This is a genomic window from Fibrobacterota bacterium, from assembly GCA_019509785.1.
GTDB lineage: Bacteria > Fibrobacterota > Fibrobacteria > UBA11236 > UBA11236 > Chersky-265.
Window position 1 is genome coordinate 1 of the sequence record JAEKLQ010000024.1, and the last position, 115,343, is coordinate 115,343.

Sequence of the window (115,343 nt, forward strand, 5' to 3'; positions counted from 1 at the left end):
CGGGATGTCTTGGACGCGATCGGCTCGATCCGGGGCAAATAGCGTTCCACCATGCATACGAGCACGACCATATATAACATCACGTTTTCGCGGATGAGGTAACCGGAAGTGATGGAGACGAGGCAATGGTTTAGCAAGGTGATCAGTACCGCGAACCCGATGGTCGAGGGATAGCGGGCGCTCCGCAAGGCCAGGCGCAGGGCTCTTCGCAACGTGGCCGCCAGGAACCAAACCAGAAGCCCCAGCCCGATGAAGCCATACTTGTGGAGGGTCTCGAAATATTCCGAATGGATCGACCACCAGTTAATGAATTTGCTCATTCCGAGTTGGGTGAAGAACAGGTAAAGACGGGCTCCCGAACCATGGCCGAACCAGGTCCGCTTTTGCCAAACCACCAGCGATTCGTGGATACGGTAGCCCAGCGAGGACCAGGGATTTACGAGTTCGTTGGCCGAATGCGCGGTCAGGCGATTGAGAATAAACCCTCCCAGGCCTGTGCCCGAGGAGAGGCGGAGAATCGCTTCCGCGGACACCACTAGGAGGACGAGCGCAGGCAAAAGTTTGCGTAAGCCGTCGAAGCCGATAAAACCCGCTTTACGGATGCGGAGGGATGCGTAAACCAGGAAGGAGGCGGCGGCCGATATCCAAAGCCCGCGTGTTTCGCACGCCAAAAGCCCCATCAGACAGAGTACCAGGCTGGCGAAAAGGAACCCCCTGATTCGCTTGGAAAGATCAAGGCCCAGCAAAATGGGGACGAGGAGCACGCCATCGGCGAAAAACACCTCGTTCCAGGTGATCACCCGTCCGCCGGCGATTAGGAATTCGGCATAGCCGCGGCGATTGAAGAGGAAAAGTCCGATGTAAGCAAGCACCAGGGAATCGGGTGTATTGAAGAAGAGGAAGTTCGAGCCAGGCAGGTTGCCAGGGAAATAGAGGAGATATCCCGCGAAGGCCAGCAGCATGAATCTGAAATTGTCCATGCGCAGGAAAAGCATTGGCAACGGGGCGAAAAAGAATCCGAACCAGGTTTGACGGGTGAAATGGGTGATAAGGCTTAGGATACCCAGATAGGCAAAGTACCCGCCGAAGGTCAAGGCATCGAGGGACGGGACTCGCCGGTCCGCTATGCGGTTCGCCGCGTGTATCGCCATAGTCCCATCCTGATCTGCCGCAATTTGGCGTAGTCCTCCGGTCGCTCTTCCCGGAAACGCCGGAAGTATTCGATCACGGAAACGCATGCCATTCCCGCGAAGATGCTTAAGCAGAAGCAACCAGCCACTATTTTCATCCGCTTCGGGGAAACGCGCTTCTGCGGCGGGACGGCCAGGTCGAGAACCTGGACCGTGGGCGTGTTTTTGGCTTCCTCGAATTTCGCGGTTTCGTATTGGCTCATCATCATTTCGAACAAGGTTTCCTGGATCTTCAGATTGCGCTTAAGCCTAAGCAACTGAAGCCCGAGATCGGGAGCCATCTTATACGGGATCAGGAGTTCGGATTTACGTTCTCGAAGCAGGCCGTCCCTCTGCCGCCTAAGCTCCGCCAACTCCAGCTCCGCTTCCTTTATCTTCGGGTTATCCGCGGAAAACACGCGCCGGTCGATGTCCAGGTTCAGCTCCGCCGCCATGTATTTGGCCTCCATGGTCGTGCCCGCATCTATGGTCGCCTTCGATTGCTCGTCGATATCCATCATGTTATTCCGTTTCTGGAACCCGACGAACTCGTTTTCCGCCGAGTCCAGATCGGTTTTGATGAGGGCCAGCCTTTCTTCCAGGAAGACGCGCTGGTTATGTTCCGTTTCCACGGAAAGCCGCTTATAGATGGCGTCCAACCGGGCAGCCATGAAATTGGCGATGCCTGCCGCCCTTTCCGGGCTCTCATCTTCCGCACGCAGCACGAAAGTCCCCTCGTCCGCCACTTCGAATCCGATGTGCTTACGGAATTCCTTTTCCAGATCTTCCATGAAGTACGTCTTCTTGCGGTCGAACTTATAGACATGGGCCAGCTTGAAGGAGTCGATGACCTCATGGTCGAGGGTGCGGCTTCCCAGGATCGCCAAGTACAGGTTTTCCAGGTTCTCGCCGCCCCCTTGCGACGAAAGCAGGCTTCCGGCGCCGGTCGCGAGCTTGGCTAGAGGGATGCCCTTCATGATTTTCGACAGCCCTTCGCCCGAACCCTTGGGCGGCATGAGCACCGTATGGGCTTCGTATTTCTTAGGCAAGAGGTACGCGGCGATCACGGCGGCGACAGTCCAGGCGACCGTGTGCGAAATCAGGAATCGCTTCCAGCCCGTTAGGACTAAAACGAAAGCGAGTACGTCCAGCCTGGCTTCTTGGGGGGTCCTTACGATCATACGAAGTTATCCGTCCTCATCCGGCCGCTCCGGGTTATTCATCCGGGCGTTCCGCCCTCAGCGCGCCCTCGTCACGGCGATATAGGTGAGCGCCAGGCTGGCGATGGTGGCCAAGGTTTGCACCAAAGGCAGATAGACCGTGGTTACGCGCTTATTCTCCACGGAAGCGGGCACCACGATAACGTCCCCTTCTTCGATGGACTCCGGGCTACGTAGCTGGGCTATGCCATTATAATATCGCATAACCACTATATTTGGTTTATCCGCCAGGCTCGTATACCCCTTCGCCAGCGAGATATAGTGGAGAAGCGGCTCTCCGCCCTTGAATGGATAGGCGCCGGGGCTTCGTACGTTGCCGCTGACGTAAACGAATTCTTCCTTGCGCGGGACGTGGATTTCGTCCCCGCCCTCCAGCTTGACCGCGGAAGGCGGATTGCTTTCCAGGCTGATCACCGCGAAATCGCCGGTCCCGATCATGTCGTTCAGGGAAGCGTTGATCTCGGGCCTTACCGCGGCGCTGGAGGCCGAAGCCCAGCGCGGCGGCGCTAGGGCATTGGCCTTGGACGGAAGGTATGCCGTTCCCGGTGGCATAAGTTTATTCGAGCGGACGATGAAGACCCGGTTCATGCTGGCTTGGGGGGTGCCTTGCCCGGCGAAATCGAGGATATCCTGGGCGGTCGTCTTACCCCTTTCGATGGGATAGGTGCCCGGCCTTAAAGCTTCGCCGCTCACGAGAACGGTATCTTGGGATCCGAAGTTGGCCAGAGACGGTATGGTGATTACATCGTTGTCGATCAAAACCAAGGAAGAAGCTTCATGCAGCGGAATTTTACGCGGCCCGCTTCCGGCGCTACGGTACATCACATAACCCGTATCGGCAGAATTTCTACGGGCCAGCAGAGGCAGCACATCGCCAAGGGTTTCGCCCGGGATCAAGGGAATGCGGCCTTGCACCAGGCCCGTCAATTCGCCCCCGATGCAAACACTGGAGCCCGTATTCGGGACCTCGATCCGGTCTCCCGTGTAGAGGTAAGGATTTTGCGAGGCATCCCCGCCCGATAGGGCCTTGAGCAGGTCGTAGACCTTCACCGAATCGCCGTTGCCGCAACGGACCTGGCGAAGGTTGGCTTCGCCGTAGGAAGGCAATTGGCCCTGGTTGCCTTGCATTACCGCATCCAGCAAGCGGCGCGTTCCGTCCAGCCTGTATGAGCCGGGATTCGAGAGGGCGCCCACCATGGTAACGACCGGGCGTTTGCATTTCTTCAGCATCACGTAGACATCGTATCTGCCCTTAAGCGAAGCCCGGAACGATTTCTTTATCCTCACGATGGCTTCCGTGAGCGGGATCTTGCCCAGGGTAATCAGGCCTACGTCCCCGATATACAGGTTTCCGTCCGGATCGACGGTCGCCCCGTACTCATGGCTCGGCAGGCCGATGATTCCTATCCGGAACGCGTCCCCGCCCCCGATCAGGTATTCCTTGGGTACGATGGAATTGTCCACGGACTCGTCAGCTATGCCGGAAGCGAGGTCGGGCTTGGGGCCGGACTCGGCGAGAAACTTCCGGGCCGTTATCGATGAGATGTCGAATGGCCCGGCCGCGGCGACCAGCGAGCAGAAAGGAATCAAAAGTTGGTCGATCCGCATACAGCCCCAAAATGCCCCAACCTTGATCGCTTAGGACTCTCTCCCGGATTTCACGAATGCAAAGCCCATGCCATGGTCGGCACCGCGATTAGGGCCCGATTATGAAGGGCCCGGGGCCTATCGGGTCGGGTATTGCCCGACGGCATTCAAGAATTGACCGCTAAGTCGCGGGTCGGCGGGGAGGCTGGGGATGGGTCGGAGGCGGGTACGGCCGGGGGCCAAGGAGAGGAGCTAGACTCCCGACTTCACCTTGGCCGCGCCATTGCCTGCAGCCGGAAGGGCGGCCCCATGCTGCAGCTCGCGGGCGATGTCGTTGAAGATCTCCACCTCGTGGCGGCCGAAGTTCACCGGTTCGATCACCGGCAGGTACTTCTGGTGCACGCCGTCCTTGTTCACCAAGGTGCCGCTCTTCTCGAAGGTGGTCACGGTGGGCAGAGCCACCGACACGTTCCCGTACTTGAGCAGATCGGATTTGGCGAAGTCGAGCAGGACCACGTTCTCGCTGCGGTCCAGCACCGCCTTCAGCTCCGCGGTCGCTTGGTAGCCGGGGATATTATGGACGAGGACCAAGGTGGCGATCTTGGCCTTGTCCGCCGCGAGTTCCTTGAGGGAGGCGTCGGCGTCGATGCCGAGGGTTTCCTGCATTCCCTTGCGGTTGGGATTCTTGTCGCCCGAGATGGTGAAACCGGGGAAGACCTCGTCGGCGCGGCCGGGATTGGCGTAGCCGGCCACTTCGGATCCGGGTACGGCGGCGGCCAGGAGTTGCAGGGCGGCGAAGGCTTCGTTGGAATTCCAGGCGCTGATCAGGAACACCGCCCGGCCTTTCTTGAGCAAGGCGGCGGCGGCCTGGCGGGCCTCCTTATAAGTCGCGTCCTTGCCGTCGAGGAGCGGCTTCATCAATCGGTTTTCCTGCACGTAAGGGAAGGAGAGGCGGCCGTAATCGCACATCCATTCCTTGTTCACCTGATCGTTCCGGCGCGGTACGATGCGCTTGATCTTCTCCTTGGCATCCAGATCGACGCGGGTGTTGCAGCCCACGGCGCAATCGGCGCACATCGAAGGGCGCGAATGCAGGTTCCAAACGCGGGTCTGGAACAGGAAATCGGAGGAGACCAAGGCGCCTACCGGGCAGATGTCCACGGTGTTCAGGGAGAGGGGGTTATCCAGGGCCTTGCCCGGGAACAACGAGATCTCGGAGCGATCGCCGCGGTAGATGACGCCCAAGGTGCCCTGGCCGGAAATCTCCTCTTCGAAGCGCACGCAACGGGTGCATACGATGCAGCGCGATCCCCAGTACTTGACGTGGGGCCCCATGGTGGCCTTGGACTTGACAACCTTCTCTTCGTGGAAGCGGCCATGATCGCGGCCGTATTCGTAGGAATAATTCTGCAGCTTGCATTCGCCGGCCTGATCGCATTCGGGACAGTCCAGGGGATGGTTGATGAGCAGGAATTCCATCACCGACTTGCGGGCCTCTTCGACGTCCTTGCCCTTGGTGGTGACCTCCATGCCTTCGGCCACGGGTTGGGCGCAAGCCACGACGGGGCGCGGCGCCCCTTTCAGGCCCACCATGCAAATACGGCAATTGCCGGCGATGGTCAGATCCGGGTGATAGCAGTAATGCGGGATGTCGATTCCGTTTTCCTGCGCGGCGCGGATCACGGTCCAATTGGCAGGAACGGTGAGTTCCTTGTCGTCGATCTTGATCTTGACTTCTTTGGGGGCGCTCATCGCGAATCCTTCCGCCTTACTTCTTTTCCTGCCGCGAACCGACGTCCATGGCGCTCGGCCCCGCGCCTGTGGCGGATAACCGCTTGGCCTCCGGCGAGATCTCGTCCCGGTAGTTGCGCTGCTTCTCTACGAAAGCCTTGTCCTTGATCTTGGCGAGGAAGTCGCCCTTGAAATGCTGCAGGAAGCCTTGCATGGGCATGGCCGCCGCGTCGGCCAACACGCAGATGGTGCGTCCGCGCATGTTCTTGCAGACGTCGGCCAAGAGCTCCAGATCGCCCTCGTGGCCTTCGGCATGATGCATGCGATGGGCCAATTTCTCCAGCCAGCCCGTGCCTTCGCGGCAAGGGGTACACTGGCCGCAAGACTCGTGATGGTAGAAGCGCATAGTATTATAGATGGCGTCGACCATGTCCACGCTCTCGTCCAGCACGGTGATGCCGCCCGAACCGAGCATGGATCCCAGCGAGGCCAGGCTCTCGTAATCGAGGGTGCATTTGTCGACCATCTCGACGGTAAGCACCGGGGCAGACATTCCGCCGGGAATCACCGCTTTCAGCTTGGTCCCGTCCTTCATGCCGCCGCCATACTTCTCGATCATCTCGCGCATGGGGATGCCGAGGGGAACTTCGTACACGCCCGGTTTCTTGACCGCGCCGGAAAGGCAGAAAATCTTGAAGCCCGGGCTCTTCTCCGTGCCCCATTGCTTATGCCAGGCGGCGCCGTTCTTGACGATATGCGTCACCGCGGAAATGGTCTCCACGTTGTTGACGATGGTGGGGCACTTGAACAGCCCTGAGACCGCCGGGAAGGGCGGCTTGATCTTGGGATAGCCGCGGCCGCCCTCGATGGAGGAGAGCATGCCCGTCTCTTCGCCGCAAATGTAGGCTCCCGCCCCCCGCACCACGGTGATGATGAGGTCTACGGCGGTCTTGCCTTCGGCCGCGGTTCCGAAAATACCCTTGCCCACGAAGCCCTTGGCCTTGGCCTCATTCACCGCGGCGAGCAAGCGCTCATAACCGAGGATGAATTCGCCGCGCAGGTAGAGGAAGGCGTGCTTGGATCCGATGGCGTAGCAGGTGAGGATGACGCCCTCGACCAACTGGTGCGGATCCCTTTCCAGGATGTAACGATCCTTGAAGGTCCCCGGCTCGCTCTCGTCGCCGTTGACGGCCAGGTAGATGGGCTTGCCCGTGCCCTTGGCCAGGAAGCTCCACTTCTTGCCGGTGGGGAAGCCCGCGCCGCCGCGGCCGCGCAGGCCCGATTCGTCCACCAGCTTGATAAGGGCCGCCGGATCGGTGACGCCGACATGGGCGCGCGCGGTCTCATAGCCGCCGCGCTTCAGATAATGATCGAGGGTATGGGAGCCGGGCTCGTTGATGTACTTCAGCAGAATGGGGCTGAAGGGAACCACGGGCTTAGGAGCGGCGGGAGCGGCCGGGGCAGCGGGCGGAGCGCCAGCTCCAGGGGCCGGAGCGGCCGCCGCAGGGGCCGCGCCCGCGGGGGCCGGTTGGGGCGCGCCCACGTTCTTTTGGGCGGCGGACTCGTCGGCCTTTTGTTGGGGCGGCACGCCGGGGGCGCCGGCCGGATTGGGCTTGGTTTCGTCGGCCATTTTAATGAGCCCCCTTCTTATGGCCGTTGGTCGAAGGCTTGGCCCCGCCATTAACGCCATCGGCGACGGGCACGGTGAGCGGGGTCGCCAAAGGTTTAGGGATCGCCGTGGTCAAGGGGCCTTGGCCCGCGGCCAGGTACGGATCCTTATCGTCGAAATGGCGCGCTCCCTCGTCGGTTTCGCCCGGGAAATTGTAATGCGCCGGCAGGTAAGGCACGCGCGTGTCCATGGCCTTGCCGGCTTTGCCCGCGTATTCGGAGGGCGACTTGCCTTCCTTCTTAAGCAGCGAATCGATGTACTCGTCCATCGTCTTCCCGCGCATGGAGCAGAAGTGCTCGTTGTCCTTCTGCACCACCGGAGGCTTATCGCAATCGGCCAGGCACTCCACCTTCTCGCAAGAGAAAAGGCCGTCGGCGGTGATCTCGCCGGCCTTGATGCCGAGCTTCGCGCGGATCCGGTCCAAGGCCGCGTCGGTATTGCCTTCCAGGGCGCACATCAAGGTGGCGCAGACCATGAAGCGATGCTTTCCGTGGAACGGGCGCTTGAAATGGGTGTAGAAGGTGACCATGCCCTGCACGTGCGCCACCGGCATATTGCAGAGGTTGGCGACGATTTCCATGGCCTCGTCCGTGATGCAGCCGAATTCCTCTTCGGCCAGGCGCAGGGTCATCATCAGGGCCGAACGCTTGTTGGGGTACTCTTCGGCGTATTCGTGGAACTTGGCCATGCGTTCGGGCGAGAGTTCGGTTCGGCGGACGGCGGCCGCCCCCTTGGACGTGGTCGGGCTCATCGATCGAGCTCCCCGGCGATGATGTTGAACGATCCCAGGATGGCCACCAGATCGGCCAGCATGGCCCCGTCCAAAAGCTTGGACAGGATGGGGTAGTTGATGAAGGAGCAGCCGCGGATACGCACCCGGTAGGGATTGGAGGAACCGTCCGAAACGATGTGCCAACCGAGTTCGCCGTTGGGCGCTTCGGTGGCCGAGTACTGGTCGGTCACGGGCGGATGGATGCCATGATCGTCGCCCGGCATCACCAATTTGAAGTGGTGGATGAGCGATTCCATGTCCCCGTAGGTAGACGTCTTGTCCGGCAAGGTCCTCTTCTGATCCTGGAAATTGATGGGGCCGGGCTCCAGGAGTTTCATGGCCTGGCGCACCAGCTGGATGGACTGTTCCATCTCGTCCACGCGCACCTTGTAACGCGAAAGCGTGTCGCCTTCCTTGTATACGGGCACGTCGAACTTGAGTTCGTTATAGATCAGGTACGGCCGGAATTTGCGGAGGTCGTAGTCCAGGCCCGAGGCGCGCCCCATGGGTCCCGTAATCCCGTAGGACATGGCCATGTCTTTCGAGATGCAGCCGATGCCTTCGACGCGATCCAGGAAGATGCGGTTCTGGTAGAAGCTCTTCCGCAGATTGTCGATGGTCTTTTCCATGCTATCGAGGATGGCGGTGACCCGCTTCTCGAAATCGGCGGGCAGGTCGAAGGCGAGGCCGCCCACGCGCGTGTAGCTGGTCGTCAGGCGCGTGCCGGTCACGGCCTCGAACACGTCGTATAGCTTCTCGCGCTCCACGAAGGTCCACAGGATGGAAGAGAAAGCGCCCAAATCCATGGTCATGGCGCCCAGGCATAGGGAATGGTCCGCCAGGCGGGACATCTCGGCCAGGATGGTGCGGATCACCTGGCAGCGGCGGGGCACGGTGATGCCGAGCAATTCCTCGCACGCCACGGCGAAGCCGATGTTGTTGGAAAGCGGCGAGAAGTAATTGAGGCGATCGGTCAAGGTGATGAACTGGTTGTAGCTGCGGAACTCGCCCAGCTTCTCGAAACCGGTATGCAGGAATCCGATCTCCTGTTCCGTCTTCACGATGCGCTCGCCCTTCACTTCCATCTTGACGCGCAAGGTCCCGTGCATGGCGGGATGCGACGGGCCCACGTTCATATGGACGGTGTTCTCGTCGCGCTCGACGATCTCCTGCTCGTAGGAATACATCAGCCTTCCCCTTTCGGCCGTTGGGTGCTGGCATGGTAGACGGGGAAATTGCCGCGCTCGCCGCGGCCCTTGAGGGGGTAATCCTTACGCAAGGGATGCCCTTCGTAATCGTCCGGCATGAGGATGCGCTTCAGATCCGGATGGCCCATGAATTCGATGCCGTACAGGTCCCACACCTCGCGCTCGGTCCAATTGGCCCCGGCGAAGAGATCGGTGATGGATGGCAGGCGCGGATCCCCGTCCGGCACGAAAGCCTTCACCTGCGCCTTCACGCCGAGTTCGGGGGACAGCAGGGTGTAAACGACCGCGAAGCGTTCGGGCTGGGCGACGGGGTACTTCAGATAATCCACGGCCGTGATGTCGATGAACATGGCGAAGCCGAGCGAGGGCTCATCGCGCAGGAAGCGGATCAGATCCTTGGCGTCCTGTCCCTTCACCTTGAACTGGTGGTAATGCGATTTCTCCTCGCGGCCCAACAGGCGGTCGCCCATGCGGGCTTCCACTTGCGCGATCACCTTGAGATGGTTTTCAGGAAGGTAAGTAATCATGTCTTGGCCTGGGGAGCGGCATGGTCCGCGGCGGGATGGCGGGGAGGATTTCCCGCCGCCTCGGCGGCGACCGGGTGGTGGGCATGCTGCGGGGTGCTGCGATCCACGCCATGCCGGTAATGCGTATCCGGCGTGCGGAAGGCCACCGACTTGGCCGGATCGGAGGCCCCGTCCGAGGTGACGTATTCCTGAGACTTGGCCTGGCCCTTCTTGGCCTTCTCCTGCACCATCATCAAGGCGTCCAGGAAGGCTTCTGGCCGCGGCGGGCAGCCCGGCATGTACGCATCCACGGGGATGAATTGATCCACGCCCTGGATGAGGGTATAGGTGTCGAAGACGCCGCCGGAGCTGGCGCAGGCGCCCATGGAGATGCACCATTTGGGCTCGGGCATCTGTTCCCAGATGCGTTGCAACACGGGCATCATCTTGAGGGAGATGCGCCCCGAGACGATGAGCAGGTCGCTCTGGCGCGGGCTGAACTTCATCACCTCCGAGCCGAAGCGGGAGGCGTCGTACTTGGCCATGAAGGTGGCCATCATCTCGATGCCGCAGCAGGCGGTGCCGAAGGGCATGGGCCACAGGCTGTTGGCGCGGGCCCAGTTGATGGCCGTGTTCAGGGTGGTCGTCGTCCAATCGTTGGTGGAGCCGGTCATATCACTCCCATTCCAGGGCCCGGGTCTTGATAATGTAAAAGAGCCCCATCCCGAGGATAACCAGGAAGAAAAGCACCGCGGGCAGGGTCCCGGTGTGGAGGAGATGCTTGAAGCCCAATGCCCACGGCAGCAAGAAGATGGTCTCGATATCGAACAAGATGAAGAGCAAGGCGAAAGTGTAAAACTTCAGGGCGAATGGCCGATGCGGATTGTCGACCTGATCGACACCGCACTCATAGGGTTCAAACTTGACCTTACTGTAGGTCTTCTTGGGGCCGAGGAAAGACGAGGCGGCGATGGCGCCGACGCCGGTCAATACTACGAGAATTCCGTACAGGATGAAGGGGAGATATTCGCTGAGCATTCCAGGCTTTCGGGACCCCGTATCCGAGCCGTCCGACTAGGGTTCCCGGATGCGGAAAAGTGGGTTTTTCAGTCCGTTTTCAAAGGGAAAAGCTAGGAAATGCCGATGGGATCGGCAACCGCGCCGCAGCCGCCTCCCCTTACGGCCAAAGGCCGCACGCAGTTTTTCCACCACCCCCATGGGACAACTTTATCTTCAGGATCAGGGCGAACGCCCCTGCCGCGGACCGCGTAACTAATTGAGACGCCCGCTGGGCTACCAGCAGGGGAGGAGAATTATGTCTGAAGGGAAAAGGCAGGAGCCCGAAGCTCTGGTGCTCGATAGGATGTTGTCGGGGCTGGCTTTCCCGGCCACTCTCGCCCAGGTCGCCAACCACCTGGCCATGACCGCGAACGCCAAGGGCGGCGGCCGCGCCGCCGAACTGCACGATTTGATCATCCAGCTGGATGTGCAAGAGTTCGCCAGCCGGGAGGCCTTGCATAAGGCCATCCGCGAGTACCACGCTTGGGAGCGCGAGCATAGCCTATTAGTGGGGTGAGATTATCGAGAGGGCCGGGAGTTATCGGTGCGATTCGGTTCGGGCCTGGGAAGAACCCCGGGTCGGCGCGAAGCGGGGACCGGCTCTGAACGCATCCCGCCGGAACCGTCCCTCGACATCATAGCCCGCCCGCTCGCCTTGGGCCAGCTTCCCGGCGCCGGACGCGCCTAACGCCGAAGGCTCCGCCACCGTCACCGTCATGGACCCGCATTCGGCGGGACCGCCATTATCCAGGCATAAGGACACCTTCAAGTCGCCCTGGGCCTGGGGCGAAAAAAGCCATAAGCCCTCGTCCGCCCCCGAGGCCGTATCCACTTGGACTCCCTCCAGGGTCCAGACCGCGTGCAAGTCGGGAAAGGGACTGGCCTGGATCAGGGACAGGTTGGTAATCACCGGGCGGATGAGCATGGAATCCCGGCCGTTCCAGGCCTTATCCGCAGGCATGGTGAAGAGCGGATCCGGCGCTACGTTCCGGATCGCGATGCGTACATCGCGGCTGCGCGCGCTATCGCGAAAGTGCGCGGAGAAACGCAGGACCATGGCCGTATCGGCCGTGACCCGGGGAAGCGCCAAGGAGAGGGATTTCACCTCCGGATCCAGAAGGCGCAACGGGAGACCGTCCACCCATGACCATTGGAATTGGTCGGCGCAATCGGCGGTCGCGGAAAGCCGCAGGGCCGATCCCTCGGGGAGGGAAGTATCCGCCGGGACGAGGAAACGGATGTCGCAAAGGACGGGCGGCGCGAAGGAGAGCAAGGTCTGGCCCGGCTGCTGGTTGGCGTAGGCCAGCTTGATCCAATCCGGGGTACGCGTCGCGGCGGAAACCTCCGGTTCATCCAACATCCCCTGGTAATACGCGTCGGCGGCCCAATTGCTCCGGCCCAGGAAATTGGAGCCCCGCGTCAAAGCGGGTATGGTATCGTCGAGGTCGCCCGCGGCGATTTCCGCGCCGTTGCGGTAAATGCGGGCCGTCTTCCCCGAGACCGTGACGGCGAAAAGTTGCCATTCCCCCAGCACCAGGGTCCCGCCCGGGGTGGTCACGGAACTCGCATGGGAACCGTTCCAGATCTCGAAGTGGAGCGAGTCGCCGCCGTTGGATCGGCTTAAGTACACGTTGTCCTTGCCCGCGCCATTGCCGAAGTCCATGAACCGCGCCCCTGGGGCCGTCGAAGCGGGATTGGCCCAAACCGAAAACGTGAATTCCCGGGACACGCTGTCGAAGGGTTGCCAGGTCTGGAGGAAATCGCCCGGATTCCCGCCATCCAGGCTGTCCGCGAAACCGATCACCCCGCGCGTCTGTTCATCGGCATCGTAGTTCCCCGCTACCGCCTCCATGCCGCCGGGCACGGCGTTCGGCCGCGCCGTCTGGTACCTGCCGCCCAGGTGCCACACCGCCGCGAAACCGTTGGAATGCGAGAACACCTTGCCGGGCTCGCTCGCGGCGGCCGCCGAGGGATTGCCCCAATGGAGCCGCAGCAGGGTCCCTTTGGAATTCCCCTTTACCGTGTCGGCCAAAACCCACAGGGCGGCCGTTCCGGCGGCGGAATCGTAGGTGTCGATCTCGAACGGCAAAGCCGTTCCGTCGGGCTTGCTGAAGCGGATGTCCTGCCCGCTGCCGCGGGCCTGGGCGAAAGGGAAATCGGCGGCGGTAAGCCGTACCAGGACGGGAAAGGAAACGACATCGGCGGAAACCCCGGCTCCGTCCGGCGAGGTATCGAAGTAGATATCCTTCTGATGGGCCCAAGCGGAATAGTCATCGGCGATGGCGGGCACGGATGCGATCAAGACGGAGAGTAAGCAAAGACGACCGGTATGGAACATACCCGAATCCCCGACCCTCGCGGGCCCTGGCAACCGAATCATTGTAAACCTCAGGAAGAGCGCTATGCCGAAACTAGACTCCCCCGACATCAAATAATATCCCCTGCCTAGGGTCGAATCCACCGATGCTTATGTTATTTGCGGATAATCCGGAGAAAGGTCAAGATTAGGGAGCGGGAGCGCTGTCGGGCCGGCCTCGCTCTCAGGGCAGCCCAAATGCATTGGCTCGGTTCAGATCCCGACCGTTAATGAAGTGCCGAGCATCCACCGCGTCCCGTCATTCAATTGGCCCGACCCGAACAGGAAATGCCCGAAGGGGGGACTGACCGGCGGCACGTACGCGGTATGGCCGAAATTGACTTCCAGCCTGAAATCAAGCCAACCCAGCGAGGCGGGCGGGAACAGGATGAATCCGATATCGGAAAGCGGCCCGAAGCGCGTACGTTCGAATTTGAAGGCCAACCTCTGGAAGGGCCGCAACTCCACGTCCCAACCATTCATTCCCCACGAATCGTCCTGCGCCGAACCTTCCTTCGGATCGTGGGGCTCATTGAAGAACAATCCCATGCGGGCATGCACCAACCGGCCCGCCGAAGCCCATGCCAGCGAGGGCTCCATCCATCCGGGGATTTTGAAGGAGCCGACCTCGTCCGGCAAGCGGGCCTTGGGCGATATGAAATGGTGGTAGGCGAATCCAAGATCGAGGCGCCCGTGCGGGTTCGTATGGGCCGCGTCCAGCCCGATGTCCATGCCTACGCCGTGGGAATGCACGGCGTTGAACGCGTTATACCCGACGATGGCCAGGTCCATTCCCGCCGCGATCCGGTAAGGCGCATCGGGATCGGCCGGATAAACGGCGGCGATGCCGGGAACGTATTCGCCTTCGTCATTCACAATATTGGTGGCATCGAGGCGCTTGATCCCTCCGAAGTACCCGAATCCCGCGGCGAGGCCGATGGGGAGGGAAAGCTTGTCCTGCGGCCACCCGAAAGCCAATTGCCCGAAGGTTTGCCGGTACTCCATGCTGGTCCATCCGGTATTTCCGACGGCAACCGATACGCGATGCACATCGGCCAGGGCGGCGGGATTGAAGCGCGCGGCGGCGGGCCCCTGGGAGGGCAGGCCTGTCTGCGCCTGGGAAATGATGTTGTCTTCACGATAGGTGATTTGCGCGATGGCCGAGGCGGGGAACAAGGCGCCCAGGAGCGCGAGGAGCAAAGTTTTCACGGGCATGCGGAAAGGATAATTAATTCCGCGGTGACGCCTTTGGCGTCCTGCTAATGCCAGAACAGATTCACCGTCTCGAGCAGGAACAGCGCGATGATGATCCATTCCAGCATATTGCTTTGACGGAACTGGAGCATCTCAGCGAACAATTCGAGGTTCTCCTTGATCTCGCGCAGTTGGTAGTCGAGGGAACGGAAGCGCTCCACCACGTCGAAGGTCTTCTTCATGCCGCGATCGATCTTGTCCAGGTACTCGTTCTCCCAGGTGATGTCCGGCGCGTCCATGATGTACAGGTTGTCCACCATGCGGTTGCGCACGCCCAAGGTGCGGCCGATGTATTTCTGCACGTTGCGGCGCGAGGTCTTCAGGCGTCCGTAGCGTTCCAGTTCCAAGGCCACGCGTCCCGCATCGGCCAGGAGCCTGTCCACGATGGACTCGTTGTAGTCCAGCGCCGCAGAATGGCCCACGTACAGCATGATGATGCGCAGCACGTCGGCGTTGAAGGCGGGAAGATGGATGTCGTTGAATCCGAAAGCCAGTTCCTGCGCGCCGGCATGCACGCGGAAGTCCTCGCTCATGCGGCGATCCAGGGGGATTTCGAAATACTGCGTAAGGCTCTCCAGCACCGAGTTCATTTCGGCTTCGCCATGCCCCGCGAAGGTGACCACGCCGTAATCCATGACGTAGACGTAGCCCTCTTCCCGCTCCCCCGTACCTTCGGGGGAGGCCGCCTTGCGGCGGAAAAACAGCTCGCCCGGGGCGGCGGCCACCAACTCGCCGGCAAAACCAGCGCGGCAACGTTTGATGTCTATCCCTTCGGCCACTTGGAAGGCCCGGATGGTGAGGAGATGGCGCGTATCGAGTTCCATAAGGCAACGATACTCGTAGAACGGGCTGTCGGGCAAGTCGCATGATGTCACTCGCGGGCGGAGGAGCACCATCAAGGTTACCTGATGAGACTCGGGCTGCCCAATTGACAGATCTGAGAGGGCGCCCTTAAATCGTGTCGCCCGCCTTGGCCTCGGCCACGCCGGACAGCGCCGTTTCGAAGAGAGGTCCGGTAAGGTAGCGTTCCCCGGAGTCGGGCAAGATCACGACGATGGTTTTGCCGGAAAACTCCGGCAATGCCGCCAGCCTTGCCGCCACCGCCACGGCGGCGCCGCTGCTTACCCCGGAGAGGATCCCCTCTTCGGCGGCCAGGCGCCGGGCGAATTCCAGCGAGTCGGCGGAATTGATCAGTTCGACCCGGTCTACGACGGATAGGTCCAAGGTCTTCGGGATAAAGCCGGCCCCGATCCCTTGGATCTTGTGCGGCGCGGGTTTGATTTCCTGCTTGGCCAGGAATTGCGAAATCACCGGGCTTTCGCTCGGCTCGACCGCCACGCTGAGGATGGCCTTGCCTTTTTGCTTCTTGATGAAACGCGAGACGCCCGTAATGGTCCCGCCCGTCCCTACGCCCGAAACCAGGATGTCGATCTTGCCATCGGTGTCCTCCCATATTTCCGGGCCCGTGGTGGACTCGTGGATCGCCGGATTGGCCGGGTTCTCGAATTGCTGGGGCATGTAATAACGCTGAGGATCGGCGTCGCGTATTTCGGCGGCTTTCTTGATCGCGCCGTTCATCCCCTTGGGCCCTTCGGTCAATACGATGCGCGCGCCGAAAGCCTTCAGCACCTTGCGGCGCTCGACGCTCATCGTTTCCGGCATGACCAAGGTGATTTTGTATCCGCGCGCCGCGGCGACGAAGGCGAGGGCGATGCCGGTATTGCCGGAGGTCGGCTCCACGATCTCGACGCCGGGCTTCAACAGGCCCTTCTTCTCGGCGTCCCAGATCAATGCCGCTCCGAGCCGGCACTTGACGGAATAGGCCGGATTGCGCCCCTCTATTTTCGCGAAGACCTTGCCCCCTTGGGGCACGACGCGATTCAACCGGATGAGGGGGGTCCGCCCGATTGATAGCGAGTTGTCATTGAAGATGGCCATCGTGTTCCTCTCGAGTCGCCGGAAGCGGGGATTCGCGTATCCGTAGATATCGATAAAGGAAAGATGCAAAAAGCGGAACGTCCCACGGGGACGCGCGAACAGGCAGGACTGAAGGGATGCGCAACCGCGCATCCCTTAGCCCGCTCAGAACTGGCTGATGAACTTCCAGGTTTCCGCGGGGACCCAGGTTTTGCTGCCGCCGGGCGAAGGGGTATGGGGCCCTACGAAGATACAGGCCCTGGCGGGATAACCATCGGTGCAACCCTGGAAGTCGGCGCATTTCGGGTTCATCCCGCTGGCGTCGGTGGGAACCAGGGTACCCGGGATATCCATGGCTTGGCAGCCGTCCAGCTTGGCGAACTCGTTGATCTGCGGCACGCCGTATGCGGGATAGGTGCAGGTCTGATCCTGGGTTCCATGGGTCATGAAATAGGGGACGGGCTTGTTCTTCTTGTTGCATCCGCTCATGGGGCCGCCGGAGTGGACCGCGACCGCGCGGAACATATCGGGCGCTTCGCAGGCCAGGGCGTAGGACATGGAACCGCCCATGCTGAACCCTTCGGCGAAGATGCGGGAGTTATCGATGCAGAGTTCGCCCTTCAGCATGTCGACCAACGAGGTGATGAAGGGGACTTGGCCGCTCGGCCAGCTGTTGCCCTGGCCTTGGGGGGCGACGAAAATGGTGGTCGACTTCCCCCCGGACGGATTGGCGAGTTCCGCCAGCCCGTAATAGGGTTTGATGGTGGCGCTACCGTTACCGCCGTCGGTGACGTTATTGGCGGTTCCGTTCAGCCAATGGATCGATACGATCAAACGGTAGGCGGTATTATTGTCGTAGTCGGCGGGGACAAGGAGGTTATAGGTGCGGGCGCCTCCTCCTCCGGGAGGGGTGAAGGTCAAGGCCTTCCCGGTCTTGAGCGTCGAAGTCTTGCCGCATCCGGCGCTACGGCCGCCGGTAGAGGGGGCGCTCAGGGAAACGTCCAACGTCGCGTCCCAGGCGGTGACGGAAACCTGCTTGGTCGTGTAGCCGGTGGCGGTGACCTGAAGCATATCCAGGTCGGCGGCCGTTTTCGCGAGGAAGGCGGCGGCCGGGGTGAAACCCGCGGCAGGGATTTCCCCGGCGGCTTCGCCGTCGCCCATGGGCATATAGCGGAAGGTCCGTGTTTCTTTTCCCAGGGAGGCCTTGATGATCATCATTTGATCGGATAGGGAATGCATCCCGAAATCCCACTGATATTGACCTGGGGAAGCGTTCGACACCCCTTCCATCCGTAAGAGGTTGCCTTTCATGTCGAAGACCTCGACTTTCACTTTCGCCGCGCGCGGCACGGCGATCCGCAAGACCCCCTGGTCCAACGACATGCCTTGGGCCGACGGGGCCTGCCGCGCCAAGGCGACGGTTCCCGTCAGGGTATAGGAGCCGTCCGCTCCGCTCGTCGTCTTTTTCCCCTGGTGCATCAGCAGCACCTCGGCATTGGCGACCGGCTGACCGGACGCGTTGGTCACTTTACCATGCAGGTTGATGGTCTGCGCATGGAGAGTCGATGCGAAGGCGGCGACGAAAGCGTAAGCGACTATCTTGCCCATTGAAGACCCCACGAGTAATAAGTTTTCCCGACCGAGCGTTAATCTACGCGGGCCCGGCCGGTTCCGCTTCCGATACCTTTCCTACAGGCTTGGCGAAGGGTGAATTAGTATCTTTAGGCCCCCGGAACCCCCGGAAAAAGCGGGCCCTAAGCCCGAAGTTTCGTCAGGTTCGTAACGAAAGGTAACGCGTTGTCGGCGCAAACCCTGCTTCTCGATTGGCTGAAAACGCGAATCCCCACCGACGGCTTGGCTTGGCTCGAAGAGAAAGCCGCCCTTATGGCTACCGGCGCTCCGGATAAAACCATTTTCGCCTCCTTCAGCGCCTGCGTGCGCCATGCCGGCAAGGCCCCCTTGTCCCTTTCCGCCGAAGACCTGCAAGCCGCCCGCGCCGCCGTGCCCGATTGGGATCCTTCCGATTTGTGGCAGACCGCCGACGTAGGGGAAGCCATCACCCTGCAAAAGGCCCTGGCGGTAGTGCCTTACCCGGAAGGCCACATGGCGCGGGCCCGCGAAGCCATCCGCTCCAACATCAAGGCGGTCTTCGAAGCCATCGCCATCCGCAATCCCTATCCCTCCTTGCACTTCGATACCGTGGGTTGGAACCAGATGGTGGTCAAGACCTTCTTCGTGGACGTGCCTCTCGCGCTCGTGGTGGGCGTGGATCGGCGCGCCAATCCTCCGCTCGCGCGCATGCTGGACGATCTGGCCCATGAACGCTGGGCCGCCAACCGACCCTTCCCTCCCGATCTCTGGCGTTGCGTCGGCCCCTGCGCGGATGCCAAAGCCCTGGCCGATCTCAAGAAGGTGCTGACGACGGGCTCGCCCGTCGAACGCCGCGCCGCCGCCCTCGCCCTGAAATCCTGTCCCGACCCGCAAGCCGCCGCCATCCTCGCATCCGACGCCGCCCTGGAAAAGGCCGCGCGTTCCGGAAGCCTCACCTGGGAGAACCTGAATGACTACGCCTAAGCTGCGCTACATCGATCCCCACGTCCACATGGTTTCGCGCACCACGGACGATTACGCGGCCATGGCCGCAGCGGGCGTGGTGGCGGTGATCGAGCCCGCTTTCTGGGTGGGGCAGCCGCGCACCGAAGTCGGCACCTTCAAGGACTACTTCGCTAGCCTGGTCGGGTTCGAACGCTTCCGCGCCTCCCAGTTCGGCATCAAGCATTACTGCACCATCGGCCTCAATTCCAAGGAAGCGAATAACGAAGCCCTGGCCGAGGAAGTCATCGAGCTTTTGCCCCGCTTCGCCGGCAAGGAAGGCGTGGTCGCCATCGGCGAGATCGGCTACGACGAGATGACCAAGGCTGAGGAGAAATTCTTCCGCGTGCAGTTGGAACTGGCCAAGGAGATGGATCTACCCGTCATGATCCACACCCCGCACCGCAACAAGAAGGTCGGGACCAGCCGCAGCATGGACGTCTGCATGGAGCATGGCATCCCTCCCGCGCGCGTGGTCATCGACCACAACAACGAAGAGACCTGCAAGGAAGTGCTGGATCGCGGCTTTTGGTGCGCCTTCACCATCTACCCCAAGACCAAGATGGGCAACATGCGCATGGTGGACCTCGCGCGGAAGTACGGCTCCGAACGCATCATCGTGGACTCCAGCGCGGACTGGGGCATAAGCGATCCGCTCGCCGTGCCTAAGACCGCGAACCTGATGTTGGAAAACGGCATCTCCGCCGCGGCGGTGGACGCCATGTGCTATCGCAACGCGCTCCTCGCCTACGGCCAGAGCGGCCAGATTTCCGAATCCGACTGGCTCGACGCCGCCACCATCGATCCCAAACGCGAGTTCGAAGGCAACAGCCTGCTGCGCGGCGGCGGGCCGGAGACAGGCGGCCCGGAGACGGCTGGCCAAGGGTCGGCCGACGTCCGCATCATCAAATAAAGGGAAGGCCCGCGCCGTCCGCAACGATTCCAATCCGCCCGCGGATACCATCGCCCGCGCGGCTTCCCATGTCCGCGACATCCTCGCCATGGCCCTCGGGCACCATGCCGCGCGTTCCGCCGCCGTGGTCGTCGCCGACTCCCGCAGTCCGCTCTCCCGGCTTTTGGCCGCCGCTTATCGCGAAGCCATCCCCTCGGCCCGCCATCTGGATTTCGATGCCTTGGCCCCCGCCGAGATCCTGGCCGCCTTCGCGCCCTTGGCCCCGGGCGATCTGGTGGTCCTGATCCAATCTTCCAACTTCCGCCTAGCCGAATTCCGCCTACGGGTGGAACTGTTCGCGCGCGGCCTGAAGGTGGTCGAGCATCCCCATCTGGAACGCATGGACGGGGCGGAAATCCCGCTTTACGTGGAAGCGCTCGCCTACGATCCTACCTACTATCGCGGTACCGGCCAGGCCTTGCGGGCCCGCATCGACGCGGCCCGGAGCTGTTCCATCGAGACCGGGGCCGATGCGCCTTTGCTCTTCCAGGGCCCCTTCGAGACCGCCAAGCTGAACGTGGGGGACTATCGCGAGATGCGCAACGTGGGCGGACTGTATCCCATCGGCGAAGTCTTCACGGAAGCGGTGGATCTGGAAGGGTTGCACGGCCCGGCGCGGGTCGATATCTTCGCCGACCTGGATTTCCGTCCTCATCTTCCTGCGATCCCGGTCACGCTCGTTATCGAAAAAGGCCGCGTGGTCGATGCCCGCGACGCCACGCCGGAAGCTTGGCGCGTGCTGGAGAAAATCCGGGCCGATGAGGGCGAGATCTGGGTGCGCGAACTGGGATTCGGCCTGAACCGCGCCTTCGGGCCCGGACGGATCGTAAGCGACATCGGCACCTTGGAACGGATGTGCGGCGTCCATCTTTCCCTGGGGGCCAAGCATACCGTGTATAAGAAGCCCGCCTTCAGCCGCCGCACGGGCCGCCATCACGTAGACATCTTTCTCGCCGACCCGCGGGTACGCATCGATGAAGAGGTGGTCTTCCAGGCAGGTGCTTGGGTTATTTGAGCGGCGCCATCCCCGAGAACCCTTAAATTGCGCTAAAAAGGCCCTTGACGGATGAACTTTCTTGCTGTACTTTACCATTAAGTTAATTAACTAGATGGTTTACAACAAAGCACATTCCGATCGGCTTAGCGCCACCTTCGCCGCCCTCGCGGATCCGACCCGTCGCGCCATCCTGGCCCGCCTGGTGGAAGGCCCCGCGAACGTGAAGGAATTGGCCGAGCCTTTCCGGATGAGCCTGCCCGCCATTTCCAAGCATCTAAAGGTGCTGGAGCACGCGGGCTTGATCAGCCGGGGCCGGGAGGCGCAATGGCGCCCGTGCAAGTTGGAGGCTTCGCCTTTGAAGGACGTGGCGGATTGGGCCGAGCAATACCGCCGCTTCTTCGAGGCCAGCTTCGACCGTCTGGACGCTTACCTCAAGGGACTGCAAACCAAGCAAAAGGAAAACCCGGAGAAGGAGAAATAAGATGCCCGCAACCCGAACCGAACCCGCCGCTCTGAAGGGCGATCGCGAGATCGCGATAACCCGCACCTTCGAAGCGCCCCGCGAACTCGTATTCCGCGCCTGGACCGAGCAACAGCATCTGGCGCAATGGTGGGGGCCGGACGGCTTCACCATCACCACCAAAACCTTCGAGTTCAAGGAAGGGGGCGTTTGGCTTTTCACCATGCACGGGCCCGATGGGCGCGATTACCAGAACAAAATGGTATTCGAGACCATCCGGCGGCCCGAGCGCGTGGTCTACCTGCATCCCGGGGAAGAAGGCGAAGGCGTGGACTTCCGCTCGGTGGTCGAGTTCAAGGACGTGGGCGGCAAAACCGAACTCAGCATGTGCATGACCTTCGACTCTTTCCAGGCCCGCGAGCTTGTGCTTCGGGAGCACCACGCGGACCAAGGCCTGGGCCAAACCATGGCCCGCTTGGGCGAATACCTAAGTTCGATGAAGGGCAAGGTTTTCGAGGTGAGCCGCACCTTCGACGCCCCGCGCGAGCTGGTCTGGAAGGCCTATTCCGAGGCGGAGCGCCTAAAGGAATGGTGGGGGCCCAAGGGATTCGGAATGAAGATCGCCAAGCTGGACTTCCGGCCCGGAGGAATATTTCATTACTGCATGGTCGCTCCCGACGGGAAAGAGATGTGGGGGAAATTCCACTACCGCGAGATCGTTAAGCCCGAGCTGATGTCATACGTAGTTTCCTTCTCGGACGCGCAGGCCGGAATCACCCGCCATTACATGAGCGCGACCTGGCCCCTGGAAGTAATGAACATAACTACCTTCACGGAAAAGGACGGGAAGACTACGGTGACGAACCGCGGCTGGCCCATCAACGAGACCGGGGAGGAACGGGCCACTTATGAGGCCGCCTTCGCGGGAATGGAAATGGGGTTCAAGGGAACCCTCGATCAACTGGAAGCTTACCTGGCGAAAGCCAAGGTGTCGCAAGGAGGAAAAGCCTGATGCGCTTTCTGCAACCTTTCGCCGAGCCGGCTTTTTTCATCTTACGCGTAACGGCGGGCCTGATGTTCGCGTTCCACGGCCTCCAGAAAACCTTCGGGATCCTCTCGGATTTCCACGCCGCCTTCCCGAGCCAAGTGTGGTTCGCAGGCATCATCGAACTGGTAGCCGGCCTGTTGATCACGGCAGGGCTGTGGACCCGCTGCGCCGCCTTCGTGGCCAGCGGCGAGATGGCCGTCGCCTATACGCAATTCCACTGGAAGCTGGCCATGGGAAAAGCCTTTTTTCCGGCCATCAACAAAGGCGAAATGGCCTTGCTCTATTGCGTGCTATTCCTCTACATCGCCTGCCGCGGCGCGGGGCCTTTCAGTTTGGATGCCATGGTGCGAGGCGAACGCGGAAGCAAGCGGTAATAATCGAAAGGCTCGGGAACCCCGTTCCCGACTTTCAAAACCATGAAATGCAAGTGCGTCGGGGACCGCGCGGGATAGGCGTTCGTCCCGGTGCGCCCGACCATTCCCAGCCTCCCGCCCGCCGCCACGGTGTCTCCCGGATTCGCGATCAGGCTATCCAGATGCGCGAAGTAGAGAAGTAGATCCGCGTCCACGGACAAGGCCCACAGGTATTTGCCTCCTCGCAATCCCGATCCGGGCCGCCACTCGTTTTCCGTGGAGAGCACGAGCAGGCGGGTCGGTGCCAGCACCGGGACTTTCGCGCCGGTGAGATCGTCCCGGCAATCCCGATCCTTATCGCGGATGAAAATGTCGTAAGCCGGATGGCCGCCATGCCGATTCCCGTCGAAGAAGTCGTAACCCTGGATGGGTGAACCCCCGTACCGGATGGCGGGGCGGAAGCCGCCTTTGCCGACCGAGGCGAGGGAGTAGCCTTGCACGGGAAAGACCCAAGGCGAATCGCCGGCGGGACCCGGCGGGAACCCTCCCTCAATGTTCGGCGGGGAACTGCCTCGTAGGGCGCGATAGAGCGGTGGGAACAACGCGCGCAAGGAATCCTTGGGAAGGGTTTGATCCCGGACCGATTTCTCGAACCGGTCCCATTCCTTGAGCGGCGGCCCGGCCGCTATGACGGGGGAAGCCTCGGCGAAGAAAACTCCCACGAGGGAAGCCCCGAAGAAGGAAGCCCTGAGCAACGGCGGCATGCTCATGGGGCAAAGCGCCGCAAGACGGGCGGGCCGAAGGGAAGTATTTCCATCAGGAACCGCTGGTAGCCTTCCAAGGTGAACCAGCCCTCTTGGCCTTTATCGCCTTGCGCCTTTTCGATATGGAATTCCTGCGCGGGCATGAAACTGAAGCCAATCAGGTAGAGCTTGGGCTTGCCCTCCGCCTCGGCGACGTCCAGGATGACGGAAACATGCCCAATACCCCCGTCCTGGTTCTGGACCAGCATGTCCCCCGGGACCAATGCGGCGGCGGAAGGGACCGGAGCGCATCCGCGCTTGAGGGAGTAGGAGTTGGCGTTGGCGAAGCTGGTCCGCAAGAAATCCGGATAGCTTTTCCCGCTGGATTGGAAGGCCTTCCGCTTTCCGTTGTAATCGAACAAATAAAGATGGTCTAAGTTATGGGCACGCTGGTGGTACTCCGCCCACAAGCGCATGGCGAAGTCGGCGCATTGCTCCAGATCCTGATGGAAGAGGAGCGGCAGATCCGCCACGGCGAAGACGTTGAAGTCATTGATGAGATTGCCGTTGAAGGCGAGGATGCGTTTATCCTTTTTGACGGACAGGGTCTGCAGGAAACGGCCGTAGCTGCCCGGTTCGGTCCGCACGCGCGTATAGCCCGCGGGCGTGGGAATGGCCGTGGCAAGGGTGCGGACGCTCTCCGCGCGGGAGACGATCGGCAGGGAGAAGCCGAGGCATATCAGAAAGACCGCTATCTTGACGGCCATGTCTTCTTGCAGTCCCGGCACTTGAAAACCTTGTTGAAACCGAAAAGTTTTTTCCAGGCATCCACGGCGAAAAACGCGCTTCGTATGCGGATTATCTTCCGGGTACGGATGCGCTTCGAATGGCAATCAGGACAATATACCGCGTCTCGCGATATTTCGTCCTTTTCCTCCACGGTTCCATCTTCGATTACTTCTTCGGATTCCAATATCCCTTTGGCGGCCTGGAAATCCGCCTCCCTAACCATCAGGCTGATACCGCCAATGGCGGTCAAGTAATAACTATCGACGCTCCCGCCGAATATTTCCGAGGCTATGCCATTCCGATCAAGCCGGTACCTGCCGATCTCGGCCAGCGTCACCCTCGGATAATTCCAGACTTCGACGAGTTTGCCTTCCCGCATCTTTCCAAGATACTCCAATCGACTATCGAAAAGTCCTCGACCTCCCGACCCACCTCTCTCCCCCTCCGCCGCGCCCCATCCGCCGCGACCCCGGGGCCGGGCTTCCCGAGGCCCCGGGAATCGTATCGCCCGCGCGACCGCGAAGCGCGGGCGGGACCGGGCGGGGATCGCGCCGGCGTCGGAAAGGGAGGCACCGGGGCTCCGGTTCGCCGAGTCGTGAGCGTCACGGCCTGGAGAAGGGTAGAGTCCGCAGAGGACGGGCAGCCCGCGGCAGCCGGTGAGAGACCAACAGTTTGGTTCCGCGGGCGTCCCCTTCTCCAGGCCGTGGAAGGACCGGTGGGAGCGCTAGCGAACGTCCGAGGCGAACCGGAGCCCCGGGGACTCCCGGGCCGAAACGACAGGCGCGCTCCCCGCCCGGACCCGCCCGCGGATCGCAACCCCGCGCGGACGCCCCAATCCGAAGCGCGATCGGAACGCCCTGCCCCGGGCCCGACGCGCCCGTTTAATTACCTTTCGGCCTCCCCCATAAAGGAGGTTGCGCATGCGCATCATCAAGAATATCATCATCGCCGTGATCGTTCTCGCCGTCGTGCTCGCGGGCATCGGCTTCATGCTTCCCAGCGCCTATAAGGTAGAGCGCTCGGTGACCATAACCGCGCCGGCGGACGTCGTGTTCGACCAAGTGAACGATCTGAAGAAGAACGAAGCCTGGTCGCCCTGGATGAAGAACGACCCGAGCCTGCAGATCACTTATAGCGGGCCGGAAGCGGGCAAGGGCGCGACCAGCACCTGGACCTCGAAGAAATCGGGGAACGGGTCCCAGACCATCACCGAAAGCGTGCCGGGCAAATCCATCAGCACCTACCTCGACTTCGGGCAGATGGGGAACGCGCAGGGCGCGTGGGCCTTCTCCGAGGAGGGGGGTAACACCAAGGTGACCCAGACGATGGCCGGGGACGCGGGCAAGAACCCGTTCCGGCATCTGATGAACCTGGCGATGGATAAGATGATCGGGAAGTATTTCGAGCAGGGCCTGAACTCGCTGAAGGACGTTTCCGAGAAGCGGGCGGCGGAAGTGCAGGCGGAGCAGGCGGCCACCCGCCAAGCGGCGGTAGCCCCGGCGGAAGAACCGGCTGCGAACGCCGTGCCGCCTGCCCCGACGGCGAAGAAGCCCTGATTTCCTTTCCCGGTTAAATACCCTCTGGCTTTTCGAGGGCGGGTTTTCCGCCCTCGCATACGCCATGTAGGCCGCTCCGGCCGTTTCGCCGGTATCGGTCCAAGACTCCATCCTCGCTTAGGGGTGGGCGGCGAACGCCCCCGCCCCGTCCCCCCACTAATCCCGCCGGCGGAGGCCGTTCCCGTCCGGGGACCGCAATTCCTATTTTCGCGTCGGACTATTAGGTTCGGGCCCGCCCGGAAGGACAAACATGCGCTGCGGATATTTCGACGACGAACATCGCGAATACGTGATTACCACCCCCAAGACCCCGGTCAAGTGGATCAATTACCTGGGCACCCTGAAGTTCGGGGGCTTCGTCGATCATACCGGCGGCTTGCTGCTCTGCAAGGGCGACCCCGCCCTCAACCGCATCACCAAATACCTCCCCCAATCGCCCGCCAGCCATTTCAAGGGGCAGACCCTTTACCTGCGTTGGCGCGAGGATGGGCCGGCCGGCGCCGGGAACGGGCAGGGCGGCGAGCGCTACCATGTCTTTTCCCCTTTCTTCACACCGACCTTGAAGCCCTTGGAAAGCTTCGAATGCCGCGTGGGCATGGGCTATACGCGCTTCATCTCGCGTTACCGCGGCCTCAAGGTGGAGGCCGTGATGTTCGTGCCCGAAGGCGAAGCCCTGTACCTGGTGGACGTGACGGTGACCTGCGAGTCCGGCGCGCGCAAGGGCGTGTCCGCCATTCCCGTGTTCGAGTACACCCACTTCGACGCCTTGAAGCAATTCACGAATGCGGATTGGGTACCGCAGACCATGCAGAGCCGCATCCGCACCGCCCCCGACGGCTGGCGACTTTTGTCCCAGTACGCCTTCATGAAGCGTGGCTCAGCGGAGAACTTCCTCACGGCCAGCTTGCCTTTCTCCAGTTTCGAGAGCGATCGCAAACGCTTCCTCGGCGATAACGAGTACGGCGATTTCTCCGCGCCCCTCTCCCTACAGCAGGATGAATTGTCGAATTACGAAGCCCATCGCGGCGACAACGTGGGCGCTCTGATGTTGAAGCTGGGCGATCTCGCCGAAGGGCAGTCGATCCGCTTCACGGTCTTCCTGGGGCAGGAAGCGGATGCGACGGCCGCCTACGCCCGCATCAAGCCTTACTTCCAGCCGGGCGCCGTGGACGCGAAGCTCAAGACCATGTCCGCCTTCTGGGGGGATTACCTGGCGCAGATGCAGGTGAAGACCCCGGACGCCGCCTTCGACAGCATGGTGAACGTGCATAACCCGCGGCAGTGCTTCATGACCAAGAACTGGTCGCGCGATTTGTCCCTCTATCAGCTCGGCTTCGGCGGGCGCGGTATCGGGTTCCGCGACAGCTCGCAGGACACCATGGCGGTGATCGGCCATATGCCCGGGGACGCCAAGGATCTATTGCGTAAGCTGCTGGCGGTGCAATTGCCCGAGGGCAAGGCCATGCATCAGTTCTACGCTTCGACCATGGAAGCCAACATGGGGGACGCCCGCGAGGGCGAGGATCGGCCCCAATACTACGGCGACGATCACCTGTGGATCGTGCTGGCGGTGGCCGCCTATCTCAAGGAGACGGGCGATTACGCCTTCCTGGACGAGGTGATTCCCTTCTACGATCTGGCCAAGGGCGGGCATGGCGCCAAGGGCGCCGCCGGCGCGGCCGGGTCCGCCTCGGTGCTGGAGCATCTGAAGCGCTCGGTGGCCTTCACCCGTACCGACGTGGGCCAACACGGCCTGCCCCATCTGGGCTTCGCGGATTGGAACGATACCGTGAACCTGCGCAAGGGAGCGGAGTCCCTCTTCAACGCCAACCTGTACGGCAAGGCCTTGTTGGAACTGATCGACCTTGCCAATTTCCAGAGCAACGCGGCGGAGGCGGAGACGTATCGCGCATGGTACGGGGAGATGAAGGATCGCGTGAACAAGCACGCCTGGGACGGGGCCTGGTGGATCCGCTGGTTCGATTCCGACGGCGCGCCCATCGGATCGGATAAGAACGAGAAGGGGAAGATCTGGACCAACGGCCAGAGTTGGCCGGTGCTTTCCGGCTTCGCCCCGGAGGACCGCGCCCATGCGGCCCTGGAGTCGGTCAACCGCCTGTTGAACACCGCCGCCGGCATCAAGCTGAGCGCGCCCGGCTACGACGGCTTCGATCCCAAGAAGGGCGGCGTCACCACCTATCCGCCGGGAGCCAAAGAGAACAGCGGCATCTTCCTGCACGCCAATCCCTGGGTCATCATCGCCGAATGCATGATGGGCAACGGCGAGCGGGCCTGGCGCTATTACAACCAGATCAATCCCGCGGCCCGCAACGAGAGCATCGAGACCTTCGAATGCGAGCCCTACGTGTATCCGCAGAACATCTTGGGCGACGAGCATCCCCAATTCGGGCTGGCCCGCAACAGCTGGCTGTCGGGCACGGCCTCGTGGAGCTACCAGGCGGCCACCCAGTACATCGCCGGCATCCGCCCTGCGCATGCTGGGCTGATGATCGATCCGTGCATCCCGAAGGCCTGGAGCGGCTTTTCCGCCATGCGTCGCTGGCGCGGAGCCACCTATGCCATCACGGTGAAGAACCCGTCGGGCGTGAACAAGGGCGTGAAGTCCTTGAGCGTGGACGGGAAGGTCCTGCCCGCGGGGGCGGCGGTGCCTGCCTTCGGGGATGGGAAGACGCATACCGTCGAGGCGGTGATGGGGTAAGGGACGCGCCCGCAGGGGTAGCGCCGGGGTTACGGGTGCGGATTCGCGGCGGATGGCGCCTTGCCGAGCGAACGGCCGCGGGCGTCCCGGATGGCTTCCCCGGGGATCCCATTGAAACCGACGCTCCCGGACAAGAGCGTCCACCGTGCCGGCCGCTTCCCCGTTTCCCGCGGGCGGGGAACGAATCCCGAGCCGGTGCTGTCCACGGGAATGCGCCATACGCCCGTATCCCTTGTCGCATAGAGAAATCCATCCTCGGCGGCAAGGGCGGTCACGATTTTGAGATCGAGCCCGTCCATCGTCCCGAATCCGTGGGCGGAAGGCAAGTCCGTTTCGAATCCTTGGTTCATCGCGCTCCAAGCCCCGTCGTTACGCGATACGGCCACGCCCGAATCGGTGGCCGCGAAGACGGATTGGCCCACCTCCAGCAAGGCGTGGATGCGCCCGAAGGCGGAGGAATCGGCCACCTTCAACCAGGTCGCCCCCGAATCTGCCGAGCGCCATATCGCCTTCCCCGCAGTCCCGATCAAAACGGCGGAGCCTTGCGATGCCAGGATAGCCAAGCCGGAAAACGGCCTGGAAGGCACGGGCATCCATACCCGGCCGCCAGCGTCGTAACGCAGGAGGGAATCACGGACGATGGCATAGGGGACGCCGGCGCAGAGGGCCATCCCGTTCGGTACCAACGGGGGCGGATCGGGGGGCGGCGGTTGACCCGCCCGCGGGGGCGACAGCAATTTCAGGAAGGTCCCGTCCGGCATCGAGCCGGTAAGAAACAGGTCCGGACCCAGTTTGACGAAACTCGTTCGGGAAACGGGAGAGCCCAATTCCGAGGCGGTATAAAGCCGTCGCCAGACCGTCCCTCCGTCGTCGGAACGGTATAGCGCGGGCTCGGTGGAGATGCAGAATAGGATTCCTCCGGCGCCCGCGATGGAACTCGGATTCGGGGAGGGCAGGAGATGCCAATGGCGGCCCTGATCTCCGGAGCCATAGCTCCTATACGAGCAGATCGCGACCAGTCGGCCCGGGCCTGCGGCCGCCAGGTTGCGGGTACCGATGATGCCGATGCCGGCATTTTCGCCCGACCAGGTCCGCCCGAAATCGGAGGACCGATACACGCCGTCCGAGCTCCCCGCGAAGAGGTCATCCCCGATCCCCACCAGGCCTCCCTCCATAAGGTTTCCTTGGAGATCAGGAGAACCGGAATCACGGCTCCAGGATTCCCCCGCATCGGATGAAGAAAACAAACCGCCCGGGTATCGTTCCGCGAAGAGCCGGGATCCGAAGCCGGCCAGGGAGGTGAAACCGCCGGAATCACCCGCTCCCGCCACCGATAGCCTCACCCAGGAGGCGCCGCTGTCGCGGGAACGGTAGACCTCTAGCTCCGTCATGGCGAAAACCAAAGGAGGCTGGGCGAGGACGGCTAGTACGGAGGTGTCCTTCGGTTCCGGCCAGCTGGAGCTCCAAGTGCGGCCACGGTCCTTGGAAAGGCGGATGCCCGCGGCTCCCGCTATATAGGCGCAGTCCCCATCCATGGCCAATACCGATCCACGCTGGCCCAAGCTGATCCACCCGGCCCTTTGCGCCGCGTTTCCCGAATCCATACGGGTCCAATGGCCGCCTTGATCGAGGGATTGGTACACCTTAACCGAATCGGTTACGACCAGGAGGCCGCCCCAGCCGAAAGCGATGGCGCCGAGGCTGGTATCGGTCCCGAGGCCCGTATTCGCCCTGCGCCAAACCGATCCTTCGCCGGGATGGATGCTCACGCCGTGCCCATCCGCGTTGTACAGGGTGTCCCCCCGGGCGACCATGTCGCGGGCGAAATAGGTAGCGGGGGCATCGGATCCCGTGTAGCGCCAGGTGGCGCCGCGATCCTTGGATTGGAGGATCGGGTATTCGCCGGTGGACGCGAACAGGGAGATCCCATCGGTGGCCAATCGGCGAACGGCGGGGCCCGCGGGCCCGTTGGTAGGGACCCATTGGGCGGCGGCAGCCAACGGCAGACCCAAGATCAACCACGCGAAAAATCGCTTAGGATGGGAAATGGCCATTTATCAGTCTCCGGAGGAGGGCGGTAGACTAGAATCTAATTGCCTCGCCGACTTTGCCGTCTCCTCTCCAGCAAACCCGCCGAGCTCCGCCCGGCACGCCTTCACCAGCGCCCCATCCGCCGCCAGGGAAAACCCGAAGCCGTTCCAGCGGTAGGCGGCCACCCGGGTCGTCCGCACGGTCGGATCCGGAACCAGAAACGAATCTCCCCGATGCAGGGCGCAAAGAACTCCCGGTTCCGAAGGCAAGGGCGTCGCATCCAGGAGCGGCCAGGCCAGTCCCGATCCGCGCCACTTGGCCACCGGTCCCGCAGGTCCCAATCGGTATACGTAGGGGCGGGGCGCCGTTTCCCGATCGAGGCTGGAGTAATGCCGCTCGAGCGCGAAAAGGTATTCACCGGAATCGCCGCGCAATCGGAAGGGGCTGGCGCAAAGCAGTTCCGATGCCGGAGTGCTCCAGCGAACGCGACGGCCTTCCGCGCCCGGCCTTGACCATTCCAAGTAGGCCGTGTCGTTGCGCCATATGCTCTCTACGATAGCCAGGGGATGCGGGCGGACGGGAACGGAATCGGCGCAATGCAGCAAGGAAGCCGCATTATCGGCCCCGTACGCATCGGGTGGCCGCGGGAAGAAGCCATCGGCCTCGGCTTCGGTCTTGCGGGACCGGCATACGAATCCCTTGGCTTCCAAGCGGCAGTCCGCCACTTCTCCATGCCGCGTATCCGGATACTTCTGATCGAATAGGTGGTTGCCGAGGGAATAGAAGACGGGAATCCCGGCCACGCAGGTATCGGGCTGGACCACGTGGGGATGCGCGCCCAGGATGAGGTCGGCGCCGCGGCTGGCGAGCCAACGCGCGCCCGCGATTTGATCCTCCCCCGGCCAATCCCGCAGCTCGCCGCCCCAATGCATGAACACGATCACGCGTTCGGCGAAGGCCCGGGCGAAACGCAGCTTGCGTCCCTCGGCCAGGCCCGGCAGGGTTTGCGCGCGGCCGTCCTTGCCGGGGATCAAGGTCATGGCCACGAAGGCGACGGCGCGCCCGTCGATCACGCGGAAGAGGGGCGAATCCTCGAAGCCCACGGGGAGCATCCCGTGGGCCCGCAAGGCCCCCCGCGTGCGCGAGAATCCCGCGGGCCCCAAGTCGAAGGCATGGTTGTTGGCCATCGAGAGCGCGGTGAAACCCGCGTTCCGCATGTCTTCCAGCAGGCTATCCGGGATGGCGAAGCAGGGACCGGGCGCCGGGGAACACTCCGAGGCCGGGCCCACCGCGCCTTCCAGGTTCCCCATCACCCAATCCGCGCCTTGCAAAAACGGCGTCCAATCCCGCCACGGGGAGATCCCGCGATCATTCCTTTCACGGATCACGCCACGGGCCAGCAGGACGTCCCCGACGAAGACGAACCGCGGGTTTTCCGGGGCGGCCTGCGCTGGCGCCTTGGTTCGCGAGGGAGCGGGAGGCGAAGCGGGCGCCAGATGGGCGAGCGCGACGGACAGCGCCATCAAGCCCCGCGTCAGAACGGCGCGCGCGGCGGGCATCTGAGAGATCGGTTCGTGATGAAGGGCCGGATCCAATCCGGTCGATTGCGTTTGACGAGCTCGGCCTGCCATTCCTTGTCGTCGTACAGATGCGGGCCCGCGAATTCGTAGTAGGAATAGACCGCGCCCTTCACCATCTCCCGCCTTCCGAAGTAAGGAACCATCTGATCCCATTCCAGCGGATGCCCTACCGCCGCGAACCGGTAGCCGTCGGGGCCCGAGGCTACGTCGATGATCTTGGGGATGGGGTCCGGATTGATCAATCCATCGTCTTCCGATCCGATCGATTTGTACAACAGAAAATGGTGCTCCGCCACGCGGCCGATGGTGAGGATGTCCTCGTATTCGGAGTCGTCCAGCGCTACCCCATGCAGTTCCTTATCCGCGATCTCCTGCATCCGCCGGGCCGCCAGTGCGGAAGCCAGCAAACGCTCGCGTAGCCCTTTTCCCAACGCCCTGTCCGCTTCCGGAGCGCCCGGCCTCGCCGCCGGCACCTTGGCGGCCGTGGCTTCGAATAGGCCGGCCAAGGCGGCGAAGGTAAGCGGGTCGGGTTCCACGAACCCCCGCGGGGGCCGCTGGATCATCTCTTCATATCCGCCTTCCCCGCATTCGGCTCCGGTCCGCTCATTGACCAACACGGTGGCGTGGCGCAAGGTGGCCCAGGACGCCAGCCCGGTTTGTAAACGCTTGGCGGGCCAGGTCCGCCAGTCGGCCGCGCCCCCGGGAAGGGCCGGGGCATCGGCCCATTGCGTGCGCAGCGCGCCCATCCAACGGTCATACAGATTGGCCGAATCGTCTTCGGGCGGCCAAGGCCGGGTACGCAACTCCCGCAGCACCGCGTCGAGGTTGGGATACGCCGCCCTATCCTCCGCCAACACGGTGAGCGCGAGGGGATTCCCCAGGGCGGCCGGAAGGTCGACGCCGGCAGACAACACCCGCTGGCCTTTGGGCCCCATGATCTGCCTTTCCGGTGGCCAGCTTTTATGGTATACGGTGGAGTTGAGGATCTCATTGTCCATGCCCCAGGAAAGCGGGAACACGGCGGGACGGGGCGCGCCCCCGAAGGCGGGCCGGATCGCCATGCCCTCGTCCCAGACCAGGGGCGAGCGGGATGGGGCGATGAAGGATCGGTAAGGATGGATCCAGGCGAGCGCCTTCGCTTTCAAATCCGGGGGCGCGGACCGGAGTTCGGCGAGGCGAACGGTGTCGCTGGCCAAACGGGTCAGGTACATGAAGCCTTTGAAATAAGCCCGGAACTCGTCATCGGACGCGTAATGCCCGCGGGGTTTCAGTTCCCCGTAATCGACGCTCCCGCCCAGCAGCCTGGACGAGAAGGATCCCTGCGCCGCGAGAATGCGGGGCGCTTCCCCGAAGGCGTCCGTGCGGCCGGCCTTAAAGGCCGCCAAGGCCCCGAATACGCCGTCCCAATAGGATCGCGGAGCCTGCCGCCGGTAATATTCCGAAGCGGCCGTTATGAAATCCCAGAACGCATGCAAAGTGCTCTTCCGCTCCGCCAAGGTAAACACGCCCTCATAGGCGGCGGCGTAGACCTCCCAGAAGATATCGGTGGTCACCAGGTAGGGACGCGTCGGGATTTCGCGATCATATCCATCCCCGCAACCGTAATTCTCGGTATCGTACAGGTTGTACATCTGCGCGAAGTCTGAATTCCGGAACAGGGCGCCGGCGGAGATCAGGCTTTTCTGGTCTTCCGGCGTTTCGGCGAACATCCAGGCATTGACGACGTCCGCCAGCGGGACCTTCACGGGGATGTAGGCCAAAACGTTTTCCGCGGCGAGCACCCCGAGCAGCCCTTTCCCGTCCGGAGTAGAAGAGGGCGTGAAGGCGAACGAGGACGCGGGCGCCAGCGTGCCCTGGGAGCGCCCGTCGCGGCCCAACAATTCCACTCCCGGCTTTCCAGGACGCCAATGCAAGAGTCCCATCCCGTTAGGGGTAGCGGTGAGGGTACCCCCGCAGGGCTTTCCGGGAACGGCATGGCTGTTCGCCCAGCCTTTGTAATACTCGGCGACCTCGAAGCATCCGGCGGAATCCTGCCAGAGCATAAGATGCCCGGCGGGATGGAAACCCAGGGGCAGGGCATAGGCGGCGATGAGCTGGCTGGGCGCCTCCTCATCCTTTATATTGCCGGTGACGGTCAAGGCGCTGCCGATCGCCTGATAGGGCGACTTCCCGTACTCGGTGATGCTGCGGATGGCGTAACCCGCCGTTCCCTTGGCGCCGAAGAACAGACGGTAAGCGAGGGAGTCGCGGCCTTGCCCGGTGATGAAGGGCCGAGGACCCGCCACCAGGCGTCGCAGGGCGTTGCCCGTAGCATAAATGCATTCCGGCGGCTTCCCTGGCGCTGCCGGATCCCAGGCCAGGATGACGGAAACTGCCGCCTTCCCCACCTTTCGGCCCAACAGGAAAAGCCCTACCCCGAGAGGATGCCACGCCAACGATTGCAGGCGCACATCGGGAGGTACCGGCCAACCCGAGTCCGGTTTGGCGGCGGTGAAATCCCACATCCGGATCGTTTGCCTGCCGCCTGCCGATTCGATCAGGACGGCCGCCCGGCCTCCGCGGGGATCTGCGTCCAGATCGACCACCTTGTCGCCCGGAGCCAAGGGTAAGCGCGTGGCGGAATCGGGCGAGGGGCTGACGCTGGGTTCGGGCAGACCCGAGAAATCGCCCCCGCGCGCGAAGGCGGGGAAGCATAGGGCCAGGACGCAAATCCAGAAGGGAATGCGCGAGGCCGGGCGCGCGAACGGCGGATGTTTTCCCATGGGACTCCCGAATGCGATGAATGCGCCGTGAAAAGATAGATCGGATCCGTGCCTAAGGCGAACCCCTATCCCCCGACCCCAGAATGACATACGACGCCCCCCGGCGGAAATAAACTGCCGCCACCCCCTTACCTTTCGGGCGCGCCGGCCGATATCCTTGTGAAGCGAATCACGGATCGACCCGCACACCCTATTCCTCGGAGACGCACGGATGCCGAACCGCCGGAGACCTTTCCCATTTATTGTCCTGGACTTTCCCAGGGCGTTCTCCTTGGACCCCCAAGCCATCGGGGCCTGCATGCTCTTCGCCGGCCTCGTCGCCGCGCTGACCAGTTGCGGCACGGCCCCTGCCGAGCCCACGGTCGATGCCACCAAGGTGCCGCAGGCCCAATGCAACACTACGGTCGTCCTCGGCAAGGTCGGCGCCCTCGCCAAGACCGACGCCATCTCCCTGTCCAAGCTCATCATCGTGGGCGTCTCGGCGGCCACCCCGCCCGACACCATCCGGGACACATCCACCGTTTCCGGGAACTCCCAGGTTACGGTAACCCGGACGTTTACCTTGAAGCCGCTGCGCAACTGGACGTTCACGGCCACCAGCAAGGATTCCAAGGACTCGGTGGTCCACCAGGGTTCCACCGCCGCTTTCTACGTCAAGCCCGCCGATACCGCGGTGGTGAGCCTTAGCCTGGTCTCCCGCTTCGCCATGTACCAGGCCAATTTCAACACCCTGCCCGACAGCATCGCCTCGGCGACGGCGGGCACGGGCAAGGACGTGGTGAAATTCAAGCGCCTGGTCATGAAACTGGACGGCGTCATCAAGGCGGACTCCTCCGCTTCCGCGTACTACCCGGCCCTGCAAACCGTCAGCCTGTACTTCGATTACGTGGGAATCGGCAGCCATGCGGTGGTGCTCGAAGCCTACGGGGACGTCAATACCGCCACCAACACCCTCCTCTACACGGGCACGACCACCTTTACCGTCTCGGCGGGCACCGACGATACCAAATCGGTGACCCTGGGCTGGGTGGGCCCGACCACCGGGTCCAGCAAGATTTCCGTCACCTTGGGTAAGGTCGGGAAAATAAACGTCAATGGCACTTTGCCGGGCACCGTGCTGCTGAAAGGAGCCGCCCAATGAACGCTCGCTCCGTCCTAATTGCCGCGGCCGCCCTGCTCGCCATCGTCATGGCCGGTTGCACCAAGAATCCTGCTTCTTCTGACGATGGATCGAAGCAACAGGAAAACGCCGCCAAGGCCCAGGCCGAATCCGATAGCGCCGCCGCCGCCATGCTGCTGCCCGCTTACCAGGCCAATCGCGAAGCGTCCTCCCATGTGCGCCTGATGGCGTCCAAGGGCAGCGTCGCGCAACCGGCGGCCCAGCCGGGAGCAGGCACGCCCGTCTTGGGGACCCCGGTCCCGATATCGGCCAAGGACTTATCGCCCAAGCGCCAGCCCGACATCGCCACGGCCCTGCTCAAGCGCGCCGTCTTAGGCAAAATCTCCGCTGCCGCCGCCGGCGGCGATTCCTCCTGGTTCGTCCTGGACGACTCCTCCCATGGGCATATCCTCTGGGTGCACGCCTTCCTCCAGACGGAAGCGGGCGCGGCGGTGGAGGCCCGCGACACCCTGGTGTACAAATGGCCGTACGGGCCCGACAATCGCACCGTGCTGGGCCATTCCGGCACGCGCGACTACGCCAACGGGGCGCGCCTGGCCTATGCCATTTCCGACGAGGACGGCGACGGGATGCTGAACGAAGCCACTCCGGGCACCAGGATCCGTCTCCGTAAGCAATGGATCACCGTCCATGCCGACACCGCCTGGAAATCCGTCCATCATACCGTGCATGGCTTCACCAACTTCTACGATAGCATCGGTCCCGGCTCGGATACGGGATGGACGGACACGGTGTTCGTGGGCGGCAAAATGGTCTCGTGGGACCGGCTGTTGGATGGCGACGGGGACGGTTTCGTCCTGACCGCCGCCGCCGGGAAAAAGGTGCGGGTGAACCGCGATGCCTACGTACAGTTGGGGACGGGCGTGTTCCGGCTGGATCACGAAAGCTTCGGGCCCGGCGCCGACGGCGACTTCCTCGCCGCCGACGATAATGAGCGCTATCCCTACAACAGCCAGACCATCGATGTCACCGGGCATACCCTGGCGTTGACGCGATACGGCGACGGCGATGGCGACGGGTTCTACTTCGATCCCGCGGCGGCCGCGGGCGGCAATCGCGCCTACATCGTGAACGAATATCCCGCCAACGACAGCGTGAAGGCCTGGACCGACAGCTTGGCCCAGATCCTATCGGGACCGGGCGGTGCGGACGCGAAGGTGGCCGCTTACGCATCGGCGCGCGAATACCTCGACGGGCGCAAGCTAAAGGTCTTTTCCCGCGTTCCCGGCAAGGACGCGTTCGGCCCGGCGGATACGGCGCAAATCTGGGAGAAATGGGATTTGACGGGACAGGCCGCCCGGGGCGATGCCGACTCCGCCCTCAGGGTAACCTGGATGATACCCGGGGAGCTGGGCGATCCTTCCGATGACAAGCTCACCCAAACCTATTCCCAGACCTGGAACCGGCCGGGCGTGGCCGCGATCTCCTCCTCCGAATTGCTGACCGCCACCGTCCCGTTCGCGCCCGGCCAGGCCGCATCGGCGGGAACCCTGACGCGCGAAGAACGGCGCAATCCCGTCTCTTCCAAGAGCCTTATCCGCACGGTTTGGTACCAGGAGTTCGGCGCCTCGGGTTCGGCGAGCGATTGGCGGCGCACCGATTACTTCGAAAGCGGCGACTCGGCGATTTCCACCGGCAGCGGCGCCTCGGGCGGATCGGGGAATTACACCCAGGTCCTGGGACCGGAAGCACGCAATTCCGGCGCTTATGATGCCGCCTCGGGGATCTTCGCCGATACCACCGCCTTCCTGGGGCCGAAGGGCGAAACGCGGGCGCGGGAAATCTCCTGGGGCCAGGTGGATGCGGCCAAGGGAACCGGCGATTACCGCGTCAAGCGCGTGGGCGGGAAGGACACCAGTACCGCGCACGTTACTGCCGTGGCCGACGGCAAGGATCTGGTGCTGACGCGGATCGAAGGTTCGGACACCCTACTGATGCGCTTGGCGGGTGATTCGGCGGTTCTGGAAAGGACCGTGGGCGGGGTGAAGCGGACCTATACCTGGACGGCCGCCTCCGGTGCCTACCAGGTTTCCGAACGGGACGTAGACGGCAAGGGTTCGGCCTTGGCTACCGGCCTCTACTTCTTCGGGCAGGATATGTCCGGATCAGGCACCCTCACGAGGACCCCCGCGGGCAAGCCGGCCGCCGACTCCCACGTGCAGTTCCAATCCGACGGGTCGGCTTTCCTGGACGGGATCCGCGTGTATCCCTAGCGGATGATGGCGCGGCTCGCTAACGGTAGTCTTCGGGCAGCAGGGCCACGTCGCCGCCGGCCTTCCGGAAGGCCTTGAAGAAATCCCGGGCCTCGTCGCGGTTGCCCGCCTTGTCCGAAGCGTAACCGGCCCAATAATAGGGCTCCGGTTCCTGCGGGCAAATGGAGATGGCCTTGTCGCTGCTGTGACGGCCGCCGGTATAATCCCCCGTCACCGATTGCGCCCGGGCCAGGCCGGCCAGCAGGTCGCAGGAGTTGGGGTTATCGATCAGAGCTTCCTGGTAATGCTTGAGGGCCTCGCGCTTCTTGCCTTGCGCCAACAAGGCCTCGCCCATCGCCACCACCGCCTTCGGTTCGGAATGGTCGAGGGCGTAAGCCTTTTGGGCCAACGGCACCCATTGCTCCGGCGCGCCCAGGCGGCGCTTGGACAAGGCCAGCAGGGCCTGGGCCTCGGCGCCCTCCACCGCCAGCAGCGATCGCGCGTAGAAGTTCTCGGCGGCTTCGGGCTTGCCTTGGGCGGCGAAGGAAAGGCCCACTCCCAAGAGGCCCTTGGCCTTCCATTCGGGCGAAGCGCGCTGGGCCAGCTCGTTGAAATATTCCCGCGCCGCCTCGGGGCGCCCGAGCTTCACCGCGCATAAGCCTGTGTAATACAACGCTTCCAGGTAATCCTGCCGATACTTGAGGGCCTCGTCGAATTCGCCTTTGGCCTTGGACCAATTGCGATCCTCGTAATAGCAGAGCCCAAGATAATGATGGTAGTCGGCGTTGTTCTCTTCCTGCTTGGACAGGCTTTCCAGGATGGGCCGGGCCTGGTCGGAGCGATGGTTGCCGATCTGGGCGCGGGCCAAGGCGAAGCGCGCCTTGGGATGGGTAGGATCGGGGAAAGCGCGGACCACCGACAAGGCCTCGCCGGGCCGATTGGCGCGCAAGAGCGCCTCCACGTAGCGGGAGAGCAATTCCGGAGTCGGCTTGGCTTCGTAGAGGGGTTTGAATTCCTTGGCGGCATCCGCCGAGCGCCCGGCCTGGAGCAGGCATTCGGCCAAAGAGGCATGTCCCGAGGGCGTCAGGTAAGTACGCAACGGCTCGAGCAGGGATAACGCGGATCCGAATTCGTCCTGGGCGATGCTCAAGCGGGCCAGGGCTTCGGCGTACTCGGGAGCCGGCGTCGCCTCCCAGGCCTTCTTGTAATGATCCAGGGCCACCCCCGGTTGGGTATCCGCCTCGGCGATGCGGCCCAGCCAATAGTGGGAGCGCGGATCGCCGGTTTGGGCGCGCTCTTGCAGTAGCTTTTCGATCTCGCCCCGATCGGTAAGCCTAAGCGAGATTTCCGCGAGCAGATCCATGGCTTCGGGGAAGGGCGACAGGCGCACGCTTTTCCAGAGGGCATTGGCGGCTTCGGAATGACGCCCTTCCTTCTCGGCCAGAACGGCGACGCCGTAGGAACCCTTCGCCTTCCAATAGGGATCCGGCGCTTCCCGCAAGGCCTGGAAGCGCCCGAGCGCTTCGGCTTCGCGTCCCAGGCGCATCAAGGCTTCGGCCTCCAGGTAGCGCGCCGAGGGATGGCCGCTCACCACCAGCTTGTTGGCCTGCTCCAAGGCATCGACGGCGCCGGAGAAATCGCCTTTGGCGAAGAGCCCCCGCCCTTTCAGGTACTGGACTTCGGCGTTCTGCGGTCGCGCCGTGGCGATGCGGCCCATCAAGGCGCTGGGCTTGAAGGAAGCCTCGTCGCCCTCGTCCCGGTAACCGGGCGCGTCCTTCCCCCAGGCTTTCTTCCAGCGCGCCAGGAAGCGATCTTTGGCTTTTTCCGGGAGGGCGGGATCGGCCAACAATTCCGATGCGATTTGCGAGACCAGTTCGACGGGAGCCTTGGTCTTACGGACTTCCTTGGGGCCGGGAAGCTTACGAGGCTCGCGGACGGCGGCGCGCAAGGAGGCGGAGACTTCCCGCACCGTTTCCGGATCCACCTCGAGGTAACGTTTCATCCCCCCGAGCCGTCCCCAACCGAGGGAGTCGAGCAAGGGATACAGGGCGGAGGCCAGGTAATAGCGCGTTTCGATGGGGCGATCTTGCGAGAGGAATTCCGCCCACAACAATTCGCACATCGCTCCGGTATAAGCGGTGGAGGTATCGCGCCCGTCGAAGAAGGCGGAAAGGTGGACCACCGAGTCCTCCGCGTTCTCCCGGAAGAAAGCTTCCTGGTGGACCAGGGTCAGGAAGCCCCGCGCCAGGCCCGGATAATATCCGGAGGCGGCCGCCTTGGCTTCGCGGGCATTGTCCGGCTTGCCGGACTTGGGCGCTTTGGCCGGCTTCTCATGGGGGGTCGCATCGACGTACACGTCCCGGGCGGAAGTATCGGAAGGGGAGAGATGATAGAAACGGAAGACTTGTTCGGGCCGCCAGTTCCGCGCGAGATAGACGACCTTGACGTTGGGGACGGCCACCTTGCGGATGCGATAGATGCCGCGCCCATTCGTTACCGCGGCGCCGATCTTCTTTTGCCCATCGTACACGGACACTTGCACCCCGCCGATGCCGCGCGCCGACCCGTCGGGCCGCATGGTGCCGCGATCGACCACGCGGCCATGCAAATCCCCCGCCCTGGGCCGCGCGGACAATGGCCCCAAGGCCGCCGCGGCCAAAAGGCCGAAACGCAAAGCGAAGCTCAAATGCATAGGTCCGGTAAACCTAGGTCCTTTGAGGGAAGGCGGCTGCCGGAAAATGGGGAATGCAGGGGAGGAAGCCGGGTCGAAACAGCCCATTCCCCTTAATGGGCCAACACCGATCTCGCGGTTTCACTCGCCCAGGTATTGCCGTCTTTAGCCAAATCGGTAAGCGTCTTTTTGGAGAAATCGTCTTTAGCGAGCGAGAGGGCGAAGATGGCTTGGTTGCGCAGAGTCATCTTGAAGAATTCTTCGATAGGGATTTGGGTTTTGCTGGAGGGATCCATGGCCATGGTGCCCACATTGTGGAGAGGAATCATCACCTTCCACTTGGCCATGTCCCGGCCCTGGGCGATTTCAGCCAAGGTTTTTTCGGCTGCTTCGTTCGTCCGGTTGCGCTTCTTTGCGATTTTCAAAAGAGATTGGGAGGCAAGGACCCGGAAGTTGACGCGTTCATCCTTGCGGCATTTTTCCAACAGGCGGATGAACCTGGGAACCAGTTCCTCGGCCAAGGGGAGATTAGGGACTTCGGCGGCGGCTTCGAGCCTGACCCATTCATCCTCGTCCTTCTCGATCAAATCGGCGAAAAGGGTTTGCGTCGCCGCATCGAGGACGGACTTATCCAATCCGGCCAGCCTGGCGACATAGAAGGAACGCATGGACTCGCCGCCGCGGTTCCGCATTTCCTTGTCGGGCCGTTTGATCTGGGCGATATACTGCTGGCGTTCCTGCAAGGCGGTGGGCTCGACGCCGGCTACGTCTCCCGAAATGATTTTCGGGGACAGGCAGAAACCGATCATGGCCAAGGCCGGTAGCCCAATCCGGATCGAACGATTCATCATCCCTGAATTTTACAATTAATCCGGTTTACCATCGGTATTTTTAGGGGACAATTTTATTGGTTATCGAAGGAGCGGGCCGGGGAGTCCCCTTCTTGCGAAGGGGACTCCCCGGCCGCGGGAAGAAATCGTTCAGGACGCTTGGTAGACTTGCGCGAATTCCTTCGCGAACTGCTCGACGGTGGTCGGCGTGGTGGCGGCGGGAGTGCGCTTCGGAATCGATATGGTCTTTTCGTTGAAGCCCTTGTTCATCTCGATGAAACTCTCGCCCACGCTCTGGGAAATGCCGGCTCCCATCATGCCCTTCAAGGCGTCCTCGTAGGGGAATTGCACGTACTTGAGATCGGGCTTGCCGATGGCCTTGCCCAAGGCGGCGGTCGCTTCGTTCATGGTCAAATCCTTGGGCCCCATGAGCGGGGCGATCTCCCGGCCCTTCCAATCCTTCTTCAGCATGCGGTTGGCGGCGTACTCGGCGATGTCGCGGGTGGCGATCTGCGGGAACGCGACATCCCCTTTCAAGGGCCCCCCGTTGATCCCCATGCCCTTGATCATGCCGATGCTGCCGTACTGGTTTTCCATGAAATAACCGGGCCGCAGGATAAGGATATCCACGCCCGTCAAGGCGTTCAGTTTCTGCTCCAGGCGGTAGAGGCCCGCCACCGGCCCGTTGCCCTTGGGCATATCGCCGCCGACGCTGCTCAAAACCACCGCCGACTTCACGCCCGATTCCTTGAGGCCCTTCACCAAGGCCTCGCCGAAGCGCTCGTAATGCGCCAGGATGTCCTTGGAAGCCAAATCGGGGGGAACCATGAGGAAGACGCATTCCGCGCCCGCGAAGGTCTTGGCCAGGAAAACCGCGTCGGCGGAATCGCCCGCCGCCGTCTGCGCGCCCTGCTTGGCCAGCTTCGCCAGCTTGTCCTGGCTGCGCCCGATCGCCTTCACCTGCTTGCCTTCTTTGAGCAGCCGTTCCGCGATGCCGCCGCCCACTTTGCCCGTCGCTCCGGTGATTACGTACATAGCCCTATCCTTTGTTGAGGGTGGGGCGAAAATACCTTCGGGCGGAGCCAAGGGCAAGAAGGCACCGAAGCGTGACCGGGGCACGTGCCGGTGACCGGATGCGAAGCTGGCCTTAAATCTTATCCCAATCAGGCGCCTTTTTCTTGCCAACCTTTTTCATCACCGCATCAAAATCACCCAAGATCTCCTTTTTGGTTTTGTCCTTCCAAATATCCTGGAAATAGCTCTGGGTTTCGGACTGGATGACTTCCTTGGTAAAAGCATAAAGCGCGAATTGATTAAGCGAAACGCCTTGTTCGTCCGCCATGAGCTCAACCTTGTGTTTAAGTTCATTCGGAAGCCGGATGATTAAGGTACTCTGCTTACTTTTCATTTCTTTTCCTCCACCCTTTCACGAAGCTGGATGGCGTCGCGACTAAAAAATCAGGAAAACGCAATTGCGAATGATGGGTAAAATCGCGAACATTATTCGTAATCACGAATTGAGCCCCGCTTGCGACGGCAAGCTCCACAAAAATGTTGTCGCTTTCATCCCTCAGGTTGGGCCTGAAGTGGAAATGCGTATCGAATGGTCTTCCGATATAGGCGAGAAACGATAAGACATGCTCCACGTCCTCTACTCCCATGCCAAAATCCTTAAGGCTTTTTTTCCTTTTTAAAACTTCTTCATATTCAGCGAAGACCTTGAGGGAGAGGGCCAGCTTAATCTTTTGATGCCGGATGAGGCCCAGAATGAAGTGAGATGCGCCCTCCGAACTGTATAGGGATTGGAAAAGAACGTTAGTGTCTAACACGACAAGCACGATTACAAGATAGCGTATGCGCTATCACGAGTCAATAAATTGCTATGGTTTCCTGGGGTTTTTAGGTTTTCCCTACCAGAATAGCTGCTTCAACCAAGCTTCAATGGATGCTGGGCTTAGGGCTTCAACGTGAGGGCGCCGGGATCGGACCAATTGCCCGCCATGTCCTTTTCTTCCACTTGCAGGGTATAGCTTCCCGCCGGCAGGCCCGAGGGCACGTAGGCGACCGCTTGCGTTTCCGGGGACCAATCGGTCTGCGTGGACAACCGGTAGCGGAAGATCCGCGCGCCGTCCGAGCCGGATCCGGGGGACCAGTTCCATGCGGGCCCGGCCCCGTACGCGCCCGACACGGCGGGCGGCGGCGGCGGAAGCCGATCCACTTGTATCGACCGGCTCACGGGCGGCGATAGGTTGCCGGCCGAATCCGTTTCGCGGATTTCGAGGTAATAGGTCTGGTTCTGGGGCGCCGTAAGGATGAGGGTGGTTCCGGATTGACCCGCCGCCGTCGTCCCGTTCAGCGAGACCAGGAACCGATCGCCGGCATCGCCCGTCCGCGTCCAGGACCATTGCACCGGCCCGGAGTAAGATGCGTTGACGACCGTCGGCGAAGACGCCACGGTGAAGGCAGGGGCCGCGGGAGCGATCGTATCCCTAAGGACGAAGGTCGTATCCGCGCCCCGGTTGCCCACGGAGTCCCGCGCCGATCGCACGATGGCGATGCGGCCTTGCTTGCCGGAGAGATCCTCGCCATCCGAATGTTGGATCAAGGTTCCGCCGAGGGCCTGCTCCGTCCAGATCACTTCGACGAAGGCGGCATTGGTCAGGGTTCCGCGGGATGGCGATTGGATGGCGACCTTGGGGCCGGCGGTGATGACCCGGATGGCGCGTTCTACGTTCGGCGAGGAGCTTCCGAACGCGTCCAGTTCGCGCAAGACCAGGGTATGCTCGCCATCGCGCAGGGAATCGGCGGTGAAGGTGGTCGCGCGCGTGTCGCGCTCCGGCCCGTTATCCAGGGAGATACGGAAGCGGCCCGTGCCTCCCGGAGCGCCGGTCCAGGCCCAGGTGGGCCGGGGATTGGCGGTCGGCGAGGCGGTCGTGCCCGCGCCGAAAGCGGGAGCGGCCACCCGCGATCCCGTTCCCACGTGCACCAATACGAAAGCCTGCGCCACGTTCCCTTCGCTATCGCGCACCGAGAAAATGGCCGTCACCACGCTGTCTTTCCCGTCATAGGCGCGCCGCGGCGCGGCCGTCCCTTGCCCGGTGGAATCGTCCCATCTCCCGTCCCCGTCCAGATCCCATTTCAATACCGCAACGGAACCATATTCCTGGGTCACCTTGATCGGGAACGATACGGTATCCCCCGGCCGAGCGCTGCGATCCGCGCCGACCTCGAGCACGGGAACGTCCCGCTTGACCACCACGTGGCAGGTCAGCGACAGGGACGGCTGGCTTTCGATAAAGCCCGTCACGTCGGCGGACCCTTCCGCGATGGCGGTGACCAAGCCGGTGGACGAGACTTGCGCCACCGCCACGTTAAGGCTCGCGAAGATGAGGTTCGCCTGGGAGCCTTCCGGGGTCGCCTGCGCATCCAATTGCAAGGACGGCCCGCCCACGAAGAGGACCGCTTGGGTAGGCGCCAGCGTGAGTCCGCGCGCCTTGACGGTCGAGGAAACCTTCACGTGGAGAATGGCGGACAAGGCCGGATCGCGCCGCGAACGCGCAGTGACGTCCGCTTCCCCCGGGATTCCCGGGAACAGCATCCCGCCCCCGTCCACGCGCACGACGGCGGAATCGGAGGAAGACCAGAGCAAGGCCGGATCGGCGCCTTTGGGCTGCACCTCGGCTTGCGCCGGCACGGCCTGGCTCTCCGAGGCCAGGAACATCGGGGAAGGGGTGAGCAGGGCCACCCGTAACGGCGGCGTTTCCCCCTGCCCATGGCTTCCGGTATCGTTCGCGGCCCCCCGCACCAGCACCTGGGGCGCTTCGGGGCCGTTCGGCCCCACCTTCACGGCGAAGACCAGGGCGCGGGCGGTGTCGCGGTAGGCGGTTATCAGGACCTGGTAAACGGAAGGCGCGTCGCTTCCCAGATCCAGATCGCGCAAGGCATGATCTTTCCCGGGGGCATAACGGCCGTGGAACACGCCGTCCTTGAAGGTTTTGCCGTTCGGGTAGAGGATATCCACCCGGATGCTGTCGTAGGTCGCCAGCGAGTCGTCCAGCCGCAGGGAAAGCAAGGTCGGCCTAGGGGCCTCGGAGAGATTGCAGGCCCAGAGCAAGGCGCAAAACGCGGCGAGGCCGGCGCGAGCGGATAAGATCAGGTTTTTCATTTCAGGGTGGCATCCACTTGGACGTGGCGGGGTTTGGGCTTGGCGTCCAACTCGACCCAGGTCAACGCGCCGGCTCCGGCCGCGGCCGCGCCCAAGGTCCACCACAGCCAACCCCTGGAAGGGGAGGCCGCCAGGGACGCATCCTGAGGCGAAGGCCCGGAGTCGGAACCTCGGGACCGATCCGGATCCGGGGGCCGGACGATCATAGGCGTATCGGGAACGGCCTCCTTTGGCAAGGCAGGCGGAGCTTGTCGGAGGGCCTTATCCGGAACGGGCGGGGCGGTCGGGGCGGGAGTTGCCGGCAAGGTGCCGGGCGTAGGGGAAGGATCCTGTTGGGCTTGGGACCGCAGGACATCGGCGCGCAAACGTTCGAACCAGGTTTTGGTCGCCGGCGGCAAATAGAGGTCGGCCGGATCGGAGTACGGATCGGCTTTGAGAGCCGCGCGGAAATGGGCCTCCGCCTTGGCGCGCCCGTCCTTCTCGCCCGCGTAGATGGCGCCCAGGTAGAGATGGGTGAACACCTTCTCTTGCGCCCCGACCTGGTGGGGATGGTTCTTGATGAAGCCTTCCAGGGCCGAACGCACGAACGGCATGTCCGCCCGCAAGTAGCCGTCGCGCACGGCGGCGGTATCGAGGTGCCCGTCGGGCAGCAGGCCGCCTTCGGCGCGCGGCATGCGCGCGCAGGCAAGGCAGAGGAAAAAGGCGATGCAAAGGCAGCGGGTCACGCGACCAGCATACCATGCCGGGAAGCCCGGAGCCATGGGTTCGGGGGCCGGAAACCTAAAGTAAAATCATAGAATCGGGATTAAGATCACAAATCGATCAGCGCTCTTCCACCACGTCCCAGCGCGTCTCGGGCCCGGAGCGCAACGGTACTACGCGCCCGGCCACCGTGGTATCGACGCCGTGATCGGTCGATTCGCTTCGCGCGAAGCCGTTGATGTAGACCCGCCGGCTGCGCGCGCTGCGGTTAGGCTGCGATCCGTGGATGGTGAAGGGGTTCCAGATCATCACGTCGCCCGGGTCCATGAGGCCGAGCTCGGCGGGCGCGAGCCGCTCCAGCACCCGGCGATTGGCTTCGTTGGCTTCCCATCCCTCATAGCCGCCTTCCATCAGGGTCCGCTTTTCCCGATGCGAGTACGGCACCATTTGCAGGCAACCGTTTTCTTCCGTGGCAGGATCGACGGCAATGGCCGTTTGCAGGAAACCCCCGTAGAGATCGCGGTAGGACGCGTCCGGTTTCCGGAAGGCGCTGTCCTGGTGCATCTGGAAGCTGACTTCGTCCCCGGGATTCTTGTAATGCATCTGGTTGGTGATGGAACGCAGATCGGGGCCTAAGAGTTGCATGACCAGCCCCAACAGGCGGGGCGAGGTGCGGAACTTGTTCAAGCCGGCATGGGAGGCCGCCGCCCATTTGGCGAATTTCAAGGTGGGTTTGCCCGCGATGGGCACGATGCGGAACTCGGTGAGGCCGCGTTTGGCGATGGCCTGCAACCCTTCCGCCTGCGCCAGGATATCCCCGAAATACCCGGCCAGCTCCGCGATTTCCCCCGGCGGGAACACGCCCGGGACGCGGACGAATCCACGGTCCCAATATTCGTCGATCCAGGGAGGGCGGGCCATGGAGGGAGTATATCCTTTACGGAGGGGATCGGACAAACAATTGCAAAGGCGTTTTCGCCGGAAGCCCACCTGCTGGGAAAGCGAGGCTAGAAGATTTCGATCTCCGCCTGCTCTTCCTTGAAGGCTTGGATGTCCTCGGCGATGCCGGCGGCCTCCTCGTCTTCGATGACGCGGCGGGCGTGAGGGAACAGCTCGTCCTCTTCCCGGGCGATATGCCCCTCGCATTCCGCCCGCAATTCGCGGCACTTGGCCGTCCATTCCGGGGTGCCCGCGTCCGTCGCTTCCAACATGGTCAGCAGCCGCTTCATACCCTTATGATCGTCCAAGGACGCGAGGGTCGTCTCGCGGGTTTCGTCATTCGCCTTGAGCCGGCTATAGAAGTAACGCTCTTCGGCTTCGGAGTGGAGGTTAAGTTCGCGGAACAAGGTCGAGAAAAGCCGCTCGCGGCGATCCTGCTCGTCCTCCCCGGTGGCCTCCAATTGCGCGAGCAGGCTCTTGGCGTTCTCGTGGTCCTGGTGCAACAGCATGTAGAGGTTCATGGGATTAGTCCTTTCTGGCCCCTGATCCATAAAAAACAAATCGGACGGGGAAGCCGATAGGCCGGGCGTAAGTCCCGGCCGGACAAGGTGGGACGATTCTAGAGGGGGAAACCGACGGAAGACCCGACGGTCGCGGCGGACATGGATGTATTTCGGGGCGCGCGGCAAGGTATAATGTGGCACCCCATGACTTCAAGCATCCCCCCTGCGGAAGGACGCCCTGCCCGTTTTGGCCTCCTGGAGATCGCGGCGTCGGCGATCGCGCTCGCGGTCGGCTTCCACTGCCTGGCCTTGCGCATCCGCGCCGGCGGGCTACCCTCGGGCGACGAGGGATCGTGGATGTCGGTGGCCGCCGAGTTGGCCCATGGACATGGCTTCACGACGCGCTGGCTGGAGGCCCATTTCCTGGTCCCCTACGCCCTGCCCCGTCCGGACGATTTCCGTTATCCGGCCCTGGTTTCCCTGCTGGCCCTATGCTTCCGCCTCTTCGGATTTTCCATCGAAACCGCCCGCTGGGCCGTCGCCGGCGTCTTCCTGGCTTTCGCGACGGCCGTATGGGGGGTGTCGCGGGCCGCCTTCGGCCGTTGGGCCGCGCAGGCGGCGCTTTGGGCCACGGTAACATCCCTGTTACAGTTGGAATGGAATTCCGCCGTCTATACGGAAGGCCTGTTCGGCCTGGGCGCCGCGGGCCTGGCGGCCTGGTGCCTGCGGGGAGAGCGCACCCGCGGATCGACCGCGCCCTTCGCTTTCGGGACGCATGCCTGGTGGGCGGGCTTGGGGGCGATGATCGGCCTGCTGTACCTTGTGCGCGTGAACGCCGTCCTCTTCCTGCCGGGGGTGCTATGGCTGTGGTTCATGCGGCGCGGTGAGCCCTTGCGTTGGACGCACCCGGCCCTGGCCGTGCTGGCTTTCTTCCTGATCTCTGCGCCCTGGCTGCTGCGAAGCGCATCCGCCTTCGGCAACCCTTTCCATTTCGCGGGCTCGGGCGGTTTGTTGCGCGATCCCGGCTCGGCCCTGACGCAATCGCATACCCTCACGGCCGCCGAATATTTCCGCCGCCACGACCTTTTCTTCCTCCCGCGCCGCTTGATCATCGGGGCCGCGCATGGGCTGCGGGATCTGCATCGCTTCGAACATGGCCTCGAAGCCGCGCCTTTGCTGCTGGCCCTTTGGGGGCTCTTCCGGCGCCGCGCCTTTTTCGGCCCCGCCTTCGCCGCGGGTTTCCTCCTTACGGGCCTGGCCTGCGCCTATGCGGCCTACAATTCCTGGGCCGGGGTCCGGTACTTCAGCGGGATAGCTCCGCTGCTCTATGCCTACGGGTTCTCGCAGATACCCATACTCTTCGCGGAGATTCCGCCACGTATGTTTCCCCAACGGCGGTTTCCGCAAGGGCGGTTTCCGCCACGGCTTCGCTTCGCGGCGGGGGCGGCCGGCATCGCCTTGGCCATCACCCCAATCCTCTATCCGCACCGTTACTACGAGCGCGTGTTATCCGGCGCATTGGCCGCTTCCGGGCCCTACGCTTACCGTCCCGCCGTGGCCGAGCACCTGGCCAAGCTTGCGCGCGACGTGCCGCCCGGCGGCGGCTATTACGCCGCTTCGCTCTGCGACCTCAATTTCCTCGCTCCCGATCGGTTTTGCGTGGGGCTGCAAGAGCTGTACGATCCTTCCTGGTTCCCCCGCAGCATAGCCGCCTTCCATCCGGGCTTAGTGGCGTTGACCCGATCCGAAACGGGGGACTCGGCCCTGAAGGCCGCCCTGGGCCGCATGCGCGACGGGGGTTACCTGCCTGTTACGGTCGATTCCGGGGCCATCGCGTTGTATCTCGCCCTGCGCCCCGGCGCGGTTCCCTTATCCCCCGGTACCGCCCCTCCCGGGAAATCGCCATGAAGGGCGCGCCTTCCGGTTCCGGGGAGAGGGATCGCCTCATCCTGGCCCTCAACGAAATCTGGCATGATCTCGAGAACCGCGCCTACGACGCCAAGCATCCGGATATCCTGGAAGCGGAGATCCCGCGTTGGGAACGCGTGCTGGGCCAAGCGTTGGCGGGCCCGCGCGGGACGATAGCAGCGCTCGATCTGGGTTCGGGAACCGGCTTCGTACCCATGCGGCTCAAAGGTTTCCTCGCCGAAGGCGATCGGCTGATCTGCTCGGACTTATCGTCGGGCATGTTGTCGGTTTGCCGGGACGCCGTGGCGGCGGGAGGCTGCCGCTTCGCCCTGGAAACCCTGAAGTTGGACGGAAAGATCATCGATTTACCCGATGCCTGCTTGGATCTGGTGACCGCCAATGCGGTCATGCACCACCTGCCGCGGCCCGAAGAAGCCTGCCGCGAGATCGATCGCATCCTCAAGCCCGGCGGGCTGGTCTTGATCGGCCATGAACCGACCCGCGCCTACGGCGAAAGCCTTTTCCTGGCTGCCAGCTATTGGCTGCTTTCCCCCCTCGCCGACTTCAAGCAGTTCATTTACGAGATCATCCTGCGGCTGGGCTGGTTCGAAGCCTTGCGCGGACCGCTGGGCCGTTACCTTCCCGAACTCGAGGCCCATAACCGATTGATCGCCGACGTGAACGCGCGCCTTAAGGAAAAGGGATTGATCGAAAAGCCGCTGGCGGCCGATACGATCTCTTCTCTCCTGGACGCGCAATCGCCCAATGCCGGCGGCCCCCAGGCGGGCCGCGGCTTCGCCTTTTCCGATTTCGAGGGGTACTTCCCCGGTTACCGTCCTGAGTTCCGGGAAACCTATACCCACCTGGGGAAAATCCACCCGCGGGCGCGATGGATGCGGGCATACTCGCGCTGGCTGGCCCGGCGCTTTCCCGAATCCGGCGGGAATCTGTTCTGCGGGCTGCGCAAAAGGCCATCTTGAAAACGGAGCCATCCTAAAGATGGGCCTATCCTCAGGATAGGTGTCACCAGCGCCCGGAAATCCCGACGAAGAGGATGGGGATGGGATAGTTCAGGTCCACGAACTTCCAGTTCTCCGTGCCGGAGTCCCGGAGCAGGAAGTTGGGCGTATTGAAAACGTTCCAGATCTCGAAATAGCTCTCGACGAAGTGGCGCTTCAGCGCCCACTCCCGCGACAGCCGGATGTCCCAGCGACTATAGGGAGAATAGCGGGCGCCGTTGCGCGGGCCCGCATGGAACAGGGTGTCATAGGTCTGGGTGGCGGGCTCGGTGTTGAAGCCACCGCCGAGGTCCCCGCCGGTTTCGGTGCTATAAGAGACGTAGTCGGTATAGGGAAGGCCGGCGGCCCAGCGCCCGCGCACGGAGAGGCCGTAGCGGTTCGGCAGCTTGAAGTGGTTGACCCAGTTGAAGGCCCAGGGACGCCCGTAACGGAAGTCGTAGACGCGTTCGCCGGGGGCGTCCTGCCGTTTGGAGTAGCCGACCTCGGCGGTGAGCCATCCGCCCCAGGTGCGATTGGGATCGTAGTTGAAGGAGACTTCCGCGCCGGCCGCTTTCCCCGTTCCCCCGTTACGGTAGGCTAAAGTCCTATCCCCGAACCGCTCCACCACGCTGTCGTATTGGGCCTTCGGCAGGGACTGGATGGCGGTGCTATCCTGGTGTTTGAACAAGTCCGAGTTCCAATCCAGGTGGCCCGTGTTGACCAGGAAGGGGACCACCAGATCGAAGTAGTTCTTTTGGTAGAGCTGGCATTCCAAGCGGTAGCGCGGCGAGAAGGTATGGGTCCATTCCAGGTTGAAGTGGAAGGCCTTCTCGGGCCTTAAGGCGGGATTCAAGGTGCGGATTTGGAAAGGGAAGTCGTCTTGGGAATAGAGTCCCGAGGCCAAGGACAATTCATCCGATTTCCCCATGGTCTGGAAATAGGCGATGCGCGGGCTGAGGTAGAAATCGTCGGCGTAAGAGTCGGTTTCGGCGCGTAGCCCTAAGAGCAACCGATGCGCGGAATCGAATCCGTATTCCGCCGAAGCGTAGGCGGCGCTGAAAAGGCCCGATAGATTCCCGTTCGCATCGAAGCGGATCAGCCGCGGGAGCTGGTTCAGGTAATCGACGTTGGGATCGGCGCCGGGATCGTTCCGCTTGATCGTAAAGCCGTTCGGATCGAAATAGGCCAGGGCGTCCAGGGCATCGGTGTTCCCGTTGACGATGGCTTCGAAGAGCGGACGGGGCAATTTGGATTCGAAAGAGTTGGTACGCAGGGACTGGCTCGCCCCGAACCGCAGCAGCAAGGCGTCGGTCGCGAAATCCTTGGCGTCCAGGCGCCAATCATAGGTGCGATTACGGATATCCAGCAGGTTATCGCTGTTGTTATTGATGCGGTGCCCATAGTAACGATCATCGGTTCCGATGGAATCGAACCACTTTTGGTCCCCGAAGAATCCCACGCCCCAAGTCTGGGATTGGAAGGCGAAAGTCTGATCGAACTGCCAGGCCGAGGTCGGTTTCCAATGGAAGGCCAAACCGTGGAAGCCGTTGTCCACGGAGACGGACGCGAGGGTATCCGGCAGGGTCCGGATTTCGCGTACATCGAGGGCCTGGCGATAGAACAGATCCCAGTCGTAAAAATCGGGGGACACTTCCTTCCCGTTCACGAAATGGCGCAGGTTCTGATCCCGGACCGTGAAAATATCCTTGGAAATAAGCCCCGTGTATTCGCCCGTCCAGGCGTCGGAAAAGCGCCAGGATAGCCCCAACTGCAGGTCCTTGAAATTCGGGAGCATGATATCGCCTTGGAATTGCCGCTTGGCGCGTTCGAAATCCTTTTCGTCATCGATGAGATCGACGGCGTCCCAGCCGCGGTTAAGCACCCAGTCGTACCAAAAAGCCTGGTAGGAAAAGGAGATCCCCAGCCGGTTCTTGATGATGGGGACCCCCGCATAGGCGTTGCCGCGCAAAAGGGAAAGGTCCGCAGAGACCGCCAGGGTATCCATGGGCGCCGGCCGGGCCCGCATGAACAAGGCGCCGGAAAGCGCGTTACCGTCTTCGACGGGAAAGCCGCCGCTGTAGAAGGTGAGATCCTTCAGGGACTCGATGTTGAATACGGAATAGACGCTGCCGAAATGGTAAGGCTGCAAAAGCGGAATGCCTTCCCAAATCACCTGGGTCTCTTCCGCCTTGCCCCCGCGCACGTTGGGACGCACGCTCAAGTCGTTCTGGTTGGAGACGCCGGGCAAGGTCCCGAGGGCCTTCAAGGGATCTCCTTGGGCCGCCGTGATATTCTTCAAGTCCTCCCGGGTCAGGCGGATGCGGCTCACCTCCTTTTCCCGATGGCTGCGCGTGCCCTGCGTTTGCGTTTTCTTTTCCTGGAGTTCCAGGCTGGAATCCTGGGCGGCAGAATCCTTTGCCAACGCGGAGCCGGTCGCAGGAACGGAATCACGCGCCGCGTAGGGGGAAGACAGGGAGGTATCGGCCGGGTCTTCCGCCCGCGCGGGAGTCGAAGCGATGCCGATCAGGATCGCCGCGAAGGCGGACCAGGCGGGGAGGAAACCAGCCCGGTTCATTTGAAGGTCCATCCCATGCCCACGCTGAAATCAAAGACATGATCGTCCAGAAGGTACTCCGGCGGCGGAGTATCGGTCCCCATCGGGGCCAGCGGATAGGTCAAGACCGCCAAGGGAACGATGTAGTCGGGAAGCACGGGGATGTCAGGCAAGGTCCACATGAAGCCCAGCGAGGCCTGATGGATCAGGCGCCGCCGCGATTGGAAATGCCGGAGCGACTCGGAGCCCGAGATATCGGAAAGCTGGCTGGCGAGATAGGTGGCGCGGTAATTGACGAACAGGTCGCTCGCGCCGAAGGCCCGCGACAGCGCATACTCCCCGAAATAAGAGTTGTCCGCCCAGGCGCCGATGCCCAAGCCGCCGGAAAGGGAATGGTGGAAAGGAAGTTCCTTGGGCACGGGCAACCCCAGCTTTAGATCGAATTCGGCGCTGGCGGGATTGGTCGGCCCTTCCAGATGCAATCCGATTTCGGCGCCCGCGAAAGGGCCGAAGGGTCCATGCACCCCTAAGCGATATCCCAGGCTTCCCTTGAGGGTCGAATTCCAGGAATGGACGTGCGGGACGGAATCGTCCTGGGAGCTGCCGTTTCCGGACCCATCGCGGGTATACTGGTAGTGCCTACAATGGGTTCCCGTAGAATCCTTGATTTCATAGATGCTTTCCGTGTAGTCCCCTTGCGGGAGTTCCGGGCATCCGTAGCTGAGCGAACGGAAGGGGCCCGCGCCCACGGTCAAGGTACTCGTTCCCGGTTCAAGCAGGCGGCCGGTGTTGAAATGATGGGTGGTATACAGGCAACCGTTGAAAAGGAGCGCGCAGGCGGCCAAGGTCGGCCGCGAACCGGCGCACCAATAAAATTGTTTCCGCAACCAACTTTCCTTTCCGACTCGCGCAGGCAATCAAATAGTAAATTCCTCCCGTGGAAATCCCGTCCCTAATGAAGAAAATCCTAGGCCTCGGTGAAGGCATGATGCGGATACCAATCGGATTGGTCCTAGTTTGCCTGCTATCCGCTTGCAATACCGGCAGCGAGAACCAGTACGACATCCCGGCAGGACAGGCGATCCTGCAGGCGAATTTGGAAATCGAACCCGATGGCACGCCCCTCATTTTCGCCGAAGTAGGCATGGACTATGCGACCGCCGCCCCCCTCCAGGAATGGGAGCCGCGGATTCTACAGCGGAACTCCCAGGCTATCGCATATACCCCGGGAACGGGAGGCTGGGCATCCCATTCATTCCGCAACATGGAGGGCGAATCCGGAGGGCCGTCCTACTTTCTTCGCAACTTCGGAGGCGGGATCCAAGCCCTTCTTCAGGGTTTGCATCGCCGAATCCTGTATGCGCAGAAGGGAACGGAATGGGAGGTGAAAAAATCCATTCCGGATAAAGTCGGAAGCGACGCGGAACCTAATTTCAACATGTGGCACGGGGATCCCATAGTCCTGGCCGGCGATACCGCCTGGGAGATGCCGGAAGAATTATCTACCAATAATACTGGTGATACCCGTTTCTATATCCGGCTGAGCAACGGGACCCATTTCGAACTGGATACGGCGTTCCAATACGGAGAGACCCTTCTCCTACCCGGAAAAGAATCCAATTACCTGATCCTTTCCTATCAGCCCAATAACAATTCCTATCCGCCGGGGAACGGCGATCCGAGCCGGCCGGAGAATACCGATCCGACGATCGGCCAGAAGCTGATATGCTACCGGTGGAGCCTGGACCCTAGCAAGCCGAACCCGCGCAAACAGGTCTTGCAGTTGGATCATCCGGCCACCTACGGCAGCTTTTCCTACGCCCAAGTGCTGGGGGAAACTCGGGTCTATTACCAACTGGGGCCGGATTCCCTCGCGGAATTCGGATTGCGAAACGATACCCTGGCGCTCTTGGGATACCGGGTTTTCCCGGGGACGATAGATTCGACAGGAGGATATCCCTTCAAGCGTTATCAAGGGGGGAACTTCAACGTGGATCCGATCGGATGCATCCATTCCATGGTCGCCGGCCGCCCCATCGATACAACCGAGGCGGATTCCGCATATTTCCTGAACCGGTATTCGGTCCTCGTCCACGCATCCTCGTGCGAAGGCACGCCGGATACGATTCCCGTTCCCCGTCCGGCTTCGGGAATATTCCAGTTCCAAATCTCCGAATTGCGTTTCGACCCGGAGGGGAACCCAATGGTGGCCCTGATGCTGCAAACATCGGTTAACGCTAATGACTACGGATCCCAGCAGGGAATCCCGCCCAGTTGGCTCTACTTCGCGCGGAGAAGCGCCGGGCGCAAATGGACTTGGGAGAAAGTGGCCCAATATTAATCCGGAGTTCCGCCCTCCGCCAGGCGGCATTCGTCCGCCAAGCAGGTAACACCCCGGTTAACCCGGGAGCGTTCTGATCGCTTCCAGGAACAGATCCGCCGTCCGCTCCGCGGACAATTTTCCCGCCGCCTTCCGCGCTCCTTCTCCCAACCGATCCCGCAAACCCTCCTCTTCCATCAGGCGCAAGAGAGCGCGCCCGCAAGCCTCCGCGTCGTCGCGGGCGAAAAGGAGCCCGGTCGCCCCGTCCTCGATCTCCTCGTTGACGCCCAAGGTATCGGGCCCGGCCGCCGGGACCCCATGCATGGCGGCCTCCAGGACGGTAAGAGGAAAGCCTTCCACCACGGAGGTAAGCACCAAGGCGAAGGCGCCGGCATACAGGGCCGCCATGGCTTCCCCCGGCACCGGCGGCTCCAGGGCGACGATGGCGGACAAGCCTTCGGCCAGGATGCGGCGGCGCACGGGAGCGTACAGCGAGCCGCCGCCCACGATGCGAAAGCGCGTATCGGCGGGCAAACGGCCAGAGGTCCGCAGCCATGCGATGGCGGAAAGAAAGAGGAAGGGATCCTTCACGGCCTCCAAGCGGCCGGTGAACAGGAAGGTGCGGACCGGGGCCCCGGCGGGCGGGGTGGGCGGGACCGACGTGGCCGGAACAGGTGCGATGGGATGGCCAGCGGTTGCCTCGGCGCGCGGCGGATCCCCGAAAAGCGGCAGCACCATGCGCGCCCCACGCATGCCGCCATAGCCTTCGGCCATTGCCAGCAACCCGCGCGAAACGAAGCCATGCATGTCCGTGCGCGACCAGGCGGCCTTGAGGGCGAGGCGGTAAAGGGGCCCCGCGCCGGTCCGGCGATTTTCGTGTACGTCGGCGCCGTGGTACCAGATGGCATGGGGCACGCGATGGAACCGGGCCAGCAGGGCGCCCAAGGCCCCGGTGGGGATGCCGGTGTTGGAGAAGATGAGATCGGGCCGGCGTTTCCCCAGCCAGAGTCCGCTCCATAGGGCCCGCGCGCAGAACAGCAGAATGGTGGCCGGGCTGGTCTGGAACTGGAGGGAACGGCCGGTGGCGAAGAAGCGCACGCGGAAGGGGTAACCTGTAGGGTACGGGGCGGGAGGGCGCTGGGTCCAAACCTCCACCGCTATCCCGCGGGCGGCCAGGCGGGAGCACAGTTGCGACATCGCGCGGCCGGCGCCTCCGCCCAGGGGCGGCAGCTCGTGGGTGAGGACCAGGATGGAACGCGGGAGCATGCCTCAAGGCCCGCGCGCGATGCTGGGCAGGCGGAGCAGGCTGATGAAGAAGGCGGAGAACATGGTCTGCAAGCCCATTATCATCAGCACCACGCAAAACAGGCTTTGCTTGGGCATCAGGAAATAGCCCACGAAATGGATCTTCACCCACAGGCCCACGATATAGGCGCTGCCCGCCAAGCCGGCCAGGAACATGAGCCCGCCCCAGGTCAGCGCGCGCTCGAGATAGAAGATCCGGAAGAATGTTTCCAAGAGCCGGCTGGGCGCGGCGAAGCCTTCGCGAGCGGCGAAGGCCTTGGCGAATAGGCCCGTGGTAAGGATCTGGAAGCCGGCCAGGGTGAACATCGCGAAGAAGATCATGGCGTGGATATCGAAGACGTGGCCGAACAAGATCAGCCATCCCAAGGCAGTATTCAGGAACAGCATCAGGCCGCCAAGGAAGAGTAAGAGGCCGGGGGCCAGGAACAACCAGTTGGGGCTGAACAACAGCATGAAGCGCATGTGGCGCCACGCGTCGGAAAGCGACTCCAGCTTGGATTCGCCCTTGCGCGGGTGATAGGTGATGGGCACCTCGACGATGCGGAGCCGGTTGCGCAAGGCCGATACGATCATCTCCGAAGCGAATTCCATCCCCAGGGTGGACAGGCGCAGCCGATGGGCGGCTTCGCGGGTGAAGGCGCGGAAGCCGGAATGGCAATCGGAGATGCGCGAACCGAAGAAAAGATTGAGGATGCCCGAGAGGATGGGATTGCCGATGTAACGATGCGAAAAGGACATGGCCCCGGGCAGAATGGTCCCCTTGAAGCGGGAGCCCAGCACCATATCCGCGCCGGCGTCCAACTCCTTCACGAGTTTCGGCATATCCAGGAAATCGTAGGTGTCGTCGGAATCGCCCATGACGATGTAATCGCCCTGCGCCGCCTCCAGGCCCTTGAGGTAAGCTGCGCCGTAGCCCTTAACCGGCTGGTCCACCACCTTCGCCCCCAGCCGCAAGGCCAGTTCCCGCGATCCGTCGGTGCTGCCGTTGTCGGCCACGATGACCTCCCCCTGGAGGCCCATTCCCTCCAGGGCCCGGCGCGCCTTTTCCACGCACACGCCGATGGTCTCGGCCTCGTTCAGGCAAGGCAGGATGATGGACAGGGTTTTCCCGGGCATGGCGATGGCTCCGGAGGACCGGATTTCCGGTCCATTATAAGATGGGCGGATGCGGCGGTTCAATCCGCGCGATGCGATCGGCCTTCCCCCTGACAGGATGTTGAATAAGGCCCCGCGAACTCCTTCCTCGACTTCGTGGTTTCCTCCTTCAACGTCTACGCCGTGCGCAGCTCGGGAAGGCCCAGCGATCCGTCCTACAATTACGGGCGGGGGAAGATCGAAGGGGTGGCCGCCTTCACCGAGGGCGTATTCATCATGGCTTCGGCCCTGTACATCCTGCGCCAGGCGGTGCTCAAGTTCATCGTGCCCGGCAGCCTGGGCCTGCACTGGCAATTGCCCCGGCCGATCCCCGCCACCTCGCTGGACTGGGCCATGGCGGCCATGGCCTTATCCCTGGCGATCACCGCCGTGCTGGTCTGGTACCTCAAGCGGAAAGCGGAGGAATCGACCAGCCTCATCTTGCGCGCCGATACCGTCCACTACCAGACCGATTTGCTCAGCAATGCGGGCATCCTTTTGACCCTGGGGGTGGTGCGCCTGAGCGGTTGGGCCTGGCTCGACCCCGTCATCGCCGTCGGCGTCGCCGCCTACGTGGCCCATGCCGCCGTGCCGCTCATCCGCAAAGGCCTGGCCATGCTGCTCGATCATGCCCTGGAGGATCCCCTGGTGGATTCCATCCGCGCCATCGCGGAATCGACCAGCCCTCGGGTGAACGGGGTGCATGAGCTGAAAACCCGCCGCTCCGGGGATACCAACCTGGTGGAATTCCACCTGGTTTTCGACGAGGGCATCGCCCTGCGCGAGGCCCACCAGATCGCCGACGAAATCGAGGCCAAGGTGCGGGCCCTGGCGGATACGCGCTGGATCGTCAATATCCACCTGGACCCGGTGGACGATTCCTTCCGGGACGAGAAGATAGCCCGGCGGGGCCGGGAAGAGTACGGAGACGGCCGGTAAGGGCTTCCGGGGTCCGCATAACCAAGTTCCCTTGTTATACTTCCTTGCGAAACCCGTCCCAAGGAGACCCCATGCCCGCCCTACGATTGACCATCGCGTTCGCCTTCGTTTCCACCCTGCTCGCCGCGGGCGCCCGCGCCGCCGAGAATGCCCCGGCCCATCCGGCGGCTTCTCCCGCCGTCGCCTCCGCCCAGCCCCCCAAAGCCGCCGCGGAAGGCGTGGCCGTGATGCCGGTCCCGGCCGACTCGTCCAAGGGAAAGAAATCCTGCGAGGACGTGAAGGCATCCATCGATGCCAAACTGAAAGCCAAAGGCGTGAAGACGTTCACCCTCGACATCGTGGGCAAGGACGAAACCAAGGATGCCAAGGTGGTCGGAAGCTGCGAAGGCGGCAAGAAGAAGATCACCTACAAGCGGGGCTGATTTGGCAGCTCGCGGACGCGGGTCCGCGTCGCGCCCCCTCGTTCAAGGGCCCGGGTTCGTCGCTCCCGGGTTCGTACCCATCTGCATGATTTCGCCGAACACCTGTTTCAGGATATCGGCGGCCTCGAAGGCCAGGTTTTTCACGTAGCCGAACGGATCGCGGCGGATGTCCTTCTCCTGATTCCCCACCAGCAAGAACAACCCCGTCAGCGCATTCTTGGTGGTCCAAGCCCCGAGGCTTTCGGTTTGGATGGTCTTGTTGCTGACGGGCTGGAGGGAGTTGATTTGGTACGAGGTTAGGCCTACCTCCGCCGCATCGGCATTCCATGTAGTCTGGAAAGCGAGCAGGGTCTGGTAATCGCCGAGCAGGGTATTGTAGGCGGTGCGGAAGGTCCCCCAATATTGCGTGAGGGGGACCAAGGCCAAAGTCGAGTCTACCAAGGGCGCGTAGGCGTTGGTGAGAGGTTCGAAGGTATGCCCGCGCAGGAAGAGCGTGGCCGCCGTGCTATCCGGGCTATCCAGCAAGGATAAACCATCGGAAATGGTCAAAGAGGTTATGGCGGATTTGAAGATGGGGACCGAGCGGGGGGCGGCCTTCTCGGCCGCGCGGTTCATGTACTTGACGACCGAATCGCCCAAGGTTTGCAGGGAAGCGGCCGCTCCCGCCAGCGCGGAGGCGCGCGACAGGTTGGTGGCGATGGAACCGTTGTCCAGCCCGATCAGGCTGGCCGCGCTCTGGACCGACTGCAGTTGCCGCGCGAAGGGGCTGACGTAGGCGCCGATGGATCGGGCCGAGGCCAGGGCCTGCGCGGCCTCCTCGGGCAGGAGGATTTTGATGGCGGCGTTGGCCAGGTAGCCGTCGACCTTGCCGGCCAGGTTGGCGCTGGAATCGATGCCGACGGATAGGGCAGTGCGCAGGCCGTTTACCACCTGGCCCTCGGTATAACCGTTTCCTTGCCCCCCGGTGTCCAGGACGTCTTGCAGGTTGCATGCGGCCAAAAGGGCGGCGGAAAACGCGAGAGCGATTCGGGCGGGATTTCGCATGCCCATAAGATAATCCCTGGGCGCCGCGCCCGGCCGTTGCAAACGCCCCGGGATCGGGGGGCGGCATACCGTTGCGGAAACGGGCCCGGCCAGGTGGTATATTACAAGGGATGGCTGATTCCCCGGCATCCGGCGGGCGGGCGGCCTGGCGGCCCGATGGGGCCACGCGCTCCCGCGCGCGCTTAAGCCGCTTCATGACGGAAACCGGGCGTCCGTCCTTTGAAGACTTATACCGGCATTCCATCGACGACATCGAAGGCTTCACGGCCGAGGTCCTCCGCTTCCTGGACATCCGCTTCGATCGGTTTCCCGACCGTATCCTGGATGTTACGGCCGATCCGGCCCATCCCGTCTGGTGCCCGGGCGGCGGACTCAACATTTCCCGGACCTGCCTGGATAAGCATTTGGAAGCCGGCGCCGGGGGTCGCCTCGCGCTGATTTGGGAAGGGGAGGAGGGACCCGCTTCCGTCCGAACCCTCGGTTATGCCGAACTCGCCGCCCTGGTGGGGCATTGCGCCGCGGGCCTGCGCGCATGCGGATTGGGCCGGGGCGATGCCGTCGGCTTGTACCTGCCCATGCTTCCGGAGACGGTCATTTCCTTGTTGGCCCTGGCCCGCATCGGCGCCGTGGCGGTGCCTCTCTTTTCCGGTTACGGCCCAGCGGCCCTGATCGCGCGCCTTCGGGACGTGGAGGCCAAGGCGGTGATTACCTGCGACGCCTTCCCGCGGCGCGGCAAGCCGGTGAACGCGCGGGCCGCCCTGGATGAGGCCGCGGCGGCTTGCCCGACGTTGCGATTGATCATCGTGGCGGCCCGTCCGAGTACCGAAGCGGCTCGTTCCGGAATCCCCGAGTCCCAACCCGGCGACATCCCGCCGTCTACAGCCCGCCGTCTCTCCTGGAACGATCTGCTCGACCTGGGCCAAGCGCCCGGGGCCGACGCCTCGCCCGCCCCTACCGCGGCCGAAGATCCCCTCATCGTTCTTTACACCTCCGGCACCACGGGCAAACCCAAGGGCATCCTGCATACCCATTGCGGCTTTCCCGTGAAGGCGGCCCAGGACATGGCTTTCGGCACCGACGTGGGCCCGGGGGACCGTATCACCTGGGTTACCGACATCGGCTGGATGATGGGGCCATGGCTGATTTACGGCGCGACCATCCTGGGGGCGACCTTGGTCCTGTACGATGGTGCGCCCGACTTCCCGGGCCCGGATCGATTGTGGGAGTTCTGCGCCCGGCATCGGGTCGGCATCCTCGGGATATCCCCCTCCCTGATCCGCGCCTGCATGCATCGCGGCGGCGATTTACCCTCGCGCCACGACCTATCGGCCCTGCGCATCCTGGCTTCCACCGGCGAGCCCTGGGATCCGGAGTCCTGGCAATGGTTTTTCGATAAGGTGGGCGGGAGCAAGCTCCCCATCATCAATTATTCCGGGGGGACGGAGATTTCCGGAGGCATCCTGATGGGCAATCCCCTGTTGCCCATCGCGCCCTGCGCTTTCTCCGCGCCCTGTCCCGGCATGGCCGCCGAGGTGTGGGGCGAGGCGGGAAAGCCGGTGGACTCAGGGATGGTGGGCGAGCTGGTCATCCGCAAGCCCTGGATAGGCATGGCCCGGGGCTTTTGGCGCGATCCGGACCGTTACCTCGCGACCTATTGGTCCCGCTGGCCGGGCACGTGGGTGCATGGGGATTGGGCCCGGCGCGATGTGGACGGGCAATGGTATATCCTGGGCCGCAGCGACGATACCTTGAAGGTGGCCGGCAAGCGCGTGGGGCCCGCCGAGGTGGAATCCATCCTATGCGCCGATCCCCGCGTGGCCGAAGCGGCCGTGATCGGCGTGCCGGACCCGAAGAAGGGGCAGGCCATGATCGCCTTCTGCGTGGGGGTAACGCCCGAGATACCCACGTCGTTGGAAGGGGAATTGCTGGAAAAGGTGGCCGCCGCCTTGGGGCGGCCCTTGCGGCCCGAGCGGGCGCATTTCGTGCCGGCCCTGCCGCGCACCCGCAACGCCAAGGTGATGCGGCGCGTCCTGCGGGCCGCCTATCTCGGGGAAGATCCGGGCGACGTGAGCGCCCTGGAAAATCCGGGGGCCCTCGCGGCCATCGCCCGCGCGCGCGGGGATGGGACCGGGGAAAGGGCCCGCGCGGAAGGGGGAAAGCATGGCTGACGACATCCGCATCAAACGCGTCCATCACGTGGAGTTCTGGGTCGGCAACGCCAAGCAGGCCGAATACTTCTACCGGAACGCCTTCGGCTTTTCGCGGTCCGCCTACTCGGGCCTGGAAACGGGCGCGCGCGATCGCGCCGCCTACGCCTTGCGCGCGGGCCAAGCCGCCTTCGTGGTGGCCTGCCCCTACGGCGACGAAGGCGAGGCCGGACGCATGGGGGAGCATCTCAAGAAGCACGGGGACGGCGTGCGCGATATCGCCCTGGAAGTGGAGGACGCCGCCCAGGCATTCGCGGCCGCGGTCGCCCGCGGCGCCGAGCCCGCCTTCCCGCCCATGACCTTGACCGATGAACATGGGACCGCCGTGCGCGCGGGCATCAAGGCCTATGGCGACATCGTCCATTCCTTCATTTCGCTGAAGGATTACCGGGGCCCTTTCCTGCCGGGCTTCCAGGCCGCGCCTATGTCGGGGCCGGATGCGGCCCGGGCGAACGGGCGGGACGCCGGTCTCGTCGCCCTCGATCATTACGTGGCCAACGTGCGCCTGGGGGAAATGGCGAAGTGGGAGGCGTGGTACGAACGCGTCCTGGGCCTCCAGCGCTTCATGACTTTCGACGACAAGGACATCAGCACCGAATTCACGGCCTTGAACAGCGTGGTGATGGCCAACGCCTCCCGCAGCCTCAAGTTCCCCATCAACGAGCCCGCGCCGGGCCGCAAAAAAAGCCAGGTGGAGGAATACAACGATTTCCATCACGGCCCCGGCGTGCAGCATATCGCCTTGCTCACCGCGGATATCCTGAAGACCGTCTCCGCGCTGCGCGCGAACGGCGTGGGCTTCCTGGCGGTGCCCGAATCCTATTACCAGGCCTTGCCCGGCCGGGTCGGCCCCATCGACGAAGCCATTCCCGCCTTAAGGGAATTGGGCATTCTCGTCGATCGCGACGATCAGGGCTATCTGCTGCAGATCTTCACCCAGCCCTTGGAGGACAGGCCCACCTTGTTCTTCGAAATCATCCAGCGCAAGGGTTGCCAGGGATTCGGCAAGGGCAACTTCAAGGCCTTGTTCGAAGCCATCGAGCGCGAACAGGATCGGCGGGGGAACCTGGTATGAGCCTAAGCTACCAGAGCGGGTTGGGGAATGCTTTCGCCAGCGAGGCCATGCCGGGCGCCTTGCCTGCCGGGCAAAACTCCCCGCAGCAAGCGCCCTATGGTTTATATGCCGAACAGTTCAGCGGCACATCCTTTACCGCTCCGCGGCATCTGAACCGGCGCACCTGGATGTACCGCATCCATCCCTCCGCGAAGCAGGGCCCCTGGCAGCCCCTGCCGGCGGGCCTTTTGCGCAGCGCCCCCTTCTTCGGAAGGGCCCCCTTCCCCGGAAGGGCCCCCTTCGGGGAAGCCCCCGCTTCGCCCGATCCCCGGCGCTGGGATCCCATTCCCTTGCCTTCCGCGCCGACCGATTTCCTGGACGGCCTCGCCACTATGGCGGGCAACGGCGATCCCGCGCGGCAGGACGGGGCGGCCATCCACATCTACGCCGCCAATGCCTCCATGGACGAAACCTTTTTCGTATGCTCCGACGGCGAATGGCTGATCGTGCCGCAGCTCGGCCGCTTGATCCTGCGCACCGAGTTGGGTAACCTGGAGGTTTCCCCCGGCGAAATGGCCCTCATCCCGCGCGGACTGCGCTTCCAGGTCCTTCTGCCCGACGGCGCTTCCCGCGGTTACGTCTGCGAGAACCATGGCGCGCCCTTCCGCCTGCCCGAGCTCGGCCCCATCGGCGCCAACGGGCTGGCCAACCCGCATGACTTCCTTTCTCCCGTCGCCGCCTTCGAGGACAAGGCCGCGCGCTTCCGCCTGGTGGCCAAGTTCCAAGGCGCCCTATGGGAAAGCGAATTGGATCATTCCCCGCTCGACGTGGTCGCCTGGCGCGGCAACCTCGCGCCTTGCAAATACGATCTGCGCCGCTTCAACGCCATCGGGACGGTCTCATTCGATCATCCCGATCCGTCCCTGTTCACGGTGCTGACCTCGCCTTCGGAAACGCCCGGGACCGCCAACGTCGATTTCGTCCTCTTCCCGCCGCGCTGGCAGGTGGCCGAACATACCTTCCGCCCGCCCTGGTTCCATCGTAACGTCATGAGCGAATGCATGGGGCTGATCGAAGGCGCCTACGATGCCAAGGCCGAAGGCTTCCTGGCGGGAGGCATGAGCTTGCACAACGCCCTGGCCGGGCATGGGCCGGACGCGGCCACTTTCGCCAAGGCTTCCTCCGCCGCGCTCGCGCCCCAGTACCTGGGCGACACCCTCGCCTTCATGTTCGAGACGCGTTGGGTTTTGCAGCCCACCGCATACGCCCTGTCCTCGCCGGCCTTGCAAAAGGACTATGCCGCCTGCTGGCGCGATCTGCCCAAACGCTTTCCGGGGAGTTGAGATGGATGCTTTGTCCGTACTACTCGAAGGCTTGATCGATTACGCCGGGCTCTATCCTCCCGCCTCCTTGCCCATGGAGGAGGCCGTCCGCGATTACGCCGCCTACCGTTCCGGCCCGCGCGCCGCCTGGCTGGGACGCTTCGTACTGCCGGCCGCGCGCCTCGATGCCTTTCTGGCGGCGCCCCTCCCTATGCCCGGGGCCGCGGGCCCTTGGCGCCTTTCCGCCTTGCTGGGCGAGACGCCCGAGGCCGATCTGGAACGCGTCATCGCGTTCAATCGCGCGGCGCATGCCTCCGCTTCACCATCGGCCCTGGTCGATGCCATCGAGATGAAGGCGGGGACGCCGGAGGGCATCGAACGCCTCGAAGCGCTTACGCCCGCCGGCGTCACCGCCTTCTTCGAGATCCCCATCCGCGACCCCGGACCCTTCCTGGCGGCCCTGGCCAAAGGGAACGGCCGGGCCAAGCTCCGGACCGGCGGGGTGGTTCCGGAGGCGATTCCCGTCGCCGCCGATATCGCGCGCTTCCTGGCCGCCTGCGCCGCCGCGCGCGTCCCCTTCAAGGCCACGGCCGGGTTGCATCATCCTTTCCGATCGCTGCGGCCCCTGACCTATGCCGAGGATGCGCCCCAGGCGATGATGCACGGATTCGTCAACGTGTTCCTGGCCGCCGCCTTCGCCCTCCAAGGGATGGATGCCGTAACCCTCACCGCTTTGCTGAACGAGGAATCGCCGCGCGCCTTCGCTTTCGGGAAAACGAATGCCGAATGGCGCGGCCATTCCCTCCATGCCGAACGCTTGCGCGCGGCCCGCCGGGACTTCGCCCTCGCCTTCGGTTCCTGTTCCTTCGATGAACCCCGGCAAGATCTGGAGGCGGCGGGATGGCTATAAGAAACGGGCTCGACGGCACCCATGATCCCGCTTTGCGCAGTTGGGTGGCTTCGGCCAACGCGGCCGGAGCCGACTTCCCCATCCAGAACCTGCCCTTCGGGATCTTCCGCCGCCGGGGATCGGGGGAACGCCCCCATGTGGGCGTGGCCATCGGCGATCGCATCCTGGACGTGGCCGCTTGCCATGAGGCTGGATTGTTTTCGGGCGGAGCGGGCGGACCGGACGGATCTGCCGGGGCCGAGGCGGAGGCCGCCGCGGCGGTCTGTGGCGATCCGACCTTGAATCGCTTGGCGGGCCTGGGACCGGTTTTCACGGGAGCCCTGAGGGCGGCCCTGAACGGGCTTTTGCGCGCCGGCGATGGCCGCATCGCCGCCGTTCCCGATTGGGAAACGCGCCTGTTACCCCCCGCCTCCGTTTGCGAGCTTTTCCTCCCCGTGGAAGCGGGCGACTACACCGACTTCTACGCCTCCATCCACCATGCGACGAACGTAGGCCGCCAGTTCCGGCCCGAGCAACCTTTGCTTCCGAATTACAAATACCTGCCCATCGGCTATCACGGCCGGGCGTCTTCCCTGGTCGTGAGCGGGACGCCGGTGCGGCGGCCCTGGGGACAGACCGCGCCGCCTGCGGCCGTCGCGGCCGGAGCGGCGGGCGCCCAGGAAGCGGCCCCTTCGTCGAACGCCGGCGGAAGTCCCGCGCCCTCGTTCGGCCCCAGCCAGGTGCTCGATTACGAAGTGGAGGCCGGCCTGATCATCGGGCAGGGCAACGCCTTGGGCGAACCCATCCCCATCGACGCCGTCGAAGGGCATTTCTTCGGCGTATGCCTCCTGAACGATTGGTCGGCGCGAGACATCCAGAAATGGGAATACCAACCCTTGGGCCCCTTCCTGGCCAAGAACTTCGCGACCTCCCTATCGCCTTGGATCGTCACCTGGGAAGCCCTGGCCCCCTTCCGCGCGCCCTCCGCGCCCCGTCCCGCGGGCGATCCCGCGCCGTTGGCCCATCTCGATCCCGGCCCCGACGCCGCGCGCGCCGCCCTCGACATCTTGTTCGAATTGTTCCTCTCCACGCCGGACATGCGCGCCCGCGGCCTCCCGCCCGCGCGCATCAGCCGGGCCCGCTCCCGCGATCTGTATTGGACCCCGGGGCAATTGCTCGCCCACCACGCCAGCAACGGTTGCAACTTAAGGCCCGGGGACGTGCTCGGGACCGGAACCATTTCCGGACCGGAGGAGGAGAACATGGGCTGTCTGCTGGAAAAGACCCGGGGAGGCAAGCAACCCATCGCGCTGCCGAACGGGGAAAGCCGGCGCTTCCTGCAAGACGGGGACGAAGTGATCCTGGCGGGCTATTGCGAGGCGCCCGGTTTCGTGCGGATCGGGTTGGGGGAGTGCCGCGGGGTGGTATTGCCGGCCAAGGCGGCAGGGTAACACGGAGGATACCTATGGTCGCGCGCGCCGATTACACCATCGAACAACCGCTGGATAAGTATACCGCCGGCGATCATGCGCTCTGGCGCGCGCTCTTCGAACGCCAGGCCGGCCTGTTGGAAGGCCGCGCTTGTTCCGAATACCTGGAAGGCCTGCACCGCCTGGGCGTGGCGGCCGAGGGCATCCCCGATTTCCGCCGCCTCAACGAAACCCTGTCCGCCGCCACCGGTTGGAAGCTGGTGGCCGTGCCAGGCCTGGTCCCCGACCCGGTCTTCTTCGAGCACCTGGCCCACCGCCGCTTCCCCACCACCTGGTGGATCCGCAAGCCGGAGCAGATGGATTACCTGCAAGAGCCCGACGTCTTCCATGATCTGTACGGGCACGTGCCGCTCTTGATGAACCCCGTCTTCGCCGATTACATGCAGGCCTACGGACGCGGGGGTATGAAGGCGGAACGCTTGGGCGAGATCGCCCACCTCGCCCGCCTGTACTGGTACACTGTGGAATTCGGCCTGATCCGAGATGCCTCCGCCAGAAGCGGGATGCGCATCTACGGCTCGGGCATCTTGTCCTCCAAGGCCGAGTCCATCTATTGCCTGGAAAGCCCCGCGCCCAACCGGGTGGCGTTCGATTTGCTCAGGGTGATGCGGACCAAATACCGCATCGATACCTTCCAGAAGACCTATTTCGTCATCGACGATTTCGAGCAATTATTCGCGGCCACGCGGGCCGATTTCCGGCCTTATTACGAAAAACTCCATGGGATGCCGGATTTGGGAGCAGGGGATTTGCTGGAAAGCGATTCGGTGATCACGCAAGGGTCCGGCGAGGGCTGGGCGAGCACCGAAGACACATAGGGTCTCCATTTATCGGGATCCGAGGTTAACGGCCAGAACGGCCACTTCCATGTTATCCCGATATCGGTAGGCGCAAAGCGGACCTTCCAAGTATAGTCGGCGGGGACAAACTGTACCCAGGTTGGGGTGCATTTCCAACCGGTCCGCAGGAGTTTTGAAACTACCCTGATGTAATGACCGTCACGAAAATATCCGCCTTCTGGATCCTGCTTTTGACCCTGCCCGGATTCAGCCAGAATTTCTGGGTGCCGGTATTTACCGCATTGGACACCAACCATAACATCCGGAGGATTGATATCGCCCCGGATGGGACCATTTATGGCACCAAAAGGGCATATAGCGGGATCTATTGGTCCACGGACCGGGGACAGACCTGGGATTCTTCCAGCACCGGCCTCCCCACTGATACCGCCAGCACGGTAAAAGCGATCCATGTGCAGAAGACCACGGGGCATATCATCGTTGGAGTGGATAGTCCCGCCCGGCTCTACCGCTCCACCGACCGGGGCCGCACCTGGAACGAAGCTGCTTCGTACGGGGGCGCCGTCAATGGCACGATAACCGTGATCGCGGAAGGGATGGGCGGGGTCCTGTTCGCCAACGGTTTATTCGGCGGCTTCGTCTGGCGTTCCACCGACAATGGGGACACCTGGGTCCCCGGCTCCCTCGCCGGAGCGGGCGGCGGCACGGGAATCGGGATAAACCCGTACGTTCCAGGAGAGGTTTATTCGGGAACTGAGATTGCCGGCTTCGCGGTATGGCGTTCAGCGGACAATGGCTTAAACTGGGCGATGGCCGCCCAGCACGGGTTGGGTGAAGGCGATGCCGCAAGTTTCGCCTTTACCCCGGGAGGGTCCATATTCATGACCACGGTCCATAATCCCTTCAAGTCGATGGATAAAGGCGAAACCTGGACTGCGATACCGGCTATTACCGGGGCCAACTCCTTTTTCGCCCTGAATACCGACGTCTATATGAGCGGAGGCAAGGTTTCGGGCGGTAGCGTATTCCGTTCCAGTGATGACGGAAATACGTGGACGGATATCGGTTCCGGGCTTCCAGTACCGACCAATCACGCCATCGCGGTTTCTTTTTCCCTCAGTCCGGACGGCTATCTATACGCCCTGGCCGGAAAACAAGGCCTGTATCGCAGCGCGAACAAGGTTGCCGGGACTACCCCCCTGGAAAAGGCGCCCCCCGAGGCCGGGCTGAAAGTATACCAGGACGGGGAAGCCAGCCTCGGTTTTTACGATATGACCGGAAAACGGGTACAGGTGGAAAATGTCCCGTGGACCAGGAAAATATTTCCGATGAAATAACCCTCTTTTTTGATTCGGGGAGAAATGAAATCGATGCATCAAACTTCTGGCTTTCGGACTCTAGTTACCCTGGTATCCACGCTAGCAACCACTTCTTTTGGTTTAAATACTTGGCAACAGGTTACCGCCGATCCGCTCGTTTCCAATCTGCAGCGAATGCGGGATCTGATATTCACGGCGAATGGGGATTTATACGTGGCGGCGGACACGTTTCAGATTTACCGTTCCCGGGATAAGGGTCAAAACTGGGAAAATCTGCGCGCCGGCCTGCCAACGGGGAGCGTCACCGCGAATTTAGGCGGGCATTTCGGATTGAATGCCAAGGGCGAGGTTTTATACTCCGCCGGCTCCAGTCCGGGCCATGTTTTCCACTTGGTCAATAATGGGTCCACGTGGCATGACGCAACCCATGACCAGCCCTGGAACCACGGCGACGCGGTCAACGGAACAGACTGCAATCCCGCCGGAGAGGTTCTGGCGATCGCGAATGGTAGCCAACTTTTCCGCTCCAAGGACGGTGGCGACAGTTTCAGCTTTGTCCGTGCCTTTAACGACACCAACACCCTCGCCGGACGCGTCCATACCAATCCGGTTACCGGCTACCTCTATCTTGGATTGGAACTCCAAGGCTATCCAGGCGGCAATGTCCAGGTGTCCAAGGACGGGGGAACGAGTTGGAGCGGCCTGGGCGGCTTCGACGGCAATGCAGCGATTTGGTTTGATTCCGCGGGGGAGGTTTTTTGCTCCGGCGTCCACGGCACCTTTATGCGCTATTCCGGCAGCGGCACTACCTGGGTCAATTCCAACCAGGGCTTGCCCGCATACGCCGTGGTACGTTGCAGCGCCGTGGGGCCGAATAAAGAGATGTACCTGACGGTTTTCCGCAGCGGCACGCCTAGCGTGGAGGACGTTTATGTTTCTACGGATGGTGGCGCCACCTGGCAGGTAGCGGGCGCGGGATACCCGGTAAACCTGGCCGGCGAAGGCAACATGGTCATGGGCAAAGACGGCTACCTCTATGCGGTAGCCCGCGGGGTAGGCGGGGTATGGCGCCTGCAGGTTTCCGCGACCACGGCCTTAACGGCCCCGGTTTTGCAGCCGGCAAGGGAGACTTTCCGGTTCCACAGCCAGACGGGAAGCATTCTAATCTCCATCCCTATGCCGCAGCCGGGCACCCTGGATGCTTTTGATTTGGAAGGAAAGCTCGTCAATCGGATAGCGAATCGGGAGTTACGCCACTGAAATATCGCCCGGAGCGGGAAACAGCCATATTTTTACCCGGGTGATATTGACAAAATAATTTTACCAGGGTAATATTATGGCATGCCAAACCCCGCCCATACCTATACCGCCTTCTCGGGATCCGACCGCGTCGCCCATGGCCCTTTGCAAGCGGTGGCCGAAACCGTAAAGCAGCGCATCGGCAAGGCCAGCCACGCCGACGCCCTCGTCTTCAGCGACCTCACCGGCAAGCTCATGGAAATCGATTTCCATGGCTCGCTGAAGGACGTGCTCAAGCGCCTGGAAGTTTTCCAGCCTGAAACGGATGGCCCACGCGAGCCGGGCCTGCCGGCCGGGCCTGGGCGTCCGCGCCTGGGGGTGGTCTCGCGCGAGGTCTCGCTGCTGCCCACCCAATGGGAATGGCTGGCATCCCAACCCGGAGGGGCATCCGGCACCCTGCGCCGCCTCGTCGACGCGGCCAAGCGCAAGGCGGCGGATACGCCCACGCTGGCGCAATCGCAGGAACGGGTCTACCGCTTCCTCTCGGTGATGGCCGGCGATTGGCCCGGCTATGAGGATGTCCTGCGGGCCTTGTACCGGCGCGATGGGGTTAAATTTTCTTCCGGGATCGCCGCCTGGCCCGCGGACGTGCGTAAGCACGCCTGGCACCTGGCGCAATTCTTGTTCAAGGACCATCCCTCCCGGGAAGGAGAAGCATGAACCTCATCGAATGCCGCGATCTCAAACGCACCTACCGCAAGGGGAAACGCATCGTCGAAGCCGTAAAGGGGGTAACCTTTTCGGTCAAGGCCGGGGAAATCGTGGGCTTCCTGGGCCCCAACGGCGCGGGCAAGACCACCACCCAGCGCATGCTGGTCACCCTTCTCGATCCCACCGGGGGCGAAGCCGAAGTGGCCGGGCATGATCTGCGCCGCGAGCCGCAGGCAGTGCGCCGGAGCATCGGCTACGTGGCCCAGCGCGGGAGCGCCAACCCCAAGGCCACGGTCCTGGAGGATTTGGTTTTGCAGGGCCGCCTCTACGGCATGGGCCCGGCGGATGCGGCGGCGCGCGCCGTCGACCTATGCCAGCGGCTCGACCTCAAGGGCCTGGGCGACCGCCATACGGAAACCTTGAGCGGGGGCCAGCGGCGCCGGCTCGACATCGCCATGGGGCTCATCCACTCGCCTAAGTTGGTTTTCCTGGACGAACCTTCGACCGGCCTCGATCCCCAGAGCCGGGCCAATTTGTGGACGCATATCCGCGATCTGCGCCAACGCGAGGGCGCGACCCTCTTCCTCACCACCCATTATCTCGACGAGGCCGACGCCCTTTGCGATCGCATCCTCATCCTGGATGCCGGGCGCATCGTGGCGGAAGGCTCCCCCGCGGAACTCAAGGCCCGCATCGCCGGCGATCTCATCACCCTGCAATTGGGCGGCGCGGAAGATGCCGCGCGCGCGGCCGACCGCCTGCGCGGGCTGGAAGGCGTGCGCGAGGCGGCCGTATTCGAAAGCCAGGCGCGCATCACCGTCGATCGCGGCGATCAACGCGTGCTTCCGCTGATGAAAGCCCTGGGGGAAGCGGGCATGGACGTCCAGTCCGTGCAGATCTCGCGGCCCTCCCTCGACGACGTCTTCCTCACCTTGACCGGGCACACCCTGCGCGACGCCCAGGAGGCCGCATGATGCTTTCGCAAACTTGGCTCATCTTCCGGCAGCAATTGCGGCTTTCCCTGCGCGAGCCCGTATGGTACATCATCGGCCTGATCCAACCTTTGATCTACCTGAGCCTGTTCGCTCCCTTGCTGAGGCCCTTGGCGGGCGGGCCCGGTTTCCCGCCGGGGTCGGCCCTGCAGGTTTTCGTACCAGGATTAGTGGTTCAAATGGGCATGTTCGGAACCCTCTTCGTGGGCTTCGCGCTCATGGCCGACATGCGGGCCGGGGTCATCGAACGGCTTCGGGTCACTCCGGCGAGCCGCCTGGCGCTTCTGCTCGGCCGCGTGGGCAAGGACGTGCTCATGCTTACCTTGCAGTCGGCTCTGCTCCTTGCGGTGGCCACCGCCATGGGCCTGCGCGCTTCGCCCTTGGCCTGGGTCTTGTTGTTGGCCTTGGTCGCCCTGCTCGGGGTCTCCCTGGCTTCGCTGTCCTACGCCGCCGCCCTCACCTTGAAGAGCGAGGATGCGCTGGCGCAGATGCTCAATACCGTAAGCGTGCCGGCCATGCTGCTCTCCGGCATCCTTCTGCCGATGACCCTGGCGCCGAAATGGCTGCAAGGCCTTGCCAAAGCGAACCCCTTCAGCTACGTCGTCGACGCCGCGCGCGCGGCCATGGGGAACATGGTCATCGCCTCCACCTTGTGGATGGGAATCGGCGTGGCGCTGGGGTTGGCCGTGGTCGGGCTCTGGGCGGGTAAAAGGACGTTCGAACGAGAGTCGGCGTGAACCCGGCGGGCCGCTCACTAGCCATTTTGCTAGCCTGCCTCTTCGCCGCCGCCACGGCGCCCGGAGCCGCCTCTCCCTTCGCCCCAGCCCTGCTCAACAGCATCGCCGAACTGGATACCATCAAGGCCCGCATCGCCTCCGGCGCGGAACCGTGGAAGAGCGCTTACCAGAAGGCGCTCTCCAGCAAACTGGCCGCGGCCAGCTACGTCGCAACGGCGCGGGACACGGTGGCCTGCGGTTCCTTCAGCAATCCCGATTACGGATGCAGCGATGAAAGCAACGATTCCAAGGCCGCCTACACCCAGGCGCTGCTGTGGCGGTTCACCGGCGACACCGCCTATGCGGCCCGGGCGTCGGCCATCCTGGACGCCTGGTCGGCCGTGCTCAAGGCCCATACCCTTTCGAACGCGCCCCTGCAGGCCGGATGGACCGCCTCCGTGTTCGTCCGCGCGGCGGTGATCCTGCGCGCGACCTATCCCGCTTGGGGCGCCGGGGCGCAAGCGCGCTTCGCCGCCATGCTGGACAGCGCCTTCCTGCCTTTGATCCGCAAGGGCAATCCCACCACCAACGGCAATTGGGAGCTGACCTACATCGAGGCCATGATGGCCATCGGCGTTTTCAACGCCGACACCGCCGCTTTCAACAAAGGCGTTTTCCTCTGGCGCAAACGCGTGCCCGCTTATTTCTACCTCAAGGCGGACGGGCCCTTGCCGGCCAAGCCATACGGCGTTCCCGCCAGCTACAGCGATTCGCAATTGATCGTCCACTGGTACAATCCCCAAGTATGGCCCGACGGGCTCTGCCAGGAAACCTGCCGCGATTTCGGGCATACCCAGATGGGCCTGGCCGCGATGATCGACGCCGCGGAAATCGCCCTCCACCAAGGCCTCGATCTCTATTCGGAATTCGCCGATCGCATCATCGCGGCCATGGAGTTCCATGCCGGCCTGCTCCTGGGCGGAACGCCGCCGCCCGGCTTGTGCGGCGACTCCTTGACCCTGTCGATGGGGGCGACCTGGGAGATCGCCTATAACCATTTCCACAATCGCATGGGCCGGGCGCTGCCTTTGACCGACCGCTTGATCCGCGAGAAGATCCGGCCCAGCGGGACGGGCACGCATATGGCCTGGGAAAGCCTGACCCATGCGGAGCTGGGCGCCTTGCGGCCCGATGCCGTGCGGCCTAGGGCCCATCGGGCCCCCGCGCGCGGAGCCTTGTTGATCCTTCTCGGGACGAACCTGGCTTGGACGCGCGAGTTAAAGATTTACGGGTTGAACGGGAAGCGGATGCCGAGCGCCGGATCGCTCTCTGGCGCAGAGCCCGCTGCCAGCGCGGAACCCTTCGGCGGCGAAGGATCGCGGGCCATCACCACAGCCACGCCTTGAGCGGGGTCCCCGCCGGTAACTTCGCTTCGGCCGATGGGATCTCCACGAAACCCTGGGACCGGCCCCAACCGGTGAAATCCCCCGAGCCCTGGTTCGCCACCCACGACGCCCGCATGCGCCCGTCCTCGCCGAAAGCGAAGGTGGCGGGTCGGAACTGGGTTAGCCGCCCGGGCGCCGGCAGCGCCTCCGCGGCCACGCAGGGGACGGGCGCGAACGCCTGTTCAGCCGCGCCCATGGCCCGCATCAGGGCGGGAATCACGTAGCGGTGCAGGCACACCAGCACCGAAGCGGGATTGCCCGGCAGCCCGAACACGGGACGATCGCCCGCCGCGAGCCCGAACCAGAAGGGCTTCCCCGGCTTCTGCCGGATCTTGTGGAACACCGGCCGTACGCCCATCTCCTGCATCACCGCCGGAACATGATCGGTATCCCCCATGGAAACCCCGCCGGTGAGGATCAGGACCTGGCATTTGCCGAGCACGCCCTCCACGGCCGCCTTGAGCCGGGAAGCGTCGTCGCGGCAATGCAATAAGGCCACGCGCTCGATGCGGTGCTTACGGAGCGCCGCCTCGACCGCATGGGGATTGGATCGCCTGATCTGATGCGGCGCGGGCACGCGCCCGGGATCGACCAATTCATCGCCGGTGGCGATCACCGCCACGCCGGGGGTTTCCGCGACGCGCAAGGAAGTCCTCCCGCAAGCCGCCGCCGTCCCCAGTTGGGGGGCTTCCAGCACGATACCCGCGGGCACCAGCGCCTCGCCGGCCGCGCAATCGGATCCGGCCCGGTGGATGAAACGGCCGGCTTGCGCCTGGAACCCGTCTCCGATCACGGCGTAGCCGTCCTCGAAGCGGACCTCTTCCACGGGCGCGATGCAATCGGCGCCAGCGGGCATTACCGCCCCCGTCATCGCCTTCAGGCAGCCGCCCTCCGCTTCCAGGCGCTTGGGTTTTTCGCCCGCCTTCTGCGCGCCCCGCAAGGCGAACCTCCGCACGCCCCTTTCCCAATCGGAAAAGGCGAAGGCGATCCCGTCCATGGCCACGCGGTCGAACGGGGGCTGCGGGCGATCGGAAACGATCTCCGCGCGCAGGATCCGGCCTTGGCAGCGCGCCAGGGGGAGGGTAACCTCCGGGGTACGGGGTAGGGCGGCCAGGAGGGCGTCGGCTTCGGCGGGGGAAATCATTTCGGATGGCATGACCGAAAGATAGCGCAGGGCGGGGCCGCGCGGGAAGACCCGATGCGCGATCGCGGGATTTGAGGCGGAAGCGGATCCGCTTGGGACGCTTGCGTCCTTCGGGGCCCGGAAAGGCTCTTCATACTTGGTGCCTGGGACACCTGGCCGTACAATGGTTGCGGGTCGAGAGCGCGAAGCGGTGCGCGGTCTCCCACGGGATTTATGGCCAAGATCATCATTTGCGAACCGGATGCGCGCTGCCGCGCCCTTCTGAGCTATATCCTGGAAGGCATCCATCACCGCGTGCTCGAAGCCGAGGATTACGACGCCCTTCCCGCCCTCATCGCCGCGGACCCGCCCGATCTTCTCATCCTAGGGGTGCATGCGGAGGACGAGTCGATTCCCGCGCCGCGTTCGGATTGGCGTCCCGCTTTGCCCGACTTGCCCGTGCTCCTACTCTTCGGGGGCTCATCGGAGCTCATGGAAGAATACTTGGCGGCCTGGGATGGGCCCAAGACCCTCAACGTGCTGCCCCAGCCCCTGGAGCCTTATCCCCTGCTGGCGATGGTGAAGTCCATGGTCACCGCGCCGGAAACCTGGCGCCGGGGCGGACAGCATATCGTTTAGCATTCAAGCCGGCGTGATGCGGATCGATCCCTGCGCGTCCCGCCTATCGCGGGCGTCCCGGGCTTCGCGATCCTCGCGCGCCTCGCGGAGCTCTTGTTCGCGGATGGCCGCGCGGGCGGCGTTATCGCGTTCGAGGCTTTCCTGCTCGCCCCATTCCGGCCCCATGTTGCTGGGAACGTAGACCGGGTCCCGGCCCAGCATCAGGCGGACGCGGCGCGTATCCATCACCTCGCTGATCGATCCGAACGCGAATTTCTGGAGCAGCCGGTTCAGCTTCCATTCCAGGGAATGCAGGTTCACGTAATGCTGGAACGTCTTTACCAGGCCCACGCTCACGCGCCGTTGATCCTGGTCCAGTTCCCAGGGATGGAAGTACACCATGGCCGGCTGGCCCTTGCGGTTGCAGCCGTCGATGAAGCTTTCGGTCACCGCATGCGGGAACAGCCGCAGGTATCCGCCTCCGGACATGGGGAGGAACTTGTTCCCGACCCCCAAGGTGGACATGGGGAACTCGGACAGGGTACGCCCGCTGTGCAGATGCAAGGTGTGGGGCATACGGTTCGGGTAATCGGGGATGCCGTAGCGATCGCGTTTGATGGGGAAGATGCTGGAGTCGTACTCGATGCCGTGCTTGGCCATGATTTCCAGCGCCCAAAAGGTGCTGGGCACGATGGTGAAGTTGGAGGCGCGGTGCCCGAGGATCGGCCCCTTGGCGTGCTTGGAGATGGCCTCCAGCGATTTCAGCAGGTCCTCCTCGTAGCGGGCCGGGGTCATGTCGGTGATGAGGTTATGGTAGTAGCCGTGGGTCCCGATCTCGTGGCCCTCGGAGGCGATCATCCGCACCACGTCCGGGAAGCGATCGGCCACCCAGCCCAGTACGAAGAAGGTGGCCTTCGCTTCGTGGGAGCGGAACAGGCGCAGGATGCGCTCCATGTTGTCCACGATGCGCGTTTCCTGCAGATGCCACATCGCCGGGGTGATCTTTTCCTTCAGGTTGTAGGCGTGGAACCAGCATTCCACGTCCACGGTCATGAAATTGCGCACGCGGGCGGCGCGCTCGACGTTGACCACCTTGTCCATGTGGATTTCGCGCAACATGCGGCGCACGCGGGCGCTGGGCTCGCGCACCGAGAGCCGGCCGCCGGCCTGATTCACGCGCTGGGCCAGCTCCACGAGGAAACCCATGTCCTCGAGATCGAATTCCCGGCGCGGCGTGTAGGAAACGTCCATGGTCTTGAGGCCGCGGGCCGACAGGCGCGAGAGGCGCGCCATGATGTCCTCCGGCGCCTTGCCTTCCAGCACCACGGAACGATCATCGTGATCCATCTTCACCCAGGCCGTGACCTTATGGCTTCCGTGCTTGAGGGGCGAATGGGCGAGCAGATTGAGGAACTTCACGCGCTTAAGCGCATCGAGCTCCCGGGTGTCGCCTTCCTTGCGCGGCTTGATGAGCAGGTAGCCGAGGGTATTGATCAGCACCCACCATTCCATGCGCCACCAGGTGGAGAAATGCGCGAAAGAGGCGCGGTAGGAATAATCGAAATAGGTCTTGCGGACCACGCTCTCATGGCCATCGTCGGGGCCGAGGTTGATCTGGGCCAGGCCGGTGAGGCCGGGTTTGACCCACAAGGTGCGGCTCAGGTAATGGGGGATGGTGCGTCCGAACTCGACGGTGAAATGGGCGCGTTCCGGGCGCGGCCCGATGAAGCTCATGTCGCCGATGAGGACGCTCCAGAATTGCGGCAGTTCGTCCAGGTGCAGGGCCCGCAGCCACCAGCCCACCTTGGTCACCCGCGGATCCACCCCTCCTTGCGCGAACTGGGGCCCGTTCTTTTCCGCGTCGGCGCGCATGCTGCGGAACTTATAGACTTTGAACGGACGTCCTCCCACGTCGGACTTGCGGGAGGCGTGGCCGCCGCCTTCCTCCGACCCATCCGGGCGTCGCGAACGTTTGTTGATGCCAACCCTTTCCTGGCTATAAAGGGTAGGGCCGGGGCTTTCCAGCTTGATCAGGAGGGCCAGGACGGGATAGGAAACCAGAAAGGCGAAGGATCCGGCCGAGCCGATGGCAATATCGATCAGCCGCTTAGTCACGAGAACACTTGGGCTTGGGCGCATCGGACACAATCATAGGCCCCGGTCCCCTATTTTTCCAAGTGGCCCCGCCCGTTCGCATCCGTTGAAGTCGGCGAAAGCCCCTTTTGCCCTGGATTTCGGGCGATTTTCCGCCTTTCCGCATTGGGATCCCAACGAAGACGCGCTTTCAGGATCGGCTTTCCCGACGGGAGCCGGAAAAACGTATTTCCCAATACGAGGATCCGCGACCCCCTTCGGCGAAAAGAGAAAAAGGCGAACGTCCGCGGACGGACAGGGAAATAGCATGCGCGAGTGGCTGATCGGGAACGGGGTTTGGGGCGTGGCCATCTTGATGTTCGTGCAGAACATCCTGCCGGTGCTGCCCTCGGAGATCATCATGCCCCTAGCCGGATTCTTGGCTTCCCGGGGCCATCTCGACATCAATTTCGTGGTCCTGGCCGGCCTGCTGGGCTCGGTGCTCGGGCACCTGCCCTGGTACTTCGTAGGCGCCGCCTTGGGCGAAGATCGTTTAGAGAGATTGCTCGCCCGGCATGGCCGCGCCTTCTTCATCCGCCCTTCGCACATCCACAAAGCCGGCGATTGGTTCGATCGCAATAGCATAAAAGCCGTGCTGCTGGGCCGCCTGGTGCCCGGCGTGCGTACCTGCGTGAACATCCCTGCGGGCGCCTCGCATATGGCTTTCCTTTCCTTCCTGGCCTTCACCCTGCTGGGCGACGGCATTTGGACGGCGGTGCTCGGCTACGGAGGCTTTCTGCTGGGCCGCGATTACGCGCTGATGGGGAAATACCTGCATATGGTCATATGGCCCGTGGTATTCCTGGCCTGCGCCTACGCGGTGTGGCAGGGATCGCGCAAGCATACCCGCCATCGGCGCCCCTCCCGGGAAGAGTCTGGGAGCGGTTCCGTCCGAGGGTCCGTCCGAGGGTCCGCCTGAGCTTCCTCTAAGGCCCCTCTAAGGTTCCGTCCTGAAGATTCGCACGGGTTTAGGGGGCGCCGGCGGCTGGCCCTTGCGCGACACCGCATGGGGAGCCGCCGCGACGCGCTTGCCGCGTTCCACCATAAAAGAAGGTCCTTCTCCCTCCGCCCGTTCGGCATAATACCCCATCACCAGACGCAGGTTCGTGAATTTCGGCCGCGCGGAGGCGTCGCCCAACACGCGATCGAGACGGCGCTGCCCCTGGAAGGTCTGCCCTCCCGCGATACGTTGTGGCGGGAAGGATTCGGGATCGACGACGGATGCTGACGCCGAAGCGGAGGGCGCCGAAGAGGAGGGCGCGGTGGCCGCCGGCGCGGGGGTTGCGGATGTCGGGATGGCGGGGGCCGAATCGCTGGGCGCGGGGCCGCCGGCCAAGGCGCCTTCGGACGCGGCGGCGGCGCGGGCGAAGATGAGGGTGAGGGTCCCCCCCGCGAGGGATGCCCGCGGCGGGACTTGGCAATCCAGGTACAAGACGGAATCGGTGGGGTTGGCGAAGGTGAAGGCGATATGGAGGACGCCGTTCCCGAGATCGTAGGCGGCGGCATCGATGCGCAGCGAAGGCGCGCGCTCACGCGGCGTCGCAGCCGCGAGCATAGGCGCCAAGCCGACCAAAAGCGCGAGACGGAAATTTCTCATGCACTCCTCCTCTATATCAGGCGTCCGCCCATCAGGCATCCCCCGGAAGGCGGCTTGTCGTAGCGCCGGCTCCGCCATGGGATGCTTCCCGAACCGCGGAGCGCCAATGGCGCTTCTGTTGGCGCGCCATTGGAGCGCCCTCATTCAGTGCCTCACTAGGGCCATTGGGCCGAAATCAGCAATGTAGCTTCGTTATTCGGCGCTCCAATGGCGCTCCCGATGGCGCGCCATTGGAGCGCCGGGGCCCGGGGACGGTCGCGACAGGACCCCCGTCGATCTTACCGCCGGGCGGATTAGGATCCAGGCCCGCCTTCGGGCGCGATCGCCGCGCTCAGCGCTTGGCCCAGCCCGGGGTAACGGAAAAGATACCCCGACCGGAGCGCCTTCTCCGCCGTCGCCCGCTGGCCTTCCAATAGGGAAGCGGCCAATTCGCCCAGGGCCAAGCGCAACGCGAAGGCGGGGGCCCGGAACAGGACCGGACGATGCACGGCCCGGCCCAAAGCCCGGGCGAACTCGCGTTGGGGGACGGACCCGGCGACCGCATTCAAGGGCCCGCGCAGATTTTCGGATGCGAGGGCGTGGGCGAAAAGGCCGGCGGCATCTTCCAGATGGATCCAACTCCACCATTGGCGGCCGTTACCCAGCGTAGCGCCCGCGCCCAGCCGGTACAATGGGGCCAACTTGGCCAAGACCCCGCCCTTCCCGAGCACGATCCCCAAGCGGAGCGCCACCGTACGCACCCCCAAGGCCTCGGCCCGGAAGGCCTCCGCCTCCCAAGCCCGGCAGATCCCGGCCAAGAAGCCTTCGCCCGCGGGCGAATTCTCGTCGACGTGGCCGTTTCCGGAGTCCCCATAATAGCCGACCGCCGAGGCCGCCGCGAAGACCTTGGGCTTGACCGCCATGCGCCCGATCGCATCCACCAAGGCGCGCGTACCGTCGACCCGCGAGGAACGGATGCGCTCCTTCCGGGCCGCCGTCCATCTTCCCGCCGCGAGGCTTTCCCCCGCCAAGTGGACCACCGCATCCGCTCCCTCCAAGGCTTCCGACGGAACGGGATCGCCCTCGCGCCAGGGGAAAAGCCGGCAACCGGGCGGGAATGGCGGCTGGGAGGAGGGGGCTCGGGACAGGGGCGCCAGGGGCCGCGACGCCTGGGGCCGGGGCTCTTGGTTAACTTGCGGGTTACGGGTGAGGGCGCGCAGGGTATGGCCCTGCCCGGCCAACCGGCCCGCCACGGCTCTTCCGATGAAGCCCGTCGCGCCGGTCAGCAGAACGATCATGCCGTCAGGGGCTCTTAGGTTTACGGGCCTTGGAGGCGGAGGGTTTGCCGGCTTTGGGAACCAGCTTCTCGGCGGGGACGTTGCCGGCATCGGCTGCGGCATCCGACGCCGCTTTATCCACCGCTTGGGACCCGGACCCCGTTTCCGCCACGGCCCCGCCAAGCGGGGGGGCGGCCTCGCCCAAATGCGCCGGCTGGACAGCCTTGGCCGCCTCGTCCTTGAGGATACGGGCGGGCTTTGGCGTCTCCGGCGGCCGGGGGGGAAGGATGGCGTATTCGACGATGGCCACCGAAAGCGCGCCATTGTCGATGTCCAGGCGCCGCTCGGGCTTGAACCAGATTTCCTTGTGCAATTCGCCTTCGGGAATGAGTACGTAGGCCTTGGACCCGGCGCACTTCACCTTCAGGAACTGCCCCAGGGCTTTATAGAATTCCTGCAAGCCTTCCTGGGTATCTTCCAGGCGCACGCCGTAGGGCGGATTGGCGACGATGACGCGATCGGGATAGGGGCCTTCCAGCTTGGTGAAATCCTTCTGCACCAGCTTGATGGCATCGATCCAGGGCGTACGGGCGAGATTGGCGCGCGTGGCGGCCATGGCGCGCGCGGAAATGTCGATGCCGGTGACGAGGCCCTTGGGCAACGGCAGGACGCCTTTGTCGGCCTCGGCCTTCACCTTCTGCCACAGGCTGGCGGAGAAGTCCGGCAGGGGTTCGAAACCCTGCGATTCGCGGAAGAAGCCGGCCGGAGTATGCGTGGCGATCATGGCGCCTTCGATGAGGAAGGTCCCGCTGCCGCAGAACAAATCGACCAGCGGCTTCTCGCCTTTCCACTTCGCGAAGCGGAGAACGGCGGCGGCCAGGTTCTCCTTGAGCGGGGCGTCCACCGCTTGGATCCGGTAGCCGCGCCGATGCATGATGCCGTCGGAATAGTAGAGGCTGATGGTGGCCTGGTCATGCCGCAGGAACAGATCCAGGCGTACGTCCGGGGTTTCCCGATCGATGGAAGGCCGCGCGCCGGTATGTTCCCGCAGGCTGTCCACCACCGCGTCCTTGAGTTTCAGGGCGGCGTACTGGCTATGCGTGATGGCCGAATCGGAAACCGAAGCGGAGACCTTCAGGGTCTGGCCCGTGCGCAAGATCTTGGACCAGTTGAACTGGACCGCGTGCTCATAGAGCTCGTCGGGATTGCGGCACGGGAAGGTGGCCATGGGCCGCAGGACGCGCGAGCCCAAGCGCGAGCAATAAACGACCCGGTAAACCTCTTCCCGGGAAAGCTGGGCTTCGACCCCGAGGTAGACGGCCTTGGCGCCGGAGATGCCGAGCTCGCGCAACTCTTCGGCCAGCAGGGATTCCAGATTGCGCGGACAGCTGATGAAAAAAGGATGCCGCGCCACGCCCTTCCCGCCTTCGGAGGGGGCCGCGGATTCTTCCAATACCGAAAGGGGATCTGCTGAAGTCACCTAGGAAACATAAAAATTACGGGGGATCAGCGGCCATCTGGAACTTCATCGCATCCCGAAAAAATCCCGTAAACCGCTTATTCCTGAACCGCGGCGGAGAACGGCGCATTGAAGGGCGCCCTCAAGTTCCGACGCCCGTCCGCCCGGAAGGTTCCGCGGCGACGGGATTGGATCCCGCTCCGGATGGGTTTGCCGGCCAAGGCGGTCGAGGGGCCGGAATCCTCCTCCTTGCGGGCGATGAGGCCCTTCTCCCCGACCAGGATCAGTGCCCGTTCTCCCGAGGAGGCCAAATCCGTGATCTGAACGCTTCCCCACGTCCTCCGTTCGAACGAGGAGTCTTGCGCCCAGGTTTTCCCCCCATCCCCGGTCCGATAGCACTTATTTCCCCCATTGGTGGCATACCCGATCTTCCGGTCGAGGAAATGGATGCGGTTGATTTGCGTCGGCATGAGGGTGCTATAGGACTCCATCCCGTCCGTGGTTCCCAGCAGGCCTCCGTAATTGGTGTCCGCGATGAAGCCGGTGTCCGGGCCGAAGAAGTAGGCTTCGTACACAAAAGCGCTTCCCGCACTGAAAGCGGTGGGACTCCAAGTAAGGCCGGCATCGCGGGTCCGGAATATGTTCGAGACGCCGATGAGATAACCGTCGCTGGCGGTCGGGAACGAAAGCGTAAACCCGGGAGCGGGAAAGCCGGTCGGCATGGCCGGCATAGCCTGCGCGCTCCAGGTGGTTCCGCTGTCCCGGGAGACCAGCAGGGTATCGACCGTGCCCACCGCGAAACCGGTTCCCGCCGAGGGAAAGGCGATATCGTTGAGCATAAAGCCGGTCGAGATCGGGACGGGAAGGCTGTCCCAGGTCCGTCCGGAATCGATAGAACGGAGGATAAGGCCTTGGCTTCCGCACAGGAATCCGGTCCGCGCATCGGTGAACCACGCTGACATCAGATTCTCCTGAAACGGCAGCTCACGTCGCGTCCAGGTTTTGCCGCTGTCCAAGGTCGATAAAAGGGTACCGTGATCTCCGGTGATGAAACCGATGCGAGGGTCCGTGAAAAAAACCTTGCGTAAGGTTTCCTGGGTCCCGGATGGGAGAACCTCCCATTCAGCGGCGATTTCGCGGCCGGGGAGGCATAGGAGGAGCGCGGCGGGCAATATGGATTTTAAGCAGCGAATCAGTAACCCCTCCCTGCCGAAGGGGCGCGGGCGCGACCGGCTCCCGGCGCGTAAGGTAAAATCGAAGCCGGCTTCACCCGGCTTCGCGTCAGTAAGTGCCGCGGTTGGTGCTTTGCGTGTTCGGGCGGGGTCCGCCGCGGAAGCCGCCGGGGCTCTCTTCGCGGGGCCGGGCCTCGCGGGCGTTGATCTTCCGGCCGGTAAGCTCGGCGCCGTTCATCCCTTCGAGCGCGGCGCGGGCTTCGTCGTCGTTGCCCATCTCCACGAACCCGAAACCCCTGGACTTGCCCGTCAACTTGTCCTTGATGATACGGGCCGAGCTCACGTTGCCGAAGGAGGCGAAAGCATCGCGAAGCTCTTCTTCGGTAGTCTGATAAGGGATGTTGCTGACGTAGATATTCATCTAAGATTCCTTCTGTAAGAACACATCAGCCACCCGGTAAGACCCGAAGCAAATCGTCGTTAAAGCGTTTGGTTTCCCTGTCCTACCCGAACGTCAAGTAACTGATTGTGGCTAAATATAATACGGGTCCCAAAGCGGGGCCCGCGGATTTTAACCCCTCGGAATGACATTCAAGCCGCCCTAAGGTATACTCGCGGCCATGATCCCGGATAAACGCGCCGCTTTTCGCCAACGTAATGCCTGTAGCGGTCCGGAGCCCATTTCTCTTCTTGCTACTCCGGGATGGCTAACGCCCGGGTTACCCGCAATGGCGGCTGGCGGATTGGTTCCCCTCGGAACCAAAGGTCCCGGATTTCATGCGACCAAGGCGGGGTTCCGGAGCCATGCGCGCAAGAATCCGCTTGTTCCGCCTATCCCCGTGACTAAATTAGCCTTCGCCTTGAAATTAGCCAGTGGACCGCTTCGTATAGCGCTCCTGGCCTGCGTCGTGTTCTCGTTCCTGGCTACGGGATGCACGCGCTCTAACGGGCCTGGGGCAGACTTTTCCGCCAATCGCATCCAAGGGGTGCGTTTGGACCCGTCGTATTATTACGGGTTGAAGCGCGCGCCCAAGGCCTATTTCGATTCCGCCATCGGCGAATGGCGCACCCACGGCATCAACTCCATCTTCTTCAAGGCCTACGATCCCGAATACGGCGCGGTGTACCATACGCGTTACCCCGGCAATAGCGAAACCGATTACGGCAAGGAGGATCTGCTGCGCATCGTCCTGGATGCGGCGCATAAGCGCGGCGTGCGGGTCATCGGATGGCTGCCGGCATTCGAGCATAAGGGCGCCTGGGAGGCCCATCCCGAGTGGCGCATCCAAGGGGCCGACGGCAAGGATTTCCTGCCCGCCCCCGATCGGCATTTCCTGTGCCCGCGCCAGCCGGGCTTCGCCGCCTGGTGGCGCGGCTTCGTATCCGATCTGCTGGAACGGTACCCCGATCTGGACGGCGTCGATTTCGCCGAGCCCATGGCGGTTTGGGGCAGACAAGTCTGCCATTGCCCCTTATGCCTGAAGGAAACCGCCGCCGGCGCCGCCGACGCGCTTTCCCCGCTGCATGCCGCCCTGCGCGCCCAGGCCCCCACCGATTTGCTGCTGGCTTCGTCCAAGCTCGTGAAGGCGGCCGGGCGTAGCGCCTGCGTTACCTTCATCGGCACCGCCGGCAAGGACGGGTCCCTGTTCCCGTTCTCCAAGCAGAAGGAATTGAGCGGCCTGGACGTGGATCGCCTTTTGGATTCGCCCGATCGGCCGCAATGGGTTTCCGTCGAGCTGATGTGGCAGCAATGGGCGGACAGCTACGACAATCCCGCCACCTTCCGGCCGGATTGGACCCGGCACGCGACCGAGCAGGCCCTGGCCGACATCAACGCGCGCGCCCATCTCCTCGTCCACGTGGAAATCACCCCCCTGGGTCCCGTGGAGGTGAGCCCGGACGAACTGGCCGAAAGCATGGTGGCCGCGCGCCGCGGCGGCGCGCAAAGCATCGAGTTTTACGACACCCATCTGGTCGACAGCCTGGGGGCCTGGCCGGGCGTGGAGAAGGCCTGGCGGACCCAGAGCGAGCGCAAAGCCCTGGTGCTGCACGATCCCGGCGGCTTGGGGGTCGCCCGCCAGGTGGCCACCTTGTTCGGGCATTTCGGCCTCACCACCCGGGTGACCCTGGCGGAGAACTTCGCCGACTCGCTCGTGGGGCCCAACGATCTTGTCGCCTACGTGGGCAACAAGGACAATCATCCCTTGCCCGAAGCCTTCCTGCGCTTCGCCGCGAAGCCGGGGGCGAAGATCTTCTGGGCCGATTTCAACCTATGGCAGCTTGACCGCCCGTTGGTCCGGGGCCATGGGGATACGGCCACCTATAAGGATACGGCTAAGGGAATCGCCAACGCGCCTTCCAACGGAACCCTGGCGCGCCTGGGGCTCAAGTGGGAATACCACGATAAGTCCGGCACCTACAACACCGTCCTCTACCACGGCCAAGAGCTGTACAAGACCGACTCCATCCTAAACCACGTGGCCATCCTGGATTCGTCCAAGGCCAAAGTGCTGGCGAGCGTGAAATCCCAGGACGGCGGCCTCTATCCTTATATGATCCGATCGGGGAATTTCTGGTTCGTGGCCGATTGCCCCACGGACTATATCGTGGAAGGCGGCCGCGACGCCGTCTTCGCCGATGCCTTGCACGATTTCGTGGGCGAGGATCATCCCGTCGCGCATACGGCCCTGGTACGCATCGAAGACGTTTGCCCGCTCACCGATCCCGGCCAGATGAAAGCGATCGCCGATCTGCTCCACGGCGAAGGCGTGCCCTGGTCGATCGCCCTGGTGCCCTATTACGTGGACCCGGAAGAGAACGCCGTGGTCACCATGCAGGACAAGCCCGAATTCGTGAAGGCGATCCACTACTCGATGGAACACGGGGCCGCCATCGTCATGCACGGGTCCACGCATCAGTACCGCGGGCGTTCCACCCACGATTACGAATTCTGGGACGCCCTGCACGATACGCCCCTGTTCGAGGACTCGCGCGAGTACGTGCGCACCCGCATCCAGCGCGGCATCGACGTGATGCGCAAGGAAGGCATCTACCCCATCGCCTGGGAGACTCCGCACTACGCCGGCTCCCAGCTCGACTATTCCGTGGCCGACCAATTCTTCAGCGCCGAATATGGCCGCCGGCAGGTGATCGACAAGACCGGCTTCGACCAGTTGGTGCCCTACTTCATCGGGAGGCACCCGTCCGGCAATTCCATCATCCCCGAGAACCTGGGGTATATCCCCAACGATCGCCAGGAGTCGGCGCCATTGCTGCGCTGCGCGCAAAACAACCTGGCGGTCCGCGACGGCTTCGGCAGCTTCTTCTTCCATCCCTGGATCGATCGCAAGGTGCTGAAGGAACTGGTCCGCGGGCTCAAGGCCCAGGGCTACCGCTTCGCCGACATCCGCGCCATGCCCCTCAAGATGCAGGCCCAGGGCGTGGCCCAAGTAAGCGGCAGCCAGGAGATCGACCTCGACGGCCAAGGAAAGTGGTTACATGCCTTCTACCTCGATGACGCCGGCAAGCGCCACGAGGAATGGACCTCCCAGGGCCCGGTCAACCTCCCCTTCCGGAAAACCGTGCGCTGCCCGCCGGGTTGGACCTATGTGGTCGAGGCCATCGATAAGCCCGCCGGATGGCTGTCCCGCATCACCCCGCCCGATGCGGGCCTGCTCGGGAAGGCCCGCAGCCGCTTGTTCGCGCCGCCGCCCCTCAAGCTCGCGAAGGGGGAACCGGCCCGGGCCCTGATCCTGTGGTCCCCGCCCGGCCAGGACCTTCCGGCCATGCCCAACGTTCCTGCCGATACCGCTGCCGCGGCCCATCTGGCCGCCCATCTCGCCGGCCGCGCGCATGCGGTCGGCCATTTCCCGCCCAGCCAGGAGGCCTGGACCCAGGCGCTACAGGCCGCCGGCATCCAGCCCGATTCCTTACGCCTCGATCGCTTCCTGGAAGTACCCGAGGCCGTGAACCTGGTGGTGGTCCCCGCGCGCACCGCCGCCCTGTTGTCCACCCAACAGGCCCTGATGCTGGCCCAATGGGTGGCCAAAGGCAAGAACGTGATCCTGGAAGGGCCTTCCGAAACCGCCGAGCATATGGGCATCCATGCCACCGATTCCGGCCGCACCGTGAGCGAACTCAAGGACGATTACCTGCCGCAAGTGCCCATCAAATGGCCGCAGCCCTCGCCCTATTACGCCTTCGACGCCGACGTGGAATACGTGAACGAGTACAGCACCCCGGACGACAAGCCCCTGGTGGCGGGCGGGGAATACGGGGAAGGCAAGTACATCTTCTTCGCCGTGCCGTTCGCGGCGCCTGCGGCGGCCCCATCATCCGCTTCGGCCGCGGCTCCGGCCGCGCCCGCGCAGGGCCCCTACCGCTTCCCTTTCCTGCTCGACCTGATCGAACGCGAGTTCAACGTATCGCCGGCGTTACGGTCCCCGGAGTTGGAGGTCTATTTCGATCCCGGCAGCCGGGAGGACATCCCGTTGGAAGAGCTGGTGAAGAACTGGCATAAGAACGGGGTGCGGGCCGTGTACGCGGCGGCCTGGCATGAATACGCCAAGTACACCTTCGAATACGGGTATCTCGCCGACCTGCTGCATAAGAACGGGATCATGGCCTACGCCTGGATGGATTTGCCCGAGGTATCGGACAAGTTCTGGCATGAGCATCCCGCCTGGCGCGAGAAGACGGCCGCCGGCACCGATGCGGAGATGGATTCGGAAATCGGTTGGAAGCAGTACATGGATTTCGCCAACGACACCGCCCGCGCCGGCGCCTACAACGATCTGAAGCGGATCCTTTTGATGGCGCCCTGGGACGGGGCCGTACTCACCGGGCGCATGTTCGCGGGCACGAACCCGGGCGATTCGCTCCAGCATATCACCCCTTTCAATCCCGGCTTCCGCGCGCGTTACCGCGCGGACAAGGGTTATGATCCCCTCGCCATTTTCGATTCCAAGTCGCCCCAATTCCACGGCAGGTCGATGAAGGCCTGGAACGAATTCTCCGCCTACCGCGACTCGGTCGAGATCGCCCTGCTCTCCGACGCCGTCGACTTCCTCAAGAAGCAGCGCCCCTTGCAGAAGCCGGGGGCGGAGATCGTGGTCACGCGGCCCTTCGCAGGCGCGAACGATCGGGAACTGGCCTGGCAGCAGGCTTTGATTACCGGCGACGCCCGCGTGCATCTGCAAGCCGCCTTGCCCAGCGCGGGCATGGACGCCGACGTCCTGGATCGCATGCTGGCGTCCTGGAGCGGCGCGCATCCGGGTTGGAAGCCGATGGTGGAGCTGCACTTCGACGTGCATAAGCCCGCCAGCGGCATCACCCCCCAGCTTTGCGGCGTGGAACTGATGGCCCTGGTGGCCCGGGCCGCGCGCGAAGGCACGCGCCTCACCCTGCGCACCGAAGACTACATCTACGACACCGACTTCCGCGATCTGGCCTATGCCGCCGGCTCCCGCGCGACCGAAAGCTTCGCGCCCGGGGCCTGGGACCTGGATTCGCCCGGTCGCTCCACCCTCGATCTCGACTTCGCCGCCAATCCCGAGGTCATGGTCGACGGGCAGCTCTGGCCCGCCTACGATCGCGGCCGCCTGCTGGTGCCCGAAGGGCGCCATCGCATCGAAGCCTGTTCGCGCCTGACCGCTTGGCGCACCTTCCTGTTGGCCCCGGCCCGCATCACCGGTTTCAACGGCGGCATCGCCGACGCCCGCACCACCCTGCAAGGCGTACGCCTGCGCTACGATTCCCCCGTGCCCGCCGCGTTGGCCATGAACATGGCGCCGGTCTCGGCCACCCTCGACGGCCTGCCCTTCCAATGGGGCCCGGCCGCCGCCGTGGACGCGGACAAGGGCAAGGGCGGCAAGCCCGCGACCGTCCCCACGGCCCTGGATCTCCCCGCGGGCAGCCACGATCTGGTCATCATCACGCGCCCGCTGGCCTCCTCGCTCATGCGCCAGGCCAGTTTCGGGATTTCCATCGTCATCATCGTCATCAGCGTCGGAACCGTGCTGGCCTTCCTGCTCCTGTACCTAGGGGGATGGCTCAAGCGGTTGTATTCCGGTGAAGAGGCGGCGCCCGGTTCGCATCCGGCGCCAAAAGCCCCTCCGACCCAAGCGTGAGGTGAAACGTGCCCTATTCCAGTCCCATTCTTGAATTCCTGTTCCTGTTCTCGGTCTTGATCATCTGGGGGATGATCCTCTTCAACCTGATCCTCACCTGGGGCGGCTACATCTACCGCCGCAAGTTCCTTAAGAACCCGGTCGCCATGGCCGCCGATACGGAACTGCCTTCGGTCTCCGCCATGATCCCGGCCCGCAACGAGGCCATGGTCATCGAGAATACGGTGCGGGCGCTTTTGGCGATGGATTATCCCAAGGACAAGTTCGAAGTCATCGTCATCAGCGATCATTCCAACGACGGGACCACGGAGATCGTGGAACGGTTGGGCAAGGAAGATGCCCGGGTGCGCTGCCTGTCGTGGCCCGCACGGGAACGGGGCTCGGGCAAGCCGCGCGCCCTCAACGAGGGCCTGAAGATGTGCCGCTTCCCCGTCATCGCCATCTACGACGGCGATAACAATCCCCGGCCCGAGTCCCTGCGCATCCTGGCTTCGGCCATGGTGCATAACCCGAACCTGACCGCGGTGTTGGGCAAGTTCCGCTGCATCAACAAGGCCAAGAACATCCTCACCCGCATGGTCAACATCGAGACCTTGAGCTTCCAATGGATGATCCAGGCCGGCCGCTATTGGTTCTCCAAGTTCGCGATCTTGCCGGGCACCAATTACATCATCAAGAAGTCGGCCCTGGACGCCGTGGGCGGCTGGGACGAGAAGGCGATTACCGAAGACTCCGAACTCTCGGTGCGCCTGCAGATGATGGGCTACGAGGTGCAATTCGTCCCGACTTCGGTGACCTGGGAACAGGAACCGGAAACGTTGAAAGTGTGGATCAAGCAGCGCACGCGCTGGGTGCGCGGCAACAATTACGTGCTCGGCAAGTTCGCGCGCCAGGCCCTCCGCTTCGAGAACCGGCATCTCACCACCGAGTTCCTCTATATGTTCGGCCTCTACTATCTGTTCCTCCTCTCCACCGTCCTCTCGCACGTCATCTTCATCTTGAGCTTGCTGGGCGTGATCCGCATCGATATCCCCGGCCCCTACACCGCGGTCTGGATCTCGGCCTATGCCATGTACCTGGCCGAAGTCTTCTTCGTGCTCTCCTACGAGAAAGAAGACACCTTCTCCAATCTGCTGGTCACCGCGCTCATGTACTTCACTTATTGCCAGCTGTGGATCTACGTGGTGTTCAAATCGTTGTGGCTCGACTTCACGCGCACGCGCGTGGGCGTGTGGGACAAGACGGTGCGCTTCAAGACCGATGCCGCCATGCCTCCCGAGCCTTCCGGGCCCGGCTCCGCCGCGGAGAGCAAGGCCGCATGAATCGGATCCCCTTGACATATGGGACGGTGACCGTCAGGAGCGTGAAGACCGCCTGGGCCATGGCGGCCCTTGCTTTGGCGTTGTCCACGGCGGCCCTCGGGAGCGTTCCCCGTTATGCGCCTCCGCCCCCGATCGCGCCCGAGAATGGCGCGCTGGCCATCGATTCGGCGGCCGATTCCGCCCAGCAGGCCGATTCCATCGTGGCCGAAGCCGATTCCGCCGCCCAAGCCGTTCTCGCCGAATCCGCCCAAGGCGGCGCCGAAACGGCGGGTCCCGAGGCCCAGGCCGCGCCTCCCCTCTGGTTGGAAACCTATGGCGAAGGCGTCTACTCGCGGCACGAGGACGACAATCTGGCCGGCTTCACCGATTGGAAGGTGGGCAAGCGCTTGCCGGGCCCGCTCCAGGCCGACTTGTACGCCAAGATCCGCGTATACCGCGACCAACGCGATTTCTATTGGAACAACCGCGCCGACGGGGGAGTCGGCGCGCGCATCTCCTTGCTACGCAAGGTATCCCTCATCGCCTTCGCGGAAGGGACTTGGGGCCGCTACCTGAGCGTCTCTCGCGGGGCCGTGCCTTTGGATCGGATGCAGGGCCGCATCGGCCGCCTCGCCGACAGCGTGGACGCCATGCAGGTCTGGTTCCATGATCATATGTACGACTCCATCTTCAACGCCAATAGCAACGCCCTGGGCGGGGGCAATCCCTCGCAGGATCGCAAGGCGCTGGAGCTGGCGGAACAGCAGGGCGATACCTTGGCGCGGGCCCTGCTCCGGTTGCACTTGCAAGCCGACAGCCTGGAAACCGCCAAGGACAGCTTGCGCCAGGCCATGGACAGCATCGCGCTGATCCCGGCCGGCGAGGCCTCCGAATTCAAGGTCGGGCTGGTCTTCTGGCACGGCTGGGGCGCGCCGGACGAAGACGCCACGCCGGCGGCTTGGCTCTCCGCGCCCATGCGCTTCTGGGGCGATGTCTACGCCGATTGCATCTATTCCTCCTTGTCCAGGCACGTGCTTTCCCGCCGCGCCGATGGCGAATACCATGATAGTACGGCGCGCTTCCGCAACCTCATCCTGTACGCCAACCCATCGCTGGGCTTCGTGGTGCTGGAGGGGAAATTGGGGAGCATGGTGGCGTATGCGGGCGGCTACGCCTGGTTCGATACGCATAAGGATTGGTGGAACAACCTGGCGATGGCAGGGCCGGGCCTGCGTTATATCCCTTTCCGCCGCATCGATTTGTCCGTGAAGGCGGAATGGATGTGGGGCGGCTATTACGGGCGCGAGCGCGTTCAGGAACCGAATCCGTACGGGAAAACGTTTTCGGATACGCGCGTGACCGCGAGTTTTTGGCACGGGTTGGGATTGTGATTCCGGTTTCGCCGGGGAAGGGAGCATCATGTTGACGCAAGGAACGGAAAAGCGCCGCGCGGGTTTCGGCTTAATCGTCGGATTGGCGGCCGCGGCGTTGGGCCGCTCCCCCGCGCTGGGGAGCGTCGGGGATTCCCTCTGGAAATTCTTCGCCGATTACAGCGTGACGACGGTCGAACCCATCGCCGATCTGAGCGGCAACGGCGCCGAGGATCTCCTCGTCGGTTCGCAGGACGATACCCTCTACGCGGTGGAGGCGAAAGGGGCGGGCGCCGGCAAGCAGCTTTGGTCCTTTCCCTTCAAGAGCACGCTCTCCGCCGCCGCGGCCATGCCGGACCTGAACGGGGACGGCAAGCCGGAAGCCGCCGGCGGCGATCAATCGGGGATGGTGGCCGTGATCAACGGCGCCGACGGCAAGTTGAAGTGGCGCTATCTCACCGGCCTGGGAACCGTGCTATCGCTGGCGGCCTTGCCCGACGTGAACGGGGACGGGGCGGGCGACCTGGCGGTAGGCAGCGAATTGGATTCGGTTTATTGCCTCTCCGGCAATCCCGGCGGCGGCTCAGGAAAGGAATTGTGGTCCTTTGGCGTCCCCGCGAGCAAAACCCATGGGCCCCCCGGAGGTATGACCGGTCCCGGCGCCAAGATCATGGCGGGGCCGCCCGTGGATGTCCCTTCCGGCGCCAATTCCCTGGCGGTGATCGGGGAGAAGAATAAGGCCCCCTCGTGCCTGGCGGTTGGGACCAATAACGATACCGTGTACTGCCTGGGCTTGGCGGATGGCGCGGTCAAATGGAAAAGCGGATTGCCCGGCGACATCTGGAAGGTTACCTCCTTCCCGGACATGACCGGCGACGGCGTGGAAGAAGTCCTGCTGGCTTGCGGCGCCGACTCGGGATACCTCTTGAACGGCGCCAATGGGGAAGTCCTCTGGTCGCATGCCGTTTCCCAAGGCGGAGTGAGCGTGGCCGCCACCGCGGATATGGACGGCGACGGCAAGGCCGACGCCTTGATCGGCGACGGCAACGGGACCGTCCATTGCGTATCCGGAGCCGCCAAGGGCACGGGAGTCAAGGCGGTATGGACGTACGATTTCGGGGATGCCAGCACCATCCTGTCCATCGCCTCGCCCGGGGACATCGATAAGGATGGAAAGGCCGATTGCATCGTAGGCACATCCAACGACTCGGTGGCCCTCATCAGCGGGAAGGGAACGCGCCTGTGGGCGGCCGGCTTGGGCGGGCAGGTCCCGAACGTCGCCGCCTTGGGCGACATCGATGGCAACGGCAGCCCGGATTGGGTCGCCGGCACCGAAATGGGGTTCGCCGAAGCCTTCTCCGGGGAAGGAAACGTCTCCTTGTTGGCCCCGCGCCCGGCCGCTTTCGGCCGCGCCTCGCTGAGGCTCAATCCCAGTCTCCCGCTTTTCACCCGCCCCGGTTCCGGCGTATTCTACGATGGCCGCGGACGCGCCTATCCCCGATCCAATACCGGCGCCCGCCGCGAAGGGCAAGGCCGATGAGCAAGCCCGTCGTCGCCGTCGTCTTCGGCACGCGCCCGGAGGCCATCAAGATGGTCCCGGTCATCCGCGCCTTGCAGGCCCGGCCCGAGGTTTCCACCTTGGTCGTCTCCACCGGCCAGCATAAGCAGATGCTGGCCCAGATGCTGAAGCGATTCGAGGTCAAGGTCGATTGCGAGATGGACCTGATGGAACCCAACCAGAGCCTCTACCGCCTCTCGGCCAAGGCCATCGCCGCCTTCGAGCAAGTGCTGAAAGAACATCAGCCCCGCATGATGCTGGTGCAAGGCGACACCACCACCGCCTTCCTGGGGGCGCTATGCGCCTTCTACGGGAAGATCGCGGTGGGCCACGTGGAGGCGGGCCTGCGTACCGGCGACAAGTACAACCCCTTCCCGGAAGAGGTCAACCGCCGCCTCATCACCGCAGTCGCCGATCTGAATTTCTGCCCCACCCCGGGCAACCGCGACAACCTTCTGCGCGAAGGCCTCGACCCCCGTACCCTCTCGGTTACCGGCAACACCGGCATCGATACCTTGCTGCTCGCCGCGGGCATGGATCATCCTTTCCCGCTCCCCGATTTGGAAAAGTCGGGCAAGCGCTTGATCCTCATCACCGTGCATCGCCGGGAAAGCTTCGGCGAACCCATGCGCCAGATCTTCGGCGCCATCCGCGAGTTGTCCTTGGCCTATCCCGATCACGAGATCGTCTATCCCGTCCACCTCAATCCCAACGTACAGGCCCCCGCGCGGGAAATCCTGGGAGGCCTCAAAAACGTGCGCCTCGTGGAGCCCATGGATTATTTCGACTTCGTGAAGATGATGGGCCGGGCCCATCTCATCCTCACCGATTCGGGCGGGGTGCAGGAGGAAGCGCCCACCTTGGGGGCGCCGGTATTGGTGCTTCGTAACGAGACCGAACGGCCGGAAGCGGTGCAGGCCGGCACGGTGCGGCTGGCCGGGACCCGCAAGGAGGACATCCTCCGGGAAGCGCGCCTCCTCCTCGACGACGAAGCCGAAAGGGCCAAGCTCAGCGCGGCTTCCAACCCTTACGGGGACGGGAAAGCCTCGCCCCGCATCGCCGCAGCGGTGGTGAAGCATCTTGGATTGGGTTGAGGCTTGAGCAGGCCCTGTCGCTTAAGGGCCCGAAGCCGAGGCGGGATTCGAGCCCCTGTCATAGTAGGGGCGATGTCAGGGCGAAAGGATCGGTTTGATCCAATCGGGCTGGGACGGGGGCGCGGTCGTCCGCAGTGAATCCTTCCAAACTTCGTCGGTCATGCGGTCCAGCGTACCGAGCCGCAGCACTTCATAGAAAGAAGAGACCGGCGCCGCATAGAGGGTCACGCAGGAGTCGGTCTGGATCGCCACCGCGGCCAGGCGGATGGGGCCGCTTCCCACGTGCAACACGCCCTTCTGCCCGATCTCGTCCGATTCGGGTTTGGTATGCACGTCGGCGATGACAGCATCATTGTTCCCGTCGATGCCGGTGCGCGCGGAAGCGTAAATAAGGTCCAGGAACCAGCCGTCGTAGACCTTCACCGAGGTGCAACCCAGCGGCTGCGCCCGATAGGTCAAGGCTGAGCGCAACCATTCGGACTGGGACGAATCGGGACCCAGGCCTTGGGCCGAACGCGCCGCGATCGCTTGCAGGCGTCCGCTAATGTCCTTCAGGGAGGAGAAATACGCGCTGGCCCGGGCATCATTCCGGAACATGCCCGCGCCGCTGGCGGCATAGGCCGCGACGGCGGCGAAGAATTCGGGGTAGGGTTCCACGTAGGCCTTGGGGAAATCGCATAGGACGGTTCCCGTGTACGATTGCTTGGCGTACAGCAAGGTGTTGTGCCGCAACTGCGCCCAAGAAGTCAATTGGGTATTGCGCGTCTTGAGGCGCCAGGCCGGCGAGCGGAAGACCGGGGCCGCCTTGGGATTCGATTCCGCTCCGTTCAGCTTGCGCAGGAAGCCGAGCCAGCCCGTGTACAGATTGGTTTGCCATCCCCCTGCGCTGATGCCATCGTAGAGTACGCGTTGCGCCCCCAAGATCCCGTTCGCCGCCGCGCCCGTCTTGGCCAAATCCTTCAAAGCGGAATTGTCCCCCAAGGCAAAAGCGATTTGCAGGGAGGAAGGCCAGGGCACGCGATCGGAAACGGGATGCACGAGCTGAGAGAAAGTGAATGCATCCAGGATGAAGCGCTGGGGCATAAAGGAGAAGATGGGGGAAAGATCCAGCGGGTCGCCGGGGTTGTACTTCTTGGCCTGGGAAAGGATGGCCTGCGCGCCGAAGTTGCCCGCCGCAATCGCCGAGTCGAAACGCGCCTCGGGGAAGGCCGCCACGAAGGCTTGCGCATCGGTCACGCCCAGGGACTGCATTACCAGTCCCATGCCCCGCGGGCTCAATCCATCGCTTTGGCCCACCATGTATCCGATAACCTTATCGATTTCCAGCCACGCCGGATAAGATCCCGAATTGATCAGGCAATCCCATAGGATCACCGCGTCCTTTTTCATGCGCGTATAGGCGGGCTTGTTATCGGGAGGATTGGCGCGCAAATCGAAGGCGAGATCGGCCCGCGACAGCCACATCATGGCCTGGAAATAGGCCGTCAACCGCGCGCTGCGCGTATAATGCCCGCGCGGCTTGAACTGGGAGAAATCGATCAGGGTATCCCGGCCCCATAAGGAAACCGTCTTCTCCGTCAGCGCCTTGATGTCCGCCAGATGCGCGGCTATGCCCGGGGTGGACGCGAGGTCCGATCGTTGCGGATTGAGCAACATGCGCGCGGTCCCCAGCAGTTCGGCCACGTCCCGGCTGGAAGCATCCTCGGGATAATGCGACTCGACGTAGCCTTCGGCGCCAGCCAGGATGGAATCCAACGAAAGCGCGAAACGGTTTTCCTCCATCCCGGCCAGCAGGCTGTCATAGCTCAGGTAGAGGGTATGCAAGAGGGCATCGCTGGTGAACAGGAGCGGCAGATCCGCGTCATGGATCTGATCCAAGGCCTGGAAGAAGTTCGGGAAGGAGGGGCCTGCGGGGATGGCCATGCCCTGGGATCGCACCTTGGCCCGGAAGGCGGCGGTGTCGAACGTTAAGGAGAACTTCGCGAAGGCTTTGCCGACTTCGGACTCGAATTCGATGGGACCGGTTACGGGCGCGAAGGGCACGGTCCCGTCGGGATAGGCGGACTGCAATTGCGGAAGGCCCCACGCCTGCTTCGCCTTGGCATCGTCCTGGTAGCGCGCGAAGGCGCCGGAGTCGGCCGGGTCCTGGAAATACAGGCTGCCCAAACCCGCGGCGGGCTTGCTGAACAACCCGTCGATCCAGCGGCCGTACAGGAGCGCGTCGGAGAGGCCGGTCTTACCGTCCCCGTCCAGGTCCAGGGCCGGCGCCGACCCTTGCGCCACCGCATCGAGAAAAGCCTGGGCATCGTCCGCATCGATCTTGCCGTCCCCGTTGATATCGATGGCGCGGGGAACGGCCGCTCCGGCGAGGCCGGCGCAAAGGGACAAGAGGGCGCAATAGGGAAGGGCCGCGGGAAGGACGCGTAGGAACCTCATGGCGCCACCTCCAGTTTCCGGTCATAGCTGAAGGTGCCCGCTTCCAGATGGAACAGATAGGCCCCGGGGGCGGGAGGCCTGCCTCCCGGTCCGTTGCCGTTCCAAGTGGCTTCCTGGATGCCGGCGGGCAATTTGCGATCGAGCACGCTGGCGATGCGGCGGCCGCGCATGTCGCTCACCCAGGCCCGCACCCGCGCGGGCCGTCCCAGGTTGAAGGTCAAGGTACGCGCGTTGCCCCGCTGCCGGAAGCTGGCGCGCGGCGCGGGCGCGCGGCGGGCCAGGGAAGTGGTGAGGCTGGTCTGCAGGGTCAGCGGCTTGCCATCGGGACCGTACGCCTCCACGACGGCGACGCTGTCGATCAAATCGGCGGCGACGCTGCCCGGCGATGATAGGACGAGGTCGAAACGGGCGATCAGGCGGCCGGAAGAATCGCGGCCGATCCCGGTGGCGGGAGCCATCGCGAAGGCGGTGACGGCCTGCCCATCCAAGGCGGCGCGCGGGAGGAATTGCGCCCAGGGCCCGGTCTCCGGCTTGGCGACGGCCAGGGACTGGACACCCGCCGAAGGCTTAAGGCGCAAACGGAAGCGGAGGGCCGCCAAGGGTTCCCGGTCGGGCGTATGCAGCACCTGCACCTGGGCGTTTTTCCCCTCGGCGGAATAGGTGACCTGGATTTCCAGCGGATAAGCGGATGCGGCTAAAGCCAAAACGACGGGCATCAGTCTGAGCAATCGCGGGATTTCCATGGTTTCTCTCCGGATCGGGTATGCGATGCCTAAAAATACTCCTAAACGGGCGCCGTACGCCGGCGTTTTTTCGCGTCCGCACCAATTATTTTGGCCTAAATCCGCATCCCCCCGGGACTGCTCCTTTTTTGCGAGCGGAGGTTTACCTTGCGGTGAAAATCCGGTGGCCGTCCATGGCCCGTAGAAGTATCGTTATTCATCCCTCGACACCGTCCGCCCCTGGGTGCGGCTGTCGGAGAACGCGGCAATATCGGAAATCGGAATCGCTTTCGGGAGAAACCATGACCAATAAATTTTTTCCTTGGCTCGCTTTCTCCGCCGCGCTCCCCTTGCAAGCCCAAACGAATTGGACATCGCCGCTATGCCCTACCACCACGCTCAGCGCGAGCGATTTCGAGGCCACCGAACTATTCAATAAAAAAGGCGGCACCGGGATCGCCAAGGATGCCGGCATCTCCGAGCCCGTAGGGATGGACGTGCACGCCGTATTCACCGCCGGCAAATACGATCATACCGATATCATCTTCACGGAGCGGATGGGGAACCTGAAGTGGTACGACGGGGTGGCGAAGACGGTGAAGGTGATGGCCCATTTCAGCGTCCATGCCGACGATCTCGCCCATCTGGAAGACGATAACGGTTTGATGGGCGTCGCCTTCGATCCCCATTTCGACACCAATAAATGGATTTACGTGTGGTACAGCCCCAAGCAGACCTATCAACGGGACAACGTGACTCCGGGGGGCCCTCTCTCGAACCGGCAATTGCGCCTGGCCCGCCTCACCGTAAAGCCGGACAATACCGTGGACACCGCCAGCCAGAAGATCCTCATAAAAATCCTGGGCAACACCACCGATAAATGGCATAGCGGAGGCCCCATGCAATTCGACGCCTACGGCGATCTCTGGATTGCCATCGGCAACAACAGCCAGGATTTGACTGTAAGCGCCTGTGACTCGGGTCGCAGCGTACTGTCCCAGACCGATAGCTCCGCCAGCGCGGAATGGTCGTCATCCGATACGCACAGCATGCGCGGGGGTTTCATCCGTATCCACCCCGATGATTCCGCTCCCAAGGGGTACACCATCCCCAGCGGCAACTTCGGCCAATACTGGGCGGACAAATTCGAACAGCAGGGCAGGGCCGCCTCTCTGGTCGCCCAATACCGCGATACCTCCAAGGTACTGCCCGAAGTGTACGTGAAAGGGGAGAGGAGCAATTTCTCCTGCGCGGTGCATCCCACCAAACGTTGGCTGGCCTGGGGCACGGTGAATTACAATACCGTGCAAGACGAATTCAACATCACCGATCATCCCATCTTCAGCGGTTTCCCCTACTTCATGGCCAAGAACGATCCCACCTGCAACCACGGAAAGAACCCGGACAGCGCGACCAACACCTCGGCCCTTAACGGCGGCGTGAAGGTGCTGCCGCCCGCCGTCCCCGGCACCTTGAACAACCTGGTGAACGTCGCCATCGGCGGGCCGATCTATAGTTTCGACCCTTCCGTGGATTACGCGGGGAAATTCCCCCCGCATTTCGACAACAAGTGGATCGTGACCGGGTTCTATGGCGGGGTCTGGGGCATTACGGTGGACGATACCAAGCAGCCTTTCCAATCCCTGGGAGGAACCCCGCCCAAGATGGACGCCACCGGCGGCTTGTTCAGCAATATCAAAGGTTCTTTCCGCAATGCATCATGCATGAAGTACGGAAAAGACGGCGCCCTATACATCCTGAATTACGATGGAAACAGGTATACGACGGACACCTTCAATCCCGGCGTGGTGCGCGTCATTTACAAGGGAAGTTGCAATCCCGTTTCCCTGGCCCGGAAAATGGAAGCCCCCTATCAAAGCATCTGGATCGACCCGCTCGGCATCACCATCAAGGAAGCGGGCCCCCACGTGGTTGCCTTGTACGACCTCAACGGGCACCGGGTCTGGAACGATCAAGACATGGGACCGAAGGTATACCGGCTAAGCCTTATCCGCGCCCAAGCGTCCTTGCGGCCGGGATTGTATATGGCCCGGGTGAACACCCCGGCCGGGGAGGTCTCCCGGCGCATCTCGGTATTCTAAGGGAGTTACAACGCCTAAAGAGGGCCAAAGCCTCCATTTCACCTTCATTTTCTCCTAGGACCTGTTGCCTGGTGCGCAGAAGGGCCTTATAGTAATACAGGCGTTCCGCGCCTAAATACCTCGGGGGGGGTTATGCACATCCGGATTAGTCCTAAATTCGCGTTGGCGGCCGCGTTCGCGCTGCCGGTAGGCGCGCAATTCACTTCTCCTCTCTGCACGGGGAATACCTTGTCCGCGACCGATTTTTCGGCCCAAGAGTTGTTCAATAAGAACGGCACCTCGGGCGCCGCGGCCAACGCCGACCTGTCCGAGCCCACCCATATGGACGTACGCGTGGTGAAAGGGGCGGACGGCAAATACGATCATAGCGACATCATCTTCGTCGAGCGGACCGGCAACGTGAAATGGTACGACGGCGCAGCCAAGAAGGTGACCCTGATGGGGCATATCAGCGTCCATGCCATAGCCGGCTCGGAAGACGATAACGGCCTCATGGGCGTGGTCTTCCATCCGGACTTCGAGAAGAACCGGTGGGTCTATCTGTGGTACAGCCCCTTGGCGACCGTCGATCAGACCATGACCGGGACCGGTCAAAACCGCCAGCTCCGTTTGTCCCGCTTCGTGGTGAAATCGGATAACACCCTGGACCTGACCAGCGAAAAGATCCTCATCAAGATCCTGGGCAGCAAATCGGATCAATGGCATAGCGGCGGCCCCATGCAATTCGACGCTTACGGCGATTTGTGGGGGACCATGGGCAACAATAGCCCCGATCTCGATCCCACCGCGTGCAGCGCCGGCAACAACGTCATGTCCAAAACCGACAGCACCACCAGCGCCGAATGGGGACCGTCCAACACCGCCAGCTTCCGCGGCGGCTTCTGGCGCATCCATCCCGATAGCTCGGCCAAAGGCTACTCCATTCCCAAGGGCAATTTCGGCGAGTACTGGGGCAACTACTTCGAACAGAAAGGGCATACGGCCCTGGCTGCCAAGTACCGCGATCCCGCCAAGGTCCTGCCGGAAGTCTACGTGAAAGGCGAGCGCAGCAATTTTTCCTGCGCGGTCCATCCGTATAAGCGGTGGCTGGCCTGGGGCACGGTCAATTACGCCAGCACCAATGATGAATTCAACATCACCGATCACCCCATCTTCTCCGGCTTCCCGTATTTCCATCGGGACAACCAGCCCACCTGCACCAATGGGAAGAACGTGGATGCGCCCGTCAACAATTCGCCGTTCAACAGCGGCGTGGATACCTTGCCGCCGGCCATCGCGGGCTCCATCGTCGGCTTGACCAACGTGGCCATCGGCGGGCCGATCTACCATTTCGATAGGTCGATCGACTACGACGGCAAGATGCCCCCCCACCTGGACAACAAGTGGATCGTAACCGGGTTCAACGGGGGAATGTGGATCGCCACCTTCGACACGACCACCATGAAGGTGAGCGGCACGCCGACCAAGGTGGATAACGGCATCTTCAGCGGCGTTCCCATCCGCAACCATATCCAATCGATGTACGGCAAGGACGGGGCGCTCTACATCCTCAACTACGACGGCTACTACCACAGCGCCATCAATCCCGGCGTGGTACGGGTGACCTATAAGGGCGCATGCAAAATCCCGGTAGGGCCCGATCCCGCGGTCACCTCGGTGAAACCGTACCAGAAGATCTGGATCGATCCGCACGGGATCATGGTCGGCGAGGAAGGGCCGCATACCGTTTCGCTTTACGATTTGGCCGGGCATCGGGTTTGGAAGGACCAAGGCGTGGGCGCGCATGAATACCGCCTCAACGAGCTCCGCTCCCAAGCGTCCCTTAAACCGGGTCTCTACCTGGCTCGCGTACGCACTTCGGCAGGGGAATACTCGCGCCGACTCTCCCTGTTCTGATGGAAGGGTCCCCTGGCTCCCCTCCGCGTAAGGGGGGCCTTGGCTTGGGGCGGCCAGGAATCACCGAAATACGCGCTACACAGAGGAATGCATATTCTTCCAGAGGGCACGAGTCAGTTTCGTCATTTTGCGATATTCTAGGGAATTAGACAGGGGTGGGGCGCCCGGGAATGCATAAACGAGTGCCCCTTTTCTCCATTTTTTCGTCAGGGGATCGAAATGCATCCAATTAGAACCGCTTGGCTGATGCTAGGCTGCGCCACCGCCTTTCCGCTTTGGGCGCAATTGACCTATCCGGGATGCTCCGCGCTTTCCGCCTCCGATTTCAAAGCCGAAGAGCTATTCAACCGGAAGGGGACCAATGGCGCCGCCGCCGATCCCACCCTTTCCGAACCCACCCGGGCCGATATCCGCGTGGTGAACAAGGCCGACGGCAGCTACGACCATTCCGACATCATCTTCGTGGAACGCACGGGCGCGGTGAAATGGTACGACGGGGTCGCGAAGAAGGTGAGCCTGATGGGCACCATCTCCGTCCACGCGGGGGAGGGTTCCCAGGACGATAACGGCCTGATGGGCGTCGTCTTCCACCCCGATTTCGAAAATAACCGTTGGGTCTACCTCTGGTATACCGCCAAGCAGCTCTATCAACGGGACAACGTGACGACGGGCGGCCAGAACCGGCAGATGCGCATGTCCCGTTTCACAGTGAAATCGGACAACACCCTGGACATGTCCAGCGAGAAGAACATCATCAAGATCCTGGGCAGCAAGTCCGATATGTGGCATTGCGGCGGGCCGATGACTTTCGACTCTTATGGCGATATGTGGTTCGGGGTCGGCAACAACAGCCCCGATCTGGATCCGACCTCCTGCGATGCGGGCAACAACGTGCTTTCCAAGACCGACAGCACCGCCAGCGCGGAGTGGGGGCCTTCGGACACCCATAACATGCGCGGCAGCTTCCTCCGCATCCATCCCGACAGCTCCGATAAGGGATACTCCGTGCCCCGCGGCAATTTCGGGGAGTACTGGGCCGACAAGTTCGAGCAACAAGGCCGGACCGCCTTGGCCACCGTATACCGTGACCCGAACAAGGTATTGCCGGAAATCTACGTCAAAGGCGAGCGCAGCAATTTTTCCATCACGGTGCATCCCACCAAACGGTGGCTGGGCTGGGGCACGGTGAACTACGCCAGCAACAACGATGAATTCAACATCACCAACCACCCCATCTTTTCCGGCTTCCCGTATTTCCATAACAACAACCTCGCGACTTGCAACCATGGGAAGAACGTGAACGCTCCGGTCAACAACTCGCCCTTCCACGGCGGTGCCGACACCCTGCCGCCCGCCATCCCCGGCACCATCAACAACCTGATCAACGTGGCCATCGGCGGCCCCATCTACAGCTACGATCCGACCATTAAGTACCCCAACAAGTTCCCGCCCCATTTCGACAACAAATGGATCATCGCCGGGTTCGGGCGCAGCGGGGCCCCCTGGGGCATCTGGGCGGTCACCGTGGATACCACCAAGGATCCCTTCAAGCCCCTCGGTACCCCCACCGATCTGAAGGCCGGGATTTTCGCCAATGTCCCGATCCGCAATTTCATCGGGGCCAAATACGGGAAGGATGGAGCGCTGTACATCACCAATTACGATGGCGATTACGGTACGGCCACAAATCCGGGAGTGGTTCGGGTGACCTACACCGGCAGTTGCGTGACCTCCATCGGTTCGCAAAAGCCGGTGAGCCCGTACCAGAAGATCTGGATCGATCCCCAGGCCATCACGGTGGGCGAAACCAACGATCACGCGGTTTCCCTGTACAACATGGCCGGAAAACGGGTGTGGGTGCGGAACGGGCACGGCCCGCAGACCTATCGCATCTCCGCCATCCGCGCCGAAGCCGGCCTCCAGGCGGGCTTGTACTTGGCGAAAGTGGTTACGCCGGTGGGCGAGGTATCCCACACCCTCTCGCTCTTTTAAGCGCCGATGCCGCGCCCGCGGCGCCCTGGAAACGAAGAAGGCCTGCTCCCTTGGGGCAGGCCTTCTGTTTTTCAGCGCCCTAACTTAATGGGGGCTATTAGACCCTCGCGAACCGGCTGAACCCGGGTCTAGACTAGGCGCCGATTCAAGCTAAGCGCTGGATCAAGTCGGCCAGGCTGGGGTTCCCCGTGGCCTTAACCTGTACCATGAAGCGTTGGCGAGGATCCGCGATATGCTCGATGGCAAATGCGCCTTCGCCAAAGGCCCGCGCCAGCACCTTGGCCAGCTCCGGTTTCACCGCATCCAGCGTCTCCGCGCTGTTGGGCGCCACGGCCCGGCTATTCACGATGAAGCGCAGCTCCCCGGCCTTGAACTTCGGCTTCTTCCCGAAGCCGGACTCGTCTTCCAGGCGCTTGGCGGCACGAAGCAGGCCCAAGAGGCCGGACTTCAGCTTCTCCTCGTTGCTTCCCTCCATGGGGTGCTTGTAGTCGTACAAGAGCCCCAGGCGCCGGCCGGTATGGTCCAGGGAGAGGTTCAGGTAATGGCCCACCAGGATCACCACCGGCCCGTCTTGCACGTGCTGGTAATCGGCCACGTCCACGAAGACTTCGGGGGAATCCGGGATCCAACCGTTGAGGACCTTGAACCACTCGTGGGGCTCGGCCTCCGCGGGGTTCTCCAGGTAGACTTTCCAATTCAGGTATTGCAAATCCATCGCGTACGCCATGTGCTTTCTTTTCCCTTACGCCTTGGCCGGCTTCGCGCCGGCCGCCTTGATGTCCGCCGCGATGCCGTCCTTGCCCTTCTCGATGCCCATGGACAGGCGCAGATTGCAACTGTGCGCGGCTTCGATGAAGAGGAGCGCCTCCTGCAAGAGGCGCGAGGCTTTTTCCTTATCGAGCTGGGCGCCGCGTTGCTCGTGGGCGTGGATGTAGAACTGCGCGAAGCGCGGGCCCGCGAAAGGGTCGAAGAACTTCTGCGTATCGTAGAAGCGCTCCTTCCATTCCGCCATCACCTTTTCGGGATCGTCCGGAACGTCGATGTTGTACATCTTGACCAGGCCCTGGGCGGCGTACACCATGGCCTTGTAGGCCAATGCCGCGCCGGTCTGCCAGTCCCCGGTATCGAACTTTAGCTGGGCCTCGAACACCTCGCGATCGGCGGCCTTGAGGCCGAAGTCGGTCAGGGAAACCACCTCGCCGGCGCATTCCCCGATCCCCTTGTCCTTCACGTTGTACTCGCGCACGCTGCCCCAGTCGGTATAGAAGGACTTGTCCGCATCGTATGCGGGCACCGCGGTCACGTCGCCCAGGCTTTGCATGATGACGGCCTTGCCGGTGCGTTCGACCCAGGCGCGGAAGGTCTCGCCCTTGTTCTTGCGCGTCAGGTAAAGGTCCAGGAGCTTGTCGATGGCGGCGGGGATGGCCTTGGAGGCGATGCCGCCCACGGCCAGGCCGTAGGTTCCGCCGTTATTGGCGAACTGGCCGCCCAGCACCATCTGGAAATGCGGCACGATGTATCCGCCCACGTTGCGGCTGATGCCGAAGAAACCGATATCGGCGATGTGCTGCTGGCCGCAGGAGTTGAAGCAGCCGGAAACCTTGATGCGGAGATTGCGGACCGCCTCGTCCATCTGCACGAACTTGGTGGCCAGGCGGGTGCGCAGCTCGGCGGCCAGGCCGCGGGAGCTGGAGACGCCCAGCTTGCAGGTGTCGGTGCCGGGGCAGGCGGTGATGTCCACGATGGACGCCGCGCCGGCCTGGTGCAAATCGATCGTCGCGAGATCCTTGTACAAATCGTAAAGGTCGGATTCGCTTACGAAGCGCAGCACGATGTTCTGCTCCACCGTGGTACGCATAGTGTCCTGGATGTACTTGCGGGCGATGCTCGCCAGGCCGCGGGCCTGGTTGCTGGTGATGTCCCCCATGGGTAACGTAACGGTTACCGTCGCGAAGCCGTCCTGCTTCTGGGGATAGACGTTGGTCAGGCACCAGAAGTCGAAGGCGGCGTCGTTGGTCTTGGGGATGCCTTTGCCGGCGGGCCGGGCGGCCTTCTCGTCGAACTTGGGCAGGGTGGCCAGGAAATCCGTCCAGCGCGGATCGGCGGGGAGCTTGGCGCGCTCTTCGAGCACGGCCTCGCGGAACTTGTCGATGCCCATGTCGGCCACCAGGAACTTGATGCGGGCGCGATGGCGCTTCTTCTTCTCGCCCAGGCGCGCGAACACGCGGCAGGTGGCCTGGGTCAGGGCCAACACTTCGTCTTCGGCGACGAAATCGGTGAAGAGCTTGGCGTCGTAGGTGACCGCGCCCAGGCCGCCGCCCACGTAGAACTCGAAGCCGCGCTTGATCGATCCGTCCGGCTGGCGCCGTACGGCGGCGATAAGACCCAGGTCGTGGATGTTGGTGAGGCCGCAGGGATTATGCTTGCAGCCCGAAAGCGCGATCTTGAACTTGCGGCCGAAGTCCTGCACGTCCGGATGGCCGAGCAGGTAGGCGAATACGGCATTGGCGTAGCCGGTGATGTCGAAGGCCTCGTCGCGGCAGACGCCGGCGATGGGGCAGGCGGTCACGTTACGCACGGAATTGCCGCAGGCTTCGCGGGTGGTGATGCCCACCGCGGCCAAACGACGGAACATGGACGGGCAATTCTCGATGTGGATGTAATGGAGCTGGATGTCCTGGCGCGTGGTGACGTGCAGGATCGAATCCGAATATTCCTCGGCCAGTTCGGCGATGACCTCGAGCTGCTGCGCGGTCATGCCGCCCCAAGGCAGCTTGATGCGCTCCATCCCGGGCGCGTCCCACTTGGTTTCGGGACCTTTGTTGAGATCGGTCGGGAAAGGGATGGTACGGCTCTCGTTGCCGTCGTGGCGATGCCCGTTATCGTAGCGCTGGCCATAGGCGCCCATGCGCAGCCGCGTTTCCGCGAAGAGCTTGTCTTCGATCTTCCCGCGCTTCTTGAGCACGATATCGGTCTCGAAATTGTCGATGTCCTCGCGCCATTTCGGATTGACGCGGTCGGACAGGAGTTGTTTCCAATAAGCGGCGGCGGGCGAAGAAACGAGGTCTAAGGCTTTCATAGAGGGGGAAATATAAAAACCCTCCTGGTAATTCCTAGTTCCGGACTGGGTTTAAAGGGGTCAAATGCCAGTCTGATTGCGCTCGCCTCACAAAAATGCTCTATTTTCGCATTTCAGAGGGTATTATTGAGTTCTAAAAACATACTCCTCTAGTATGGTTTCAGCAACCCCGAAGGGAAATCCTACTACCAATGGGCATGGCCTCTACCCCTTGCAAGCGCCCCTTTCCGCAATCCCTTTCCTATCCTGGCTGCGGCAAGCCGGAGGGCATTTCCCAAGCGGAGCTGAACGCGGATACCGAATCCTTCTATCGCTATTACCGGGAACGCTATTTCCGGGCTTCCAGCGGCGGCACGCCGGGGGGCGGATGGTATATCGACCGGCCCGATGGCTACCAAGGCGGCCAGTACAAGACCATTTCCGAAGCCCATGGGTACGGCATGATCATCCTGGCCCTGATGGCCGGGCACGATCCGGAGGCGCGCGCGCGCTTCGATGGCTTCTGCAATTTTTTCGATCACCATCGCAGCCGCAGCAACGGCGAGCTCATGTCGTGGCTGGTTCCCGAAGATGAAGGCCCCCTCGCCAACGATTCCGCCACCGACGGCGATATGGATATCGCGTACGCCTTGCTCCTGGCCCACGTCCAATGGGGCTCGGAGGGTTCGGCCGCGGCTCGCGGGGTTGACTATCTCGGCAAGGCGCGCACCCTCATCGATAAAGGCCTGAAGGCCAGCAATCTGGGTCCCGGGCATCGCACCCTGCTGGGGGATTGGGACAAGAACGGGTTGAACACCCGCCCTTCGGATTGGATGACCGGGCATTTCCAGGCCTTCCACCTCGCCACCGGGGACGATACGTGGCTCAAGGCCCGGTCCGTCGCTTACGCGCTCATCGCCGATCTCACGCGCAGTCACGCCCCGGCCACCGGTCTCATGCCCGACTTCGTGGTCGGGGATCCGCCCCGGCCGGCACCCTCCAATTTCCTGGAGCGGCAGCACGACGGGGCCTATTCCTGGAACGCTTGCCGTGTGCCTTTACGCTTGGCCGCCGACCTCGCCCATACTGGATCGAAAGAAGCCGGCGCCGCCCTTTTAAAAACCTCCCGCTGGCTGCGCGCGGCCACCGGCGGCGACCCGGAGGCTATCCAGGCCGGCTATGCCTTGGACGGGACCCCTCTGGCGCAGAAGTCCTCCCCCGTCTTCACCGCGACCTTCCTGGCAGGCTGCATGGCCGATCCGGAGGCCGGGGAATACCTGGCCGCGGGATGGAAGTCGCTGGGCCGTCCTGCCAGCTACTACGGAGATGCCCTGACCATGCTTTCCATGTTGCTCTTGTCGGGCAACTGGTGGGCGCCGGAACCCATGTAGGTCCGCCGCCTGGAACATTCCGTCCCCCTGCCGGCGCCGCCGCGCAAGGCCTACACGGCGGATGGGGTTGGAGGTTTTCGGGGGGCTCGCGCAATTTGCGCCCGAACTTGCGATCATTTGACCTGCACCGATTTGAAAGAAGCGGATTTCTCCCCTACAATGGGTCAGCGCCTTTCCTTGGCATACGCGGACGGACGGTTCGCGGGGCGCGCAGGGAATCAAGGAAGATGGACGAGATCGAAGAAGAAAGAATCATGACGGCGCGCCGCATGGCGCGCAAGCTGGCGCGCAACGCCTCCAGGAACCGCACGGTGCGCAGGCTTCCGCAATCGATGGTGATCGTACCCAAGCATCATGGCCGGGCTTCGCATATGCGGCGCGCCATCAATACCCACAAGCGCTTGACCTACATCCTGCTCCTGGGCGCCGTGCTGTGCGCTTACATGGTCGATTTGGATCAGGATACGCTGGAGTACGTGATGCGCACGGTAGGCCGGGAGGCGCATCATCACCTTCCGGGCGTAGACATCAGCCTCTTGGATCTGCCCGGAGTGTCTTGAGCGGGAACCCGGGCGCTTAGCCCGGCGCTCCGACGCGATTCCCCAGGCGATCGATCCGGCCGACGGGCCGGGCGGGATTGCCCCTGACCAAGGTATAGGGCGGCACGTCCTTGGTGACCACCGAGCCCGCCGCCACCATGCAAAATTCCCCCAGTTCGATACCACAAATGATGGTGGCGTTGGCCCCGATGCTGGCGCCTTCCTTGACCACGGTGGGCGTGATCTGCCAATCCTTGTTGAAAGCCCGCGGGACGCGGTCGTTGGTAAAGACGGCGTTGGGGCCCACGAACACGTCGTTCCCGAGGGTGACGCCGTGGTAGACGGCGACCCCGTTCTGGATTTTGCAGCGATCCCCGATGACGACGGAGTGATCGACGTAGACGTCCTTGGACAGGACGCAGTTCGCGCCGATGCGGGCGTGCTCCCGGATCTGGACGTTGATCCAAACCTTGGTGCCGTCACCGATTTCGGACTCGGGCGACACGTGGGCGGATGGATGGATGAAGACGCCGGGAAGGTGGGAGCTCATGCTCGGCCTTTCGGATGATCCTGGATGATTTCCAAGGCGCGCAAACCGTCGGCGGCCAGGGCCAGTTCGCCCGCCTCGCCGGTACGGACGTAATGGAAGAAGGCCGCGTCCTGGCTCAGCAGGGGTTCGGCCTTGGGCACGAAGCAATCGCGATGGATGAAGGCGTTGTTCAGCGTGTAGGCGGAATACTCGACGAGCTCCTGCGTCATCAGGTTGGCCTCGTAATAGGCGTCGGCGGTGGCGACTTCGATCTTCCGCTTCTTGAACGGGGTGAGCCAATTGGTGGCGATGCCCGCTATCAGATCCCGTTCCAGGGAAAAGGAGAGGATGGCGTTGTCCTCGTGGTGGTCGTGGATCTTCTTGGATTTATGGATGGAGGCCGACAGGATTTCCCGCTTCGAGATGTAGCGGATGAGATCGATGTCGTGCACGGACAAGTCGGTCAGCACTCCCACGTCGGCGATGCGCGGAGGGAAGGGGCCCACGCGCGTGATCTGGATGCTGAACAATTCCTTGCCGGCGAGCTCGCGGATCAGGGCGCCCACCACGGGATTGAAGCGTTCCGTATGGCCCACCGCGAGCTTGGCGCCCGGGGCCCGCGCGGCCGCGAGCAAGGCCTTGCCTTCCTCGGCGGTGGAGGCCAGGGGCTTTTCCACCAGCACGGCCAGGCCTTTATCCAGGCACTTGCGCGCGATGGATGCGTGCAGGAAAGACGGGACGGCCACGATGGCGGCATCCACTTGCGCCCCGGCGAGGAGCGCGTCCACGTCGCGGAACAAGGGTTCGGGATAGGCTTCCGCAGGCTGCGCGTCGCAGAGCGCGGCCACCTGCACCCCGGGGATCAGCTTCGCGACGCGGTAATGGTTCTTGCCCATCACCCCTAATCCGATGATTGCGAGGCGGATCATCGCAGTACCTCTTCCGGCATCATGGCAATACCTCTTCCAGCGCGAGGCAGACCGCGGCGATCTGGGACTCGGCCAACATGCCGTGCATGGGCAAGGATAACACTTCGCGCGCCGCTTGCGTCGCGACCGGGCAGGCGTCGTCGCCGATCTTGAGATGGGCGAAGGCGGGTTGGGCATGCAGGGGAATGGGGTAATGGACGGCGGTGGGGATGCCTTTGGCCGCCAGGCGGGCCTGCACCCGATCGCGATCGGGCACGCGCAGGGTGTATTGGGCCCAGGCGGACGCGTGGCCTTCCCGCACCACGGGAACCCGCGCGCGATCGCGAAGGCGATCGGTGTAACGTGCCGCGGCGCGCTGCCGATGGCCCAACTCGGCATCGAAATGGCGCAACTTCACGCGCAGCACCGCGGCCTGCAAGCTGTCCAGCCGGCTGTTCATCCCCACCGACTCGTGGCGGTAACGACGGAGCGAACCATGGTTGAGCAAGGCCCGCAACCGCTCCGCCATCCCCGCGTCCCGGACGAAAAGGGCGCCGCCGTCCCCGTAGCAACCGAGAGGCTTGGAAGGGAAAAACGAGGTAGCGGCGATCTCCGTGAAGGATGCGGAGCGCTTGCCGCGAAAGCTGGCGCCGAAGGATTGGGCGGCATCCTCCATCACCCACAGGCCCCGCTGCCGCGCCAGGCTCTCGATCGCTTCCAGATCCGGCATCTGGCCGAATAGGGAAACGGGGATGATACCCCGGGTGCGGGCCGTGATCTTGTCGGCGAGGGTGGACGGGGTGACATTGTAGGTTTCGGGATCGATGTCGACGAAAACGGGGGTCGCCCCGGTCAGGGCGACCGCCTCCGCGGTCGCGAAAAAGGTGAAGTCGGGAACGATGATTTCGTCCCCAGGCCCCGCTCCCAGGGCCAGGAGGGCGACGTGGAGGGCGTCGGTCCCGTTGGCGCAGGCCAGCACATGGGGAACCCCGGCATAGGTAGCGAGCTCCGTCTCCAAGGCCTTCACTTGCGGCCCGTTGATGAAGGCGGAGGAATCCAGCACGCCTTGGATGGCGGCGTCGATTTCCGCCTTATAGGCCTGGTATTGCGCCTTCAGATCGCAAAATTCCATTACTTTCCCATCAGCTTCCGCCGCGACCCGCTAGCCGCGGGGCCCGCAAATAAGTACAAAAAATGGGACGGCCATGGACCGCTTTCCGCTCAAGGATTCACATCGTCCGCGCCTGGCCGCTGCGGCATGGTCGTGCGCCCTGGTTTTGATCCTCTCGGCCCGGCCTAGCGCCTCCACGCCGCCCTTCGACGCCCTGCCCCGGCCCAATATCGATCTGGCCCGCGCCGCGATCTCCGATCTGAAGGTGTTCGTCGACTACGACGAGGACACCGCCACCTTCGCGAGTTGGCCGGTGGATAAGTTCGGCCGCCGCTTAGCCGCAGGCGAAATCGCCCGCGCCATCCGCCTGGGGCTGCTGCTGTGGGCCAGCGTATTGCCGGATATGCGTTTCCGCCTGGTCCAGCGCGAATCCGAAGCCAACCTCATCGTGCGGTTCGGCCCCTACCGCATGTCGGGCTTTACCGACGCGGGCGGCCGGGCCTTCACCCCCGACGAATGGGCGCTTCCCGACGGGGACTGCGGTCGCAAGGCGGAGAACCGACGGCCGAACGGGGCGCGTTGCGCGGAATGGGAGCATTGCATCATCTTGCTGGAGAACGGGCGCTGGGCGGTGAAGGGCATCGATTGGCGGGGAATGCGCATGGCATGGCTGGACTTCGCTTGGATCTTCGACCCCGCCCTGCCCCATTTCGGCGCGGCCGGGAAGTGCCGCGACGGCCGGGATACGAGCGCGCCGTGGACGGAAGCCTGCGTGCCCTTTCGGCAATCCCCTTACTTCGACTCCCTGGCCGGGGCGGATCTGGCCTCCGCCTTCGCGCATGAGCTGGGGCACACCTTGCTGGGAGCGCATACGCCCGCTCCCTACGCCTGCGCCGACCTGCATCGTCGCCCCATCCTGTCCCGGGACAGTTGCGTGCGCTTGACCTCCGACGGGTATTCGATCCTTTTCCCCGGCGACGGGTTGGATTGCTGGTGGAACCGCCGCGGCGTGTTCGGCGCGGACGCGGCCCGGCTCAAGGCTCTGGGGTATCGTGTGAGTTACCCAATGGCGCGGGCCGTCCTCATCCTCACCGGCCCGGGAGGGCGAAGCTTACGGACGCGGGATTGGCGCGCGGCGCAAGCGGCCATGATATGGCCCTTGCGCAGCCGGGTGCTCAGCGCGGCGGAGGCGCGACGGGAATTGTTCCTGACGGAGATCCGGCTCGATGAGTGACCGATATCGAAGGCGCGAGGCCGCGGCTTCAGCGTATCAGGGCGCGCGCCCGCGCGTAGGCGCCCATGAGGGCCCTCGCTCCCGGGCCACTCCATTTTTCCAGGGCATGGCGCGCGACCAGTTCCTGGGAGAACTTTTCCTTGAACTCGGACAAGCTGCGATGGTCGGCGCCGCAGAGATCGAAAACGTCGAATTCAGCGCGGTAGCGCAGCATCAGTTCCCGGTAGAGGAAGTGCATCGCCCCCGCGTGATCGGCCTCTTCCAAGGAGCAGGAATACCAAAGGATGGCCGTGCTGTTGCGGCGATCCAGCGCCACGCTGGCGAAGGCGATCTCCTTGCCTTCCGGCGTGACGACGGAAACGTTGTCCAATAGGCCGCTCCCGCTTAGCGCCTTGCGAAGGTCCGAGGCCCAGCGGGGTTGCCAGGCCATGTCCAGCCCCTTGCGGGCGAAGGTGCGCGTGAAGGCGGTTTCGAAACCGTCCCCGGGCCCGCTCTCTCCCAGGCGCAGGCCCAGCCGTTCCGCCTTGCGGATGTTCTTCATGGCCGCGCGGTTGAACTCCAGGCTATCCGGCGACTTCAGGCGGTTGAGCAGGGTATAGCGCGGGGTACAGGTCCAACCGCGATCCAGCGCCGGACGCGCGTCGTTCCCGTCGGGGAGCAGGAGGCAGTAGTGGAATTCCTTCTCCAGGAAAGCCAACATCTCCCGCAGGATCTCGTAACGCTGCTTGGTTTCTTCGCTGAAGAATTTGCGTCGCTCGCCTACGAAGTAGGGCCCGCCATAGAAGGTGAAGATGGGCACGAAAACCTTGCGCAGGAATCCGCGCGAGACCGATTGCAGCGGCAGGTAAGCCGCCAAGGTCTCGCCCTTATAGGCCTTCAGGATGTGCAGGGGGAAGGGAAGCGCTTGGGCGGTGGCTTCCAGCCAGCGGCGGGCGCCGAACACGGGCGCGTCCTCGGGCACTTCGGCCAGGGAAGAGTCCATCTGGACGCTTAGCTTTTCCGCATATTCGCTCATTGCCGGCCCGGGCTAATCTAGCAAGATGAGTCAGGCCCAATGCCCGGCCCAAGCCAAGTAGGCCGCCGCGCCGGCCAGCAAGGCGGCCAAACGCAGCCAACGCCCCCGGCCCGGCCCGAAGAGGGAAAGCATCCATCCCCCCGTGAAGACCAGATCGGCCCCCAAGGCCCACGCCGGAAGATAGGCGGGAGGCCCCAAGCGGCTGCCCACGGCCACCGCCAGCGCATTGACCGCGCCCGCCGCCACCAGGCGCCGGCAGTACTCCCAGGTCCTTCCCGCGGCCATGGCCTGGGTGATGGGCGGCATGCGCAGGATATGCAAGTAGGTCGACAACCCCATCACCGACAAGGCCCATGCCCCGTAGCCCAAGGTGGCTTCGTTCCAACCCGCATGCCGGAACAGGATCAACAACAGCGGCCGCGCCAGGAAGGGCGCCGCGGCCAGCGGCACGGCGCAGGCCAGGGCCATGCCGTCGAAAGCGCGCCGCAGGGAAGGCACGGCCGAGTCCGTCCGCGCCACCAAGCGCGGCAGGAGAACCATCAACAGGGATGCTGCGAATTGGGAGATCCCGACGATGACGC

The 115,343-nt window shown here is 63.3% G+C and carries 92 protein-coding genes (1 of these 92 running past the window's edge); 41 read left to right on the forward strand and 51 right to left on the reverse strand.

Annotation, left to right across the window (positions count from 1 at the left end):
- From JF616_03080 to JF616_03125, 10 genes are all read right to left on the reverse strand, one after another.
- On the reverse strand, positions 1-1,151 hold a 1,151-nt coding region (locus JF616_03080), incomplete at its 3' end, for an O-antigen ligase family protein (GenBank protein MBW8886719.1).
- A complete protein-coding gene (locus tag JF616_03085; GenBank protein MBW8886720.1) occupies positions 1,124-2,350 on the reverse strand; it encodes a hypothetical protein in 1,227 nt (408 codons plus the stop codon). The genes JF616_03085 and JF616_03080, both read right to left, overlap by 28 nt.
- Before the next feature lie 57 nt (positions 2,351-2,407).
- Entirely contained in the window at positions 2,408-3,979 is a 1,572-nt protein-coding gene (locus JF616_03090; GenBank protein ID MBW8886721.1) for an SLBB domain-containing protein, read from the reverse strand.
- 249 nt (positions 3,980-4,228) lie between these two features.
- On the reverse strand, positions 4,229-5,728 hold the full coding sequence (locus tag JF616_03095; GenBank protein ID MBW8886722.1) for a (2Fe-2S)-binding protein: 1,500 nt from the start codon (positions 5,726-5,728) through the stop codon (positions 4,229-4,231).
- A gap of 16 nt (positions 5,729-5,744) precedes the next feature.
- Positions 5,745-7,337 (reverse strand): NADH-quinone oxidoreductase subunit NuoF, encoded by a 1,593-nt coding sequence (gene nuoF / locus JF616_03100; GenBank protein ID MBW8886723.1) that lies wholly within the window; start codon positions 7,335-7,337, stop codon positions 5,745-5,747.
- Between the two features lies 1 nt (position 7,338).
- Positions 7,339-8,127, reverse strand: a complete 789-nt coding sequence (locus tag JF616_03105; GenBank protein ID MBW8886724.1) for an NAD(P)H-dependent oxidoreductase subunit E — start codon at positions 8,125-8,127, stop codon at positions 7,339-7,341.
- Positions 8,124-9,335, reverse strand: a complete 1,212-nt coding sequence (locus JF616_03110) for an NADH-quinone oxidoreductase subunit D (GenBank protein ID MBW8886725.1) — start codon at positions 9,333-9,335, stop codon at positions 8,124-8,126. Before JF616_03110 ends, JF616_03105 begins: the two co-directional genes overlap by 4 nt.
- The gene (locus tag JF616_03115; protein ID MBW8886726.1) at positions 9,335-9,883 is read right to left on the reverse strand and encodes an NADH-quinone oxidoreductase subunit C; all 549 of its coding nucleotides are present in this window, start codon (positions 9,881-9,883) and stop codon (positions 9,335-9,337) included. Before JF616_03115 ends, JF616_03110 begins: the two co-directional genes overlap by 1 nt.
- Positions 9,880-10,536, reverse strand: a complete 657-nt coding sequence (nuoB, locus tag JF616_03120) for an NADH-quinone oxidoreductase subunit NuoB (GenBank protein ID MBW8886727.1) — start codon at positions 10,534-10,536, stop codon at positions 9,880-9,882. The genes JF616_03115 and nuoB overlap by 4 nt, the downstream gene beginning before the upstream one ends.
- Before the next feature lies 1 nt (position 10,537).
- Positions 10,538-10,900 (reverse strand): NADH-quinone oxidoreductase subunit A, encoded by a 363-nt coding sequence (locus tag JF616_03125; protein ID MBW8886728.1) that lies wholly within the window; start codon positions 10,898-10,900, stop codon positions 10,538-10,540.
- A 277-nt stretch (positions 10,901-11,177) separates the two neighbouring features.
- Here JF616_03125 and JF616_03130 point away from each other — a divergent pair, with 277 nt between their 5' ends.
- Positions 11,178-11,438, forward strand: a complete 261-nt coding sequence (locus JF616_03130) for a hypothetical protein (GenBank protein ID MBW8886729.1) — start codon at positions 11,178-11,180, stop codon at positions 11,436-11,438.
- A 21-nt stretch (positions 11,439-11,459) separates the two neighbouring features.
- Here the strand turns inward: JF616_03130 and JF616_03135 are convergent, their stop codons facing one another.
- The 5 genes from JF616_03135 to JF616_03155 all read right to left on the reverse strand — a co-directional run bounded on the left by JF616_03135 (position 11,460) and on the right by JF616_03155 (position 18,056).
- Complete coding sequence (locus JF616_03135; GenBank protein ID MBW8886730.1) at positions 11,460-13,259, reverse strand: DUF2341 domain-containing protein; 1,800 nt, start codon at positions 13,257-13,259, stop codon at positions 11,460-11,462.
- A gap of 231 nt (positions 13,260-13,490) precedes the next feature.
- Positions 13,491-14,492 carry a hypothetical protein gene (locus JF616_03140; GenBank protein MBW8886731.1) on the reverse strand — a complete coding sequence of 334 codons (1,002 nt, stop codon included), beginning with the start codon at positions 14,490-14,492 and terminating at the stop codon, positions 13,491-13,493.
- Positions 14,493-14,536: 44 nt separating this feature from the next.
- Positions 14,537-15,427, reverse strand: coding sequence for an RMD1 family protein (locus JF616_03145; protein ID MBW8886732.1), 891 nt, complete (start codon positions 15,425-15,427; stop codon positions 14,537-14,539).
- A gap of 55 nt (positions 15,428-15,482) precedes the next feature.
- Positions 15,483-16,469 (reverse strand): cysteine synthase A, encoded by a 987-nt coding sequence (gene cysK, locus JF616_03150; protein MBW8886733.1) that lies wholly within the window; start codon positions 16,467-16,469, stop codon positions 15,483-15,485.
- A gap of 144 nt (positions 16,470-16,613) precedes the next feature.
- Entirely contained in the window at positions 16,614-18,056 is a 1,443-nt protein-coding gene (locus JF616_03155) for a prolyl oligopeptidase family serine peptidase (GenBank protein MBW8886734.1), read from the reverse strand.
- A 189-nt stretch (positions 18,057-18,245) separates the two neighbouring features.
- Between JF616_03155 and JF616_03160 the strand changes: the two genes are divergently transcribed.
- From JF616_03160 to JF616_03185, 6 genes are all read left to right on the forward strand, one after another.
- Positions 18,246-19,022 (forward strand): EboA domain-containing protein, encoded by a 777-nt coding sequence (locus tag JF616_03160; GenBank protein ID MBW8886735.1) that lies wholly within the window; start codon positions 18,246-18,248, stop codon positions 19,020-19,022.
- Positions 19,009-19,953 (forward strand): TatD family hydrolase, encoded by a 945-nt coding sequence (locus JF616_03165; GenBank protein MBW8886736.1) that lies wholly within the window; start codon positions 19,009-19,011, stop codon positions 19,951-19,953. Before JF616_03160 ends, JF616_03165 begins: the two co-directional genes overlap by 14 nt.
- 49 nt (positions 19,954-20,002) lie before the next feature.
- Entirely contained in the window at positions 20,003-21,007 is a 1,005-nt protein-coding gene (locus JF616_03170; GenBank protein MBW8886737.1) for a hypothetical protein, read from the forward strand.
- 94 nt (positions 21,008-21,101) lie between these two features.
- Positions 21,102-21,470, forward strand: a complete 369-nt coding sequence (locus JF616_03175; protein MBW8886738.1) for a winged helix-turn-helix transcriptional regulator — start codon at positions 21,102-21,104, stop codon at positions 21,468-21,470.
- Position 21,471: 1 nt separating this feature from the next.
- Positions 21,472-22,461, forward strand: coding sequence for an SRPBCC domain-containing protein (locus tag JF616_03180; GenBank protein ID MBW8886739.1), 990 nt, complete (start codon positions 21,472-21,474; stop codon positions 22,459-22,461).
- Positions 22,461-22,871 (forward strand): DoxX family protein, encoded by a 411-nt coding sequence (locus tag JF616_03185; protein MBW8886740.1) that lies wholly within the window; start codon positions 22,461-22,463, stop codon positions 22,869-22,871. Before JF616_03180 ends, JF616_03185 begins: the two co-directional genes overlap by 1 nt.
- Here the strand turns inward: JF616_03185 and JF616_03190 are convergent.
- From JF616_03190 to JF616_03200, 3 genes are read right to left on the reverse strand one after another with little or no spacing between them, the layout of a single operon-like run.
- Positions 22,796-23,620, reverse strand: a complete 825-nt coding sequence (locus JF616_03190; protein ID MBW8886741.1) for a M23 family metallopeptidase — start codon at positions 23,618-23,620, stop codon at positions 22,796-22,798. The two genes, JF616_03185 and JF616_03190, sit on opposite strands and share 76 nt — an antisense overlap.
- Positions 23,617-24,381 (reverse strand): hypothetical protein, encoded by a 765-nt coding sequence (locus JF616_03195; GenBank protein ID MBW8886742.1) that lies wholly within the window; start codon positions 24,379-24,381, stop codon positions 23,617-23,619. Before JF616_03195 ends, JF616_03190 begins: the two co-directional genes overlap by 4 nt.
- Positions 24,345-24,719, reverse strand: coding sequence for a hypothetical protein (locus tag JF616_03200; GenBank protein ID MBW8886743.1), 375 nt, complete (start codon positions 24,717-24,719; stop codon positions 24,345-24,347). The genes JF616_03195 and JF616_03200 overlap by 37 nt, the downstream gene beginning before the upstream one ends.
- A 583-nt stretch (positions 24,720-25,302) precedes the next feature.
- Here JF616_03200 and JF616_03205 point away from each other — a divergent pair.
- Both JF616_03205 and JF616_03210 read left to right on the forward strand, forming a co-directional pair.
- Positions 25,303-25,938, forward strand: coding sequence for an SRPBCC family protein (locus JF616_03205; protein MBW8886744.1), 636 nt, complete (start codon positions 25,303-25,305; stop codon positions 25,936-25,938).
- Between the two features lie 250 nt (positions 25,939-26,188).
- Positions 26,189-28,657, forward strand: coding sequence for a glycosyl transferase (locus JF616_03210; GenBank protein MBW8886745.1), 2,469 nt, complete (start codon positions 26,189-26,191; stop codon positions 28,655-28,657).
- 29 nt (positions 28,658-28,686) lie between these two features.
- On the opposite strand, the gene JF616_03215 is transcribed toward JF616_03210, so the two are convergent.
- Genes JF616_03215 through JF616_03225 form a run of 3 tightly spaced genes read right to left on the reverse strand, consistent with a single transcriptional unit; the run spans position 28,687 to position 35,030 of the window.
- Positions 28,687-30,711, reverse strand: a complete 2,025-nt coding sequence (locus JF616_03215; protein ID MBW8886746.1) for a hypothetical protein — start codon at positions 30,709-30,711, stop codon at positions 28,687-28,689.
- Positions 30,712-30,714: 3 nt separating this feature from the next.
- Positions 30,715-32,247, reverse strand: coding sequence for a CapA family protein (locus JF616_03220; protein ID MBW8886747.1), 1,533 nt, complete (start codon positions 32,245-32,247; stop codon positions 30,715-30,717).
- Entirely contained in the window at positions 32,223-35,030 is a 2,808-nt protein-coding gene (locus JF616_03225) for a DUF3160 domain-containing protein (GenBank protein ID MBW8886748.1), read from the reverse strand. The genes JF616_03220 and JF616_03225 overlap by 25 nt, the downstream gene beginning before the upstream one ends.
- 271 nt (positions 35,031-35,301) lie before the next feature.
- Between JF616_03225 and JF616_03230 the strand changes: the two genes are divergently transcribed.
- Positions 35,302-36,171 carry a hypothetical protein gene (locus tag JF616_03230; protein MBW8886749.1) on the forward strand — a complete coding sequence of 290 codons (870 nt, stop codon included), beginning with the start codon at positions 35,302-35,304 and terminating at the stop codon, positions 36,169-36,171.
- On the forward strand, positions 36,168-38,423 hold the full coding sequence (locus JF616_03235) for a hypothetical protein (protein ID MBW8886750.1): 2,256 nt from the start codon (positions 36,168-36,170) through the stop codon (positions 38,421-38,423). The genes JF616_03230 and JF616_03235 overlap by 4 nt, the downstream gene beginning before the upstream one ends.
- Before the next feature lie 19 nt (positions 38,424-38,442).
- Here the strand turns inward: JF616_03235 and JF616_03240 are convergent, their stop codons facing one another.
- The 9 genes from JF616_03240 to JF616_03280 form a co-directional block, all read right to left on the reverse strand.
- Positions 38,443-41,094 carry a tetratricopeptide repeat protein gene (locus JF616_03240; GenBank protein ID MBW8886751.1) on the reverse strand — a complete coding sequence of 884 codons (2,652 nt, stop codon included), beginning with the start codon at positions 41,092-41,094 and terminating at the stop codon, positions 38,443-38,445.
- A gap of 92 nt (positions 41,095-41,186) precedes the next feature.
- Positions 41,187-41,924 carry a hypothetical protein gene (locus tag JF616_03245; protein ID MBW8886752.1) on the reverse strand — a complete coding sequence of 246 codons (738 nt, stop codon included), beginning with the start codon at positions 41,922-41,924 and terminating at the stop codon, positions 41,187-41,189.
- 129 nt (positions 41,925-42,053) lie between these two features.
- Positions 42,054-42,938: an NmrA family NAD(P)-binding protein gene (locus JF616_03250; protein MBW8886753.1), complete on the reverse strand. Its 885-nt coding sequence runs from the start codon at positions 42,936-42,938 to the stop codon at positions 42,054-42,056.
- 112 nt (positions 42,939-43,050) lie between these two features.
- On the reverse strand, positions 43,051-43,311 hold the full coding sequence (locus JF616_03255) for a toxin-antitoxin system HicB family antitoxin (protein ID MBW8886754.1): 261 nt from the start codon (positions 43,309-43,311) through the stop codon (positions 43,051-43,053).
- Positions 43,301-43,741, reverse strand: coding sequence for a putative toxin-antitoxin system toxin component, PIN family (locus JF616_03260; GenBank protein ID MBW8886755.1), 441 nt, complete (start codon positions 43,739-43,741; stop codon positions 43,301-43,303). The genes JF616_03255 and JF616_03260 overlap by 11 nt, the downstream gene beginning before the upstream one ends.
- A 116-nt stretch (positions 43,742-43,857) precedes the next feature.
- The gene (locus tag JF616_03265) at positions 43,858-46,068 is read right to left on the reverse strand and encodes an Ig-like domain-containing protein (GenBank protein MBW8886756.1); all 2,211 of its coding nucleotides are present in this window, start codon (positions 46,066-46,068) and stop codon (positions 43,858-43,860) included.
- On the reverse strand, positions 46,065-46,793 hold the full coding sequence (locus JF616_03270) for a hypothetical protein (GenBank protein MBW8886757.1): 729 nt from the start codon (positions 46,791-46,793) through the stop codon (positions 46,065-46,067). Before JF616_03270 ends, JF616_03265 begins: the two co-directional genes overlap by 4 nt.
- 97 nt (positions 46,794-46,890) lie before the next feature.
- Positions 46,891-47,691: a phytanoyl-CoA dioxygenase family protein gene (locus JF616_03275; GenBank protein ID MBW8886758.1), complete on the reverse strand. Its 801-nt coding sequence runs from the start codon at positions 47,689-47,691 to the stop codon at positions 46,891-46,893.
- An 86-nt stretch (positions 47,692-47,777) separates the two neighbouring features.
- Complete coding sequence (locus JF616_03280; GenBank protein MBW8886759.1) at positions 47,778-48,230, reverse strand: hemerythrin domain-containing protein; 453 nt, start codon at positions 48,228-48,230, stop codon at positions 47,778-47,780.
- A 186-nt stretch (positions 48,231-48,416) separates the two neighbouring features.
- On the opposite strand from JF616_03280, the gene JF616_03285 reads away from it, so the two are divergent.
- Entirely contained in the window at positions 48,417-50,120 is a 1,704-nt protein-coding gene (locus JF616_03285; protein ID MBW8886760.1) for a glycosyltransferase family 39 protein, read from the forward strand.
- Positions 50,117-51,100 carry a methyltransferase domain-containing protein gene (locus JF616_03290; GenBank protein ID MBW8886761.1) on the forward strand — a complete coding sequence of 328 codons (984 nt, stop codon included), beginning with the start codon at positions 50,117-50,119 and terminating at the stop codon, positions 51,098-51,100. The genes JF616_03285 and JF616_03290 overlap by 4 nt, the downstream gene beginning before the upstream one ends.
- A gap of 43 nt (positions 51,101-51,143) precedes the next feature.
- Here the strand turns inward: JF616_03290 and JF616_03295 are convergent, their stop codons facing one another.
- Together JF616_03295 and JF616_03300 are read right to left on the reverse strand one after the other, a co-directional pair.
- Positions 51,144-53,693: a TonB-dependent receptor gene (locus tag JF616_03295; GenBank protein MBW8886762.1), complete on the reverse strand. Its 2,550-nt coding sequence runs from the start codon at positions 53,691-53,693 to the stop codon at positions 51,144-51,146.
- Positions 53,690-54,559 carry a hypothetical protein gene (locus tag JF616_03300; protein MBW8886763.1) on the reverse strand — a complete coding sequence of 290 codons (870 nt, stop codon included), beginning with the start codon at positions 54,557-54,559 and terminating at the stop codon, positions 53,690-53,692. Before JF616_03300 ends, JF616_03295 begins: the two co-directional genes overlap by 4 nt.
- Before the next feature lie 98 nt (positions 54,560-54,657).
- On the opposite strand from JF616_03300, the gene JF616_03305 reads away from it, so the two are divergent.
- The gene (locus JF616_03305) at positions 54,658-56,013 is read left to right on the forward strand and encodes a hypothetical protein (GenBank protein MBW8886764.1); all 1,356 of its coding nucleotides are present in this window, start codon (positions 54,658-54,660) and stop codon (positions 56,011-56,013) included.
- Positions 56,014-56,070: 57 nt separating this feature from the next.
- Here JF616_03305 and JF616_03310 read toward each other — a convergent pair whose 3' ends face one another.
- Positions 56,071-57,258, reverse strand: coding sequence for a glycosyltransferase family 4 protein (locus tag JF616_03310; protein ID MBW8886765.1), 1,188 nt, complete (start codon positions 57,256-57,258; stop codon positions 56,071-56,073).
- A 3-nt stretch (positions 57,259-57,261) separates the two neighbouring features.
- On the reverse strand, positions 57,262-58,413 hold the full coding sequence (locus JF616_03315) for a glycosyltransferase family 2 protein (GenBank protein MBW8886766.1): 1,152 nt from the start codon (positions 58,411-58,413) through the stop codon (positions 57,262-57,264).
- Positions 58,414-58,548: 135 nt separating this feature from the next.
- Between JF616_03315 and JF616_03320 the strand changes: the two genes are divergently transcribed.
- On the forward strand, positions 58,549-59,370 hold the full coding sequence (locus JF616_03320; protein MBW8886767.1) for a cation transporter: 822 nt from the start codon (positions 58,549-58,551) through the stop codon (positions 59,368-59,370).
- Positions 59,371-59,597: 227 nt separating this feature from the next.
- Positions 59,598-59,792, forward strand: coding sequence for a DUF1161 domain-containing protein (locus JF616_03325; GenBank protein MBW8886768.1), 195 nt, complete (start codon positions 59,598-59,600; stop codon positions 59,790-59,792).
- 42 nt (positions 59,793-59,834) lie between these two features.
- On the opposite strand, the gene JF616_03330 is transcribed toward JF616_03325, so the two are convergent.
- Positions 59,835-60,842: a DUF4197 domain-containing protein gene (locus JF616_03330; protein ID MBW8886769.1), complete on the reverse strand. Its 1,008-nt coding sequence runs from the start codon at positions 60,840-60,842 to the stop codon at positions 59,835-59,837.
- A 104-nt stretch (positions 60,843-60,946) separates the two neighbouring features.
- Between JF616_03330 and JF616_03335 the strand changes: the two genes are divergently transcribed.
- From JF616_03335 to JF616_03390, 12 genes are all read left to right on the forward strand, one after another.
- Positions 60,947-63,004, forward strand: a complete 2,058-nt coding sequence (locus tag JF616_03335) for an AMP-binding protein (GenBank protein ID MBW8886770.1) — start codon at positions 60,947-60,949, stop codon at positions 63,002-63,004.
- Complete coding sequence (gene hppD / locus JF616_03340) at positions 62,997-64,118, forward strand: 4-hydroxyphenylpyruvate dioxygenase (protein MBW8886771.1); 1,122 nt, start codon at positions 62,997-62,999, stop codon at positions 64,116-64,118. Before JF616_03335 ends, hppD begins: the two co-directional genes overlap by 8 nt.
- Positions 64,115-65,440, forward strand: coding sequence for a homogentisate 1,2-dioxygenase (locus tag JF616_03345; GenBank protein ID MBW8886772.1), 1,326 nt, complete (start codon positions 64,115-64,117; stop codon positions 65,438-65,440). Before hppD ends, JF616_03345 begins: the two co-directional genes overlap by 4 nt.
- Positions 65,441-65,450: 10 nt before the next feature.
- The gene (locus JF616_03350) at positions 65,451-66,329 is read left to right on the forward strand and encodes a hypothetical protein (GenBank protein ID MBW8886773.1); all 879 of its coding nucleotides are present in this window, start codon (positions 65,451-65,453) and stop codon (positions 66,327-66,329) included.
- Positions 66,326-67,759, forward strand: coding sequence for a fumarylacetoacetase (fahA, locus tag JF616_03355; GenBank protein ID MBW8886774.1), 1,434 nt, complete (start codon positions 66,326-66,328; stop codon positions 67,757-67,759). The genes JF616_03350 and fahA overlap by 4 nt, the downstream gene beginning before the upstream one ends.
- Before the next feature lie 14 nt (positions 67,760-67,773).
- Positions 67,774-68,616 carry a phenylalanine 4-monooxygenase gene (locus tag JF616_03360; protein MBW8886775.1) on the forward strand — a complete coding sequence of 281 codons (843 nt, stop codon included), beginning with the start codon at positions 67,774-67,776 and terminating at the stop codon, positions 68,614-68,616.
- Between the two features lie 173 nt (positions 68,617-68,789).
- Positions 68,790-69,935: a hypothetical protein gene (locus tag JF616_03365; protein MBW8886776.1), complete on the forward strand. Its 1,146-nt coding sequence runs from the start codon at positions 68,790-68,792 to the stop codon at positions 69,933-69,935.
- A 24-nt stretch (positions 69,936-69,959) separates the two neighbouring features.
- Positions 69,960-71,177: a hypothetical protein gene (locus tag JF616_03370; protein ID MBW8886777.1), complete on the forward strand. Its 1,218-nt coding sequence runs from the start codon at positions 69,960-69,962 to the stop codon at positions 71,175-71,177.
- An 81-nt stretch (positions 71,178-71,258) separates the two neighbouring features.
- Positions 71,259-71,876: a DUF2239 family protein gene (locus tag JF616_03375; protein MBW8886778.1), complete on the forward strand. Its 618-nt coding sequence runs from the start codon at positions 71,259-71,261 to the stop codon at positions 71,874-71,876.
- Entirely contained in the window at positions 71,873-72,841 is a 969-nt protein-coding gene (locus JF616_03380) for an ABC transporter ATP-binding protein (GenBank protein ID MBW8886779.1), read from the forward strand. Before JF616_03375 ends, JF616_03380 begins: the two co-directional genes overlap by 4 nt.
- On the forward strand, positions 72,838-73,596 hold the full coding sequence (locus JF616_03385; protein ID MBW8886780.1) for an ABC transporter permease: 759 nt from the start codon (positions 72,838-72,840) through the stop codon (positions 73,594-73,596). Before JF616_03380 ends, JF616_03385 begins: the two co-directional genes overlap by 4 nt.
- 26 nt (positions 73,597-73,622) lie before the next feature.
- On the forward strand, positions 73,623-74,981 hold the full coding sequence (locus tag JF616_03390) for an alginate lyase family protein (protein ID MBW8886781.1): 1,359 nt from the start codon (positions 73,623-73,625) through the stop codon (positions 74,979-74,981).
- Here the strand turns inward: JF616_03390 and JF616_03395 are convergent.
- Complete coding sequence (locus tag JF616_03395; protein MBW8886782.1) at positions 74,962-76,176, reverse strand: molybdopterin molybdotransferase MoeA; 1,215 nt, start codon at positions 76,174-76,176, stop codon at positions 74,962-74,964. The genes JF616_03390 and JF616_03395 overlap by 20 nt on opposite strands.
- Positions 76,177-76,377: 201 nt before the next feature.
- Between JF616_03395 and JF616_03400 the strand changes: the two genes are divergently transcribed.
- Positions 76,378-76,782 carry a hypothetical protein gene (locus tag JF616_03400; GenBank protein ID MBW8886783.1) on the forward strand — a complete coding sequence of 135 codons (405 nt, stop codon included), beginning with the start codon at positions 76,378-76,380 and terminating at the stop codon, positions 76,780-76,782.
- A 3-nt stretch (positions 76,783-76,785) separates the two neighbouring features.
- Here JF616_03400 and JF616_03405 read toward each other — a convergent pair whose 3' ends face one another.
- Positions 76,786-78,876, reverse strand: coding sequence for a sugar transferase (locus JF616_03405; GenBank protein MBW8886784.1), 2,091 nt, complete (start codon positions 78,874-78,876; stop codon positions 76,786-76,788).
- A gap of 286 nt (positions 78,877-79,162) precedes the next feature.
- Here JF616_03405 and JF616_03410 point away from each other — a divergent pair, with 286 nt between their 5' ends.
- Positions 79,163-79,813, forward strand: coding sequence for a DedA family protein (locus JF616_03410; protein ID MBW8886785.1), 651 nt, complete (start codon positions 79,163-79,165; stop codon positions 79,811-79,813).
- 18 nt (positions 79,814-79,831) lie between these two features.
- Here the strand turns inward: JF616_03410 and JF616_03415 are convergent, their stop codons facing one another.
- From JF616_03415 to JF616_03435, 5 genes are all read right to left on the reverse strand, one after another.
- Positions 79,832-80,491 carry a hypothetical protein gene (locus JF616_03415; protein ID MBW8886786.1) on the reverse strand — a complete coding sequence of 220 codons (660 nt, stop codon included), beginning with the start codon at positions 80,489-80,491 and terminating at the stop codon, positions 79,832-79,834.
- 293 nt (positions 80,492-80,784) lie between these two features.
- Complete coding sequence (locus tag JF616_03420; protein MBW8886787.1) at positions 80,785-81,768, reverse strand: TIGR01777 family oxidoreductase; 984 nt, start codon at positions 81,766-81,768, stop codon at positions 80,785-80,787.
- Between the two features lie 4 nt (positions 81,769-81,772).
- Positions 81,773-83,227, reverse strand: a complete 1,455-nt coding sequence (locus JF616_03425) for a class I SAM-dependent RNA methyltransferase (GenBank protein ID MBW8886788.1) — start codon at positions 83,225-83,227, stop codon at positions 81,773-81,775.
- A gap of 77 nt (positions 83,228-83,304) precedes the next feature.
- Entirely contained in the window at positions 83,305-84,378 is a 1,074-nt protein-coding gene (locus JF616_03430) for a hypothetical protein (protein MBW8886789.1), read from the reverse strand.
- A gap of 109 nt (positions 84,379-84,487) precedes the next feature.
- Positions 84,488-84,799, reverse strand: coding sequence for an RNA-binding protein (locus JF616_03435; protein ID MBW8886790.1), 312 nt, complete (start codon positions 84,797-84,799; stop codon positions 84,488-84,490).
- Between the two features lie 571 nt (positions 84,800-85,370).
- On the opposite strand from JF616_03435, the gene JF616_03440 reads away from it, so the two are divergent.
- From JF616_03440 to wecB, 5 genes are read left to right on the forward strand one after another with little or no spacing between them, the layout of a single operon-like run.
- Positions 85,371-90,506 carry a DUF2334 domain-containing protein gene (locus JF616_03440; GenBank protein ID MBW8886791.1) on the forward strand — a complete coding sequence of 1,712 codons (5,136 nt, stop codon included), beginning with the start codon at positions 85,371-85,373 and terminating at the stop codon, positions 90,504-90,506.
- An 8-nt stretch (positions 90,507-90,514) separates the two neighbouring features.
- Positions 90,515-91,828: a glycosyltransferase family 2 protein gene (locus JF616_03445; GenBank protein ID MBW8886792.1), complete on the forward strand. Its 1,314-nt coding sequence runs from the start codon at positions 90,515-90,517 to the stop codon at positions 91,826-91,828.
- Complete coding sequence (locus JF616_03450) at positions 91,825-93,198, forward strand: hypothetical protein (protein ID MBW8886793.1); 1,374 nt, start codon at positions 91,825-91,827, stop codon at positions 93,196-93,198. The genes JF616_03445 and JF616_03450 overlap by 4 nt, the downstream gene beginning before the upstream one ends.
- A gap of 28 nt (positions 93,199-93,226) precedes the next feature.
- The gene (locus JF616_03455) at positions 93,227-94,717 is read left to right on the forward strand and encodes a VCBS repeat-containing protein (GenBank protein MBW8886794.1); all 1,491 of its coding nucleotides are present in this window, start codon (positions 93,227-93,229) and stop codon (positions 94,715-94,717) included.
- Positions 94,714-95,829 carry a UDP-N-acetylglucosamine 2-epimerase (non-hydrolyzing) gene (gene wecB / locus JF616_03460; GenBank protein MBW8886795.1) on the forward strand — a complete coding sequence of 372 codons (1,116 nt, stop codon included), beginning with the start codon at positions 94,714-94,716 and terminating at the stop codon, positions 95,827-95,829. The genes JF616_03455 and wecB overlap by 4 nt, the downstream gene beginning before the upstream one ends.
- Before the next feature lie 75 nt (positions 95,830-95,904).
- On the opposite strand, the gene JF616_03465 is transcribed toward wecB, so the two are convergent.
- Entirely contained in the window at positions 95,905-98,265 is a 2,361-nt protein-coding gene (locus JF616_03465; protein MBW8886796.1) for a DUF3160 domain-containing protein, read from the reverse strand.
- The gene (locus JF616_03470) at positions 98,262-99,008 is read right to left on the reverse strand and encodes a hypothetical protein (GenBank protein MBW8886797.1); all 747 of its coding nucleotides are present in this window, start codon (positions 99,006-99,008) and stop codon (positions 98,262-98,264) included. Before JF616_03470 ends, JF616_03465 begins: the two co-directional genes overlap by 4 nt.
- 281 nt (positions 99,009-99,289) lie before the next feature.
- Here JF616_03470 and JF616_03475 point away from each other — a divergent pair, with 281 nt between their 5' ends.
- The 3 genes from JF616_03475 to JF616_03485 all read left to right on the forward strand — a co-directional run bounded on the left by JF616_03475 (position 99,290) and on the right by JF616_03485 (position 104,977).
- Positions 99,290-101,089 (forward strand): PQQ-dependent sugar dehydrogenase, encoded by a 1,800-nt coding sequence (locus tag JF616_03475; GenBank protein MBW8886798.1) that lies wholly within the window; start codon positions 99,290-99,292, stop codon positions 101,087-101,089.
- Between the two features lie 132 nt (positions 101,090-101,221).
- Positions 101,222-102,985 carry a PQQ-dependent sugar dehydrogenase gene (locus JF616_03480; GenBank protein ID MBW8886799.1) on the forward strand — a complete coding sequence of 588 codons (1,764 nt, stop codon included), beginning with the start codon at positions 101,222-101,224 and terminating at the stop codon, positions 102,983-102,985.
- A gap of 219 nt (positions 102,986-103,204) precedes the next feature.
- Positions 103,205-104,977: a PQQ-dependent sugar dehydrogenase gene (locus JF616_03485; protein ID MBW8886800.1), complete on the forward strand. Its 1,773-nt coding sequence runs from the start codon at positions 103,205-103,207 to the stop codon at positions 104,975-104,977.
- 145 nt (positions 104,978-105,122) lie between these two features.
- Here JF616_03485 and JF616_03490 read toward each other — a convergent pair whose 3' ends face one another.
- Together JF616_03490 and JF616_03495 are read right to left on the reverse strand one after the other, a co-directional pair.
- Complete coding sequence (locus JF616_03490; GenBank protein MBW8886801.1) at positions 105,123-105,704, reverse strand: hypothetical protein; 582 nt, start codon at positions 105,702-105,704, stop codon at positions 105,123-105,125.
- A gap of 15 nt (positions 105,705-105,719) precedes the next feature.
- Positions 105,720-108,056, reverse strand: coding sequence for a nitrite/sulfite reductase (locus JF616_03495; GenBank protein ID MBW8886802.1), 2,337 nt, complete (start codon positions 108,054-108,056; stop codon positions 105,720-105,722).
- Between the two features lie 197 nt (positions 108,057-108,253).
- Between JF616_03495 and JF616_03500 the strand changes: the two genes are divergently transcribed.
- Both JF616_03500 and JF616_03505 read left to right on the forward strand, forming a co-directional pair.
- The gene (locus JF616_03500; protein MBW8886803.1) at positions 108,254-109,426 is read left to right on the forward strand and encodes a chitosanase; all 1,173 of its coding nucleotides are present in this window, start codon (positions 108,254-108,256) and stop codon (positions 109,424-109,426) included.
- A gap of 227 nt (positions 109,427-109,653) precedes the next feature.
- Entirely contained in the window at positions 109,654-109,986 is a 333-nt protein-coding gene (locus tag JF616_03505) for a hypothetical protein (GenBank protein MBW8886804.1), read from the forward strand.
- A gap of 16 nt (positions 109,987-110,002) precedes the next feature.
- On the opposite strand, the gene JF616_03510 is transcribed toward JF616_03505, so the two are convergent.
- The 3 genes from JF616_03510 to JF616_03520 are packed head-to-tail and all read right to left on the reverse strand — an operon-like array spanning position 110,003 to position 112,534.
- Positions 110,003-110,515, reverse strand: coding sequence for an N-acetyltransferase (locus tag JF616_03510; GenBank protein MBW8886805.1), 513 nt, complete (start codon positions 110,513-110,515; stop codon positions 110,003-110,005).
- Entirely contained in the window at positions 110,512-111,423 is a 912-nt protein-coding gene (locus tag JF616_03515; GenBank protein ID MBW8886806.1) for a Gfo/Idh/MocA family oxidoreductase, read from the reverse strand. Before JF616_03515 ends, JF616_03510 begins: the two co-directional genes overlap by 4 nt.
- 19 nt (positions 111,424-111,442) lie before the next feature.
- Entirely contained in the window at positions 111,443-112,534 is a 1,092-nt protein-coding gene (locus JF616_03520) for a DegT/DnrJ/EryC1/StrS family aminotransferase (GenBank protein ID MBW8886807.1), read from the reverse strand.
- Positions 112,535-112,607: 73 nt separating this feature from the next.
- Between JF616_03520 and JF616_03525 the strand changes: the two genes are divergently transcribed.
- Positions 112,608-113,747 carry a hypothetical protein gene (locus JF616_03525; protein MBW8886808.1) on the forward strand — a complete coding sequence of 380 codons (1,140 nt, stop codon included), beginning with the start codon at positions 112,608-112,610 and terminating at the stop codon, positions 113,745-113,747.
- A 28-nt stretch (positions 113,748-113,775) separates the two neighbouring features.
- Here JF616_03525 and JF616_03530 read toward each other — a convergent pair whose 3' ends face one another.
- Entirely contained in the window at positions 113,776-114,762 is a 987-nt protein-coding gene (locus JF616_03530; protein MBW8886809.1) for a hypothetical protein, read from the reverse strand.
- 30 nt (positions 114,763-114,792) lie between these two features.
- Positions 114,793-115,343 carry the final stretch of a hypothetical protein gene (locus tag JF616_03535; protein MBW8886810.1) on the reverse strand. The gene runs 775 nt beyond the window's last position, so 551 of the gene's 1,326 nt are visible here — the last part of the coding sequence; the start codon falls outside the window, past its right edge; its stop codon occupies positions 114,793-114,795.

What these genes read in the sequence shown, in the direction of transcription:
- JF616_03370 (MBW8886777.1), top strand. Translation starts at nt 69,960, where the DNA reads ATGAAATCGATGCATCAAACTTCTGGCTTTCGGACTCTAGTTACCCTG.
- JF616_03415 (MBW8886786.1), bottom strand. Translation starts at nt 80,491, where the DNA reads ATGAGAAATTTCCGTCTCGCGCTTTTGGTCGGCTTGGCGCCTATGCTC.
- JF616_03505 (MBW8886804.1), top strand. Translation starts at nt 109,654, where the DNA reads ATGGACGAGATCGAAGAAGAAAGAATCATGACGGCGCGCCGCATGGCG.
- JF616_03525 (MBW8886808.1), top strand. Translation starts at nt 112,608, where the DNA reads ATGGACCGCTTTCCGCTCAAGGATTCACATCGTCCGCGCCTGGCCGCT.
- JF616_03210 (MBW8886745.1), top strand. Translation starts at nt 26,189, where the DNA reads ATGCGCTGCGGATATTTCGACGACGAACATCGCGAATACGTGATTACC.
- nuoB (MBW8886727.1), bottom strand. Translation starts at nt 10,536, where the DNA reads ATGACCGGCTCCACCAACGATTGGACGACGACCACCCTGAACACGGCC.
- JF616_03305 (MBW8886764.1), top strand. Translation starts at nt 54,658, where the DNA reads ATGATGCGGATACCAATCGGATTGGTCCTAGTTTGCCTGCTATCCGCT.
- JF616_03205 (MBW8886744.1), top strand. Translation starts at nt 25,303, where the DNA reads ATGCGCATCATCAAGAATATCATCATCGCCGTGATCGTTCTCGCCGTC.
- JF616_03310 (MBW8886765.1), bottom strand. Translation starts at nt 57,258, where the DNA reads ATGCTCCCGCGTTCCATCCTGGTCCTCACCCACGAGCTGCCGCCCCTG.
- JF616_03530 (MBW8886809.1), bottom strand. Translation starts at nt 114,762, where the DNA reads ATGAGCGAATATGCGGAAAAGCTAAGCGTCCAGATGGACTCTTCCCTG.
- JF616_03245 (MBW8886752.1), bottom strand. Translation starts at nt 41,924, where the DNA reads ATGATGAATCGTTCGATCCGGATTGGGCTACCGGCCTTGGCCATGATC.
- hppD (MBW8886771.1), top strand. Translation starts at nt 62,997, where the DNA reads ATGGCTGACGACATCCGCATCAAACGCGTCCATCACGTGGAGTTCTGG.
- JF616_03140 (MBW8886731.1), bottom strand. Translation starts at nt 14,492, where the DNA reads ATGCCCGTGAAAACTTTGCTCCTCGCGCTCCTGGGCGCCTTGTTCCCC.
- JF616_03220 (MBW8886747.1), bottom strand. Translation starts at nt 32,247, where the DNA reads ATGCCCGCCGCGCGCGCCGTTCTGACGCGGGGCTTGATGGCGCTGTCC.
- JF616_03375 (MBW8886778.1), top strand. Translation starts at nt 71,259, where the DNA reads ATGCCAAACCCCGCCCATACCTATACCGCCTTCTCGGGATCCGACCGC.
- JF616_03190 (MBW8886741.1), bottom strand. Translation starts at nt 23,620, where the DNA reads ATGAGCATGCCGCCGTTGCTCAGGGCTTCCTTCTTCGGGGCTTCCCTC.
- JF616_03110 (MBW8886725.1), bottom strand. Translation starts at nt 9,335, where the DNA reads ATGTATTCCTACGAGCAGGAGATCGTCGAGCGCGACGAGAACACCGTC.
- JF616_03315 (MBW8886766.1), bottom strand. Translation starts at nt 58,413, where the DNA reads ATGCCCGGGAAAACCCTGTCCATCATCCTGCCTTGCCTGAACGAGGCC.
- JF616_03175 (MBW8886738.1), top strand. Translation starts at nt 21,102, where the DNA reads ATGGTTTACAACAAAGCACATTCCGATCGGCTTAGCGCCACCTTCGCC.
- JF616_03130 (MBW8886729.1), top strand. Translation starts at nt 11,178, where the DNA reads ATGTCTGAAGGGAAAAGGCAGGAGCCCGAAGCTCTGGTGCTCGATAGG.
- JF616_03490 (MBW8886801.1), bottom strand. Translation starts at nt 105,704, where the DNA reads ATGGCGTACGCGATGGATTTGCAATACCTGAATTGGAAAGTCTACCTG.
- JF616_03115 (MBW8886726.1), bottom strand. Translation starts at nt 9,883, where the DNA reads ATGATTACTTACCTTCCTGAAAACCATCTCAAGGTGATCGCGCAAGTG.
- JF616_03400 (MBW8886783.1), top strand. Translation starts at nt 76,378, where the DNA reads ATGGCCAAGATCATCATTTGCGAACCGGATGCGCGCTGCCGCGCCCTT.
- JF616_03475 (MBW8886798.1), top strand. Translation starts at nt 99,290, where the DNA reads ATGACCAATAAATTTTTTCCTTGGCTCGCTTTCTCCGCCGCGCTCCCC.
- JF616_03330 (MBW8886769.1), bottom strand. Translation starts at nt 60,842, where the DNA reads ATGGGCATGCGAAATCCCGCCCGAATCGCTCTCGCGTTTTCCGCCGCC.
- JF616_03155 (MBW8886734.1), bottom strand. Translation starts at nt 18,056, where the DNA reads ATGGGCAAGATAGTCGCTTACGCTTTCGTCGCCGCCTTCGCATCGACT.
- JF616_03515 (MBW8886806.1), bottom strand. Translation starts at nt 111,423, where the DNA reads ATGATCCGCCTCGCAATCATCGGATTAGGGGTGATGGGCAAGAACCAT.
- JF616_03385 (MBW8886780.1), top strand. Translation starts at nt 72,838, where the DNA reads ATGATGCTTTCGCAAACTTGGCTCATCTTCCGGCAGCAATTGCGGCTT.
- JF616_03180 (MBW8886739.1), top strand. Translation starts at nt 21,472, where the DNA reads ATGCCCGCAACCCGAACCGAACCCGCCGCTCTGAAGGGCGATCGCGAG.
- JF616_03240 (MBW8886751.1), bottom strand. Translation starts at nt 41,094, where the DNA reads ATGCATTTGAGCTTCGCTTTGCGTTTCGGCCTTTTGGCCGCGGCGGCC.
- JF616_03335 (MBW8886770.1), top strand. Translation starts at nt 60,947, where the DNA reads ATGGCTGATTCCCCGGCATCCGGCGGGCGGGCGGCCTGGCGGCCCGAT.
- JF616_03265 (MBW8886756.1), bottom strand. Translation starts at nt 46,068, where the DNA reads ATGAAAAACCTGATCTTATCCGCTCGCGCCGGCCTCGCCGCGTTTTGC.
- JF616_03465 (MBW8886796.1), bottom strand. Translation starts at nt 98,265, where the DNA reads ATGAGGTTCCTACGCGTCCTTCCCGCGGCCCTTCCCTATTGCGCCCTC.
- JF616_03095 (MBW8886722.1), bottom strand. Translation starts at nt 5,728, where the DNA reads ATGAGCGCCCCCAAAGAAGTCAAGATCAAGATCGACGACAAGGAACTC.
- JF616_03510 (MBW8886805.1), bottom strand. Translation starts at nt 110,515, where the DNA reads ATGAGCTCCCACCTTCCCGGCGTCTTCATCCATCCATCCGCCCACGTG.
- wecB (MBW8886795.1), top strand. Translation starts at nt 94,714, where the DNA reads ATGAGCAAGCCCGTCGTCGCCGTCGTCTTCGGCACGCGCCCGGAGGCC.
- JF616_03455 (MBW8886794.1), top strand. Translation starts at nt 93,227, where the DNA reads ATGTTGACGCAAGGAACGGAAAAGCGCCGCGCGGGTTTCGGCTTAATC.
- JF616_03165 (MBW8886736.1), top strand. Translation starts at nt 19,009, where the DNA reads ATGACTACGCCTAAGCTGCGCTACATCGATCCCCACGTCCACATGGTT.
- JF616_03395 (MBW8886782.1), bottom strand. Translation starts at nt 76,176, where the DNA reads ATGCCATCCGAAATGATTTCCCCCGCCGAAGCCGACGCCCTCCTGGCC.
- JF616_03275 (MBW8886758.1), bottom strand. Translation starts at nt 47,691, where the DNA reads ATGGCCCGCCCTCCCTGGATCGACGAATATTGGGACCGTGGATTCGTC.
- JF616_03295 (MBW8886762.1), bottom strand. Translation starts at nt 53,693, where the DNA reads ATGAACCGGGCTGGTTTCCTCCCCGCCTGGTCCGCCTTCGCGGCGATC.
- JF616_03225 (MBW8886748.1), bottom strand. Translation starts at nt 35,030, where the DNA reads ATGGGAAAACATCCGCCGTTCGCGCGCCCGGCCTCGCGCATTCCCTTC.
- JF616_03285 (MBW8886760.1), top strand. Translation starts at nt 48,417, where the DNA reads ATGACTTCAAGCATCCCCCCTGCGGAAGGACGCCCTGCCCGTTTTGGC.
- JF616_03420 (MBW8886787.1), bottom strand. Translation starts at nt 81,768, where the DNA reads ATGATCGTTCTGCTGACCGGCGCGACGGGCTTCATCGGAAGAGCCGTG.
- nuoF (MBW8886723.1), bottom strand. Translation starts at nt 7,337, where the DNA reads ATGGCCGACGAAACCAAGCCCAATCCGGCCGGCGCCCCCGGCGTGCCG.
- JF616_03145 (MBW8886732.1), bottom strand. Translation starts at nt 15,427, where the DNA reads ATGGTGCTCCTCCGCCCGCGAGTGACATCATGCGACTTGCCCGACAGC.
- JF616_03365 (MBW8886776.1), top strand. Translation starts at nt 68,790, where the DNA reads ATGACCGTCACGAAAATATCCGCCTTCTGGATCCTGCTTTTGACCCTG.
- JF616_03435 (MBW8886790.1), bottom strand. Translation starts at nt 84,799, where the DNA reads ATGAATATCTACGTCAGCAACATCCCTTATCAGACTACCGAAGAAGAG.
- JF616_03470 (MBW8886797.1), bottom strand. Translation starts at nt 99,008, where the DNA reads ATGGAAATCCCGCGATTGCTCAGACTGATGCCCGTCGTTTTGGCTTTA.
- JF616_03360 (MBW8886775.1), top strand. Translation starts at nt 67,774, where the DNA reads ATGGTCGCGCGCGCCGATTACACCATCGAACAACCGCTGGATAAGTAT.
- JF616_03185 (MBW8886740.1), top strand. Translation starts at nt 22,461, where the DNA reads ATGCGCTTTCTGCAACCTTTCGCCGAGCCGGCTTTTTTCATCTTACGC.
- JF616_03135 (MBW8886730.1), bottom strand. Translation starts at nt 13,259, where the DNA reads ATGTTCCATACCGGTCGTCTTTGCTTACTCTCCGTCTTGATCGCATCC.
- JF616_03290 (MBW8886761.1), top strand. Translation starts at nt 50,117, where the DNA reads ATGAAGGGCGCGCCTTCCGGTTCCGGGGAGAGGGATCGCCTCATCCTG.
- JF616_03250 (MBW8886753.1), bottom strand. Translation starts at nt 42,938, where the DNA reads ATGTACGTAATCACCGGAGCGACGGGCAAAGTGGGCGGCGGCATCGCG.
- JF616_03495 (MBW8886802.1), bottom strand. Translation starts at nt 108,056, where the DNA reads ATGAAAGCCTTAGACCTCGTTTCTTCGCCCGCCGCCGCTTATTGGAAA.
- JF616_03085 (MBW8886720.1), bottom strand. Translation starts at nt 2,350, where the DNA reads ATGATCGTAAGGACCCCCCAAGAAGCCAGGCTGGACGTACTCGCTTTC.
- JF616_03380 (MBW8886779.1), top strand. Translation starts at nt 71,873, where the DNA reads ATGAACCTCATCGAATGCCGCGATCTCAAACGCACCTACCGCAAGGGG.
- JF616_03485 (MBW8886800.1), top strand. Translation starts at nt 103,205, where the DNA reads ATGCATCCAATTAGAACCGCTTGGCTGATGCTAGGCTGCGCCACCGCC.
- JF616_03255 (MBW8886754.1), bottom strand. Translation starts at nt 43,311, where the DNA reads ATGAAAAGTAAGCAGAGTACCTTAATCATCCGGCTTCCGAATGAACTT.
- JF616_03125 (MBW8886728.1), bottom strand. Translation starts at nt 10,900, where the DNA reads ATGCTCAGCGAATATCTCCCCTTCATCCTGTACGGAATTCTCGTAGTA.
- JF616_03480 (MBW8886799.1), top strand. Translation starts at nt 101,222, where the DNA reads ATGCACATCCGGATTAGTCCTAAATTCGCGTTGGCGGCCGCGTTCGCG.
- JF616_03215 (MBW8886746.1), bottom strand. Translation starts at nt 30,711, where the DNA reads ATGGCCATTTCCCATCCTAAGCGATTTTTCGCGTGGTTGATCTTGGGT.
- JF616_03520 (MBW8886807.1), bottom strand. Translation starts at nt 112,534, where the DNA reads ATGGAATTTTGCGATCTGAAGGCGCAATACCAGGCCTATAAGGCGGAA.
- JF616_03410 (MBW8886785.1), top strand. Translation starts at nt 79,163, where the DNA reads ATGCGCGAGTGGCTGATCGGGAACGGGGTTTGGGGCGTGGCCATCTTG.
- JF616_03105 (MBW8886724.1), bottom strand. Translation starts at nt 8,127, where the DNA reads ATGAGCCCGACCACGTCCAAGGGGGCGGCCGCCGTCCGCCGAACCGAA.
- JF616_03325 (MBW8886768.1), top strand. Translation starts at nt 59,598, where the DNA reads ATGCCGGTCCCGGCCGACTCGTCCAAGGGAAAGAAATCCTGCGAGGAC.
- JF616_03500 (MBW8886803.1), top strand. Translation starts at nt 108,254, where the DNA reads ATGGCCTCTACCCCTTGCAAGCGCCCCTTTCCGCAATCCCTTTCCTAT.
- cysK (MBW8886733.1), bottom strand. Translation starts at nt 16,469, where the DNA reads ATGGCCATCTTCAATGACAACTCGCTATCAATCGGGCGGACCCCCCTC.
- JF616_03235 (MBW8886750.1), top strand. Translation starts at nt 36,168, where the DNA reads ATGAACGCTCGCTCCGTCCTAATTGCCGCGGCCGCCCTGCTCGCCATC.
- JF616_03280 (MBW8886759.1), bottom strand. Translation starts at nt 48,230, where the DNA reads ATGAACCTCTACATGCTGTTGCACCAGGACCACGAGAACGCCAAGAGC.
- JF616_03450 (MBW8886793.1), top strand. Translation starts at nt 91,825, where the DNA reads ATGAATCGGATCCCCTTGACATATGGGACGGTGACCGTCAGGAGCGTG.
- JF616_03345 (MBW8886772.1), top strand. Translation starts at nt 64,115, where the DNA reads ATGAGCCTAAGCTACCAGAGCGGGTTGGGGAATGCTTTCGCCAGCGAG.